Below are 110,118 nucleotides of genomic sequence, written 5' to 3' on the forward strand. Positions count from 1 at the left end.
GGCCAGCAGCAGGGCGGCCTGGAGGCGGGAGCGCGCGGATCGGAGAAAGCGTGGCATCTCGGTCGCAGGGTTCACGGCGGTATCTCGCGGTTGGCGGTATCGGGTGAGGGGTGGCATGCGGGCCGCGCTATGGTGCGCTGAAGCCCGGCTCGCCCGGGCCCGGGGCAGGCGCGGGCGCGCCGAACAGCACGCTGCTCGGGCTCTCGTTGAACTGGCCGGCGGCGCGCTCGAAGGTGCGCGCGGTCTGGCGCGCGTCGCGCGCCAGACCATTGAGCTGCGGCAGAGTCTCTTCGCTGAAGGTGCCTGCCGCGGACTGCACCGACGAGGCCGCGCCCTGCATGTCGCGCCCGACGCTGTCGACGGTGCGCATCACCGTGCCGTTGGGGTTGGCCAGCTCCTGCGTCAGGCGCCGGGTCGATTCCAGCGTGGCGTTCAGGTTCTCGGTCACCTTCGGCAGCCGGTTGGCGGCCGGGCCCAGGGAATCGGACAGCCGCGAGTAGTCTTCCGCGGTCTTGCGCACCGCATGGATCGCGGCCATCAGCTCAGTGCGGTTGGCGCTCTGGAACATGTCGTTGAGCGAGGTCATCATGGTCTCGACCTGCGTCAGCAGCGAATCGCCGCGCTTTTCCAGCTCTTCGAAGAAGCCGGGGCGCATGGCGATGCGTGCCACCGCCTTGGGCGAGGTCGGCAGCGGCGGCGAAGCCGTGGCGCCGTCGTGCGTGGCGCTGTCGTCCAGTTGCACGTAGGCGATTCCGGTCACGCCCTGGAAGCCCAGCGTGCCATAGGTGGTGCGCGTGATCGGCGTGTCCTTGTTGACGTTGACGCGCACAATGATCTGGCCCGGCACCTGCGGGTCGAACTTGATCGACTCGACCTTGCCCACCGCCAGCCCGCGGTATTTCACGTCGCCCTGCGGCTGCAGGCCGTTGACGGTGGCGCGCGTGATCAGGTCGTATGGCACGCGCACGGCGTGGTCGCTGCTGAACCAGAAGATTGCGAACAACACCAGCACGGCCAGGCCGATGGTGAACACGCCGGCAAGGAACGCGTGTGACTTGTTTTCCATCATGCTTCTCCAGGGGGCGCCGCATCCGGCTGCCCGTGCGGTGGCAGCGCCTGCATGGCGCGCTGGGCGCGCTCGCCCAGGAAATACTCGCGGATGAAGGGGTGGTCCACCTTCACCACTTCAGGGATCGGCGCCGCGGCGATCACCTTGTGGTCCGCCAGCACCGCGACGCGGTCGGACAATGCCACCAGCGTGTCCAGGTCGTGCGTGATCATCACCACGGTCAGGCCCAGTTCGCGGCGCAGTTCGCGGATTAGCCGCACGTAGTCGTCCGAAGCCATCGGGTCCAGCCCGGCGGTGGGCTCGTCCAGGAACAGCAGTTCCGGCTCCAGCGCCAGCGCGCGCGCCAACGCCACGCGCTTGATCATGCCCCCGGACAGGTCCGCCGGCATCTTGTCGGCATCGCGCGCCGACAGCCCCACCAGCTGCAGCTTGAGCAGCGCCGCCTGGCAGATCAGGTTGTCGGGCAGCGCGCGTAGCTCGCGCAGCGGCAGCGCGATATTGTCGATCACCGACAGCGCCGAGAACAGCGCGCCGCGCTGGAACTGCAGCCCCCAGCGGTTGCGCAGCGCCTGCAGCTGCGCCGGGCGCAGCCGGGTCGGGTCTTCGCCGAACACCTTGATGGAGCCCGACGTGGGACGCTCCAGCCCCACGATCTGGCGCAGCAGTACGGTCTTGCCGCTGCCCGAGCCGCCAACGATGGACAGCACCTCGTCGCGGTAAACGTCCAGGTTCACATGGTCATGCACCACCGCCTTGCCGAAGCGCTTGACCAGGTCGCGCACCTCGATGACCGGGGTGCGGTCCGCCTTGCGGTCCGGCTTGCGTCCGGGTTTGCCGTCCGGCGTGGCGTTCGCTTGCGCCGCGCTCACAGGCCCACGTCCTTGAACAGGATGGCGAAGACCGCGTCGGCCAGGATCACCATGGTGATCGCGGTCACCACCGAGGCGGTGGTGCCTTCGCCCAGGCTTTGCGTATTGGGCTTGATGCGCAGCCCGAAGTGGCATGCGGTCAGCGCGATCAGGATGCCGAACACCACCCCCTTGCCCAGTCCGAGCCACAGGTTGGCCACCGGCACCGCATCGGGCAGCTCGCGCAGGAAGAAGGTGGCGCTGATGCCCAGCTGCCAGCGCGCGGCCAGGATGCCGCCCGCCAGCGCCATCACGTCGGTCCAGGCCACCAGCAGCGGCATGGCGATGGCCAGGGCGATCACGCGCGGCATGATCAGCCGGAAGCCGTGCGAGATGCCCATCACAAGCATCGCATCGAGCTCTTCGGTCACGCGCATCACGCCGATCTGCGCGGTGATGGCCGAACCCGAGCGGCCCGCGATCAGGATCGCCGCCAGCACCGGCCCCAGCTCGCGGATCACCGCCATGCCCAGGATGTTGACGATAAAGGTGCTGGCGCCAAACGTGCGCAACTGGTTGGCCGACAGGTACGACAGCACGATGCCGATCAGGAAGCCGACCAGCGCGGTGATGCCAAGCGCCTTGTAGCCCACGTTGTAGATATTGGCCGAGATCTCGCGCCAGGGGCCGCGCTGGGGCATGCGTGCAAAGCGCAGCAGGTCGAAGGTCAGCTGGCCCAGCATGCTGACGCCGCGGCCCAGCTGCGCGCCGAACGACAGCACGCTCGCGCCGAACAGCGTAACCGGGTTGAAGCGGTCCACCATGTGCTTCTTCCAGCCCTCGTCGTGCACTGCGGCGATGCGCTCGAACACGCGGCGCTGGCCTTCGCTGGCATCGAGCCGCTGCGGCAGCGCGCCGTTCCAGGCCTGCCACAGCAGTTGCCCGCCGATATGGTCCAGCCGCTCGACGCCGGCCAGCGACCACTGCGCGCTGTCTGGTGCCTGCGCCAGCTCATGCAGTTTCGCGCGCAGCTGCCGCGCCTGGTGGCAGCCGGCCAGGGCGAGCGCGGTCCAGTCGCCACGCAGCGCTACGCTGACGGTTCCGTCCCCGCGCGTGATATGGAAGTCTGGCGTCGTCTGGCGTTCCAAGGGCATGCGATGTGATGGCCGAGTCTCGATTCTAAGCCACCCGCCCCGCTGGCGCGACCGCGCCGTGCCGAGGCGGCGGCGCGGCTACAATGCGGCATCTGCAGCAGGCACTTGGGGCTCAGCCCTGCCCCCGCCTGTGTTTTCCACGATCGCCATCGATCCCAGCCCTTTGCCGCGCATGTCCGCCGTTCCTCCGACTCCATCCGACCCTTCCTCCCCATCCGGCGCCAACTGGCGCATCGATGCCGGCGCGCTGCGCGGCATGCTGTCGCCCGCGTTGAGCGACTGGACGCTGGAGCTGGTGGAAGAAACCGGCTCCACCAATGCCGACCTGACCGCGGCCTGCCGCCAGGCGCCGTGGTCCGACGCCGGCAGGCTGCGCCTGGCCTACCGCCAGACCGCCGGGCGCGGGCGCCAGGGCCGGCCGTGGCAGGGGCAGGCAGGCATGACCTTCTCGGTGGCACTGCCGCTGGCGCTGGCGCCGGCGCAGCTGAGCGGCCTGAGCCTGGCCGTGGGCCTGGCGCTGGCCGAGGCCCTGGGCGATGTCGAGGCGGGCCTCGGCGCACGGATCGGGCTGAAATGGCCCAATGACCTCCAGATCGATGAGCGCAAGCTGGCCGGCATCCTGATCGAGGCGGTGCCCGCCGGGCCGCAGCGGGTCTGGGCCGTGATCGGCATCGGCCTGAACCTGGTGCGCGACGCGCAGATGGAAGCGGCACTGGGCCGCGAGCTGGCGGGCGTGGCCGAGGCCATGCCCGGCTTCGACGCGCAGCGCGATGCCCCGCGCCTGCTGGCCGCGCTGCTGGAGCGGCTGGCGGCCATGCGCACCGCGTTCCTGGCGCACGGTTTCGGGCCGATGGCGCGGCGCTGGTCCGCGGCCGATGCCTACCGCGACCAGCCGGTGCGGCTGCTGCACGAGGGCAAGGTGATCGCCGAAGGCATGGCGCGCGGCGTCGACGAGGCCGGCCACCTGCTGCTGGAAACGCCGGCGGGGCTTGAGCGCATCGCCAGCGGCGAGCTGTCGCTGCGGCCCGCGCCGGGGCAGGGAGGCACCGCATGAGCGCGCCGCACCTGCTGATCGATATCGGCAATACCCGCCTCAAGTGGGCCTGGTGCGAAGCCGGTGCGGCGCTGCCCGCCACTGACGCGCTGCCCACGCCGTGGCAGCACGGCGGCGCGGTCGCCCATGCCGACGCCGGCGCGCTGCAGGCGCTGGCCGCTGACCTGCGCGCGCTGCGCGGCAGCGGGCCGATGCCGTCGGTGTGGATCAGCAATGTCGCCGGACCGGTGATTGCGGCCGCCGTGGATGCAGCGCTGGCCGAGGCCTTCGGGGGCTGTGCGCCGGTGCAATGGGTGCGCAGCGCCGCCGCGCAAGGCAACCTGGCCAACGGCTACCGCGAGCCCACGCAACTGGGCGTGGACCGCTGGGTCGGCGCCATCGGCGCGCACCGCTGGCTGCCGCACGACACGCTGCTGGTGGTGACCGCGGGCACCGCCACCACGCTGGATATCGTCACGGCCGCGGCGGACGGCAGCGCGCGCTTCGAAGGCGGCCTGATCCTGCCCGGCCTGGCACTGATGCTGGGCACGCTGGCGCGCAACACCGCGCAGCTGCCGGCACTGGACGTGGACGATGCCGGCACCGTGGCGGGCGCGCACCTGCGTTGGGCCGACAACACGCACGACGCCATTGCCGCAGGCTGCCTGGCCGCGCAGGCCGGCGCCATCGAACGCACCTGGCGCGCGCTGGGCGAGCGCGGGCCGGCGCGTCGCCCCGTGCGCTGCCTGCTGTCCGGCGGTGCCCGCGGCGCGCTGGCTGGCGCGCTCGCGGTGCCGTTCGAGATGCACGATAATCTGGTGCTGCTTGGCCTGCACGCGATGGCATCGGCCGGCGCCTAGCGCGCAGCGCAACTTCTCACACGCCTCAATCCACCCCGACCCATGACCGCCCCAGGCCAGCCCGCCCGGCCACGCTCGCCGCGCATCGTCCCGCTGTTGCTGCTGCTCGCCAATGCCATGCTGCTGGGGGCGGTGCTCGGGGTGTTCGGCGCGAATCCGCTGGCCGGCTGGTTTGAAACGCCGCGTGAGCCGCAGCGGCTGCAGCAGCAGGTACGTGGGGAACGGATGCGGGTGCAGGCACCAGCGTCGGCACCAGCGGCGGATGCCGCACCGCGCAGCGCGCTGCCGTCGGCCACGCTGGCTGCCTGCATCGAGATCGGTGGCTTCAGCGCCCAGGCGGCGCGCCGCGCCACTGAAGACCTGGCCGCCGCCGCGCTGCGCGTGGAAGCGTTCGCGCGGCAGGAACAGGTGCGCTGGTGGGTCCATCTGCCCGCGCAGCCCACGCGCGAGCATGCCGAGCGCAAGCTGGCCGAACTGCGCCGGCGCAATGTGACGGAGTACTCGCTGGTGACCGCCGGCACGCCCGAGGCCACGACCTATACGGTGTCGCTGGGCCTCTTCCGCGAGCGCGAGCATGCCGAGCAATATCTCGATTCCCTGCGCGGCCACGGCGTGCGCACCGCCATGTTGACCGACGCCGCGCGGCCGCTCACGCGGCAGTGGCTGCGCGTGCGCGATGCCGACGATGCGGCGCGCGCCCGGCTCGAGGCCATGCGCCAGCGCTACGGCGCCGAGGACGTGCTGGCCTGCTCCTGAGCAACCTGATCAGCCTTAGCTGCCCTGGCGTACCCTGGTCAGCAGCTTGGTGGTCGAGCGGTCGTGCAGGAAGGGGATGGCGTAGGCCTGGCCGCCCCAGCTGCGCACCAGCCGGGTTTCTTCCAGCGTGTCGATGTCGTAGTCGCCGCCCTTGACGTAGATGTCGGGGCGCACCAGGCGGATCAGTTCCACCGGGGTCTGTTCGCGGAACATCGTGACCAGGTCGACCGACTCCAGCGCGGCCAGCAGCGCCATGCGGTCCGATTCATGGTTCAGCGGGCGGTCGTCGCCCTTGCCCAGCATCTTCACGGAAGCATCGCTGTTGACGCCGACCACCAGGCTCGCGCCCAGTGCGCGCGCCTGTGCCAGGTAGGTGGCATGGCCGCGGTGCAGGATGTCGAAGACACCATTGGTGAACACCAGCGGGCGCGGCAAGGTGGCGATGCGCGCGGCCAGCGCGGCGGGGGTGTCAGGCAGGGTCAGCTTGGATTCGAAAGCGGGTACGGACATGGGGTCGGCATCGGAAAGTGGAGGCCAGCCCCTGGTCGGAGCCGGCGTGCTTGCCCGAGATGGTACCCCTTCTTGTGATCTCTGCCGGCGGTGGGCCCTGGTTACCCCGTCACGCACAGCCTGCCGGATCGACAACCGGCCTGGCCTGCTGCCACACCGGGAACTGCGAGGCATGACACCACGAATTAAATGAATTCGTAATGCTGGATTTACAGCGCATTGAGTGTCAGGATAATCGTCGCGTGCTTTAAATATTTTATTTTCGGATATAAGTTTATTCGACGAACGGGCGCCAGCCATGGGTTTGCCGCCGCTGCGTGACAGCATGGCAGTACATGGGACGGGAATGAATGATGTAGTAACCGGCTACTACCTGCATCGTAGTCGGCTCGTTTATCATGCCAGGCGCTTGATTTTCCAGGATTAGGAAAACAGTCATGCAGAATACCCGCCACAACCGGATCAGGCCCGGTGCGCCGCGGCGGGTCGCATTTGTCGGGAATGCGTCCAGGCAATAGAAGGGCAAAAAAAAGCCCCGCTTCGGCGGGGCTTTTTTTCGTGCTGTCGGACTGGCCGCTCAGGCTTGCGCCGGCTGGGCCCCGCCCGTGCCTTGCAGGCTGGCGTTCAGTTCCTTGCGGTAACGGTTCAGGTCCTGCACCGTTTCGAAGGTGCGTTCGAACAGCAGCGACATATTGTGCAGGATCCGTTCGATGACCTTCTTCTCCCAGCCTTCGTCAAAGCGGATCTGCTCGTCCAGCCAGTGCTCGAGCCAGTCCGGGTCCGGCAGGCGCGACTGCACCGTGTCGTTGGGGAACAGCGCCTTGTTGACGTGCAGGTTGGTCGGGTGCAGCGGCTTCTCGGTGCGGCGGGCCGAGGCCATCAGCACGCCGATCTTGGCAAAGGCGGCGCGCGCGCTGTCGCCGAACTGTGCCAGGTACTTCTTCATGTAGCGCAGGTAGGCGCCGCCATGGCGGGCTTCATCCTGCGACAGGGTGCGGTAGATATGCTTGATCACCGGTTCCGTGTGCCATTCGGCGGCGCGGCGGTACCAGTGGTTCAGGCGGATCTCGCCGCAGAAATGCAGCATCAGGGTTTCCAGCGGCGGGGCCGGGTCGAACTCGAAGCGCACCGCGTGCAGTTCTTCCTCGGTCGGCACCAGGTCCGGGCGGAAGCGGCGCAGGTACTCCATCAGCACCAGCGAGTGCTTCTGTTCCTCAAAGAACCAGATGCTCATGAACGCCGAAAAATCAGAATCGTGGCGATTGTCGCGCAGGAACATCTCGGTCGCGGGCAGGGCGGACCATTCCGTGATCGCGTTCATGCGAATGGTCTTGGCCTGGTCGTCCGTCAGCATGCTGGCGTCAAAGGTATCCCAGGGGATGTCCTTGTCCATGTGCCAGCGGACGGCTTCCAACGATTTGAACAGTTCGGGGTAGAGCATGGTAAACCTTTGAAATTACGGGCAGATTCTACCAGATGCGAATTATTCTCTTCTCCTTTTTTAGTTCGGATCGGGGCAAATGCAACGCTTTTTGACGCGATTTGGCGCAGCCGGCAGCATATTGCGGGCGATCAGCGCAACGATGACACGTCAATGTGCCAGCCGCGGCGCCTGGCCGCACGCCATGTGCTGGCGGGTGCTCAGGGCGAAAGCGCGCGCTCGCCCGCCGGCAGCGCGGCCGGTGGCGTGCCCGGGACGATGCCGAACAGGAACGCCGCCAGCTCGTCCGCCTGGGCCTCGGCGTCGCGCTCGCCCAGCGCCATCAGGGCCTGGGTGAAGGCGGGTTCGAACAGCAGGTAGCTGGCAAAGGCGGCGCCGCGCGCCTCGGTGCCGCCCAGTGGCGCCAGCAGGGCGCGCACCGTGCGCGGCAGCTGCTTCTGGTGCTCGGCGGCAATGGCTTCGATCGGCTCGCTGGGGGCGATCGTCATCACCTGCACCGGGCGCCAGCCCTCGCGGTCGCCGGCCAGCTCCGGCATGCGCGCCAGCAAGCGGTTGATATGCAGCAGCCGCTCCAGGTCGGCGTTGAGTCCGTCCAGGAAGATGCTGGCCAGCGCCTGCCCGCCCACCTGCGCCAGCGACGGGTAGCCGCCGGCCGGCATGGTGTCGTACCAGCCCGAGCGCTGGCGCGAGGCCGCGCCGATCGCCAGCACGCGCGACGCGCCCAGGTGGATCGCCGGCGACAGCGGCGACATCTGCCGCATGGTGCCGTCGCCGAACCACTCATGGTGGCCGTCCAGCTCCAGCGGCATCGCCGGGAACAGGAACGGAATCGACGCCGATGCCAGCAGGTGGTCCACCGTGATCTGCGCCGGGATCGCAATGCGCTGGCTGCGGTGCCACGGATGGATGCGGTGGTGCGACTGGTAGAAGGTCACGTGGCGCCCGGTGCTGTAGGACAGCGCGGTGACCGCGAAGGCATGCAGCGCACCGCTGTCCAGGCTGGCCTGCACGCGCTCGGGCTCGAACAGCTCGCCCAGCATGCTGCCCAGCGGGGTGTTGTCGAACAGGGCACGGGGCGCGCGCCGCTGCGTGGCCCAGCCCAGCGCCAGCGTCGACAGCCAGCGCGCGCCCGAAATTCCCACGCGCAGCACGTCGGTGCGGTAGACGTCGTCGGCATGGATGCTGTGCCACAGCGCCGCCAGGCTCTGTGTGGCGGCCTGGAAGTCCCCCGCCTGGATCGCCAGCCCGGCGCCGTTGATCGCGCCTGCCGAGGTCCCGGCGATGATGCCGAAGGGCATCGCGCCATGGCCCTTGCCGTGCCGCGCGGCAATGCGTGCCAGCCCGCTCAGCACGCCCGCCTGGTAGGCGGCGCGCGCGCCGCCGCCCATCATGATCAGCGCGGTGGCGGCGGGGTTGGGTCCGGATTGCAGCGCGGGGTGGGGGGCCGGGAAGGACTCGCGATGCATTGCGTTGGCGTGGCGAATTGTTGGGAGTTTTTGGCTGTCAGGCTGCGCTGCTGCCGTTGGGGCCGTGGCCGCCGCCGCCGTTGTTGCCGCCGTTCTTGCCATTGTCATCGCCGTTGCCCGCGTCCTTGGCCGGCTTTGCCTTGGCTGCCTTCTTGGCCGGCGCCTTCTTTACAGGCGCCTTCCTGGCGGCAGGCTTGCCCGTGCCGGCGGAGGCGGCCTTGCCAGGCGCGGCCGTCTTCGGCTTTGCCGCAGCCGCTTGCGCTGCGGCTTCGGGGCCGGCCGCGGCGCCGAAGCCGCCCATGCCGAACGGGGCGATGCTGGCCGCGGCGGCGCTGCTGGCGATCTGGTTGAACTGCTGTTGCAGCAGGTCCCACCACAGCGCGGCGTTGGGGGGCAAGGCGGAATCGGTGTCGCTTGCCGCAGCCTGCGGCTGCTCGGCGGCAGGCGGCTCAGGTTGCGCACCGCTGCCGCCATCCGCGCCGGCGGCGCGCTCCGGCGCCGCGGCACTGGGCGTGTTGGCCGCGCGTGCGACGTTTTCCATCGCGGACTGCATGGCGTCGGGCGACAGCGCGTTGCCGAAGGTCTGCAGCGCCACCAGCGTGGCGCGCTGCACTTCCAGGCCCTGGATGGTGGTGCGCAGCAGGTTGGTGTTCAACTGCAGCCAGCTCTCCACGGCCTTCAGGTCGGCAATGCGCTTGTCGAGGTCGTCGAGGTCCATCGGCGGCGTCATCGCCTGCAGGCCGGGCATCAGGCCGGCGGGCATGCCGCTGCCGCTGCCCCACAGCCGGCGCATGAAGTCAAAGCCGTTGGTGAAATCGGGAATCTGTCCGAACATGGTCGAGCGCTCCGTGTGCGGCGCAGCCCCGGGGTTGGCCAGGAGGGCCCGTCGGGCCGGCGGCTGCGTCGTCGTTACCTGAACTGTGGCGGCCGCTTCTGGCGCAGGCTCGCCACGCCTTCGTGCACGTCGGGGCCGGCAAAGCCCATAAATTCAAGCGCCAGCGAGGTATCGAAGGCGGGGCCGGCCATGCGCAGCCAGTTGTTGAGGGCATACTTGGTCCAGCGGATCGCGGTCTGCGACCCGGCCGCCAGCCGGTTGGCCACCTCGAACGCGCGCGCCACCAGTTCGTCCTCTTCCACCGCCAGCGAGACCAGGCCGATCCGCTCGGCTTCCTCGCCGCTGACCGACTCGCACAGCATCAGATAGTACTTGGCCTTGGCCATTCCGCACAGCAGCGGCCACACGATGGCGGCATGGTCGCCCGCGGCCACGCCCAGCCGGGTATGGCCGTCGACGATGCGCGCGGTCCTTGCCGCGATCGAAATATCGGCCAGCAGGCCGGCCACCAGCCCGGCGCCGACGGCGGGGCCGTGCATGGCGGAGACCACCGGCTTGTCGCAATTGATGACGTTGTAGACCAGGTCGCGCGCCTCATGCCAGACGCGGGTACGGGTCTCGAAATCGTTGGCCATGTCCTCGACCAGGGCCAGGTCGCCGCCGGCCGAGAAGCCCTTGCCCTCGCCGCGGATCAGCGCCACGCGCACCTCGGGGTCGGCGGAGACGTCGCGCCAGATCTCGGCCAGCTCGCGGTGCATGTTGGCGTCGGCCGTGGCCAGCTTCTGGTTGGCCGACTGGGCCGCGCCCATGATGATTTCGAGGATGGGGCCGTGGCGGCGCAGCGTCAGTGCGCGATAGCGCTCGTAGCGGGGGGAGAGGGGTGTGGAGTCAGCGGTGGGGGTAGTCATTGGGGGCCTGAGAAGTACGGGGGTTAGCGGCGCGCCGCATGCATCGTTGATTTGCCAACCGATCGGTCGGTTAATTATATGCATATCCGGCTCGCCGCCGCACCCCGCGGCCCCAACGTGCGTCAGGCCGGTGCCACCAGCTGGTCGATCGCGCCGAATACCGAATGGCCCTGTGCGTCGAACATCTCGATCTTGACCGCGTCGCCGAACTTCATGAACTCGGTCACGGGCTTGCCCTCATCGATGGTTTCCAGCATGCGCTTCTCGGCGATGCAGCAGTAGCCCTTCGTGCGGTCGACATTGGAGATCGTGCCCGAGCCCACGATGCTGCCGGCGCGCACGTTGCGGGTCTTGCAGATATGGGCGATCAGCTGGCCGAAGTCGAACACCATGTCGGTGCCGCAGTCGGGCTGGCCCACCTTCTTGCTGTTCCAGTGCACGGTCATCGGCAGGTGCACCTTGCGCTCGCGCCAGGCCTCGCCGAGTTCGTCGGGCGTCACCGCCACCGGCGAGAATGCCGTGGCCGGCTTGCTCTGGAAGAAGCCGAAGCCCTTGCCCAGCTCGGCCGGGATCAGGTTGCGCAGCGAGACATCGTTGGCCAGCATCACCAGGCGGATGGCTTCGCCGGCCTGCTCGGGCGTGGCGCCCATCCTCACGTCGCCGGTAATCACGGCCACCTCGGCCTCGAAGTCGATGCCGAAGGCTTCGCTGGCGCAGACGATATCGTCCTGCGGACCGACGAAGTCGTCAGAGCCGCCCTGGTACATCAGCGGGTCGGTCCAAAACTCGGGCGGCATCTCGGCGCCGCGCGCCTTGCGCACCAGCTCGACGTGGTTGACATAGGCCGAGCCGTCGGCCCACTGGTAGGCGCGCGGCAGCGGCGCCATGCAGTCCTTGGGGGCGAATGGGAAGGGGTGGCGCGCGCGGCCGGCGTTGAGCGCGTCGTACAGGTCCTGCAGCTGCGGCGCGTAAAACGGCCAGTCGTCCAGCACGGTCTGCAGCTTGCCGGCGATGTCGGTGGCGTAGTGGGCGGTCTTCAGGTCGCGCGACACGACCACCAGCTGGCCGTCGCGCGAACCGTCCTTCAGGGTTGCGAGTTTCATGGATGCAGTGCGGTAGGGATCGGGGGCGCCCGCGGGGCAGGCGCAATGGCCACTAGTCTACCGTGGCCCGCCCGCGCGCCAGTCAGTCGACGGTGATGCCCTTGGCCTTGATCAGCTTGCCCCAGCGCTCGCCCTCGGCGCGCGCGTAGCTGGCGAATTCCTCGGGCGTGCTGTAGACCGCCTCCACGCCCACGCCTTCCAGCTTCTTCTGCACCTCGGGCGTCTTCAGCGCCTTGACCAGCTCGGCGTTCAGGCGCGTGACCACGGCCTTGGGCGTACCGGCCGGCGCCACCATGCCTTGCCAGGCGTAAGCCTCGAAGCCGGCCACGCCGCCCTCGGCCACGGTCGGCACGCTGGGCAGCACGGCAAGGCGCTTGGGCGTGGCCACGCCGAGCGCGCGCAGCTTGCCGGCCTGCACATTCTGCTGGCCCGAGGCCAGGTCCAGGAACATCAGGTCGACCTGGCCCGCGAGCAGGTCCTGCACCGCCGGCGCCGCGCCCTTGTAGGGCACGTGCGTCATCTTGACCCGGGTCTGGTCCATGAACAGTTCCATCGCCAGGTGGTGCGGGCTGCCCGCGCCCGGCGAGGCGAAATTGACCTTGCCCGGGTTCTTCTGCGCGTACTCGACCACTTCCTTGAGCGTGTGCGCCGGGAAGTTGGGATTGGCCACCAGCACCAGCGGGAAGCGCGCAAGCTGGCCGATGTAGACGAAGTCCTTGTCCGGGTTGTACGGCAGCTTCTTGTACAGCGACGGATTGGCGGCCAGCGTGGCGGTGTCGGCGGTCAGCACGGTGTAGCCATCGGGCTTGGCATGCGCCACGGCATCGGCGCCGACGATGGTGGCCGCACCGGGGCGGTTGTCGATCACGACTTGCTTGCCCAGCCCCGGGGTGATGGCCTGGGCCACGGTGCGCGCCACCACGTCGGTGCCGCCGCCGGCGGGATAGGGCACGACCCAGCGGATCGGCTGCGACGGCCAGTCGTCGGCGCGTGCGGGGGCGCTGGCGGTGAACAGGGCGGCAAACAGGGTAGCGGCCGTCAATGCGGCGAGGGCGGGGCGAAAGTAGCCAAGGGGGCGCATCGGTTGTCTCCGTGTTAAAAAGGGGCCCGGTTCGGGCGGGCTTGCACGAGGGGCATGCCGCCGGCCAGGTCTGTTGCGAGGAAAGTCTACCGATGGCTTAAAAATTGGTAAATCGATTTCGCTATAGTAAATTTACCTACGAATTTCCCCAGCCCCCGGGGATAGCCAACCATCCGCCGCATGTCAGAGATCGAAGAAGAAGACACCAAGCTGCGTTCCGGCATCCAGTCCATCGAGGTGGGCTTCAGGCTGCTGCAGGCGCTGGCGGTGTCGCCGCGCGCGATGATGCTGCGCGACCTGGCCGCCGCCGCCGGCATGAACCCGGCCAAGGCCCATCGCTACCTGGTCAGCTTCATGCGGCTGGGCGCCGTGGCGCAGGACCCCGTCAGCGGGCGCTATGACCTGGGCCCGTTCGCGCTGCAGCTGGGCCTGGCCGGGCTGAACCGTCTCGATCCGGTCAAGAAGGCGCGCCCGATCCTGTCGCAGCTGCGCGATGAACTGGACCTGACCGCCGGCATTGCCGTGTGGGGCAACCACGGTCCCACCGTGGTGCACTGGGAGGAATCCAGCCATCCCGTCACCGTCAGCCTGCGCCTGGGCGATGTGATGCCGATGCTGAACTCAGCCACCGGCCGCCTGTACGGCGCCTACCTGCCGCGCAAGCAGACCCTGCCGCTGATCGAGCGCGAGCTGGGCGCGCGCGGCAATGACGGCGTGCCCGACATGCCGCGCTCACTGGCCGACTACGACGCGATCTGCGCCGAGGTGCGCGCGCATGGCGCCGCGCGCACGCTCGGCGGCGTGCTGCCGGGCATCAATGCGTTCTCGATGCCGGTGTTCGACGCCAACGGCCACCTGGCCATGGGGCTGATCGTACTGGGCGCGCAAAGCATATTCGATGCAGAATGGGGCGGTACGATGGATCGTCGCATCCGTGACATCGCCCAACAGCTCTCATCGGAACTTGGCTACCTTGGTGCAGCCACCCCGGCCGGAGAAACCGGCCAATCCTAGTCTCCACGCCCGGCCCGGCGCGGATCCCCGCGTCTGGCGCCGGCGGCGCTGGATCATCGTGATCGCCCTGGTGCTGCTGGTCCACGTGCTGGCCGTGGTGGGCTTTGTGCGCATGCCGGGGCCGCTGATCCCGATGGATGTCAGCAGCACGCCCACGCTGGAAGCGGTGCTGCTGCCGCCGCCCAGGCCGCCAGCCCCGCCCGCGCCGCGGCCGATGCCGCGCCCGCGCCCGCAGCCCAGGCCGGCCGAGCAGGCCCCGGAAGCCGAGCCGCAGGAAGCCCCCGCTCCCGCGCTCGCCACCAGCCCGCAGGGCGCGACCGAAATGGCTTCGGGCAGCGGCGGCGAAGGCAGCGCGGCCAAGCCTGCCACCCCTGCCGCCGCGCCATCCGGCGGCCCGCAGGGCGGCGTCGATGGCGTGCGCTACGACCCGCCGCCGTCGGCGACGATGCACTACGCCAGCTTCGTCAACGGCGTGCAGAACCCCGACGGCCTGATCCGCTGGGAGCAGGACGGCAGCCGCTACCGGCTGGCGGTCGAAACCCGCGTGTTGTGGTTCCGCTTTGCCTTCCAGAGCGGCGGCGCGATGGCCGTGCAGGGACTGTTGCCGGAACGCTACGAAGAACGCCGCCGCAACAAGACCGAGTCCTCGCGTTTCGATGCCGCGGCCGGCACCGCAGTGCTGGCCTCGGGCTCGCAGGCCCAGTTCCCGCCCGGCGCGCAGGACCGCTTCAGCGTATTCCTGCAGCTGGTGGGGCTGGTGCGCGGCAATCCCCAGCGATATGTCACCCCGGGAGTGACGGAAACGTTCCTTGTGGCCGACACGCGGGATGTGGAACCCATGCAAGTGCAGTATGTTGGAGAAGACGAGATCGACACCGGCCGCGGCGTGATACGCGCAAAGCACTTTGTACGGCTGCAGCGCCGTGCCAATGACCGGCGCCGCGTCGAGCTGTGGCTAGCGCAGTCGCTGGGCTGGATGCCGGTGCGCCTGCGCCAGACCGAGCCCGACGGCACCCAGATCGACCTGGTGTACCGCGGCAAGGAAGGGCAGTAGGACCGCGGCGCGCGCCTCCCGACGCATCATCTAACCGAAAGGAGCCCAGCCATGACCGTTGCCACGCCACCAGTCGAAACCCACCGCATCCACGCCGAAGGCGCCGACCTGCACGTGCGCGTGGACGGGGCGGACGGGCCCTGGGTGATCCTGGCCCACGCCCTGGCTGCCGACCACACGCTGTGGGACGCCACCGCGCAGCACCTGGCGGGCCGCTATCGCGTGGTGCGCCCTGACATGCGCGGCCACGGCGCCAGCGACGCCCCGCTCGGGCCCTACACCATGACGCGGCTGGCCGACGACGTGGTCGCGGTGATGGACGCGCTGCAGATCCCCCAGGCGCATTTCTGCGGGATTTCCGTGGGCGGCATGATCGGGCAGACCATGGGGCTGCGCCATCCCGAGCGGCTGTTGTCGCTGGCGCTGGTGGCCACCAACAGCCAGACCCCGATGGAGGCGCACCCGATGTGGCACAACCGCATCGGCCAGGCCGAGGCCCATGGCATGGCCGGCATGGCCGATGCCACCCTCGGGCGCTGGCTGACGCCGGCCTTCCAAGAGGCGCATCGCGACCAGGTGTCGCGCATTCGCGACAGGCTGGTGGGCACGCCGGTACGTGGATATGTGGGTGTGGCCGAGGCGATCATGGCTTTTGACCTCGCCGGCGCGCTTTCCCGCATTCATTGTCCTACGCTGGTAGTAGCGGGCGAGCAGGACCAGGGCGCAACCGTGGCGATGGCACAGAGCATCGCCGCGGCCATCCCCGGTGCCAGGCTCGAGGTAGTGCCGCAAGCGGCGCACCTGGTGCACGTGGAGCAGCCCGAGCGCTTCCATGCCGCGCTGGACGCCTTTCTTGGGAATGCCGCATGCGGGGGGCAGTGCGACGTTCCGTGACAAGCAACACACTGATGTGGAAGGCTCAAGAAACTTGTTGCATTGGCCGATGCCCAATTCATGTAAGGCAGAAAATCGTGGCAACGAGGTGACCCACACCAATAACTTGATTTCCCGCCGGTCACCCCAAGTTTGGAGGTAAAGCCGCGGCGCCCCCTCAAGGCATCAACTGAGGCAAGAACCACAAGGGCATGCCGCCCATCCATGACGCCCAGGAGGTGTGCCATGCAAATGATCTACAACAGCGACAACTACTGCATCGTGGAATTTGGTGCGGATGTCGATCAGGCGCCGCTTGAGTTTGGTGGCTATGAAATCGTCGACAAGAACCTGAAGCGCGAAATCTTCCTCGGCGGCCATCTGGCCGAGAGCTTTCGCGCCGACGTCAAACGCCTGATTGAAAGCGAGCCATCCGTGGAGGAAGTCGACGATTTTCTCGGCAAGTTCGACAATGTGATGATGCACCCGCTGGTGATGCACTGAGCGGCTTTGCCTGGAACGATCACGCCCGCTTCGGCGGGCGTTTTTGTTGGTGGCGGGCGCTGCGGGCCGCGCTCAGTACTGTTCCCACGGCAGCCCGTCATGGCGCCAGCCGTTGACCGTGTTGCGGTGGCGCTGCGCATCGAGGTCGCCCTCGAAGCCGTGCAGCACGAACTGGACATTGGAGAAGCCCGCGCCCTCCAGTGCCCGCGCCGCCGCCGACGAGCGGTTGCCGCTGCGGCAGATCAGCAGCACCGGGCGCGCCGACGCCTGGCCCGCCAGCTTCTTCACCATCTGCACGAAATGCGGGTTGACCTCCCAGTCCGGGCCGTCGTTCCAGGGGACGTTGTGCGCGCCCTTAGGATGGCCGACGAACAGGTATTCCATCTCGCTGCGGCAGTCGATAAAGAGCGTCTCGGGCGATTGCGCCAGCAGGTCCTGGGCGTCGGCGGGGGAGAGATGTTGCATGTCGGTCAAGGAAGGGGGCAGCGCGAAGCGCCCCGGGGCGGTGACGGTTACGTCTCTCAGTGTAGGCGCCACCGGGCCGGACAGGCAACCGCGGGCCACCGCGGACAGCCGCAAGGCCTTGATACACCTGATAAAATCGTCCCTCTTTGGCCAGCATCGGCCACAGCAGCGGCCCGGCGCCGATCCAGCCATGGATACGCCGCAGGCCCGCCTTTCCAGAGTCCCCGCCATGAGTGCCCCTGAATCCACCGCGGCCGCGCCGCGCCCCTACACCCGGGCTGCCGAGTTGCCCCGGCTGCTGCAAGAACGCATCCTGATCCTGGATGGCGCCATGGGCACCATGATCCAGCGCTACAAGCTGACCGAGGCGGACTACCGCGGCGCGCGCTTCGCGGAACACAAGGTGGACGTCAAGGGCAACAACGAACTGCTGCTGCTGACGCGCCCGCAGGTCATCAGCGAGATCCATGAGCAGTACCTGGCCGCCGGCGCCGACCTGATCGAGACCAACACCTTCGGTGCCACGCGCGTGGCGCAGGAAGACTACAAGATGGCGGACCTGGCGTACGAGATGAACGTCGAGGCCGCGCGCCTGGCGCGTGCCGCCTGCGACAAGTACAGCACGCCGGACAAGCCGCGCTTTGTCGCCGGCGCCTTCGGCCCGACGCCCAAGACCGCCAGCATCTCGCCCGACGTGAACGACCCGGGCGCGCGCAACGTGAGCTTCGAAGAGCTGCGCGATTCCTACTACGAACAGGGCAAGGGCCTGCTGGAAGGCGGCGCCGATGTGTTCCTGGTCGAGACCATCTTCGACACGCTCAATGCCAAGGCGGCGCTGTTCGCCATCGACCAGCTGTTCGAGGACACCGGCGAACGCCTGCCGGTGATGATCTCCGGCACGGTGACCGATGCCTCGGGCCGGATCCTGTCGGGCCAGACCGTGGAAGCGTTCTGGAACAGCCTGCGCCACGCCCGCCCGATCACCTTCGGGTTGAACTGCGCGCTGGGCGCAACGCTGATGCGCCCCTATATCGCCGAGCTGGCCAAGGTTTGCGATGCCGCGGTGTCGTGCTACCCGAACGCGGGTTTGCCGAACCCGATGAGCGACACGGGCTTCGACGAAACGCCCGAGGTCACCTCGTCGCTGGTGGAAGAGTTCGCCACCTCCGGGCTGGTGAACCTGGTGGGCGGCTGCTGCGGCACCACCCCCGAGCATATTGCCGCGATCGCCCAGCGCGTGGCCAACAAGACCCCCCGCACCTGGCCCGGCCAGTACCGCGACGCCGCCTGAGCCCGGAGCCCGACAACATGAGCGACAACCAACTGCCCCCGCGCCCGATGCGCCTGTCCGGCCTCGAGCCTTTCACCATTGACGACGACACGCTGTTCGTCAACGTCGGCGAGCGCACCAACGTGACCGGCTCCAAGGCCTTCGCGCGCATGATCCTGAACGGCCAGTTCGACGAGGCGCTGGCGGTGGCCCGCCAGCAGGTCGAGAACGGCGCGCAGATCATCGATATCAACATGGACGAGGCCATGCTGGACTCGAAGGCCGCCATGGTTCGCTTCCTGAACCTGATCGCCTCCGAGCCGGACATTGCGCGCGTGCCGATCATGATCGACTCGTCGAAGTGGGAAGTGATCGAGGCCGGCCTGCAGTGCGTGCAGGGCAAGCCAGTGGTCAACTCGATCTCGCTCAAGGAGGGCGAGGAACAGTTCCGCCACCACGCCGCGCTGATCCGCCGCTATGGCGCCGCCTCGGTGGTGATGGCCTTCGATGAGAAGGGCCAGGCCGACACCTTCCAGCGCAAGACCGAGATCTGCAAGCGCAGCTACGACATCCTGGTCAATGAAGTCGGCTTTCCGCCGGAAGACATCATCTTCGACCCGAATATCTTCGCGGTCGCGACCGGCATCGAGGAGCACAACAACTACGCGGTGGACTTCATCGAGGCCACGCGCTGGATCAAGCAGAACCTGCCGTATGCCAAGGTCAGCGGCGGCGTGTCCAACGTCTCGTTCTCGTTCCGCGGCAACGACACGGTGCGCGAGGCGATCCACACCGTGTTCCTGTACCACGCCATCGGCGCGGGCATGGACATGGGCATCGTCAACGCCGGCCAGCTCGGCGTGTATGACCAGCTTGATCCCGAGCTGCGCGAGCGCGTGGAAGACGTGGTCCTGAACCGCCGCGAAGATTCCACCGACCGCCTGCTGGAAATTGCGGACCGCTTCAAGGGCGGCGGCGCGAAGAAGGAAGAAAACCTGGCCTGGCGCGGCACGCCCGAGCAGCCAGTGCCGGTGGGCGAGCGCCTGGCGCACGCCCTGGTGCATGGCATTACCACCTTCATCGTCGAAGACACCGAAGAGGTCCGCCAGCAGGTCGAGGCGCGCGGCGGCCGCCCGATCGAGGTGATCGAGGGCCCGCTGATGGACGGCATGAACATCGTCGGCGACCTGTTCGGCGCGGGCAAGATGTTCCTGCCGCAGGTGGTCAAGAGCGCGCGCGTGATGAAGCAGGCGGTGGCACACCTGCTGCCCTACATCGAGGAAGAAAAGCGCCTGCTGGCCGAAGCCGGCGGGGACGTCAAGGCGCGCGGCAAGATCGTGATCGCCACCGTGAAGGGCGACGTGCACGACATCGGCAAGAACATCGTGTCGGTGGTGCTCCAGTGCAATAACTTTGAAGTGGTCAACATGGGCGTGATGGTCCCGTGCAACGAGATCCTGGCCAAGGCCAAGGTCGAGGGCGCGGACATCGTCGGGCTGTCGGGCCTGATCACGCCGTCGCTTGAAGAGATGGCCTACGTCGCCTCGGAGATGCAGCGCGACGACTACTTCCGCGTGAAGAAGATCCCGCTGCTGATCGGCGGCGCCACCACCTCGCGCGTGCATACCGCGGTCAAGATCGCGCCCAACTACGAAGGCCCGGTGGTGTACGTGCCGGACGCCTCGCGCTCGGTCAGCGTGGCGTCGAGCCTGCTGTCGGATGAAGGTGCGGCCAAGTACCTGGATGATCTGAAGACCGACTACGACCGCATCCGCACCCAGCACGCCAACAAGAAGGCTACGCCCATGGTGACGCTGGCGCAGGCGCGCGCCAACAAGACCCCGATCGACTGGAGCAGCTACGTGCCGCCCAAGCCCAAGTTCATCGGCCGGCGCGTGTTCCGCAACTACGACCTGGCGGAACTGGCCAACTACATCGACTGGGGCCCGTTCTTCCAGACCTGGGACCTGGCCGGCAAATTCCCCGACATCCTCAACGACGAGATCGTCGGCGAGTCGGCGCGCAAGGTGTTCTCGGACGGCAAGGCGATGCTGTCGCGCCTGATCCAGGGCCGCTGGCTGACCGCCAACGGCGTGATCGCGCTGCTGCCGGCCAATACCGTCAACGATGACGATATCGAGATCTACACCGACGAGACCCGCAGCAAGGTCGCGCTGACCTGGCACAACCTGCGCCAGCAGAGCGAGCGTCCGGTGGTGGATGGCGTGCGCCGCCCCAACCGTTGCCTGGCGGACTTCGTGGCACCGAAGGACAGCGGCATTGCCGATTACGTCGGCCTGTTCGCCGTGACCGGGGGCCTGGGCGTGGAGAAGAAGGAAGCGCAGTTCGAAGCCGACCACGACGACTACAGCGCGATCATGCTCAAGGCCCTGGCCGACCGCTTCGCCGAAGGCTTTGCCGAGTGCCTGCACGAACGCGTGCGCAAGGACTTGTGGGGCTATGACGCGGGCGAGCAGCTCACCAACGAGCAGCTGATCGCCGAGTCGTACCGCGGCATCCGCCCGGCGCCTGGCTACCCGGCGTGCCCGGAGCACACCGTCAAGGGCCCGATGTTCGAGTTCCTGGACGCGCCCGAGATCGGCATGGGCATCACCGAGTCGCTGGCGATGACGCCGGCCGCATCGGTGAGCGGCTTCTACCTGGCGCATCCGCAGTCGACCTACTTCACCATCGGCAAGATTGGACAGGACCAGCTCGACGACATGGCGGCGCGCCGCCACGAGGACCGCGCCACGCTGGAGCGAGCGCTGGCCCCCAACCTGTAACCGGGTGCGACGGCAGGGCGGCAGGGGCGGCGGCATGGCCCCGCCGCCAGCCCGTTGATGCAACAGGGAAAACCGCTGCAGGCGGCCTGCAAAGCCGTGCCGGGGCGATGTGCCAGGCGCCTCACAACTCCTTACAGAGCCTTTCAACTCCTCACAGACCGGCGCAGTCCGGCTCCCTAGACTGAGGGCTCGATACACGCAATCACCAGCGTGATCACCGCGGCGAATGTTTCGCCGCGGGGCATCCTGAAAGGAGTCTGTCCATGAAGAAACTGCTGCTCTCCCTGTCCGCTCTGTCGATCGCCGCCGCTTCCTCGCTGGCCATGGCCCAAGGCACCGGCGTTTCCGTTGGCACGAAGGCCGACGTCGGCGCATCGGTGACCACACCCTCTCCCGCCGCTGCAGCGCAGGGCGGCCTGAACACTGCCGGCAGCGCCGCCACGGGTGCCGCAGGCGCGGCCGAAAAGGGTCTGTCGACCGCGGGCGCGGCGACCAGCAAGGGCATGTCGGCAGCAGGCTCGGCGGCTGACAAGGGCCTGTCGACCGCCGGCGCGGCGGTCGACAAGAGTGTCGGCACCGCTGCCGACGCCACCGGCGACGCCGCGGCAGACGCCGGCACCAAGGCCAAGCATGGCAAGCACGCCACCAAGTCGACCAAGAAGGCCAAGACCGACGCGAGCGTGGGCGTCAGCGCCGGTGCTGACGCGGGTGCCAAGGCGCAGTAACGTGCTGCGCTAGTCCACAGTCACTGGCCATTGGCGACTAGCCTCGTGCCGGTGCCGGCGGTGCCAGGGCCCTCCAGGAAGTTTCAGTACTGACGCGCCGCAGCAAAGCGGGACGGATCACATCCGTCCCGCTTTGCTTTTGTGCGCGATCAGTGTGCCTTGTGGGGGCTGGCCCCGCCCCAATGTCAGCCTGACACTGACAGCCCGCGCCCGCGCCCGGCACTACAATGACATCAACGCAAGCGGTTCCGCCTGCACCCGACTGCACCGGGCAATGTGCCGGTCTGTTCAACCCAGTGGAGCCCACATGATCCGCGTCCTGATCGCTGACGATCACGAGATTGTGCGTGCCGGGCTGCGCCAGTTCCTTTCCGAAGAGCCCGACATCCAGGTGACAGGCGAGGCCGGAAGCGGCGACCAGGTCATGGCGCAGTTGCGCGATGCCGAGTTCGATGTGCTGGTCCTGGATATCTCGATGCCCGACCGCAACGGCATCGACGTGCTCAAGCTGATCCGTCAGCGCAAGCCCGAATTGCCGGTCCTGATCCTGTCTACGTACCCGGAAGACCAGTACGCGATCAACCTGATCCGTGCCGGCGCTTCTGGCTACCTGACCAAGGAAAGCGCCCCGGACGACCTGGTCAAGGCCATCCGCACGGTGGCCCAGGGCCGCCGCTACGTGAGTGCCACCGTGGCCGACCTGCTGATCGGCGGGCTCGACAAGCCGACCGAACAGCCGGTGCACCAGATGCTGTCGGAGCGCGAGTTCCAGATCTTCTGCAAGCTGTCGCGGGGGCAGTCGGTGTCGGTGATTGCCGACGAACTGTTTCTCAGCGTCAAGACCGTCAGTACCTATCGTTCCCGCATTCTCGAGAAAATGGGCATGAAGACCAACGCTGACCTGACCTATTACGCCATCAAGAACGGCCTGGTCGAATAACAGCCCGAGATGGGCGGCACCGGACGAGGACCAGCAATACATAACATGTCGGAGCAGGCTTCGAACACTTCCTACCGGGCGCTGAGCATACTGCTGATTGAAGACTCGGCGGTCCTGCGAGGCATGCTGCTCGAATACCTGAAGGATTTCCCGTTCATCGAGAACGTGGACTGGGCCGATACCGAAGCCATGGCGCTGCGGCTGCTCGCCGCCGGCAAGTACGATGTGGTCATCGTCGATCTGCAGTTGCGCCAGGGCAACGGCATCAATGTGCTGCGCGCGATGCAGCGCAACGGCACCGGCGCGGTGCGCATCGTCTACACCAACCACGCCCAGGTCAGCATGTATCGCCGCCAGTGCGCCGAGGCCGGTGCGGACTACTTCTTCGACAAGTCGCTCGAGCTCGAGCAGGTGTTCCGCGTGATCGAGGAGCACGCGGCAACGGCGCCCTGAGCCGGGCCAGCACCTCGTTCCCTCATCACTGTCCGCCGGTGCGCGTCAGGCGCGCGCCGGCTCCTGGTTTTCCGGCTCCTCTGCCGGCGCCAGCACCGCGTCCGTCAGCGGCACCTCGATGCGGATGCGCACGCCCGCCTGTGCCGAGGAATCGATCTGCATGCTGCCGCCCAGCGCGGTGACGCGCTGCTCCATGCCCAGCAGCCCGTGGTGGCCGGCGGTGCTGCCGGCGTCGAAGTCCGCCGGCAGTCCCTTGCCGTCGTCGCGCACGGTCAGCGTCAGCAGGTTGCCCTGGCAGGCCAGGCTGACATCGATGTGTTTGGCTTCAGAGTACTTGCTGGCGTTGGTCAGCGATTCCTGCACGATCCGGTACAGCGCGATCGCGGCCTCGTCGCGCAGCGGCGGCAGGTCTTCCGGCACGCTGACATGGGTCTCCCAGTCATTGCGGCCCCCCACTTCCTCGACCAGCTGGCAGACCGCCGCGCGCAGGCCCAGGTTCAGCAGCACCGTGGGGCGCAGGTCTTCGATCAGGCGGCGCTTGATCTGGATGCCCTGGTCCACGTGCAGCATCACGCGCGTCAGGCGCTCCGCCGCCACCGGATGGTCCTCCTGCACCTTGCGGCGCACCCAGTGCAGGTCCAGCTTGATCGCGGTCAGGATGGCGCCCAGCTCATCGTGCAGCTCGCGCGCCAGGCGTGTCTTCTCGTCCTCGGTCACGCGCTGCAGGTGGGCGGCCAGCGCAGACAGCTGCCGCGTGCGGGCGCGCACCTTGCGGTCCAGCCGCACGCTTTCCTCTTCCAGTTGGATGCGCACCGCCTCGGCCATCGACAGCCGCTTGGCGTGGCCCACGCCCACCGCCATCATCAGGATGATGTTGATGGCCGTGAGCAGGCCGATGCCGTAGCGCGACAGCTGCACGTCGTTCTCGGCACCTTCCAGCCGGTGCGAGACCGCGCCGGCCTCGCGCGCCTGCAGCTGGTCCAGGCCGCGGCGCGCGTTGTCCATGGTCTCTTTGCCGTAGTCGGTGCGGATCAGGTCCAGTGCCACTTCCAGGTCGCGCTTGCCATACACCAGCGTCAGCGCCATCTCGTTGAGCTTGCTGTTGACCAGCTTGGAGGTATCGGCGAACTGCTTCAGGCCTTCGGGATCGTGGGCATAGCCGGCGCGGATCTGCGCCATCAGCTCGGCGATGCGCGGCAGGGCCTTGTAGTACGGCTCCAGGTAGCTTTCCTTGCCGGTCAGCAGGAAGCCGCGCTGGCCGGCCTCGGCATTGACCAGCTCGCCGTTGAGCGCCGCCAGCTCGGTCTGCACGCGCTGGGAGCGGATCACGTCGGTATAGCTTTCGCGCAGGCGGATATTGCCGGTTTCCGACGCCACCAGCACCGCCAGCGTCAGCAGGATGCCGCCCGCCAGCAGCAGCGTGTGGGGGAGAAAAGACTGCTTGAACATGGGCAATTCCTGTTTAGTGAAGGCGCGCCGCTCGCCCGCCGCAGCGCCAGGGAGCGCCCATGGAATCACATCGATCGCCATGGGTCAACCTTGAAGCCGGGCCCGCGCGGGCGTTGTCCGAGAGCTTGTAGGACTCGGCTGACAACGGAATCGGCTCGCTGTCAGTATTGGTGCGCGGGCTGGCTTTCTACGATGAGGCTATGAGCTTGCACCCCTTGGCGCAAGCCCTCACATGGGCCCAGCCAGTGCGCCTGGCGCGGTCCGATCGCTTCGGGAGCCTAGCCATGCTGCAATATGCACTCGTATTTTTCGTCATCGCCCTGATCGCCGCGATCTTCGGCTTCGGCGGGATTGCCGCCGGCGCCGTGGAAATCGCCAAGATCCTGTTCTTCATCTTCCTGGTCGTGGCGCTGGTCGCCGCGGTGATGGGCCTGGTCCGCAGGGGGCGATGACACCGGCCGCGAGCCGTTTTTCCCCACCGCCGACCGAACCTGAGGAGACCGTATGCTGACGCAGAACCCGAAAGTCAGGAAGGAACTGAACCACCTGTCCGACAGTGCCGACAGTGCCATCCGCCATATCAGGCATGCCGCGCGCGACACGCGCGATGCGGCAGCGCCGGTATCCGCAGAAGTCAAGGCGCTGATCGCCCAGCTGGAGCACACCATCGAAGTACTGGCGCGCGAGGGCTCTGCCGAGAGCATGCGCGCCGGGCAGCGCCTGCGCGAGCGGGCCACCGACATGGCGCATCGGCTGCGCGCCCAGACCACCGACGGCATGATGCGCGCCCGCGAGCGCATGGATGGTGCGGTGGAACACGCCCAGCACCGCGTGGCCGAGTCGCCGCTGAAGGCGGTGGCGATCGCGGCGGCCGTGGGGGCGCTGATCGGGCTGCTGCTGGCCAATGGCCGGCGCCATTCAGAGGAGGATTAGGCCCGCCCCCAGCCACCACACCGATACCGGGATCCGCCTGGCACGCCGTGCGGGTCCTGCAAGGGATTCCCCCTTTCCGGAATTCTCGTCCGGAAGCCCGGCAGCCCACTGCGGTGCCGGGCTTTTTTTTGCGCGCGGCGATCCGTGCCGCACGCAACCGGGTGTCTGTTCCCGTCACACCCCCCACATCACGTTGGCGCCCTCACGCTGGGAGGCACGCAGCATGTCCAGGAACGGGTAGGCGCGCTGGCCCAGGTGCAGCGGTTCTTCCTCGTCTTCGTCCTTGCCGGTGTCCGCTTCGACGGCCGAGCTGGCGGGATGGGTCTTGGCATCGGCGACCGCGGCTTCCAGCTTGTGGATCGCGGTTGGAAGCTCTTCAACGGTGATCACCCCTCGTTCCCCGAGGCGCTTGCCGATGATGCCAAGCAGCGTCATCGCCAGATCCTTCATCATGATCAGGTCCTGCGCGGCGTGGGATTTGAAGGTGATCAGCATGATGTGTTTTCCTTTCACGGAGAGGCGGGGGCGTTCCCGGGGGCGGGAAGTCTCGCTGATTTTGGCCCCGGATTGTGGCCCGGGGCCATCCTCGCGCATGATGTCAGCATAGCACCTGATAAAATTCGGCGTTCCCGATTCCCATGCCTGTCACGCGGCGCGGCGTTGCTTTGCCGTCACTTGCCGTATTCCGGGCGCCGGCGCTGCCCCAGGGGCTGCGCCTGAATACCTTGCCCACAGGGCTTCCGACATCCATGCTGCCTGTTCAGACCTCTAATCTTGCCGCCGCGTTCACTGATGCGGTGCGCGCGCTCGCCCCGGCCGATGCCACCCTGCCCGCCGTCACCTTCGAGCGGCCCAAGGTGGCCGCCCACGGAGACCTTGCCTGCAACATCGCCATGCAGGTCGCGCGCGCGCTCAAGAGCAATCCGCGCGAGCTGGCCCAGCGCATCGTCGATGCGGTGCAGGCCGACGCGCGCGCGCAGGGCCTGGTCCAGGCCATGGAGATTGCCGGCCCCGGCTTCATCAACCTGCGCCTGACCCCGGCCGCCAAGGCCGACGTGCTGCGCGCGGTGCTGGCCGAGGGCGACCGCTACGGCGCGCGCGAGCGCGGCGTGCACGGCCAGGTGCTGGTGGAGTTCGTCTCGGCCAACCCGACCGGCCCGCTTCACGTTGGCCACGGGCGCCAGGCGGCGCTGGGCGATGCGCTGGCCAACCTGCTGTCGTGGCAGGGCTTCCACGTGCACCGCGAGTTCTACTACAACGACGCCGGCGTGCAGATCCAGACCCTGGCGCTGTCGGTGCAGGCGCGCGCGCGCGGCCTCAAGCCGGGCGACGCCAGCTGGCCTGAGGCCGCCTACAACGGCGACTACATCGCCGACATCGCCGCCGATTTCCTGGCCGGCAAGACTGTCAGCGCCTCGGACGGCGAGCCCGTGACCGCGTCAGGCAACGTCGAGGACATCGACTCGATCCGCAAGTTTGCCATCACCTACCTGCGCAATGAGCAGGACATCGACCTGCAGGCCTTCGGCGTCAAGTTCGACCGCTACTACCTGGAGTCGTCGCTGTATAGCGACGGCCGCGTCGAAGCCGCGGTGCAGTCGCTGATCGGCAAGGGCAAGACCTACGAGAGCGAGGGCGCGCTGTGGCTGCGCACCACCGACGACGGCGACGACAAGGACCGCGTGATGAAGAAGAGCGACGGCACCTATACGTACTTCGTGCCGGACGTGGCCTACCACACCACCAAGTGGGAGCGTGGCTTCACCAAGGTCATCAACGTGCAGGGCAGCGACCACCACGGCACCATCGCGCGCGTGCGCGCCGGCCTGCAGGGCCTGGACATGGGCATCCCGCAGGGCTACCCCGACTACGTGCTGCACAAGATGGTCACCGTGATGAAGAACGGCGAGGAGGTCAAGATCTCCAAGCGCGCCGGCTCCTATGTCACCGTGCGCGACCTGATCGAATGGTCCAACGGCCAGGACGACACCTGCGAGACCATCCGCGGCTGCCTGGAGCAAGGCGTGGCCGACTGGCCCGCGCACTTCACCCGTGGCCGCGACGCGGTGCGCTTCTTCCTGCTGTCGCGCAAGGCCGATACCGAGTTCGTGTTCGACGTCGACCTCGCGCTCAAGCAGAGCGACGAGAACCCGGTGTACTACGTGCAGTACGCCCATGCCCGCATCTGCTCGATCTTCGAGTCGTGGGGCGGCGCGGACTGGGAAGCCCGCCTGGCCGAGCTGGCCGGCGCCGACCTGTCCGCCGTGACCGGCCCCGAAGCCAGCGCCCAGGCGCAGGCGCTGGGACAGCGCCTGGCCGAGTTCCCGGACATGCTGTCGGCCGCCGCCGCCGAGCTGGCGCCGCATGCGGTCGCCTTCTACCTGCGCGACCTGGCCGGCGACTTCCACGCCTTCTACAACGCCGACCGCGTGCTGGTGGACGACGAGGCCGTCAAGCGCGCCCGGCTGGCGCTGCTGGCCGCCACGCGCCAGGTGCTGCGCAACGGCCTGGCGGTGATCGGCGTGTCCGCTCCGCGCCGCATGTAAGCAGACGTCCGGCGTCCCCCGCGCGGGACGCACGGGGCCGTCCGGCCCCGGGGACGATGCCAGTGCTGCCGTTGGCGGCGCTGGCCCTATAATCCCGGCATCACCGAAGAGGACTTCATGCAACAGCAACGCAAGCGCGAGTCGCGCCATGTCCGCCGCAACCAGCAACGCGGCGGTACGTTCCTGGGCCTGGTGCTCGGGCTGATCGTCGGGCTGGCCATCGCCGTGGTGGTCGCCCTGTACATCACCAAGTCGCCGACCCCGTTCCAGCAGAAGAGTGCCCCGCGCCCGAGCGAGCCGGGTAATGTCACCAGCCAGCTGCCGCCGCCGGCCCAGCGCGCCGACGAGGGCCCGAGCGACCCCAACAAGCCGCTGTGGAGCAAGACCCCGGCCAAGCCGGTGGGCCAGCCGCCCGAGCCGGAACCGAAGGCGAACGGCCGTTCTGGCCAGAACGGCCAGCAACCCCCGGTGGCAGTGGCCCGTCCGGCCGAGAAGCCGGTGGAAAAGCCCGCGGAAAAGCCGGCTGACAAGCCCGTCGCCAGCAAGCCGGCCGAGAAGCCGGTGGCCGACCCGATCGCCGAGATCGCCCAGGCCGACGCCAACAAGGTGGGCTACCTGCTGCAGGTGGGCGCGTTCCGCTCGTCGGACGACGCCGACCGCCAGAAGGCCAACCTGGCGATGCAGGGCTTCGAAGCCAGGATCACCGAACGCGACGTCAACGGCGTCAAGATGTACCGGGTGCGCCTGGGGCCGTTCAACCGCATCGAAGACATGAACAAGGCACGCGACCGGCTGCAGTCGTCCGGCTTCGAGGCCTCGGTGATCCGCTTCACCAAGCAGTAAGCCGGACCGCAGGGTCAGGCGTTATTCCGGTCGTGCCGGCGGCACTGGCTGTCATCGCCGGTAACCGCCGCAACACGTTGTCACTAGAAGTGGCCGGCGTTCCGCTGAACCGGACGCCGCCGCCGCTGTCATACGCTCATCGTCCAAACCGCAAGGCCGCACCAAGATGAAAAAACTCGCCGCACTGTTCGCCATGTTCGCCGCCGTGGGCGGCCTGCTGATGTCCGCCCCGTCCCGGGCGGCGCCCGCCGAGGGCAAGGAATACCAGGTCCTGAAGGCGGCCCAGCCGGTCGCCGCGGGCAAGATCGAGGTGACCGAGTTCTTCTGGTACGGCTGCCCGCACTGCTACGATTTCGAGCCGGATCTGGAAGCCTGGGTCAAGAAGCAGGGCAGCAACGTGGTCTTCAAGCGCGTGCCGGTCGCGTTCCGTGACGACCTGCTGCCGCACACCAAGATCTTCTATGCGCTGGAAGCCATCGGCAAGCTCGACGCCATGCACACCAAGGTCTTCAACGCCATCCACGTGGACCGCAAGCGCATGACGGACCCCAACGAGATCGCCGACTTCATGGCCAAGAACGGTGTGGACCGCAAGGCCTTCCTGGACGCCTACAACTCGTTCACGGTGACCACCAACTCGCAGCGCGCCAACAAGATCGCCGACGCCTACAAGATCGACGGCGTGCCGACCGTGGTGGTGCAGGGCAAGTTCGTGACCTCGCCGTCGATTGCCGGCAACAAGCAGGGCGCGATCCAGACCATGGATTACCTGGTGGACCAGGTGAAGGCGAAGAAGATGTAATCTGCTGGCGGCCTTCGCAAGCCGAGGGTTATCCAACACCTGTAGCAAGCCAAACGGCTGGTATCCTGTACCAGCCGTTTTTTATTTCAGACCGCAACCCTGCCTTCATGCGTCCTCTCAAAGTCTTCCTGACCGGCGCCTCCAGCGGCCTGGGCCAGGCTCTCGCGCGCGAATACGCGTCGCAGGGCGCCATCCTCGGGCTGGTGGCGCGCCGCGAGGACGCGCTGCGCGAGTTTGTCGCCACGCTGCCCAACCCGGGCGCGGTGCGCGTCTACGGCGCCGATGTGCGCGATGCCGACGCCATGGCGCGCGCCGCGCAGGACTTCCTTGGGCATTTCGGCTGCCCGGACGTGGTGATCGCCAATGCCGGGGTCTCGGTCGGCACCGTCGCCAGCGAGCGCGAGGACCTCGACGCCTTCCGCCAGGTGATGGATACCAACTGGTTCGGCGTGCTGACCACATTCCAGCCCTTCCTGCGCGCGATGCAGGCGCGCGAGCCTGGCCACTTCGGGCGCCGCGGCACGCTGGTGGGCATTGCCAGCGTCGCCGGCGTGCGCGGGCTACCGGGCGCGGGCGCCTACAGCGCGTCCAAGTCGGCGGTGATCAAGCTGCTGGAAAGCCTGCGGCTGGAGCAGCGCGCGCACGGCATCCGCGTGGTCACGATCGCGCCTGGCTATATCCGCACGCCGATGACCGCGCACAACCCGTACCGCATGCCGTTCCTGACCGATGCCGACGTGTTCGCGCGCAAGGCCGTCCGCGTGATCGCAGCCGGCCGGCGTTTCCGCGTGATTCCGTGGCCGATGGGCGTGGTGGCGGCGCTGCTGCACGTGATGCCGCGCTGGCTCTACGATGCGCTGGCCGCGGGCGCGCCGCGCAAGCCGCGGCGCGCCGACCCGCCGCAGGAGCCCTGACCATGTGGCGCGACGCCATCGGCCAGCAGCATGCCGCCGCCAGCGGGGTGGTGCGGATCGCGTCGCTGGTGCCGTCGGTGACGGAGTTGCTGTTCGCGCTCGGGCTGGCCCGGCAGATGGTGGCGCGCACCGGCTTCTGCATCCACCCGGAACCGGCCGTGCGCGCGGTGCCCAAGGTGGGCGGCACCAAGGACGTGAACGTGGCGCGGCTGCGCGAGCTGGCGCCCACGCACGTGGTGGTCAATATCGATGAGAACCGGCGCGAGACCGTGGACGAGATCCGCGCGTTCGTGCCCAATGTGATCGTCACCCATCCGTGCGCGCCGGAAGACAATCTGGGCCTGTACCAGCTGCTGGGCGGCATCTTCGGCTGCCACGCCGAAGCCGAGGCGCTGTGCACGGCGCTGCAGGTGCAGCTGGACGCGATCTGCGTGCGCCCGTGGCCGGCGCGCCGCGTGCTGTATACGATCTGGCAGGACCCGTGGATGACGGTGTCGCGCGACACCTATATCAGCCGCTTGCTGGCGCTGGCCAACTGGCAGACCTGGCCGGACGGCGGCGCTGCATTGCAAGCCTGCGTGGGCGGCGACTGCAGCCGCCCCAACGCGCCCGGCGAGCGCTATCCCACCTTCCGCTGGAGCGACGCGCTGGTGCGCGAGCTCGACCTCGTGCTGCTGTCGACCGAGCCCTACCGCTTTACCGAAGACCACGCCGACGCGCTCGAGCGCCAGCTTGGCAAGCCGGTGCTGCTGGTCGACGGCGAGATGCTGTCCTGGTATGGCAGCCGCGCCATCGACGGGGTGCGCTACCTGGCGGCGCTGGCGGCCGCCAACTAAGGCCCTGCTAAGCCAGTCAGGCCGCGCGGAAGCGGATCACGCCGTCGTCGCCGGTCTCCCGCACCAGTTCGCCACGGTGCCACAGGCAGTGCAGGTGGGCCAGCGACTCGCCCATGGCGAAGGTCATCTGGTGGATGTCGAACTGGCGCTTGAAGATCACGCTGACGATGTCGTGCGCGCTGCAGGCCTTCCCGCCGCAGGCTTCGAGCGTTTCGGCGAGGCGGTCGGCATGGTGCTCGCGCAGCTGCATGATGCGGGTATGCAGGTTGCGGAAGGGGCGGCCGTGCGAGGGCAGGATCAGCACGTCCTGCGGCAGTGGCTCATACTTGCCGAGCGAGTCCAGGTAAAGCTGCAGCGAATTGCCTTCGGGCTCCATGTCGAACACGCTGACATTGGTCGAGATGCGCGGCAGCACCATGTCGCCGGAGATCAGCACATTGGTGGCGGCGTTGTACAGCGCCACGTGCTCGGGCGAATGGCCGAAGCCGGTGATCACGCGCCAGGCCGAGGTCGCCGCATCGGTGCCGATCCGTACCGTGTCGCCTTCCATCATGCGGCGGTACTGCGCCGGCAGGTCCGGCACCAGCGACGGGTAGTAGGTCTTGCGCGCGCGCAGCTTTTCCTGGCTGTCGGCATCGGTCAGGCCGTGCAGCGCGAAGTGCGCGGCGGCGGCGTCGCCGCCCGCGCTGGAGCCGGCACCGGTGCCGCTGCCCATCACGCGCGCGCTCATGTAGTCGCCCAGGCTCATCCACAGCCGTACGCCGAAGCGCTTGCACAGCCAGTGCGCCAGGCCGACGTGGTCGGGGTGGCTGTGCGTCACCAGCACGCGCACCACCGGCAGGCCTTCCAGCTCATTGGCGAAGATGGTTTCCCAGTGGCCCTTGATGATGTCGTTGGTGATGCCGCAGTCGATGATGGTCCAGCCGTCGCGGCCGTCCAGGCGGTCGCGCAGCAGCCACAGGTTGATATGGTCGAGCGCGAACGGCAGCGGCATGCGCAGCCAGTAGACGCCGGGGGCGACTTCCTGCTTGGAGCCGGGCTCGGGCATGGTGTCGCCGAACGGGTATTGGAGCTGGTGTTCGAGTGCGTTCATGAGGAGTCTCGTGGTCGAAGCCTGGCGCCAGGGCGCGGGCTTTCTCGTTCTGCCGCCACGCCCGGCCCGAAAGACCTGGGGCGTGAAAGCACCGGTTGCCAGCCGTCCTGGTTGACGCTAACGTAAACGTCAATCATACGGCTCGTTTCCATCTTAAGCGAAAACTTGACTTCACAACGAACGACCGTTCACTTTCTTTGGGCAGGCTATGTCAGCGACGCCAGCGGCGGCTTCCGCCACCTTCACCATCACCGACCTTGCGCGTGAATTTGACATCACGCCCCGGGCCATCCGTTTCTACGAGGACCAGGGCCTGCTGTCGCCGGAGCGCGAAGGGCCGGGCGGGCGCAAGCGGGTCTACAACGGCCGTGAACGGACCCGGCTGAAGCTGACGCTGCGCGGCAAGAGGTTGGGGCTTACTCTCAATGAGATCCGCGAGATCCTTGATCTCTACGAGTCGCCGCGCGACACCACCCCGCAGCTGGAGCGCTTCCTGCACTCGCTCGCGGCGCACCGGCGCACGCTGGAGCAGCAGATGGAAGACTTGCAGGCTCAATTGGCCGAGATCGACCAGCATGAGCGGCAGTGCAGGGCCTTGCTGGCCGCGCAGACCGGCAAGCCGCAGCCGGCCACGGAAGGCGGCGATGCGCCGGCCCGGACCACCGCCGCCTGAAGCGCCACTTCCACCGGCATCCGTGCCGGATGGGATTGACGTTTACGTAAACGTCAATAGAATACCCGGACAGCGCGCGCAGCCTGTGGCTGCCCGGCGACCCAACGTTTTCACACCGGAACTCCGCCATGACGTCATCCAACGCCAGTGCCGTACCCGCTGAACCAGGATCGCTGTCCGCCGCGCGCGCCGACGCCATTGCCACCAGTTTTTCCCGCCAGGGGCTGATGACCACCTTTGGCGCGAGCCTGCGGCGGGTGGACCGCGGCGAGGTCGAGCTGGCGATGCCGTGGTCCGACGGCGTGACCCAGCAGCACGGCTTCTTCCACGGCGGCGCGGTGGGTGCGCTGGCAGACAGCGCCTGCGGCTATGCCGCGCTGACGATGGTGGGCGAAGATGAGGCGGGCCTGACCGCCGAATACAAGATCAACCTGCTGTCTCCCGCCCAGGGCGAACGCCTGGTGGCGGTGGGGCGGGTCCTCAAGCCCGGGCGCACGCTGATCGTGGCGCAGGGCGATGTCTATGTCGAGCAGGACGGCCGCCGCAAGCAGGTGGCCACCATGCTGATGACGCTGTGCGTGGTCAAGACACTGGGCCACGTCTGAACTGACGGATCCGGCCATCCATCCGGAACCCGACACACATACCGATTCCAAACAGGAGACCATCATGACCGAACTGCCAGGCCTGAAATTCGATCTGGGCGAAGACATCGAGATGCTGCGCAACTCCGTGCGCGACTGGGCCCAGGCCGAACTAGCCCCGCGCGCCGCCGAGATCGACCGCACCGACCAGTTCCCGATGGACGCCTGGAAGAAGATGGGCGACCTGGGCGTGCTGGGCATCACCGTGGCCGAGGAATACGGCGGCGCCAACATGGGCTACCTGGCGCACATGATCGCGATGGAAGAAATCAGCCGCGCCTCGGCGTCGGTCGGCCTGTCCTACGGCGCGCACTCCAACCTGTGCGTGAACCAGATCCACCGCAACGGCACCGCCGCGCAGAAGGCGAAGTACCTGCCCAAGCTGGTCTCGGGCGAGTGGATCGGCGCGCTGGCGATGAGCGAGCCCAATGCCGGCTCCGACGTGGTCAGCATGAAGCTGCGCGCCGAACTGAAGGGCGACCGCTACGTGCTCAACGGCACCAAGATGTGGATCACCAACGGCCCGGACTGCGACGTGCTGGTGGTCTACGCCAAGACCGAGCCCGAGCTGGGCGCGCGCGGCATGACCGCTTTTATCGTCGAGAAGGGCATGAAGGGCTTCTCGGTGGCGCAAAAGCTGGACAAGCTGGGCATGCGCGGCTCGCACACCGGCGAACTGGTGTTCCAGGACGTGGAAGTGCCGGTCGAGAACATCCTCGGCGCCGAGAACGGCGGCGCCAAGGTGCTGATGAGCGGGCTGGACTATGAGCGCGCGGTGCTGTCGGGCGGCCCGGTCGGGATCATGCAGGCGTGCATGGACGTGGTTACCCCGTATATCCACGACCGCAAGCAGTTCGGCCAGAGCATCGGCGAATTCCAGCTGATCCAGGGCAAGGTGGCCGACATGTACACCACGCTGCAGGCCGCGCGCAGCTACCTGTACACGGTCGGCAAGAACCTGGACGCGCTGGGCAGCGGCCACGTGCGCCAGGTGCGCAAGGACTGCGCCGCGGTGATCCTGTACACCGCCGAGAAGGCCACCTGGATGGCGGGTGAGACCGTGCAGATCCTGGGCGGCAACGGCTATATCAATGAATACCCCGCCGGCCGGCTGTGGCGCGACGCCAAGCTGTACGAGATCGGCGCCGGCACCTCGGAAATCCGCCGCATGCTGATCGGCCGCGAGCTGTTCGCGGAGACCATGTAAAGCGCAAGGGGGCGCCGAAATCACCCGGAGCCCCCGCCCGAACCCCATTACAATCTCAGTACCCGTCGCAAGACCTCTCGCAGTATTGCCCCCGGCCCCCGTCGACCCATGTCCCACTTCCCCAAACTGCTCTCCTCGCAGATTGCCTTCGATGTGGCGAGAACGATGCTCGACGGGTTCGACAAGCACTACCGCCTGTTCCGCGAGGTCAGCCACCAGGCCAAGCTCAAGTTCGAGGCCGGCGACTGGCACGGGCTGCAGCAGATTCAGCGCGACCGCATTGCGTTCTACAACGAGCGCGTGCGCGAATCGAGCGTGATCCTGGAAGACGAGTACGACGCCGAGAACATCGAGGACGAGATCTGGCAGCAGATCAAGCTGCACTACATCGGCCTCCTGACCAACCACCACCAGCCCGAGCTGGCCGAGACCTTCTTCAACTCGGTCTGCACGCGCATCCTGCACCGCTCGTACTTCAACAACGATTTCATCTTCGTGCGCCCGGCGATCTCGACCGAGTACATCGAGAACGAGGAATCGCCCACGCGCCCGACCTTCCGCGCCTACTACCCGGGCAGCCGCGAGGGCATGGCCGCGTGCTTCGAGCGCATCGTGCACAACTTCCAGCTGGAGAGCCCGTTCGAGGACCTGCCGCGCGATATCGGCTACGTGGTGCGCGCGGTCAGCGAGCATTTCGGCGACCTGCGCATCGCGCCGAATTTCCAGATCCATACGCTGTCGTCGCTGTTCTTCCGCAACAAGGCGGCCTTCATCATCGGCCGCATCCTGAACGGCGACCACACCTTCCCGCTGGCAATCCCGATCCTGCACGGCCCCTCGGGCAAGCTGATGCTGGACACGGTGCTGCTGAAGAAGGAACAGCTGCTGATCCTGTTCTCGTTCACGCACTCTTACTTCATGGTCGACATGGAGATTCCGTCGGCCTACGTGACCTTCCTGCGCGACATCATGCCGCGCAAGCCGCGCGCCGAGATCTATACCTCGCTGGGCCTGCAGAAGCAGGGCAAGAACCTGTTCTACCGCGATTTCCTGCACCACCTGCAGCATTCGTCGGACAAGTTCATCGTTGCGCCCGGCATCCGCGGGCTGGTGATGCTGGTGTTCACGCTGCCGTCGTACCCGTACGTGTTCAAGGTCATCAGGGACTTTTTCCCGGCGCCCAAGGAAACTACGCGCGAGCTGGTCAAGTCCAAGTACCAGCTGGTCAAGCAGCACGACCGCGTGGGCCGCATGGCGGATACGCTGGAGTACTCCGACGTGGCCTTCCCGCTCTCGCGCTTCGATGATGCGCTGGTGCGCGAGTTCGAGCAGCACGCGCCGTCGATGATCGAATACCAGCGCGGCAAGGACGGCGGCGAAGAGATCGTGGTGCGCCACGTCTATATCGAGCGCCGCATGACGCCGCTGAACATCTACCTGACGGAGGGCTCCGACGCGCAGGTCGAGCACGGCGTGATCGAATATGGCAACGCCGTCAAGGAGCTGATTGCCGCGAACATCTTCCCGGGAGACATGCTGTACAAGAACTTTGGCGTCACGCGCCACGGGCGCGTGGTGTTCTACGACTACGACGAGATCGAGTACCTGACCGACTGCAACATCCGCGACGTGCCGCAGCCGCGCAACGAGGAAGAGGAGATGTCGGGCGAGGTCTGGTACACGGTGCGTCCGCACGATATCTTTCCCGAGACCTTCCGCACCTTCCTGCTGGGCGACACGCGCGTGCGCGCGGCGTTCCTGCGCCACCATGCGGACTTTTTCGACCCTGCCATGTGGCAGAGCCACAAGGACCGGCTCCTGGCCGGACATGTTCATGACTTCTTTGCCTATCACAGTTCAGAGCGATTCATTCACCGCTACGGCGAAGCTGGCAGCGTGCAGGCTGCCGTTCCCGATCCTGGTCCCGCAAGGAGGGTCGCATGACTGACGCCATTGCCCAGCTGTTCCGCAACAACCGCGAGTGGGTCGACCGGGTCAACGCCGAAGACCCCACCTTCTTCATGCGCCTGGCCAACCAGCAGGCGCCCGAGTACCTGTGGATCGGCTGCTCCGATTCGCGCGTGCCGGCCAACCAGATCCTGGGCCTGGCCCCGGGCGAGGTGTTCGTCCACCGCAATATCGCCAACGTGATCGCGCACAGCGACCTGAACGCGCTGGCGGTGATCCAGTTCGCGGTAGAGGTGCTCAAGGTGCGCCATATCACCGTGGTGGGCCACTACGGCTGCGGCGGTGTCAAGGTCGCGCTCAAGCGCGAGCGCATCGGCCTGGCCGACAACTGGCTGCGCCATGTGCGCGACGTGGCCGACAAGCACGAGGCCTATCTCGGCACGCTGCTGCGCGAGGACGACGCCCATACCCGGCTGTGCGAGCTCAATGTGATCGAGCAGGTCAACAACGTCTGCCAGACCACCGTGCTCCAGGATGCCTGGACCCGCGGCCAGGCCGTGACCGTGCATGGCTGGGTCTACGGCGTGTCCGACGGCCTGCTGCGCGACCTGGGCATGGCCGCCAGCAGCAACGAAGAACTGCACGAGCAGCTGGCCGCGGCCTACCGCCAGTACGGCGATCCGCCGCAGGCGTCGATCCGCTGACCGGACCCACCCGACACCGCTTCTTCATACACCGATCCAGGAGACCCGACATGGAAGAGATCGTTATCGTTTCAGCCGCCCGCACGCCGATGGCTGCGTTCCAGGGCGAATTCGCCAGCGTCACCGCGCCGCAGCTGGGCGCCGTGGCCATCCGCGCCGCCGTTGAGCGCGCCGGCCTGAAGCCCGAGCAGGTGGAAGAAGTGGTGTTCGGCTGCGTGCTGCCGGCCGGCCAGGGCCAGGCCCCGGCGCGGCAGGCCGCGCTGGGCGCCGGCCTGCCGCTGGGCGTGGGCTGCACCACCGTCAACAAGATGTGCGGCTCGGGCATGCGCGCGGCCATGACCGTCTACGACGGGCTGATCGCGGGCTCGTTCGATATCGCCATTGCCGGCGGCATGGAGAGCATGACCAATGCGCCGTACCTGGTGCCGAAGGGCCGTGGCGGCTACCGCATCGGCCACGGCATGATCTACGACCACATGATGCTGGACGGCCTGGAAGACGCGTATGACAAGGGCCGCGCCATGGGCACCTTCGGCGAGGATTGCGCCGCCAAGTACGGCTTTACGCGCGAGCAGCAGGACGAATTCGCGATGGAAAGCGTGCGCCGCGCCCAGCAGGCCACCGAGAACGGCGACTTCCGCTGGGAGATTGCGCCAGTGACCGTGTCCGGCAAGGGCGGCGACACCGTGATCGACACCGACGAAGGCCCGCGCCGCATCAAGCTCGACAAGATCCCCTCGCTCAAGCCCGCCTTTGCCAAGGACGGCACTATCACCGCGGCCTCGTCGTCGTCCATCAACGACGGCGCCTCGGCGCTGGTGATGATGCGCGCCTCCACCGCGAAGAAGCTCGGCCTGCAGCCGATCGCACGCATGCTCGGCCACACCACCCACGCGCAGGCGCCGGGCTGGTTCACCACCGCGCCGGTCGAGGCCATCGCCAAGCTGTACCGCAAGCTGGACTGGACCACCGACAGCGTCGACCTGTTCGAGATCAACGAGGCCTTTGCCGTGGTGCCGATGGCGGCCATGCACGACCTCAAGATCGCGCGCGACAAGGTCAATATCCACGGCGGCGCCTGCGCGCTGGGCCACCCGATCGGCGCCTCGGGCGCACGCATCATGACCACGCTGATCGGCGCGCTGCGCAAGACCGGCGGCAAGCGCGGCGTGGCGAGCCTGTGCATTGGCGGCGGCGAGGCAACCGCGGTCGGTATTGAGATTCTCTGACGTAGTTCTGCGCCCCTCTCCCTCATAAAGGGGGAGGGGCGCAAGATCCAGGCAGTTCGCTGAACCCAAGTAGCCAGTCAAAGGAGCACAGCCTTGCCAACCGTCCTGATCCTCGGTGCCTCGCGCGGCATCGGCCTTGAATTCGTGCGCCAGTACCGTGCCGACGGCTGGCGCGTCATCGCGGCGGCGCGTACGCCCGAAGGCGTCGGCGCGCTGCAGGCGCTGGGTGCCGAAGCTCACCAGGTCGACCTGTCCGATGCCGGCGCGGTCGCGGGCCTGGGCTGGAAGCTCGACGGCGAAGCCCTCGACGTGGCGATCTACAACGCCGGCGTGCTGGGGCCCCGCACCGAAGGCGCGCAGCCGGTCACGCCGCAGGAATTCGACCAGGTGATGCATGTCAACGTGCTCGGCCCGATGATGGCGCTGCCGCTGCTGCTGCCCTACGTCGAAGCGGGCCAGTCCGGCCACGGCGGGGTGCTGGCGGTGCTGTCTTCGCGCATGGGCAGCATCACCGCGATGGAGCACAGCACCAGCTGGCTGTACCGCGTCAGCAAGGCCGGCGCCAATGCGGCGCTGCGCGCGGTCTCGCTCGATGCGCGCCACGCCACCTGCGTCGCGCTGCACCCGGGCTGGGTCAAGACCGACATGGGCGGCCAGGAAGCCGACCTGACCGTGCAGCAGAGCGTCAAGGGCATGCGCCAGGTGCTGGCTGGCGTCAAGCGGCGCGACAACGGCACCTTCCATAACTACGACGGCACGCCCATCCCCTGGTAAGCGCGCCCGCACACTGATCACCGAACCGACATGCTGCTGACCCCCGAACAGGAAATGATCCGCGACGCCGTGCGCCAGTTTGCGCAGGAAGTGATCGCGCCGCAGGCCGCGCAGTGGGACCGCGACAAGACCTTCCCCAAGGACGTGCACCGCGAACTGGCGGCGCTGGGTGCCTACGGCGTGGCAGTGCCGGAGGAATACGGCGGCGCCGGCCTGGACTACCTGTCGCTGGCGCTGATCCTTGAAGAGATCGCGGCCGGCGATGGCGGCACCTCCACCGTCATCAGCGTCAACAACTGCCCGGTGTGCAGCATGCTGATGTCGTTCGCCAGCGAGGCGCAGAAGCAGCAGTGGCTGGTGCCGCTGGCGCGCGGCGAGATGCTGGGCGCGTTCTGCCTGACCGAGCCGCACGTCGGCTCGGATGCCTCGGCGCTGCGCACCAGCGCGGTCCGCGACGGCGACCACTACGTGCTCAACGGCGTCAAGCAGTTCATCACCAGCGGCCAGAACGCCGACGTGGCGATCGTGCTGGCCGTGACCGACAAGGCTGCCGGCAAGCGCGGCATCAGCGCCTTTATCGTGCCGACTTCGACCCCGGGTTACGTGGTCGCGCGGCTGGAGGACAAGCTCGGCCAGCACTCGTCGGACACCGCGCAGATCCTGTTCGAGGACTGCCGCGTGCCGGCGGCCAACCTGCTGGGCGACGAGGGCGGCGGCTACAAGATGGCGCTGTCGGGCCTGGAAGGCGGGCGCATCGGCATCGCCTCGCAGAGCATCGGCATGGCGCGCGCCGCGTTCGAGGCGGCGCTGGCCTATGCCAAGGAGCGCGAGAGCTTCGGCCAGCCGCTGTTCCAGCACCAGGCGGTGCAGTTCCGCCTGGCCGAGATGGCCACCCGCATCGACGTGGCGCGCCAGATGGTGTGGCACGCCGCCGCGCTGCGCGACGCCGGCCGCCCCTGCCTGAAGGAGGCGGCCATGGCCAAGCTCTTTGCCAGCGAGATGGCCGAGCGGGTGTGCTCGGATGCGATCCAGGTGTTTGGCGGCTACGGCTACGTCAGCGACTTCCCGGTGGAGCGCATCTACCGCGACGTGCGCGTGTGCCAGATCTACGAGGGCACCAGCGATATCCAGAAGATCCTGATCGCGCGCGCGCTGGCCTAGCTATGCGCGTACGATGGGGTGCATGCCGCGAAGGCGGCGCGCTTCCCTGATTCCAGACCCGGCAACCACAACAAGAAGGGCCCCGACATGACCGCAGCGATCGACTTCTACTTTGATTTCTCTTCGCCCTACGGCTACTTTGCCAGCACCCGCATCGACGACCTGGCGCAGAAGTACGGGCGCATTGTCGCCTGGCATCCCATCCTGCTGGGCGTGGTGTTCAAGACCACCGGCGCCTCGCCGCTGCCGCAGCTGCCGCTCAAGGGCGATTACTCGTGGCGCGACTTCGAGCGCACCGCGCGGTTCCACGGCATCGAATACAAGCGCCCCACGCATTTCCCGCTGCCCACCACGCACGCCGCGCGCGCCATGCTGTGGCTGCAGAACCACCACGGCGACGACATCGCCACGGCCTTTGCCAAGTCGGTGTACCGCGCGTTGTTCGTCGACGACATCAATATCGCCGAGCCGGCCGAGATCATGAAGCTGGCCGAGCCGCTGGGCGTGGACGTGCAGGCGCTGGATGCCGGCGCCACCAGCTACCAGATCAAGGACCAGCTCAAGGCCGAGATCGACGTGGCGATGGCCAAGGGCGTGTTCGGCTCGCCCTTCGTCATCATCGACGGCGAGCCGTTCTGGGGCTTCGACCGCTTCGACCAGGTCGAGGCCCACCTGAAGAGCCGTCGCCAGACTGAACTCAGGGCCGTGCCGAGCCTGGACACCAAGGAAAAGAAACCCGCATGACTGCAGCAACCCGTGGCCATTCCGGCCGATTCGATTGCGTGATCTTCGACTGCGACGGCGTGCTCGTCGACAGCGAGCCCATCGTCAACCGCGTGCTCAACCAGATGCTGAACGAGCTTGGCATCGAGATCTCGCTGGAAGACTCCACGCGCCTGTTCCTCGGCCGCGCCGTGCGCGAGGAGCTGGACATGATCGCGCGCATGCGCGGCGCGCCGCTGCCCGAGAACTGGCTGTCGACCTGGCTGGCCCGCCGCAACGCGGTGCTGGAAGCCGAAGTCGTCGCGGTGGCGCATGTGCGCGAGGCGATTGGCAAGATCGCCGCCACCGGCATGCCGGTGTGCGTGGCGTCGGGTGCGGACCGCATCAAGGTCAAGCTGCAACTGACCAGGACCGGGCTGGTCGAGCTGTTCCAGCAGGATGAGCGCGAGCACATCTTCTCTGCCACCGAAGTGGCGCGCAGCAAGCCCGCACCCGATGTGTACCTGCTGGCCGCGCGCACCATGGGCGTGGAGCCGGCGCGCTGCGCCGTGGTGGAAGACAGCCCGACCGGCGTGACCGCGGGCGTGGCCGCCGGCATGACGGTGTTCGGCTACGCCGAGCGCAACGATGCCGCGCTGCTGCGCGAGGCCGGCGCGGGCACCATCTTCACCGATATGCGCGACCTGCCGGAGCTGGTGGGATGACGGCGAAAGCGGCAGGCCGCTTGCCCAAGGCCGGACCGGTGCCGTGCCCGTGCGGCAGCGCGGACTATGCCGCCTGCTGCGGCCGCTTCCATCGTGGCGAGGCACTGCCGCCCAATGCCGAGGCGCTGATGCGCTCGCGCTACAGCGCCTATGTGCTGAACGACATGGAATGGCTGCGGCAGACCTGGCATGCATCGACCTGCCCGGCCGACCTGTTGCCGGATACCGCCACACGCTGGCTCGGGCTCACGGTGAAGGCGCATGCGCAGCAGGACGACACGCATGCCGAAGTGGAATTCGTGGCGCGCTACAAGGTAGGCGGGCGTGCCAAGCGGCTGCATGAGCGCAGCCGCTTTGTCTGCGAAGCGCGCGCGCCCGGCGAGGCGCCCCGCTGGCTTTATGTGGATGGGGACATGATCGGGGAGGCACCATGAGCATCGAGAAGCGGAACGAGCCTGAGTACCTGCTGTATTGCTTTGCCCAGTCCGGCAATGCCTACAAGGTGGCGCTGCTGCTGGAAACCGTCGGCGTGCAGCGCGGCCAGCAGCTGTGGCAGCCGCGCTTCGTCGATTTCTTCAATGGCGAGACCCGTACGCCCGAGTACCGCGCCATCAACGTGATGGGCGAGGTGCCGGTGCTGGAGTTCGGCGGCCAGCGCCTGTCGCAGTCCGGCGCCATCCTGGAAACGCTGGCCACGCGCCTCGATGCCTACGGCCCGCGCGATGAGGCCGAGCGCGCCGAGGTGCTGCGCTGGCTGCTGTTCGACAACCACAAGTTCACCTCCTACACCGCCACCTACCGCTTCATGCGCAACTTCGCCAGGTCGCCGGACCCGGCCGTGCTGGAGTTCTTCCGCGCGCGCTGCGAAGGCGCGTGGAACGTGCTCAACGCGCACCTGGCCGGGCGAGCATTCCTGCTGGGCGAGCGCGCCAGCATCGCGGACTTCTCGCTGGCGGGCTACGTCTTCTTCGACGACGAGATCGGCGTGCACTGGCGCAAGGAGTACCCGCATATCCACGCCTGGGCCGAGCGCATCCGTGCGCTGCCGGGCTGGAAGCATCCCTACGACCTGATGCCGGGGCACCCGCTGCCCAAGCACGCAGGCTGAGCCCGGCCGCTGGCAGGACGGCGAAAACCAATATCAAGCAGGAAGAGACACAGATGCCCACCCTGGAAACCAAACTCAACGCCCGCTCCGAATCCTTCAAGGCCAACGCCGAGTCGATGCAGGCCCTGGTGGCCGACCTCAAGGCCAGGATCGCGAAGCTGGCCGAAGGCGGCGGCGAAGACGCGCGCAACAAGCACCTGTCGCGCGGCAAGCTGCTGCCGCGCGAGCGCGTGCAGCAGCTGCTGGATCCGGGCACGCCGTTCCTGGAGCTGTCGCAGCTGGCCGCATACGACATGTACGACAATGCCGCGCCGGGCGCGGGCATCATCACCGGCATCGGCCGCGTGGCCGGGCAGGAATGCGTGATCGTCTGCAATGACGCCACCGTCAAGGGCGGTACCTACTACCCGATGACGGTCAAGAAGCATGTGCGCGCGCAGGAGATCGCCGAGGAGAACAACCTGCCGTGCATCTACCTGGTGGATTCCGGCGGCGCCAACCTGCCCAACCAGGACGACGTGTTCCCCGACCGCGACCACTTCGGCCGCATCTTCTACAACCAGGCCAACCTGTCCAAGCAGGGCATCCCGCAGATCGCGGTGGTGATGGGCTCGTGCACCGCCGGCGGCGCCTACGTGCCCGCGATGAGCGACGAGTCCATCATCGTCAAGAACCAGGGCACCATCTTCCTGGGCGGCCCGCCGCTGGTGAAGGCCGCCACGGGCGAGGAAGTCAGCGCCGAAAACCTGGGCGGCGCCGACGTGCATACGCGCCTGTCGGGCGTGGCTGACTACTTTGCGCAGAACGACCATCACGCGCTGAGCCTGGCGCGCAATATCGTGCAGCACCTGAACCGCCGCAAGCCGGACCAGATCCGCCTGCACGAGCCAGTCGAGCCGCTGTATCCGGTGCAAGAGCTCTATGGCGTGATCCCGACCGATACGCGCAAGCCCTATGACGTGCGCGAGGTGATCGCGCGCCTGGTCGACGGCTCCGAGTTCGACGAGTTCAAGGCGCGCTACGGCACCACGCTGGTGTGCGGCTTCGCGCGCATCTGGGGCTACCCGGTCGGCATCATCGCCAACAACGGCATCCTGTTCTCCGAGTCCGCGCTCAAGGGCGCGCACTTCATCGAGCTGTGCTGCCAGCGCAAGATCCCGCTGGTCTTCCTGCAGAACATCACCGGCTTCATGGTCGGGCGCAAGTACGAGAACGAAGGCATTGCCCGCAACGGCGCCAAGATGGTGACCGCGGTCGCCACCGCGCAAGTGCCCAAGTTCACGGTGATCATCGGCGGCTCGTTCGGCGCCGGCAACTACGGCATGTGCGGGCGCGCCTATTCGCCGCGCTTCCTGTGGATGTGGCCGAACGCGCGCATCTCGGTGATGGGCGGCGAACAAGCCGCCAGCGTGCTAGCCACGGTGCGCCGCGACGGCATCGAGGGCAAGGGTGGCAAGTGGAGCGCGCAGGAGGAAGAGGCGTTCAAGCAGCCGATCCGCGACCAGTACGAGCACCAGGGCCATCCGTACTACGCCAGCGCGCGGCTGTGGGACGACGGCGTGATCGACCCGGCGCAGACCCGCACCGTGCTGGGCCTGGGTCTTTCCGCCAGCCTGAATGCACCGATCGACGAGATGAAGTTCGGCGTGTTCCGCATGTAATTGCGGCCAAGCCACTACTGTCCCATTACCGCCTTCCACCCCATGCGCAGCGTCGCCCGCCTGCTTTGCAGCCTAGCCCTGGTTACGGCGTTCGCCATGCTGGCGCCGCTGTGCGGGCATGCGCAGACTGCGAACGGAAACGGCAAAGCTGCGCGCATGCGCTTCCAGGAGCAGGTGGTGATGCTGCCCAAAGCGGCGATCCCGTCGCGCATCGACCTGGAAGCCACGGTATTCAAGCCGGCTGGCGACGGGCCGTTTCCGCTGGTGGTGATCAACCACGGCAAGGCGCCGGGCCGGCCCGCCATGCAGGGGCGCGCGCGCTTTCCGGCGCAGAGCGTGGAATTCCTGCGCCGCGGCTACGCCGTGGTGCTGCCGATGCGGCAGGGTTTTGCGCGCTCGGGCGGCGCCTATGTGGGCGGCAGTTGCGATATCGAGGCCAACGGCATGATGCAGGCCGACGATGTCGTCGCCACGCTCGACTTCATGGCCACGCAGCCCTATGTGGACATGGAGCGCATTGTCGTGATCGGCCAGTCGCACGGGGGCCTGACCACGATGGCGTTTAGCACCATCGGCTATCCCGGGGTGCTGGGTGTGATCAATTTTGCGGGCGGACTGCGCAACCTGAACTGCCCGGACTGGGAAGAGCGCCTGGTCGATGCCTTTGCCAGCTACGGCGGCCTGGCGCGCTACCCGTCGCTGTGGGTGTACGGCGACAACGACAGCTACTGGCCGGTGCCCTTGCCCGGCCGCATGTTCAACGCCTTCAAGGCGCGCGCCACCGGCCCCGCGGCTCAATCACGGCTGTTGGACGTGGGCGAGTTCGGCAACGACTCGCATCGCGTCTTCAGCGCGCGTGAAGGCATCCCGGTGTGGTTGCCTGAAGTCGGCAACTTCTTCCGCTCGCTGGGCCTGCCGTTCGACGCCGGCACCTGAACCGCACCAGACAACTTTTCCGCCAACGGAGCGAACCATGGAATTCACCGCACTGACCGTCAATATCGCCAGCCACGTCGCCACCGTCACGCTGAACCGGCCCGATGTGCGCAACGCCTTCAACGAGACCGTGATCGCCGAGCTGACCGGCGCCTTCCGCGCGCTGGGCGACATGGACGAGGTGCGCGCAATCGTGCTGGCCGGCAATGGCCCGGCCTTCTGCGCCGGCGCCGACTTGAACTGGATGAAGAAGATGGCGGGCTATTCCGACGACCAGAACCGTGCCGATGCGCTGACCCTGGCGCAGATGCTGCACACCATCTGGTCGTGCCCGCGCCCGGTGATCGCGCGCATCCAGGGCGACACCTACGCCGGCGGCATGGGCCTGGTGGCCGCGTGCGATATCGCGGTGGCAGCCGAGCACGCGCACTTCTGCCTGTCCGAGGCGCGCCTGGGCCTGCTGCCCGCCACCATCAGCCCGTATGTGATCCGCGCGCTGGGCGAGCAGGCCGCACGCCGCTACTTCATCACCGCCGAGCGTTTCGATGCCGCCGAGGCGCTGCGGCTGGGCTTTGTGCACACGGTGGTGCCGGCCGAGGCCCTGGATGCCAAGGTCACCGAACTGGCGACCGCGCTGGTGGCCAACAGCCCGAACGCCGTGCGCGAAAGCAAGCGGCTGGTGCAGGACATCGCCGGGCGTGCGATCGACAACGATTTGCTGGCCGATACCGCGGACCGGATTGCGAAGATCCGGGCGTCGGAAGAGGGGCGTGAAGGGGTGAAGTCGTTCCTGGAAAAGCGCTCGCCGTCGTGGCGCCCCGCTTGAGTCACACGTGCGGCCTGCCGCAGTGAAAAAAAGACTACCGGCAGGTTGCGTGGAGATCGCGGCACGCTAGCGACAAGAACAGCGCTTCACCCCGATAACGTTCGGTAAATCCGGTCAAAGTACTGCCAACGCGAAAATATCACCTTCATTGCCAAGCGCGAGAAGACATTCCTAACATGACCCTCCCCAACCTGTCCGCCACCGTTGCACTGCCCGGCCTTGCCGGCAGCGGCGCGCGCGCGGACGGTCAACAAAGGAGGGCTACCTTGGATCACCTGTCCCTTTCCCCAGGCAGCGACGCGCAGGCACTCGGCCAGCGCAGCCGCAACGCCGTCTGGCATCCGTGCACGCGGCTGCGTCCCGACGACGACGCCGTGCCGCTGGCGATCGTGCGCGGCGTTGGCCCGTGGCTGCATGATGCCGACGGCCGCCGTTATTTCGACGCCACCAGTTCGTGGTGGGTCAACCTGTTCGGCCACGCCAACCCGCGCATCAACGCCGCGCTGGCCAGCCAGCTGGAAACGCTGGAGCACGTGATGCTCGCCGGCTGCACCCACGCCCCGGCGGTGGAACTGGCCGAGCGCCTGTCAGCGCTGACCGGCGGCGCGCTCGGCAATGTCTTCTACGCTTCGGACGGCGCCTCGGCGGTCGAGATCGCGCTGAAGATGAGCTTCCACTACTGGCGCAATACCGGCCTGCCGGCCAAGCGCGAGTTCGTCTGCCTGCGCCACGGCTACCACGGCGAGACCGTGGGCGCGCTCGCGGTGACGGACATGGAAGTCTTCCGCGATGCCTATGATCCGCTGATCCGCCGCGCACACGTGGTGATGTCGCCCGACGCACGCCAGGCCGCACCCGGCGAGAGCGCTGCGGACGTGGCTGCCCGCGCCCTGGCGGAGCTGGAAACCCTGCTGCGCGAGCGCGCCGGCCAGATCGCCGCGCTGATCGTCGAGCCGCTGGTGCAGGGCGCCGCCGGCATGGCGATGTACGACCCGTCGTATCTGGATGGCGCGCGCGCACTGTGCGACCGCTACCGGATCCACCTGATCGCCGACGAGATCGCGGTGGGCTGCGGGCGCACCGGCACCTTCTTCGCGTGGGAACAGTCGCGCGCCGGCGAGGCGCCGCTGCCCGCGCACCTGTGGCCCGACTTCCTGTGCCTGTCCAAGGGTATCAGCGGCGGCTATCTGCCGCTGTCGCTGGTGCTGTCGCGCCCCGAGATCCAGCGCGCCTTCGTCGCCGACGAGCTGGCCCGCAGCTTCCTGCATTCGCACTCCTACACCGGCAACCCGCTGGCCTGCCGCGCCGCGCTGGCCACGCTGGACCTGTTCGCGCAGGACGACGTGCTCGCGCGCAACCGCGAGCGCGCGCACTGGCTCGCCGACGGCATGGCCGCGCTGGCCGCCGACGCGCGCCTGCGGCACGTGCGCCAGCGCGGGCTGATCTGGGCCGCCGATGTGCGCGATGACGTCGCCGGCGCCGACTTTGCCGCGCGCTTCCATCACGCCGCGCGCGAGCGCGAGCTGCTGGTGCGCCCGATCGGCAATACGCTGTACGTGATGCCGCCCTACGTCTTCGATGCCGCACAGGCACGCTGGCTGGGCGAGCAACTGCTGGCCACGCTCGACGACGTGACCACCGATATGAGCACGAGCGGGGAGGTGCGCCATGCTGCTTGAACAACTGAGGCAGGCCGCCGAACAGCGCCACGCGCTGGCCCTGACGCGCCGCCGCCGCGTTGCCCACACTGCCTGCGCGCCGCACCAGGCCGTGGGCGAGGACGGGTCCGAGCCGGAATCGCTGCTGACCTTCTGCAGCAACGACTACATGGGGCTGGCCAACCACCCGGACGTGATCGCCGCGCTGGTGGAAGGCGCGCAGCGCTATGGCGCCGGCAGCGGCGCCTCGCACCTCGTCAGCGGGCATTCGCTGGCGCACACCCAGCTGGAAGCGGAACTGGCGCGCTGGCTCGCCCCGCATATCCCGCATGCGCGCACGCTGTATTTCTGCACCGGCTACATGGCCAACATGGCGGTGCTGACCGCGCTGGGCACGGCGGGCGCCACGCTGTTCTGTGAGTCGCTCAACCATGCCTCGCTGATCGATGGGGCGCGGCTCGCGCGCGCCGACGTGCAGCGCTACCCGCATTGCGACGCCGCCGTGCTGGAAGCGCTGCTGGCGGCCAGCACCAGCGAGCGCAAGCTGATCGTGACCGACAGCGTGTTCAGCATGGACGGCAATGTCGCGCCGCTGCGCAAGCTGCTGGAACTGGCCGAGCGCCATGACGCCTGGATCATCGTCGACGATGCCCACGGCTTCGGCGTGCTGGGCGAGCAGGGCCACGGCGTGCTGGAAGCGCTGGGACTGTCGTCCGAGCGGCTGATCTATGTCGGCACGCTCGGCAAGGCCGCCGGCGTGGCGGGTGCCTTTGTCGCCGCACACGAGGCCATCATCGAACACCTGGTCAACACCGCGCGGCCCTATATCTACACCACGGCCGCGCCGCCGGCTGTCGCGCATGCGCTGCTGGCCAGCCTGGCGATCCTCGAAGGAGAAGAGGGCAGGCAACGCCGGGAGCAACTGACGCGCTGCATCGGCATGCTGCGCGAGGGGCTGGCCCAGTTGGCTGCCATCGCGGGCTGGACGCTGGGCGACAGCGAGACCGCGATCCAGCCGCTGATCGTCGGCGACAACGGCGCCGCGCTGGCGCTGTCGGCCACGCTGGAGGCGGATGGCATCCGCGTTGGCGCGATCCGGCCGCCGACCGTGCCTGAGGGCACCGCGCGGCTGCGCATCACGCTGTCGGCATCGCACACCGAAGACGATGTGCGGCGCCTGCTGGATGTCCTGAGCGCCGCCGTGGCGCAGTGGGAGGCCGCATGAGCACGCGCGCGCCTTTCGCCTGCTTTGTCACCGGCACCGATACCGGCATCGGCAAGACTCACGCCAGCGCCACGCTGCTACATGCGCTCCATGCCGCCGGCTACCGCACCGCGGGCATGAAGCCCGTGGCCAGCGGCAGTGAGTGGCGCGACGGCCATTGGCACAACGACGACGTGGCGCAGCTGCGCGCCGCCAGCTCGGTGGCGGTGCCGCTGGGCCAGACCTGCCCGTTCCTGCTGCGCACGCCGTGCTCGCCGCACCTGGCCGCCGCGCACGAGGGCGTGCGCATCACGCGCGCGCCGGTCCGCACCGCCTTCGACGCGCTGCGCCGCCAGGCGGATGCGGTAGTGGTGGAGGGCGTGGGCGGTTTCAATGTGCCGCTCGACGCCGGCGCCGTGCGCTGGAACACCGCCGACCTGGCGGTGATGCTGGCGGTACCAGTGGTGATGGTGGTCGGCATCCGGCTCGGCTGCCTGAACCACGCCGTGCTGACCGCCGAAGCTATCCGCGCGCGCGGCCTGCCGCTGGCGGGCTGGATCGCCAACCGGGTCGACCCGGACATGCTGCTGGCCGACGAGAACATCGCCACGCTGCACGCGTCGCTGGACGCGCCTTGCCTGGGTGAATTGCCCTGGCAACTGGCGCCCGCCGCTGCCGCTGGCCGGCTCGACCTTGCGCCGCTCTTCGCCGCCGCCACCCAATACCAAGCCGAGGCCGCCGGCCTTGCTGCCTGAACCAGAATTCGCATCGATCATGACTCAAGCTCACACCGCTACCACCGTTACTACCGTTTCCGTCGATTCCCTGCGCCAGAGCGCGCGCTCGCACGCACTGCCCGATGACGCCGCGTGGCGCGTCGATGACGTTGCCGCGCTGTTCGCGCTGCCGTTCAACGACCTGTTGTTCCGCGCCCAGCAAGTGCACCGCGAGCACTTCGACGCCAATACCGTGCAGCTGTCCACGCTGCTGTCGATCAAGACCGGCGGTTGCGAAGAGGATTGCGGCTACTGCCCGCAGAGCGCGCACCACGATGCCGGCGTGAAGGCCGAAAAGCTGATGGCGCTGGACGAGGTGCTGGACGCCGCGCGCGCGGCCAAGGCCAATGGTGCCACCCGCTTCTGCATGGGCGCCGCCTGGCGCAGCCCGAAGGACCGCCACCTGGAGCCGGTGATGGACATGGTGCGCGAAGTGAAGGCGATGGGCCTGGAGACCTGCGTCACGCTGGGCATGCTCAAGGCCGAGCAGGCGCAGCAGCTCAAGGACGCGGGGCTGGACTACTACAACCACAACCTGGATACCTCGCCGGAGTTCTACGGCAAGATCATCACCACGCGCACCTACCAGGACCGGCTCGACACCATCGGCCATGTGCGCGACGCCGGCATCAATGTCTGCTGCGGCGGCATCGTGGGCATGGGCGAGGCGCGCGAAGCGCGCGCCGGACTGATCGCGCAGCTGGCCAATATGGACCCGTATCCGGAGTCGGTGCCCATCAACAACCTGGTCCAGGTCGAGGGCACGCCGCTGGCGGGCACCGAGGCGCTGGACCCGTTCGAGTTCGTCCGCACCATTGCCGTGGCGCGCATCACCATGCCGCGCGCCATGGTGCGCCTGTCCGCCGGCCGCGAGGCCATGGACGAAGCGTTGCAGGCGCTGTGCTTCATGGCCGGCGCCAATTCCATTTTTTACGGCGAAAAGCTGCTGACCACCGGCAACCCGCAGGCCGACCGCGATCGCGCCCTGCTGGCTCGCCTCGACATCCGCGCAGAGGGCTACGCGGGATGATGAGGTAAGGAAGCCCACCGGTAGTCAGCTGGCTCGCCGTCCTGTCGAAAAACTAGGAGGAGCCATGTTCAACAAGATCCTGATCGCCAACCGCGGTGAAATCGCCTGCCGCGTGGCCGCCACCTGCCGCCGGCTCGGCATCCGCACCGTTGCTGTGTACTCGGACGCCGACGCCGACGCACGCCACGTCGCCTTCTGCGACGAGGCCGTGCATATCGGCGGCGCGGCCGCGCGCGACAGCTACCTGCGCGCCGACCACATCATCGAGATGGCGAAGGAGACCGGCGCCCAGGCCATCCACCCGGGCTACGGCTTCCTGTCCGAGAACGAGGCCTTTGCCGAGGCCTGCGCCGCGGCGGGGCTGGTCTTCATCGGCCCGCCGGCGTCTGCCATCCACGCGATGGGCAGCAAGAGCGCGGCCAAGCAATTGATGGAGAAGGCCGCGGTGCCGTTGGTGCCCGGCTACCACGGGGAGGACCAGGGTCCGGCGCTGCTGCGCCGCGAGGCCGACCGCATCGGCTACCCGGTGCTGCTCAAGGCCAGCGCTGGCGGCGGCGGCAAGGGCATGCGCGTGGTCGAGTCGGGCGATGGCTTCGAGGCCGCGCTGGCCTCGGTCAAGCGCGAGGCCAGCGCCAGCTTTGGCGATGACAAGGTGCTGGTGGAGAAGTACCTGACGCGCCCCCGCCATATCGAGATCCAGGTGTTTGCCGATACCCACGGCAACTGCGTCTACCTGTTCGAGCGCGACTGCTCGGTGCAGCGCCGCCACCAGAAGGTGCTGGAAGAAGCCCCCGCGCCGGGCATGACCGAGGAGCGCCGCCGTGCCATGGGCGAAGCGGCGGTGGCCGCGGCCAAGGCGGTCGGCTATGTCGGCGCCGGCACGGTCGAGTTCATCGCCAACCAGGACGGCTCGTTCTACTTCATGGAGATGAACACGCGCCTGCAGGTGGAGCACCCCGTCACCGAAATGATCACCGGGCAGGACCTGGTCGAGTGGCAGCTGCGCGTCGCCGCCGGTGAAGCGCTGCCGCTCACGCAGGACCAGCTGCGTATCGACGGCCATGCGCTGGAAGCGCGTATCTACGCGGAGAATCCCGACAAGCAGTTCCTGCCGTCCACCGGCACGCTGCGTTTCCTGCGCACGCCGCCGGCGGTGCAGTTCATGCGCGGAGAGGATGCACACGGCCCGGCGGGTATCCGCATCGATGCCGGCGTGCGCGAAGGCGACACCATCAGCCCGTTCTACGACCCGATGATCGCCAAGCTGATCGTCTGGGGCAAGGACCGCGACGAGGCGCTGGCGCGCATGCGCCAGGCGCTGGCGGCCTACCACGTGGTTGGGCTGTCGACCAACGTGGCTTTCCTGCAGCGGCTGGTGTCGTCCCAGGCGTTCCGCACCGCCGATCTCGACACCGGCCTGATCGAGCGCAACGAGAAGGTGTTGTTCCCGCCGCCGGCGCCGGTCGGCCTGGAAGTCATCGCGCTGGCGGTGGCGGCGCTGTTCGACCGCGAGGCCCGCGAGCGCCGCATCGACGCCGCCGACCAGCATTCGCCGTGGACCCATGGCGGCACGTGGCGGCTGAACGGCGGCGTGTCGCGCGCGCTGCGCTTCGGCTATGGCGAGCAGGTGCTGGAGGTGACGCTGAGCACCAATGAGCGCGGCAGCACGCTGATCTATGCGGACCAGGCGGCGCCCTTTGCCTGCACTTGCCAGGCCGACGATATCCGCATCAACCTCGGCACCCGGCGCGCGCACGGGCAGGTGCATGCCGATGGCGAGACCTTCCACGTCTTCTATGCCGGGCGGCATGTGAGCCTGGCCTGGCTCGATCCGCTGGCCCATGCCGGCGAGACCGAAAGCGAGGGCGGCAAGCTCACTGCGCCGATGCCCGGGAAGGTCATTGCCGTGATGGTCGAGGCTGGCAGCACCGTCACGCGCGGCACGCCGTTGCTGGTGATGGAGGCCATGAAGATGGAGCACACCATCAGCGCACCGGTGGATGGGGTGGTGAGTGAGGTGCTTTACGGGGTGGGGGAGCAGGTTGTGGAGGGGGCGCAGCTTCTGGCGTTCGAGGGGAAGTCGGGGACTTGATGCGCGCTAGGGGTGGCAGGGGCGCGGTCACCGTTGCCCCAACCAACCCCACGCCGGGTTCCTCTGCCAAAATACGCCTTTACCCCCACCAGAATCCCCTGGAGACAAAATGAAGTTGCAGTTGTACGTCCCCGACGGCCGCTACGACCCCTGGATCGCAGGCTTTGCCGAGGCACTGCCCGAAGCGCAATGTGTGACGTGGGAGGACAGCCGTGGCGAACCGGCCGACTACGCCGTGGTCTGGCGCCCGCCGGTGGAGATGCTGCGTGGCCGTACCGACCTGAAGGCGGTGTTCAACCTGGGCGCCGGCGTCGACGGCATCCTGCGCCTGCGCGATGAAGCCCCTGACGCCTTGCCCGCCGGCGTGCCGATCGTTCGGCTCGACGATGCCGGCATGGCCGCGCAGATGGCCGAGTACGTCACCCACGCCGTGCTGCGCTATTTCCGCAAGATGGACGCCTACGAGGCTCAGCAGCGCGCCGGCAACTGGAAGTTCCTGAAGCCGCATCGCCGCGAGGATTTCACCATCGGCGTGATGGGGGTGGGCACGCTCGGCACGCATATCGCGCGCACGCTGGCGGGCTTCGGCTTCCCGGTGCGTGGCTGGAGCCGCACCGCGCGCGCCATCGAAGGCGTGAGCGGCTCCTATGGCGATGCCGGGCAGGCGCCGTTCCTCGATGGCCTGCGCGTGCTGGTCAATGTGCTGCCGCTGACGCCCCAGACCGAGAACATCCTCAACGCCGGGCTGTTCGCGCGCCTGGCGCAGGGCGCATATGTGATCAACGTCGCGCGCGGGCAGCACCTGGCCGAGGAAGACCTGCTTGCCGCGGTGCAGTCGGGGCAGGTTGCCGGTGCCACGCTCGACGTGTTCCGCACCGAGCCGTTGCCGGCGGAACACCCGTTCTGGCAGGAGCCGCGCATCACCCTCACGCCGCATATCTCTGCGCTCACGCTGCGCGAGGACAGCATCGCGCAGATCGCCGGCAAGATCCGCGCGCTGCGCGCGGGCCAGCCGATCGCGGGCGTGGTCGACGTGCAGCGGGGCTACTGAGCGCCCCGACCAAGACGAACTAGAGACAGGAGACAGCCATGACCATGCCGAACTACGTGAAGATCGTTGAAGTCGGCCCGCGCGACGGCCTGCAGAACGAGAAGGCGATGGTGCCGACCGAGGTCAAGGTCGCGCTGATCAACCAGCTGACCGATGCCGGCTTCGTCAATATCGAGGCGGCGTCGTTCGTGTCGCCCAAGTGGGTGCCGCAGATGGCCGACGGTGCCGACGTGATGGCGCGCATCCAGCGCCGGCCCGGCACGCTGTATTCGGCGCTGACGCCGAATATGAAGGGGTTTGAAGGCGCGATCGAGGCCGGTGCCGACGAGGTGGTGATCTTCGGCGCCGCCAGCGAGGCGTTCTCGCAGAAGAACATCAATTGCTCGATTGCCGAGTCGATCGCGCGCTTTGCGCCGGTGGCCGCCGCAGCGAAGGAGAAGGGCGTGCGCCTGCGCGGCAGCATCTCGTGCGCGCTGGGCTGCCCGTACCAGGGCGAGGTGCCGGTGCACGCGGTGGTCGACGTGGTGCGGCGCATGCGCGAGCTGGGCTGCGACGAGATCGATATCGCCGACACCATCGGCGTGGGCACCCCCGTGCGCGTGCAGGAGGTGATGCGCGCCGCGGCCGCGGAGTTTGCGCTGGACCGCCTGTCGGGCCACTTCCACGATACCTACGGGCAGGCGCTGTCCAATATCCTGGCCAGCCTGGAAGTGGGCATCTCGATCTTCCATGCGTCGGTGGCGGGGCTGGGCGGCTGCCCGTACGCCAAGGGCGCGACCGGCAACGTGGCGACCGAGGACGTGCTGTACATGCTGCACGGCATGGGCATCCACACCGGCATCGACCTGGAAGCGGTGGTGCGCACCGGCGACTATATCTCGCAGGCAATCGGCCGCGCCAACAGCTCGCGCGTGGGCCGTGCCTTGCTGACCAGGTGGGCCGCCGCCAGCGATGCTGCGCCCGCCTGCGCGTAAGTGCGGATCAGGCGCGGGCGACAGAACAAGGAGAAGAACGCATGACGGTGAATGACGAAGCGCTGCCCGAGTCCGCGCAGCGCGTCGCGGACCTGCTGGCCGGGCTTGGCCATGACCGGCCCGTGGTGATGCTGCCGGCCACCGGCAAGACCTCGGCCGAGGCCGCGGCGGGCCTGGGCTGCAGCGTGGCGGAGATCGCCAAGTCCATCATCTTCCGGCGCGTGGCCGACGATGCGCCGGTGCTGGTGATCGCCAGCGGCAGCAACCGCGTCGACGAGGCCAAGGTGGCCGCGCGCGTGGGCGCGCTCGGAAAGGCCGACGCGCGCTTCGTGCGCGAGAAGACCGGCTATGCCATCGGCGGCGTCTGCCCGATCGGCCATGCGGTGGCGCCGGTGATGCTGCTGGACCAGGACCTGTTCCGCTACGACAGCTTGTGGGCCGCGGCGGGGCATCCCCATGCGGTCTTCAACCTGACGCCGCAGCAGTTGCAGCAGATGACGGGCGCTGAAGTGGCCGACGTCGCGGCAGGCTCGGTGGCATGAGTCCCGACCTGCGCCCCGGCCTGACCTTCAGCTGGCAATACACGGTGCCGCCCAAGGCCACCGTGCCGCGCCTGTACGACGATATCCCGGGCTGCCCCGAGATGCCCGACGTGCTGGCCACCGGCTATATGGTCGGCATCATGGAATGTGCCTGCCTGCAGATGCTGCGCGAGCACCTGGACTGGCCGCGCGAGCAGTCGCTCGGCACGCTGGTCAGCTTCTCGCACCTGGCGCCGACGCCGCCGGGCATGACGGTGACGGTCAAGGGCGAACTGGTGGCGGTGGACGGGCGCCGCCTGCGCTTCCAGCTGAGCGCCTGGGACGGCGAGGACAAGATCTCCGAGGGCGTGCATGAGCGCCACCTGATCGACGCCGGCCGCTTCAACGAGAAAGTGGCGGCCAAGGCCGCGCGCGCGGCGGGCTGAGTGCCGAGCGAGCGCAACGCCATGGCCTCTACGCCCCCCACACCCATCACGCCTGCCTTGCTGGCCGCGGAACTGGCCGCGCAGGCCGACGCCGCGCGGCAAGCCTCGCCGGTGCCGTCGCCATGCCGCAACGTCTGCCGCATGGACCCTGCCAGCGGCTACTGCGAGGGCTGCCTGCGCACCATCGAAGAGATTGCCGGCTGGTCGTCCGCCGGCGACGAAGACAAGCGCCGCATCTGGGCGCAGCTGCCGCAGCGCGCCGCATGGCTGGCAGGCGAGGAGACATCCCCTTGAACGAAAGCCCGGTCCCGCAGTTGCCGGCCACCATGCGCGTGTTCGAGCGCGGCTGGCTGTCGGCCAACAATATCCTGTTCGTGGAGGGCGACGATACGGTGCTGGTCGATACCGGCTACGTCACCCACGCGCCGCAGACGGTGGCGCTGGTGGCGGCTGCCTTGCAGGGCCGGCGGCTTGCACGCGTGATCAATACCCATCTCCACTCCGACCACTGCGGCGGCAATGCCGCGCTGCAGGCGCGCTGGCAGCCGCGCACCGCGATCCCCGCGGCCGAGGCCGCAGCCGTTGCCGCGTGGGATACGGAAGCGCTCAGCTACAACGCCACCGGCCAGCAGTGCGACCGCTTCACCTTCGACAGCGTGCTGAGCGACGGCGACAGGTTGCGCCTGGGCGGCATCGACTGGCAAGTCGTGGCCGCCCCCGGCCATGACCCGCACGCGGTGATGCTGTTCGCGCCGGCCGAGCGCATCCTGGTTTCCGGCGATGCGCTGTGGGAGAACGGCTTCGGCGTGATCTTCCCCGAGCTGGATGGCGAGAGCGGCTTTGCCGAGCAGGCGGCGGTGCTGGAACGCATCGCCCAGCTCGACGCGCGGCTGGTGATCCCGGGCCATGGCCGGATGTTCACCGATGTGGCGGCGGCGGTCGAACGCGCCCAGGGGCGCCTGGCCTACCTGGGCGCCGATCCGGCGCGCAATGCCAGCCATGCGGTCAAGGTGCTGGTGAAGTTCAAGCTGCTGGAGCAGCAGCGCATGACCCAGGACGCGCTGGTGGCATGGATGGAAGCCGCGCCGCTGATGGTGCGCATCCGCCAGCGCTTCATGCCGGGGCTGGCGATAGCCGAGATCTGCGCGCAGACGGTGCGCGCGCTGGCGGGGGTGAAGGCGCTGGCGGTGGAGGGGGAGTGGGTGGTGAACTGGGATTGATTCACCACGCCTGCCCGCGTCCTCAGAACGACGTCCTGAACCCCACCTTGACACTGCGCCCGGCCAGCGGCGCGATATCACGCAGGATCGACGCCGAGTTGCGCGCATCCTGGTTGGTCAGGTTGTCGCCGCGCAGGTACACCAGCGTCTGCGTGCCCGACACCTTGAACTTATAGGTCAGCGCCAGGCTCAGCAGCGTATAGGCATCGGTCGGCGTGTCGTTGGTTGGCACGCGGGTCTGCTTTGCGGCGTAGGTCACATCCACGCGCGCGCCCCACGGGCCCGCGCCATACACCAGCGCGCCACCCAGGCGCAGCGGTGCCAGGCGCGGCAGCGGTTCGCCGGTATCGCGGTTCTCGCCGCGCACATAGTCGGCGCGCGCCTCGAAGTCCAGCGTGTCGCTGGTGGTCAGCATCTTCTGCAGCAGCCGCGTCTTGCCTTCGGCCTCGAAGCCGTACAGTGTGGCCGGCACACCCAGGTACTGGAACTCCGGCAGCGCACCCGGGCTGCCGGCGGCGATCACGTCGCCCGCCTCGTCACGCGTGCGGCCGGTGGCGTTCAGCGCCAGGTAGTTGGCAAAGCGGCTGTAGTAGCCTGACACGCCGGCGCTGTGCGCCCCGGACTTGAAGCGCACGCCCAGGTCGATCGACGTGGCCCGTTCCTTGTTGGCATTGGGGTCGCCCAGCTCCCAGGCGCCGGTGGCCACGTGGGGGCCGTTGGCATACAGCTCGTAGAAGGTCGGCGCGCGCTCGGTGTACGACAGGTTGCTGGTCAGCGACCACAGCGGGTTGACCTTGTAGAGCAGCCCGGCCGAGGCGCTGGTGGCGTTGAAGCTGCGGTTGGCATCGGTAAAGCGGTCGTTGCCGTTGGCGCTGGCCTTGATGCTGCTGTGGTCCAGGCGCCCGCCCAGGTTCAGCTTGAGGTCGCCGGAAGCGGTCAGCGGCAGTTCCTCGAACACGAACAGCGCCGCGTTATCCGTATTGGTGCTCGGCACGAATGCCTCTTCGCCCAGCGCCGAGAAGTCGGTATGGCCGAACTGCGTGCCGATCACGCCCGTCATGTTGCCGATCTTCGCGTGCCTGGCCTCCAGGCGCGCATCCCAGCCCCGGTTCTTGAAGATGGTGCCGGTCTCGCCGCCCTCGATTTCCTTGTGCTCATAGTCGGTATAGCTGAACTTGCCCTTGACCGATTCGAGCCAGCCGGCGGTGTTGCCGGCCAGGTTGCGCGCCTCGCCTTCGAGCGCAAAGCGGTCCTGCCGCATCTTCAGCCGCACGTCGTCCTCGGCGGGCGTGCCGTACTCATTGCGGTAGGCGCTGTAGTTGGCGCCGACGAAGCCGTCGGCCCAGGTGTAGGAGCCGCCCATCGCGCCGCCTTCCTGCTGTGCGCTGGTGTTGGGCAGGCGGCCATAGGCTTCGGTCTCGCCTGCGGGCAGCGGATCGGTGGTGCGCAGGCGGTCGCTGCGGGCGTAGCCGGGGATGTGCAGGTCGCTGGTCTTGCGCGCGAAGGCGTCGGCGTGGACGGCGAACTTGCCGTTGCCGGCCTCGATCAGCGCGCTGGCGTTGCGCGCCTGGTCGCCGCCCGCGGTGGCGCTGGCATCGACCGCGCCGCCGATGCCTTCGATCGGCTCCTTCGGAATCCGGTTGTCGATCACGTTGACCACGCCGCCGATGGCGTTGCCGCCGTACATCAGCGCCGCCGGGCCGCGCACGACCTCGATGCGCTCGGCCACGAGCGGGTCCACCGGCACTGCGTGGTCGTAGGACAGCGTAGACGCGTCGACCGTGGTGCCGCCGTTCTGCAGCACCTTGATGCGGTCGCCGTCCAGGCCGCGGATCACCGGCCGGCTGGCATTGGGGCCGAAGTAGCTGGACGAGACCCCGGGCAGCTTGTCGAGCGTATCGCCCAGCGTGCTGCCCTGGCGCACGGCCAGGGCGTCGCCGCCGAGCGTCGATACCGGCGCGACCATGTCATTGAGGTCGCTGCCGAGCGGGTTGGCGGTGACGACGACTTCGCGCAGCGTGGCGCCGGCCGGCGCGGTGGCAGTGGTTGTGGCGGGTGCGCTGTCGGCGGCAGGTGCCGTGGCGGCCTGTGCCAGCGCGGCGGGCGCGACGAAAGCGGTGGCCATGGTGGCGGTGAGGGAAGCGGCAAGGGCCGCCAGCGGGGTCAGGCGCGGTGCGCTGGTTGGTGCGGTGTAACGATTCTTCGACATGGCGCGCGGAGTGAGGCAATGGCAATCGGCCCGGCTGGCACGGCAACTGCCCGGCACGGCGCCGGCCACCCGCGATGGGCGTGGCCGCGCAGCCGCAATGGGCAGGCGTTCAGCTCGGAATTGGTCAGGCGGGTGCGCGGCGAGGGCCGCGTCCCGGATCAGGCGAGGGCGATGGCCGGCGCCGGCGGCGCGCGCGGTTGGAAGGGGTGGGTGGCGGGCAGGTCGGGCCAGCGCCAGGCCAGGTTGGCCGGCTTGACCGGTTTGCCAAAGGCAAGCTGCGGCAGCGGCAGCTTGCCGCACAGGGTGTCGGCAACCGTGGCGCCATCGAACAGCACGCACGAGTGGCCGCTGAATTTCTGCTCCAGCGGGTGCGGCTCGGGGTCGTTGGCCGAGGCGGCGTCGGCCGTTGTCACGGTGGCCGACGGCGCGAGCAGCCCGCCGTGCACGATGCGGTGGGTCAGCCCGGCGTACTGCGCCAGCAGCAGGCATAGCGCCAGCCACAGCGCGGACCAGAGGCCCGGGCCGTGCGTGCGCAGGCGGGCGAACCAGTCAGTGCGCATGCGGATGGCCGGCGTGGTTGCCGTGGTGGTGGTCGGGATCGCCGCAGCCGCAGTCGTTGCCATGGCTATCGCCATGGTCGTGGCCATGGTCATGCTCGTGGTCGTCGTCGAAGTCGTCGACCCAGCCGGGGAACGGATCCTCGTAGGCCGCCCAGGCTTGTGCGCCCGCGGCCATCTCGGCATCGGTCAGCAGGCAGGCGTCGAGCCGGGCCTGCAGCGCCGCATGGTCCAGGTCCAGGCCGGTCAGCACCAGTTCCTGGCGGCGGTCGCCGAAGGCTGCCGGAGCACCGTCGACCTGCATGTCGGCTTCGACTTCTGCGCGTTCGGCGCTGTCGGCCGGCCATTCGGCCGGATCCAGCGCGGCCCACCAGGCGCCGGCGCCGCCATGGCGGCAGACGCCGCCGGACTGGTTCCAGTCGCCCGCGGTATCCATGCGGCTGGCCAGCCAGAACAGGCCCCTGGAGCGCAGCACGCTGCCGTGCTCGCGCAGCCATTCGGTATGGATCAGGTCAGCGAAGCGTTGCGGGTGGAACGGGCGGCGGCGGCGGTAGACCAGCGTGGAGACGCCGCTGGCGTTGGCAGCCGGCGCCTCGCCGCGCAGCGCGGCAAGCCAGCCCGGGGCGTCCGCTGCGGCTTCAAAGTCGAAGCGGCCGGTGCCTTGCACGCGCTCCGGCGGCACCTTGCCGAAGCTGGCTTCGACGATGTCGGCACGCGGGTTCAGCGCCTGCAGCACTGCGTGCAGCCGCGCCAGTTCAGCCGCGCTGGCGAGGTCGGCCTTGTTCAGCACGATCACGTCGCAGCATTCGACCTGCGCCACCAGCACTTCGGCCACGGTCCGGTCATCGTCCGTGGCCTGCGCCAGCCCGCGGTCGGCCAGGAACTCGGCCTCGTTGAGGTCGCGCAGGAAGGTGGTGGCATCGATCACCGTCACCAGCGTGTCGGGTTGCACCGCCGCGTCGGGCCCGGCGCCATGCTCGGCCTCGAACAGGAAGCCTTCGGCAATCGCGAGCGGCTCGTCCAGGCCGTCGGCTTCCATCAGCAGTGCGTCAAAGCGGCCCTCGGCGGCAAGCCGGGCGACTTCGCCGAGCAGGGCGTCGCCCGCGGGCAGCACCGCGGCCTCGCAGCCGGGCGGCAGCGGCGCCAGCGCCTGCCCGTCCTGCGGCCCGCAGACCAGCACGGCCATGCGCCGGCCCGCGCTGTGCGCGAGCAGGTGGTTCAGCAGCGTGGTCTTGCCGGCGCCGGGGAAGCCGGACAGCACGGTGACGGGCAGGCGATCAGCCATGGCAGGAGTGGTGGAAGTGACGACGGGCTACGCAGCCCAGATGCTGGCTGCGTTGTTGCAACAAGGTTGCGAATTTACCAGAAAGGCCGGGGCGGCAACAGCCGGACGATTCTCAATGGTAGGCCGTGGCGACGGCACGACAAGGCAGACGCGGCCCCGCCAAAGCAAACGGCCCGGGTAACCGGGCCGTCACGTTACGCCTGCCGCACCGGCCGTGCCGGTGCGCGGCGCTTCAGTCGCCGAACAGCTTCTGGCGCAGTTCGCGGCGTTGCTGCGCTTCGAGCGACAGCGTGGCCGTGGGACGGGCCAGGAGGCGCGGCACGCCGATCGGCTCGCCGGTTTCCTCGCACCAGCCGTAGTCGCCGGACTCGATGCGCTGCAGCGACTGCTCCACCTTCTTCAGCAGCTTGCGCTCGCGGTCGCGCGTGCGCAGTTCCAGCGCATGCTCTTCCTCGATGGTGGCACGGTCGGCCGGATCCGGCACGATGACCGTTTCGCGCAGGTGTTCCGTGGTCTGGTCAGCGTTCTTCAGGATTTCGTCGCGCAGCTGCTCAAGACGGTGCTTGAAGAAGGCGAGCTGCGCTTCGTTCATGTAATCCTTGTCGCTCATCTTCAGGATTTCAGCTTCAGTCAGAAGTTTGTTGCTGCTCATGGTTGCTGCTGATTCTCTTGTTGATGCGGCCGGCGGCGTCTGGGTCCGCTCGGGTGCGCTGTCCGCGCGCTTGCGCGCCACGGCTGTTTCACTCTGGCTGGCTGCAGTCTTGCTGCTTCGCGGGCCTCCCTTCGTTGCGCCCGCTTCGGCGTTCGCCGTACTGCCGCGGGGAGCGGGCGCGGCCTTCACAGGCTGCGCCTTGAGCGTCTCTGCCGCCGCACTACCTGTCTTGCTGCGGCTTTCTTTCGTCTTCGTTGCGGCTGTCATGGGGACACCTCTCTCTCGCGTCAGTCAGTGACGGCGCGCGTCGGGGCACCCCAGGCGGAAAAAAGGCGGTCTCCGCACGAAGCACTGCGACCGCACCTGCCGGCGGCCTGCCTCATGCTGACGACAACCGCCGCCCTGCAAGTCCACCAGATCCGATGGACCAAATGCCGGCAGCGGGAAAAAGGTGCGCCACCGGTATCAAATCCGGCCTATTGTACTTGAACAAATTTCTCCGAGATACCGGGAAAACCGGCTGGCGCTTCGGTATTTCCCCGGTACCCCGAACGGGGGGCGGCCGCGCAGTGGTGTCCGGAGGGGGCGTCGCCGATGGGGCGACTGGTGCACTCAGGCCAGGCAGTTCTCCAGGCCCTTGAGGATGGCGTCGCGGGGCAGGTCCACGCCGATGAACACCATGCGCGTGCCCGGGGTCTCTTCCTCCCACTTGGCGCCGATGTCGCTGCCCATCAGCTGGTGGACCCCCTGGAACACCACTTTGCGGTCCACACCGTCCATATATAGTACGCCCTTGTAGCGCAGCAGTTTTTCCCCGTACACGGCCAGGATGCCGGACAGGAATTCCTCCAGCTTGCCGTAGTGGAACGGCTTGTCGCTGCGGAAGACGAACGACGCAATGCGGTCGGTATGGTGGTGGTGGTGATGGTGGTCGTGCGCGTGGCCATGGCCGTGCGCATGGTCGTGCCCGTGATCATGGCCGCAGTCGTCGCCGCAATGCTCGCCGTGCTCATGGTCATGATCGTGGTCATGGTCGTCGGCGCGCAGGAATTCCGGGTCGATCTCCAGCTTGGCGTTCAGGTTGAAGCCGCGCAGGTCGAAGATGGTGTCGATCGGCGCCTCGCCGAAGTTGACCAGGCGGATCGGCGCGCGCGGGTTCATGTGCAGCAGGCGGTGGCGCAGCTCGGCCACGTCGGCTTCGGTCACCAGGTCGGACTTGGTGATGAAGATGGCGTCGGCAAAGCCAACCTGGCGCTGCGCCTCTTCCTGCTTGTCCAGCTGCAGGTGGGCGTGCTTGGCGTCGACCAGCGTGATCACCGCGTCGAGCAGGTAGCGCGAGGCAATTTCCTCGTCCATGAAGAAGGTCTGCGCCACCGGGCCCGGGTTGGCCACGCCGGTGGTCTCGATCACCACGCGGTCGAAGCCGATCTCGCCGGCGTCGCGGCGCGTCAGCAGCGTCGACAGCGCCTGCACCAGGTCGCCGCGGATGGTGCAGCAGATGCAGCCGTTGCTCATCTGCACGATCTGCTCGCGGCCGTCCTGCACCAGGATCTCGTTGTCGATGTTCTCTTCGCCGAACTCGTTCTCGATGACGGCAATCTTCATGCCGTGCTGCTCGTTCAGGATGCGCTTGAGCAGGGTGGTCTTGCCGCTGCCGAGAAAGCCGGTCAGGATCGTGACCGGGGTCAGTTTGGACATTGTTGTTCTCCGGGTATGAGAGATTGCCGTTCAGTGCGAAGCGCCGCCGGGCGAGGCGGGCGCACGCTTGCCGCACTCGGCGCAGACGCCGTTCACGGTCAGTTCGACATGTTCGATGGCAAAGCCGCTGGGCACGCGCGGCGCGGCCGGCTGCACCGGTGCGCTGGCATCGTCCAGGCAGAAGGTGCGGTCGCAGCGGGTGCAGTGGAAATGGCTGTGCTGGCGGTGCTCCTGCGCGCGCGCGGCCTCGTGCTCGACCAGGCTGAAGCGGAACACCCGGTCGTTGCCGGCACGCTTCTGCGCCACGCCCTGTTCCACCAGCCAGTCCAGCACGCGGTAGACGGTGACGCGGTCGATGGTCTCGCCCGGTTCGGGCAGGCGGTCGATCACGGCCTGGTGCGTCAGCGCCTCATCGCTGCCGATCAGGCAGGCCAGGATGCACAGCCGCGGCTGGGTCACGCGCGCGCCCAGCTGGCGCAGGCGCTCGTGGGCGGCTTCCAGGGACGCAGGGGTGGGGATCGCCGGTTCCGGCACAGCGGCCGGCCGGTCCGGACTGGGACGGGTCATGGGCAGATTTAACCATAGGCCCCCGGTTGATGCAATTCAGTTGCGTCAGCAGGCCGAATGGCGAAGCCGGCGCAGCCACGCCGATGGGGCGGTTTGCGCCTATGATCGGCACAGGACGACCTATAAGCCCCAGAGCGGAGACGACCCATGCTGAATGACGCCAGCGCGCTGCTGTTCCCGAACTTCGAAACTTTCCGGCAGCGTGTCGGGGAGGTCGAGATCGCCGGCGTGCGCGGCGGTTCGGGGCCGCCGCTGCTGCTGTTGCACGGGCACCCGCAGAGCCACCTGATCTGGCACCGGGTGGCGCCGGCGCTGGCCGATCACTTCACGGTGATCGCCACCGACCTGCGCGGCTACGGCAGCAGTTCGGCCCCGCCCGGCAATGCCGGCCACGAGCACTACAGCAAGCGCACCATGGCGCAGGACCAGGTCTCGCTGATGGCGGCATTTGGCTTCGAGCACTTTGCGCTGTGCGGCCACGACCGCGGTGCCCGCGTCGCGCACCGGCTGTGCATGGACCATCCGGAGGCGGTCAGCCGCGCCATGCTGCTGGACATCGCGCCCACGCTGGCGATGTACGAGCGCACCAGCATGGCCTTTGCCGCCGCCTACTGGCACTGGTTCTTCCTGATCCAGCCGGCGCCGTTCCCCGAGACGCTGATCAACGCCGAGCCCGATTTCTACATCGAGAAGCTGATGGGCCTGCGCCACGCGGGCCTGACGCCCTTCGCCCCCGACGCCATGGCGGCCTACACCGCGGCGATGCGCGACCCGGCGCGCGTGCATGCCATGTGCGAGGACTACCGCGCCGCCGCCACCATCGACCTGGAGCACGACCGCGCCGACCGCGAGGCCGGGCGCCGACTGGCGCTGCCGCTGCGCGTGCTGTGGGGCGAGCACGGCGTGGTGGCGCGCTGCTTCGAGCCGCTGGCGCTGTGGCAGGAGGTGGCCACCGACATTAGCGGCCAGGCGCTGCCGTGCGGGCACTACATCCCGGAAGAGGCCGCCGAGCCGCTGCTTGAGGAAATGCTCGGTTTCTTCCGTTAGGCCGCACCGAGTATCACAAACGCACGCCTTTGTAGCCGATCTCTCCCATATCTTCCTCGTTTTCCGCCATATGCGGCTGATTGCAGGCGGGTTAGCCCCTATACCTGCGTATTGTCTGGTGTTGCTAACATCAAGGCCCGCCCTTGCCGTTTACGGCAGGGCAGCGGAGCCAGCCGGCATGGTCCAAGGGCGCGGTCACAGAAACCGCGCCAGATGCGCCCCCCACAAGAGCAGGGGCCGGGCCGGCGGCAACGCATTGCAAGACGGGTATTAAAGGGAACCAGGAGAAGAAAGCATGAAACGAGTGGTAAAGATGGTCGCGGGTGCGCTGGCAGTCAGCGCGATGGGTGTGGCGGCGGGCGCGTATGCGCAGGAATTCCCGGGCGGCAAGCCGATTTCGGCCGTGGTGCCGTTCTCCGCGGGCGGCCCGACCGACAAGGTCTCGCGTGAACTGACCGCGATCATGTCCAAGCACCTGGGCTCGACCATCGTGATCGAGAACCTGGGCGGCGCCGGCGGCACCATCGGCGCCAAGAAGGTCGCCCAGGCCAAGAACGACGGCCACACCGTGCTGATCCACCATATCGGCATGGCCACGGCCCCGGCGCTGTACCGCAACCTGGGCTTTGATCCGCTCAAGGACTTCGAGATGATCGGCGAAATCGCCGACGTGCCGATGATCCTGGTCGGCAACAAGTCGCTGCCGCCGAACACCTTCAAGGACCTGCTGCCGTACATCAAGGCCAACGCCGGCAAGCTGTCGCTGGCCAATGCCGGCATCGGCTCGGCCTCACACCTGTGCGGCCTGCTGTTCCAGAGCGCGATCCAGACCGAGCTGACCACCGTGCCGTACAAGGGCGCTGCGCCGGCACTGACCGATATCCTGGGCGGCCAGGTCAACCTGCTGTGCGACCAGACCACCAATCTTGCCGGCCATCTCAAGGCCCACTCGGTCAAGCCGTACGCGGCCATGCAGGCACGCCGCGTGGAAGCGTTCAAGGATGTCCCGACCGCGGCCGAGCAGGGCATGCCGGGCGTGGAAGTGAAGGTCTGGCACGCGATGTACGCGCCCAAGGGCACGCCCAAGCCGGTGATCGACAAGCTGTCGGCGGCGCTGCAGAAGTCCGTGGCCGACCCGGCCTTCCGCGCCAAGATGGCCGAGCTGGGTGCCGAAGCGGTGCCGGCGCAGCGCGCCACGCCGGATTCGCTGCGCAATTACCTGACCGCCGAAATCAACAAGTGGACGCCGGTGATCAAGAAGGCCGGCGTATATGCCGACTGATCAGGTGGCGTGATGCATAAGGCGCGCGGGCCCTGGCCCGCGCGTCGCCGGACAAGGGCCATGCGGCACCGCATGGCCCTTTTTGTTTTCTGGCGGGACCTCCGGCAGCCTGCCAGCAGGCATCCTATATTGGGTCAGACCGGGCGGCGCTTCCCAGAGCACGCGACAGGCCTTGAAACCGGCCAGGGGCGTCGCCAACTACGGTCCTGACATATTCACGGAAGCCACCATGGAACAGTATCACGGCACTACCATCGTCAGCGTCCGCCGCGGCAATCAGGTCGCACTTGGCGGAGATGGTCAGGTCACGCTCGGCAATATCGTGATGAAGGGCACCGCGCGCAAGGTGCGCCGCATCTACAACGGCAAGGTCCTGGTCGGGTTTGCCGGCAGCACCGCCGACGCCTTCTCGCTGCTGGACCGCTTCGAGGCCAAGCTGGAAAAGTACCAGGGCAACCTGACCCGCGCCGCGGTCGACCTGGCCAAGGACTGGCGTTCGGACCGCGCCCTGCGCCGGCTGGAAGCCATGCTGATCACCGCCGACCGCGACACCACGCTGGTCATTACCGGCAACGGCGACGTGCTCGACCCCGAGGGCGGCATCGCCGCGATCGGCTCGGGTGGCGCGTATGCGCAGTCGGCCGCCAAGGCGCTGGTCGAGAACACCGAAATGGCGCCCAAGGACGTGGTCGAGAAAGCGCTGACCATTGCCGGCGAGCTCTGCATCTACACCAACACCAACTTCGTCATCGAGACGCTGGAATAAGCGCAGGCCGGCCACCGCGCAGGCCGGCGCGCCCCCACTGAACGGATACCATGTCGCACACCATGACCCCGTCGGAAATCGTTTCCGAACTCGACAAGCACATCATCGGCCAGAACAAGGCCAAGAAGGCCGTGGCGGTGGCGCTGCGCAACCGCTGGCGCCGCCAGCAGGTGGCCGAGCCCCTGCGCCAGGAAATCACGCCCAAGAACATCCTGATGATCGGCCCGACCGGCGTCGGCAAGACCGAGATCGCGCGCCGCCTGGCCAAGCTGGCCGACGCGCCCTTCATCAAGATCGAGGCCACCAAGTTCACCGAGGTGGGCTACGTCGGCCGCGATGTCGACACCATCGTGCGCGACCTGGCCGAGATGGCGATCAAGCAGACGCGCGAGTCCGAGATGAAGAAGGTGCGCACCAAGGCCGAGGACGCGGCCGAGGACCGCCTGCTCGACGTACTGCTGCCGCCGGCGCGCGATATCGGCTTCTCACAGCCGGAGGAGAAGGACTCCAACACGCGCCAGGTGTTCCGCAAGAAGCTGCGCGAAGGCTCGCTCGACGACAAGGAAATCGAGCTGGAACTCTCCGCCGGCATGCCGAGCATGGACATCATGGGCCCGCCGGGCATGGAAGACATGACCGAGCAGATCCGCACCATGTTTGCCGGGCTGGGCCAGGGCAAGAAGACGCGCCGCAAGATGAAGGTCAAGGAGGCTTTCAAGCTGCTGATCGACGAAGAGGCCGCCAAGCTGGTCAATGACGAGGAGCTCAAGCACAAGGCCATCGCCAATGTCGAGCAGAACGGCATCGTGTTCCTGGACGAGATCGACAAGATCGCCAGCCGCAGCGAGATCGGCGGCGGCGAGGTGTCGCGCCAGGGCGTGCAGCGCGACCTGCTGCCGCTGGTCGAGGGCACTACGGTGAGCACCAAGTACGGCATGATCAAGACGGACCACATCCTGTTCATTGCCTCGGGTGCATTCCACCTGTCCAAGCCGAGCGACCTGATTCCCGAGCTGCAGGGCCGCTTCCCGATCCGGGTCGAGCTGGATTCTCTGTCCGTGCAGGACTTCGAGGCCATCCTGACGCAGACCGATGCCAGCCTGACCAAGCAGTACCAGGCGCTGCTGAGCACCGAAGTGGTCAGCCTGGTGTTCGCGCCGGACGGCATCCGCCGGCTGGCCGAGATCGCCTTCTCGGTCAACGAGAAGGTCGAGAACATCGGCGCGCGGCGCCTGTACACGGTGATGGAGCGGCTGCTGGAGGACCTGTCTTTCCACGCCACCAGGTCGTCGGGCGAGACTGTGACGATCGATGCGGCGTATGTGGATGAGCGGCTTGGGGATCTGGCTGGCAACGAGGATCTGTCGCGTTACGTGTTGTAAAGCCGGCGGCTGGGACACGATGCAGGGCGCACCATGGTGCGCCTTTTTTTGTGGGTATTCGGGGCTCGTGATTTTTGGCTTGGTGCCAAGCGAGACACCCGACCGTAATGACACCAAGCCAAAAACCACCATGCGCGAAGGCCTCACCTGCCCGTCACCCGCACGGGACGTATTTCATGTCCAGGCGTTTCCACTTGCCGCACCCCGGTAACCATCGTAAGCATTGGTAAGCCCGCTGGCGCACCCCTGCCGGCCGATGCGACCCTTGCGCACCTTGACGGTCGATTGACCGGTGCGGGAGCCACCGCATCCCCATCAACTCACTGGCAGGAGAAATCAGATGGTCAACTACAAGACCCGCCGAGTTGTGCTCACCACGGGTGGCCTGCTGGCCGCGCTGGCCGCGGCGACCGCGTTCCTGTGTGTGCGTCCGGCCATTCCGGCTGCCGAAGCGGCGCAATCGGGCACGGTCGGTGCGGCCGCTGCCGCGGCGGCGACGCTGGCGCTGGACTCGGGCGCGCTGTTCACGCTGGCGGACCGCCATGCCGGCGATGCCATGCGCATCGCACAAGGCAGCACGCCACAGGACCGTGCCGAGGGCCTGGACTGGGACTATGTCCAGCTGCGCCTGTAACCCGGATGGCGCTTGCCATCGGGCATGTGAAAGGCCGCGCAAGGCGCGGCCTTTTCGCTTGTTGCCGTAACAATTACCGCGACACCGGCCGCTTGCCCAGCTTGCGCTGCAAGGTGCGCCGGTGCATGTTCAGCGCCCGTGCCGTGGCGGAGATATTGCCGTCATGCTCGGCCAGCACGCGCTGGATATGCTCCCATTCCAGCCGCGCCACCGACAGCGGCACCGGTTCTTCCAGCGCGGCCTGCGCCGCGTCTTCGGACACGCCCGCCATCAGCGCGGTCAGGATCGAATCGACATTGGCCGGCTTGGCCAGGTATTCGTCCGCGCCTTGCTTGACCGCCGCCACCGCGGTGGCGATGCTGGCGTAGCCGGTCAGGATCAGGATGCGTGCGTCCGGCAACGCCTGGCGCAGCGGCGACACCAGCTGCAGCCCCGATTCGGCGGGCACGGTGCTGCCGGCATCCGGCGGCGGCTCCAGGTGCAGGTCCAGCGTCACATAGGCAAACTCGATGCGTGATGCCAGCGCCAGTGCGGTACGGCTGTCGTGCGCCACCTGCACGGCATAGCCGCGTCGCGTGAGCGCGCGTGCCAGGGTGCCGGCAAAGACTTCGTCGTCGTCGATGACCAGGAAGGGCGTGCCAGCCGGTGCGATGGCTTCGGGTACCGGGGGGAGGGTGTCGGTCATGGGATTCGTGGTGCCATGGCGGCGGTGGCGGCGGATGCGGAAAGGGTGGACAGCGCGGGCAGGCGCAGCTCGGCAACGGTGCCGCCGCCGGCGCGGTCGTGCCAGGCCAGTTCGCCGCCCATCTGCCGGGCGGCGCTTTGCGCCAGGTACAGGCCGATGCCCTGGCCGCCGTGCTGGCTGGCCACCGGGGTTTCGCCCAGTTGGCCGCGCAGCATCTCGGGAATGCCGTCGCCGTGGTCGGCGATGCGGAACGACAGCCACGGCGCGGTATTGCCGGGCGCCATGGCGATCTGCAGCTGCAGCGGCTCCTGGCCGCGGCTCGCGGCTTGCTGGCTGCGCGCGGCGTTGTCCAGCAGGATGGTCAGGATCTGGCCCACGCGCGCGGTTTCCACCGCCTGCGCGCCGGCGCCCGGCGTGGCACTGGCCTGCAGGCTGGCGTTGGGGTGGCGCAGCTGCCAGCGCTCGGCAAAGGCCGGCAGCCAGCCGTCGATTCGCTGCGGCGCGAGCGTGGCCGGGTCTTCGCGCAGGCGCGCGAGCGTTGTGCGGCACAGCGCCAGCTGCTGTTCCATGGTCTGCAGGTCGGGCAGGTAACCGTTGATTGCGGAGGTGCCGCGGCCCGCGTCGGAGGCATCGGCACGCAGCTCGCCGGCGATGACCGCCAGCGTGGCCAGCGGCGTGCCGATCTCATGCGCGACCGCGGCGGCCTGGCCGTTCAGGTCTTCCACGCGCGCCTCGCGTAGCAGCTGCTCGCGCGCCAGGTTCAGCTGCGCCTCACGCTGGCGCAGCACGCCGGACAGGCGCGCCACGAACAGCGCGATCATCACCGCGCTGGCGACGAAGTTCAGCCACATGCCGGCCAGGTGGTAGTTCACCGCGTTGTCCGGGTTGTGCAGGTCCAGCGGCACATATTCGAACAGCAGCAGCGTGTAGCAGGCGAGCGCGTACAGCGCCAGCGCGATCACCTGGCGCCACGGCAGGATGGCGGCGGCAATGGCCAGCCCCGGCAGGTAGAACGAGACAAAGGGGTTGGTCGCGCCGCCGGTGTAGAACAGGATGGCCGACAGCGCGGTCAGGTCCACCAGCAGCTGGCCCATCAGCTCGGCCTCGCCGGGGGCGCTGTTGCGCCGCGTGTGCTGGCGCAGGCGCAGGCCGGTCAGCAGGTTGAACAGCGCCTGCAGGCCGAACACCACCAGCAGCGGCCCGTAGGGCAGGCGGATGCCGGCGATGGGCTCGCAGCTCAGCACGGTCAGCGCCTGTCCCGCTAGCAGTGCCCAGCGCAGCCAGAACAGCCGGCGCAGCGTCACCTGGCCATGGCGGGCGGAGGTGCCCGCCGGCAGTGGCGACAGGAAGGGGAGGTCGGGCAAGCGGGTCACGGCTGCGGCGGTGGTCATGGCGCGAGTGTATCAATGCGGCCGCGGGGCACCGGTGCGTGCGACACCTTGCCGCATTGGCGCCGCGCCGGGCGGGCTGCCAGACTAGCCGGCTGTGCGTCGCATGGCGGGGTTGCCTGGGGCATGCACGGGCGGGCATCGCCATGGTCTAATGTCTGCTTTCAGGAGAGCCTTTCATGCAAGCCAAATTCCGCTCGGCCACGCTGGCCGCATCGGTCGCCCTCGCAGCGGCGCTGGCGTCCGGCGCCGCGCTGGCCCAGGTCGATGTCAGCAACGCCTGGGTGCGCGGCACGGTGCCGACCCAGACTGCCTCCGGCGCCTTCATGGTGCTGCACGCGCACGACGACGCGAAGCTGGTCGGCGTATCGTCGCCGGTGGGCGCGGCCGAGCTGCACGAAATGAAGATGGAAGGCAACGTGATGCGCATGCGCCAGGTCAAGTCGCTGGACCTGCCCAAGATGAAGGACGTCGAGCTGAAGCCGGGCGGCTACCATGTGATGCTGATGGACCTGAAGTCGCAGCTGAAGAAGGGTGACACCGTGCCCATCACGCTGAAGATCGAGCAGGGCGGCAAGGTGACCGAGCAGAAGGTCACGGCCGAAGTGCGCGACATGGTGCCCGCTATCGCCGGCGCGAGCGGCGGCCACGGCGAACACAAGCACTGAGCGCCTGACGGGGCCCGGCCTCGTCCATCCACCCACCCAGTCATCATGGCCAACAAGCAGCACGGCACCCGGCAGAAGCTGGTCTTTCGTGGGGATACGCGCCCCGCCAGGCCACCTGCTGTTCCCGCGCAGCGCCGTGATGCCCAGCCCCCGGCGCCAGCCAAGCCGGGGGTGCGCCGTCAGCCGCGCAAGCTGATCGGCTCTTCCGATTCCTGACTGGCCGCCGCGGCCAGTACGCGCTCGCGCAGCCAGGTGTGGGCGGGATCGGCTTCGGTGCGCTCGTGCCAGATCATGCTGAAGGTGAAGTCGTCCAGCGCAAACGGCGGCGCGAACACGGCGTAGCGCGGGTCTTCCTCCAGCGCGGCCAGGCTGCGCCGCGCCGTGGTCAGCACCAGGTTGGTCCCGGCGATCAGCGCCGGCGCCACGCTCCAGTGCGGCACCACGCAGGCGATCTTGCGCCGTCCCCCCAGCTTGGCCACCGCGGTGTCGATCGCGTCCATGCGTTCGCTGTGCGTGGCCACCAGCACGTGCGAGCGCGCCAGGTAGGCCACCTGGTCGAGCCGGCCAGTATCGCGCACGGTGGCGGCATCCACCGCGCAGGCATAGCTCTCGCAGAACAGCTCCGCGGATTTCACGCCTTCCGGCTGGTGGGTGAACACGCCCAGGGCCATGTCGATTTCGCCATCGGCCACCTGGGCGGTCATGCCTTCGCGGCTGGCTTGCGACACCACCAGGTCGATATTGGGCGCGGCCTTGCGCACCGCGCGCAGCAGCCGCGGCAGCACCACCAGCGCGCCGTAGTCGGACATGGCCAGCCGGAAGCTGCGCCGCGCGGTAGCCGGCTGGAAGCCGCTGGGCCCCAGCAGGATGCGCACCTGCGCCAGCGCCTCGGCCAGCGGGCCGGACAGCTCATGGGCGCGCGCGCTCAGCACCAGGCCGCCCTTGCCGCGCACCAGGATGGGATCGTCGAGCAGCTGCCGCAGCCGCCCGAGCGCGTGGCTGACCGCCGGCTGGCTCAGGTGCAGCCGCAGCGCGGCGCGGGAGATATGGCGCTCGGCCAGCAGTGCTTCGAGCACCACCAGCAGGTTGAGGTCGATTCCGCGTAGGCTATTCATTCGGCGAATATTAAACGTACGAAAGCAGAATTGGAAATTCGCATTGCGATATTTCAAACTGCCGGCATCGCATCTTGCCCTATGGAGCGCGTCATGTCAGGCACCCAGTTGCCGTTTTCCCTCCCGGTTTCACTCTGGCTGCCGCTTGGTACGGCCGTGCTGGCCGGCGCGGCGATCCCTTTCCAGGCAGGCGCCAATGCCACCCTCGGGCGCACGCTCGGGCATCCGCTGTCGGCCACGCTGGTGTCGCTGCTGGTCAGTCTGGCGGCGCTGCTGCCCGTGCTGTGGCTGATGCGCGTGCCGCTGCCGGCGCCGTCGGCACTGGCGCGCGGGCCGGGCTGGCTCTGGATCGGCGGGGTGCTGGGGGTGTTCTATATCTCGGCCGCGCTGATGATGGCGCCCAGGCTGGGCGCCGCCGGCTTTATCGCCGCGGTGGTGGCGGGCCAGGTGCTGGCCGCGCTGCTGGTGGACCAGTTCGGGCTGGCCGGCTTTGCGGTGCGCGCGCTGACGCCGGCGCGGCTGGCGGGTGCGGCGCTGATCGTTGCGGGAATGCTGGTGATGCAGTGGGGCAGCGCGACGGCATCCGGGCCGGCGTCTCAGCCGGCGGCGGAATCGGGTTCCTGAGCGGGCTCCTGAGCGGCTTGCCGGCGCTCCGCCAGGCAGGCCGGACACAGGCAGTGCTGGCCCGGCACGATGCGCCGCGCCGGCAGCAGCGGCTGGCTGGCGCACCAGCACTCGGGCAGCCCCGCCACGTAGCCGCAGACAAAGCCCGCGCCGCAGTGGCTGCAATGTTCGACCGGGCGCAGCTGGCCGGTCAGCACGGCCGAGGCGTCGCTCATGGCTGGCCTCCCGGCGCTGGCAGGAAGCTGGGGATCCGGGCTGGCAAGAGGCGGCTGGCGGCGGGCATGATGGTCAAGGCTGGGGAACGCTGAGCCGCGGCGCAAGCCAAACGGCTGAGGTGGCGGCACGTTGTTGCGCGGACGGAACGCGTTGGTGCCCCGTGGGGCGCTTGCAGGCCGCTTGCAGGCAATTCGCGGGACCACGTTCGGCCGGTTGACTCGCGCCCCGCGCGGTTTCTTGTAAAATCGGCGCCTGCCATGGCCGGATGGCGCACTTTCGGGCGATCCCCGTTGGTTATCCCTGGCTACGTGGCCGATTAGCCATCATACCTGTTGATTCTCACGGATGTCCCCCATGAACGCCGACAACCCCGGGCCTGCCGCAACCACGGTGGCCGCCATTGCTCCCGCGCTGAAAGCCGAGATTCTCGCCGAGGCCCTGCCGTATATCCGCAAGTTCCACGGCAAGACCATCGTGGTCAAGTACGGCGGCAATGCCATGACCGAAGAGAAGCTCAAGCACGGCTTCGCGCGCGACGTGATCCTGCTCAAGCTGGTCGGCATGAACCCGGTGGTGGTGCACGGCGGCGGCCCGCAGATCGATGAGGCACTGAAGAAGGTCGGCAAGGTCGGCACCTTTGTGCAGGGCATGCGCGTCACCGACGAAGAGACCATGGAAGTGGTCGAGTGGGTGCTGGGCGGTGAAGTCCAGCAGGACATCGTGATGCTGATCAACCAGTACGGCGGCCAGGCCGTGGGCCTGACCGGCAAGGACGGCGGCCTGATCCGCGCCAAGCGCCTGCAGATGCCTGACCGCGAGAACCCGGGCGCCTTCATCGATATCGGCTATGTGGGCGACATCGAGGCGATCAACCCCGCGGTGGTCAAGGCGCTGCAGGACGACGCCTTTATCCCGGTGATCTCGCCGATCGGCTTCTCCGACGACGGCCAGGCCTACAACATCAACGCCGACGTGGTTGCCGGCAAGATGGCCGAGATCCTGAAGGCCGAGAAGCTCGTGATGATGACCAACATCCCGGGCGTGATGGACAAGAAGGGCAACCTGCTGACCGACCTGTCCGCACGCGAGATCGAAGAGCTGTTCGCCGACGGCACCATCTCGGGCGGCATGCTGCCGAAGATCTCGTCGGCGCTGGATGCGGCCAAGAGCGGCGTGCATTCGGTGCACATCATAGACGGTCGCATCGAGCATTCGCTGCTGCTGGAAATCCTGACCGAGCAGGCCTTCGGCACCATGATCCGCTCGCACTGAGCGGAGCCTCGGGGCGGTGCCGGCAGCGGCCGGCCGCCCCGATCATCCCATCACCCTCCGAGTTGCCCGGCGTGCCTTCCAGTCTTCCTTCTCCGCGCCGTGTCCGCGCTCGCCTCTGCCGCCGCCCCGCGGGCAATACCTCGGGCGATACGGTCTGGCTGTTCGATCTCGACAACACCCTGCACGACGCCTCGCACGCGATCTTCCCGGCCATCAACCGGCTGATGACCGACTACGTGGCGCGCGTGCTCGGCTGCGACGAGGCCACCGCCAGCCGCGTGCGCGTGGACTACTGGCAGCGCTACGGCGCCACGCTGCTCGGCATGATCCGGCACCACGGCGTGGATCCGGCTGACTTCCTGCGCGCCGCGCATGAATTCCCGGAGCTGGCCGACATGGTGCGGGTGCGGCGCGGGCTGGCCGCGCACCTGCGGCGCCTGCCGGGGCGCAAGATCCTGGTCACCAATGCGCCACAGGACTACGCGCGGGCGGTGCTGGAGATAGCGGGCATACGGCACTGCTTCGAGCGCGTGGTGGCAATCGAGCAGATGTGGGTGCATGGCCACCTGCGGCCCAAGCCGGACCGCCGCATGCTGCGCCGGCTGCTGGTGCAGACCCGCATTGCCCCGCATCGCGCGGTGCTGGTGGAAGACACCGTGTCGCACCTGAAGCGCTATGCCGGCACTGGCATCCGCACCGCCTGGGTGACGGGCTACCTGCGCACGATCGCGCCATCGCGCCCGCATGAGGTGCCCGCGGTGCGCGACGACGGCAGCCGGCGCGATGCCGCGGTACGCTCGACGCTGGAGGCAGAGGACCGGCGCCATGTCGGCCATGCCGCGCAGGAGCAGTCGGTGACGCTGGTGGCCGCGGAGACCCAGGCACCGCAGGCGCAGCCCGACAACGTGCCGCGCGTGCGCGCCCGCGTGCCGAACCGGCCGGCCTATGTGAACATAAAAGTACAATCGATGCATCAACTCCAACGACGAATGCGGAGAATCGGGTCATGACGCAAAGCAACGGGCGCGAGCCGGAGGCGGTCATTTCAGGCAGTGCGCAGGATGCGCAGGACGGAGGCCAGCCGCCCGCCACGCCGGCGCGCAAGCGCCCGCGCCCGGGCGAGCGCCGCGTGCAGATCCTGCAGACGCTGGCCACCATGCTGGAGCACCCGCGCGGGGAGAAGATCACAACGGCCGCGCTGGCTGCGCGCCTGAGCGTGTCCGAGGCGGCGCTGTACCGCCATTTCGCCAGCAAGGCGCAGATGTACGAAGGCCTGATCGGCTTTATCGAGCAGACCGTGTTTGGCCTGATCAACCAGATCACCGACAAGGAAGAGCACGGCCTGCGCCAGGCCCACGCCATCGTGCGCATGCTGCTGTCGTTTGCCGAGAAGAACCCGGGCATGACGCGCGTGCTGACCGGCGAGGCGCTGGTGGGCGAGCACGAGCGCCTGCAGGAACGCATCAACCAGCTGGTGGACCGCATCGAGGCCTCGCTGCGCCAGTGCCTGAAGATGGCGGTGACGCAGGCCGCGTTCCCCGCGGATGCCGACATCCCGGCGCGCGCGGCGCTGATCATGGCGGCGGTGCAGGGACAGTGGCACCGCTATGCCAAGAGCGGCTTCCGCAAGTCGCCGTCGGACCATGCCGAGGCGCACCTGCGGGTCTTGCTGAGCTGAAAACAACACGCCGGGCCGATTGCTCTATAATTGCCCGGTCGCGCCGATTTGATGACTGGCTTGCGGGCGCGCGGCAGCCAAGGGACCAAGTTCCGGGTTGCCACTATAAATGCGGCTAAAGAGGTTGGGTCGGCGCCCCATGCCACCACGGTAGTGGATGGCGCCGGCACGCGGAATCCCGCAAGGAATCCAGTGAATCCCGACTTGGCTGCGATGCTTCATACGCAAATGCCGGTCGGGTTTTTTTATGCCCGTTCGCCACGGGCCGGATTCCATGACTGATGTCGCCCTGCCGACCGCCGCGCCTGCCGCGTTCGACCTGCCGCCCGATTCGGTCGGCGTGGTCACGCCGCAGCGCATGCACTTTGCCGAGCCGCTGAAGCTGCGCAACGGCTCGTCCATTGCCGGCTACGACCTGATGGTCGAGACCTATGGCACGCTCAATGCGGCCCGCTCCAACGCGGTGCTGGTGTGCCACGCGCTCAATGCCTCGCACCATGTGGCCGGCGTCTATGCCGAAGACCCGCGCGACGTGGGCTGGTGGGACAACATGGTCGGGCCCGGCAAGCCGCTCGATACCAATCGCTTCTTCGTCATCGGCGTCAATAACCTGGGCTCGTGCTTCGGCTCGACCGGGCCGATGAGCCTGAACCCGGCCACCGGTGCGCCCTACGGCGCGGCGTTTCCGGTGGTGACGGTGGAAGACTGGGTCAATGCGCAGGCGCGCGTGGCCGATGCGTTCGGCATCACGCAATTCGCCGCGGTGATGGGCGGCAGCCTGGGCGGCATGCAGGCGGTGGCCTGGAGCCTGTTGTACCCGGACCGCCTGCGCCACTGCATCGTGGTCGCGTCCACGCCCAAGCTGTCGGCGCAGAACATCGCCTTCAACGAGGTCGCGCGCAGCGCCATCCTGTCCGACCCCGACTTCCACGGCGGCAACTACTACGCGCATGGCGTCAAGCCCAAGCGCGGCCTGCGCGTGGCGCGCATGATCGGCCATATCACCTATCTGTCGGACGAGGACATGGCCGAGAAATTCGGCCGCGAGCTGAAGACCGACGACATCCGCTTCTCGTTCGATGTCGAGTTCCAGGTGGAGAGCTATCTGCGCTACCAGGGCGACAAGTTCGCCGAGTACTTCGACGCCAACACCTACCTGCTGATCACGCGCGCGCTCGACTACTTCGACCCGGCGCTGGCCTTCGGCGGCGACCTGACGCGCGCGATGGCGCAGACCCAGGCGAGCTTCCTGGTGGCGAGCTTCGGCACCGACTGGCGCTTTGCGCCCAGCCGCAGCCGCGAGCTGGTGAAGGCGCTGCTGGACAACAAGCGCCCGGTCTCGTACGCCGAGATCGACGCGCCGCACGGCCACGATGCCTTCCTGCTCGACGACCCGCGCTATCACAACCTGATGCGCGCCTACTACGACCGCATCGCAGAGGAGATCGGCGCATGAACGCCCTGGCCAATCCCAATATCCTGGCGCTGCGCCCCGACTTCCGCGCAATCGCGCGCTGGATCGAACCCAACTCCACCGTGCTCGACCTGGGCTGCGGCGACGGCAGCCTGCTGCGCGTGCTGCAGGACGAGCTCGACGTGCAGGCCTACGGCATCGAGATCCGCGACGAAGGCGTGCTGGCCTGCGCGCAGAAGGGCGTGCATGTCATCCAGCAGAACCTGGAAGGCGGCCTGGCGCTGTTCGAGGACAAGAGCTTCGACACGGTGATCCTGTCGCAGACGCTGCAGACCATCCACAACACCGCGCAGGTGCTGCGCGACACGCTGCGGGTGGGGCGCGAGTGCATCGTGTCGTTCCCGAACTTCGGCTACTGGCCGCACCGGCTGTCGGTGTTCCGCGGCCGCATGCCGGTGTCGGAATCGTTGCCCTACCAGTGGTACAACACGCCCAACGTGCGCGTGCTGACCATCAGCGACTTCGAGGCGCTGGCGCCCAAGGTCGGCCTGCGCGTGATCGACCGCGTGGTGATGCACGAGGGCGTGACCGTCAACTGGGGCGGCAACTGGCGCGGCAGCCTGGCGGTGTACCGGGTCTGCGCGGCCTGATCAGGCTGGCGCGTCGGCGGCCGTGGCTGCAAGGTGATCGACAAAGGCGCGCACCTTGGGCGGTACATGCCGTGTGGGCGTGTAGACCGCGTAGGCCGTGCCGATGTAGGGCTCGAGGATGTCCCAGTCGGCCAGCACGGTGACGACCCGGCCCTGGTCCAATGCATTGCCCAATGAGAAGTCCGGCACCAGCCCGATGCCGGCATCGCGTTCCACCATGCTCATGATCGCCAGGCTGTTGTTCAGCGTCAGGCGCGGCGGGATGCGCACCTCCACTTTCTCGCCGCCGGCGTGGTGGCGCATGGTCCAGCGCTCGCCGAAGTTGCCGTAGCCCAGGTACAGGCAGCGTGCGGCGGGCAGGTCGGCGGGCGTGGCCGGCGTGCCGTGGCGGGCCAGGTAGCCGGGCGAGGCCACCAGCCGGTAGCGCACCTCGCGCAGCGGGCGCGCGGCCAGCCCGGGCGCCAGTTCGCGCGCGATGCGTACGGCCACGTCCATCCCTTCCTCGACCAGGTCGACCATGCGGTCGGCCAGCGTCAGCTGCAGGTCCAGCCCCGGGTATTTGGCCAGCAGCGCCGGCAGCCGCGGCGCCAGCCAGGCCTGCCCGAACGAGACCGGAGCGCTCACGCGCAGGACGCCGTGCGGCGTGCCCCCGTGCTCGCCGGCGAGCGCGGTGACCTCGCGCGCGGCGGCGGTCATGCGGGCGCAGGCGGCGTAGACCGACTGGCCCAGCTCAGTCAGCGCAAAGGCGCGCGTGGTCCGCTGCAGCAGGCTGGCACCGAGCGTGGCTTCCAGACGGGAGACGTGCCGGCTGACCGCCGATGGGGTCATGCCCAGGTCGAGCGCGGCGGCCGAGAAGCTGCCGCACTCGACCACGCGTGCAAACACGGCCATCGCATTAAGTGGCATATCCGGCATTGCGCGTCCCCATCCTTTGACTTCAGGTCAAATACTAATTGAACGACGACGGGATTGTTGAGCAGATTGCATGATGGAACAATGCAGCCATTGTCTGACCGGAGTCCGTCATGCCCTCGCAACAACCCTTGCCAGGTGGCGCCTGGCGCATGGTAGCGGCCATGCTGCTGTCTGGCACCATCGGCTGGTTCGTGGTCACCAGCGGCCAACCGCCGCTCGATGTGGTTTTCTTCCGCTGCCTGTTCGGCGGCGCTGCGCTGCTGGGCGTGCTGACGCTGCAGCGCGGCTGGGTGCGGATGACCCGTGCGCAGCTTGGCTGGCTGGTGCTGGGCGGCGTCACGCTGGTGCTCAACTGGCTGGCGCTGTTCTCGGCGTATGCGTACAGCGGCATCGCCATTGCCACGGTGGTCTACCACACCCAGCCGTTCTTCCTGCTGATGCTGACCTCGGTGATCCAGCGCGAGCCGTTCCCGTTCGCGCGGCTGCCATGGCTGGTGCTGGCCTTTGCCGGGGTGATGCTGATCACCGGGCTGGAGCATGGCGCCACTGGCACTGCGATGCTGGCCGGCATCGGTCTGGGCCTGCTGGCCGCACTGCTGTATGCGGTGACGACCCTGGCCACGCGCCGGCTGCAGGCCATCCCGCCAGGCCAGATTGCCGGGCTGCAGATGGTGCTGGGCGTGTTGATGCTGGCACCACTGGCGCATCCTGCTGCGGGCAGCTATGGCACCGGCACCTGGGCCGCGCTGCTGGCGCTGGGGCTGGTGCATACGGGCGTGATGTACACGCTACTGTATGGCGCCTTCCAGCGCCTTACCGTGGTGTCGATCGCCACGCTGTCCTTCATCTATCCGCTGGTGGCGATCGTGATCGACGTGATGGTGTTCGGCGTGGTGCTGGGGCCGCTGCAGATCGCCGGCATGGCGCTGGTGCTGCTGGGCGTGGTCGCCAACCAACTGGGCTGGAGCCTGCCGCTGCGGCGGCGGGCGCAAGGCTGATGCGGGTGCGACGGTGCCAGCGGCTGGAGGACTGCCGTCTTGACCCGAACGCTGACTACGGTTAGTGTAGGCAGTGGATCGAACGATCGTGCTATTCCCTGCGAGTCACCAACCCATACCAGCCATGTCCACTGCGCCCCAGACCCAGGCGGCCACTGCCGCCAGCCCGCTCCATCCCTTTGACGACGCGCTGGCGCTGGAGCCGGCCGGCGGCCACCGCTTCCTGGGCCGCACCACGCCCGAGTACTGGAACATGATCGGCCCGTTCGGCGGTATCACCGCCGCCACGCTGCTGCAGGCGGCGCTGGACCATCCGCAGCGCCTGGGCGACCCGGTCTCGCTGACGGTCAACTTTGCCGGGCCGATCGCCGAGGGGCCGTTCGAGATCGAGGCGCGCCCGGTGCGCACCAACCGCTCGACCCAGCACTGGACGCTGGAGTTGCGCCAGGGCGATGCCGTGGCCACCACCGCCACCGCCATGTTTGCGGTGCGCCGCGAGACCTGGGTCTGCGGCGAGGCGCTGATGCCGGAGGTGCCAGCGGCCGACACCCTCCCGGCCATGAGCGGGTTTGCGCCGGTGCGCTGGCTCAAGTCCTACGACATGCGCCCGGTGCGCGGCGCCAAGCCGGCCACCGAGCCCGGCACCGAGCATCCGGACAGCCTGACGCAGTTCTGGCTGCGCGACGCGCCGGCGCGCACGCCGGACTTCGCCGCGCTGGCGGCCTGGGCCGACAGCTTCTATCCGCGCATCTTCCTCAAGCGCGCGGGCTTCGTGCCGGCCGGCACGGTGTCGATGACCACCTATTTCCATGCCGATGCCGACACGCTGGCCGCGCTGGGCGACAGCCACGTGCTGGCCAGCGCGCAGGCGCAGGTGTTCAGGCAGGGCTTCTTCGACCAGCGCGCGCAGCTATGGAGCGCCGGCGGCGAGCTGATCGCCAGCTCGCACCAGATCGTCTACTACAAGGAGTGAGGCAGGCGCGGGCTCAGGCGATCGCTTCGCGCGCCTGGGCCTCGTAGCGATGCACGGTGTGGCGCATGGCCCAGAGCAGCATCACGCCAGGCAGCGCCACCACCACCGTGCCCAGGTAGAACGGCGCCCAGCCCCAGGCCTCGACCATATAGCCCGAGGAGGGCCCCACATAGACCCGGCCCACCGACGCCAGCGCCGACAGCAGCGCGTACTGCGTGGCCGAGAACGAGCGGTTGCACAGCGTCATCAGTAGCGCGACGAAGGCCGCCGTGCCCATGCCCCCGCACAGGTTCTCGACCGCAATGGCCGTCCCCATGGTCCACAGGTGCGGCGGCGTCACCGCCAGGATCCAGTAGCCCAGGTTCGACACCGCCTGCAGCACGCCGAACAGCATCAGCGAACGGTACAGGCCCAGGCGCACCATCAGCGTGCCGCCGAACAGCGCGCCGATGATGGTGGCGGCCAGCCCCAGGGTCTTGTTGACGATGCCCACCTCGCCCGCCGAGAAGCCCACGCCGCGGATCAGGAAGGTGGTCGACAGGCTGCCGGCAAAGGCGTCGCCGAGCTTGTACAGCACGATCAGCAGCAGCAGCCACCACGCGCCCTGGCGGCCAAAGAAGTCGCGCAGCGGGCCGACCACCGCCTCTTCCAGCGAATGCGGCGTGCGCGCGGGCACGTCGGGCTCCGGGGCCCACAGCAGCGTGACGATGCCCACGCCCATCAGCGCCGCCATCAGCAGGTAGGTCTGCTGCCATCCGAGCACGCGGTCGGCCAGCCACAGCGCCAGGCCGCCCGAGACCAGCATCGCCAGCCGGTAGCCCAGCACTTTGACCGCTGCGCCGGCGCCGCGCTCGGCCGGGCGCAGCACGTCGGTGCTGTAGGCGTCGAAGACGATGTCCTGCGACGCCGACAGGAAGGCCACCAGCGTGGCCAGCGCCGCCAGCATCCACAGCGCCTCGCGCGGCGGGCAGAAGGCCATGCCGGCAATGCCCAGCACCAGCCCCAGCTGCGTCACCAGCAGCCAGCCGCGCCGGCGCCCCAGCAGCGGCGGCGTGTAGCGGTCCATCAGCGGCGCCCACAGGAACTTGAAGATATAGGCCTGGCCCACCAGCGAGAAGAAGCCGATGGTCTTGATATCCAGCCCCTCGACCGTCATCCATGCCTGCAAGGTGCCGGAGGTCAGCGCCAGCGGCAGCCCGGAGGCGAAGCCCAGCGCCAGCATGGCGCCGATGCGGCGGTTGCGGAAGATATCGAGATAGGTCTGGAAGGTCATGAACGGGCCGGCGTGAAGCGCCGCGCGGCTGCGCGGGCGCCGTGTATTATTGCATCACCTGTTTGCCTGCCCGCCACATGTGGCACGGCAGGGCATCGTTGCCGCGGATCACCGATCCGCCTGCCTGGTCTTCCACTGCGTCCGAGGAACCGCAAATGCTCCGCCGCCTGCAAGGTGTTCAGCGTCCTACCCGTGACCGTCTGGTCCGCGCGCTGGCGCTGGCCGCGGTGGCGGCGCCCATGGCTTGGTGCATGCCCGCCCAGGCGCAGGACAGCGAGGCTGGCGGCATCCGGCTGGACCGCAGCGGCTCGGCCGTGCGCAAGATCGTGCCGGTCGAGGCCATCGAGCAGCAGGCCGCGCAGGAATACGAGCAGCTCAAGCAGGAAGCCATCGCCAAGCATGCACTGGCCGCCGCCGACAACCCGCAGCTGGTGCGCCTGCGCACGATCGGCAAGCGGCTGCTGCCGCAGACCGCACGCTGGAACGAGCGCGCGCGGCAGTGGCAGTGGGAGATCAACCTGATCGGCTCCAGGCAGGTCAATGCGTTCTGCATGCCGGGCGGCAAGATCGCCTTCTATACCGGGTTGCTCGACCAGCTCAAGCTGACCGACGACGAGATCGCCATGGCGATGGGCCACGAGATCGCCCACGCGCTGCAGGAGCATGCGCGCGAGCGCGCCGCCAAGTCAGAGATCACCAACCTCGGTGCCAACGTGATCTCGCAGCTGTTCGGCTTCGGCAACCTTGGCAATATGGCGCTGGGCACCGGCGCCCACCTGCTGACGCTGCGTTTCTCGCGCGCGGATGAGTCCGAGGCGGACCTGATCGGCATGGATATCGCCGCGCGCGCCGGCTACGACCCGCGCGCCGCAGTGTCGCTGTGGCAGAAGATGGGCAAGGTGAGCCAGTCCGGCACAGAGTTCCTGTCCACGCATCCGTCCGGGCGCAGCCGCATCGCCGACCTGGAGAAGCACCTGCCGGAAGTGCTGCCGCTCTATGCGCGCGCGAGCAATACCACGGTGGACAGGCTGCCGCCATACCGCGCCAATATGGCGAACCTGGGCGGCGCGCCGGTGGACAGCGGCGACGACGACCGGCAGAAGCCGCTGCAACGCTGAGCGGTCTGCTGACGCCAATGAAAAAAGCCGGCAATGCCGGCTTTTTCCTCATTCGGGGCCTGCTGCCGCGTCAGGCGCGCAGCCCCGTGGCCTCGTCAGCGCCCACATGCACGTTCATGCATTGCACCGCCGCGCCGGCCGCGCCCTTGCCCAGGTTGTCCAGGCGGGCCACCAGGTTCAGGCGCTCGGCATTGCCGAACACGAACAGGTCGACACGGTTGGTGTCGTTGTTGGCCTGAACGTCGAAGAAGCCGCCGTCGAGGTTGTCGGCGCTGTTGTACGGCATCACGCGCACGAACTGCTCGCCTTCATAATGCTTGCGGTAGATCTCGACGATCTGCTCGGGGCTGACCTTGCGCGCCAGCCGGTCCGTGAACACCGGCACCGTCACCGCCAGGCCCTTCAGGAAGTTGCCGACGATCGGGTTGAAGATCGGCGCCTGCGCCAGGCCGGCCTGCACGCGCATCTCGGGCAGGTGCTTGTGTTCCAGGCCCAGCGCGTATGGACGCGGGCTGTCCAGTTTCGGGTTACCGCCGGCTTCGAACTCGGCAATCATCGACTTGCCGCCGCCGCTGTAGCCGGTCAGCGAGAACGCCGAAACCGGGTAGTCGGACGGCAGCACACCGGCGTCCACCAGCGGACGCACTGCCAGCACGAAGGCGCTGGCGTGGCAGCCCGGCACCGCAATGCGCTTGCTGTCGCGGATCTTCTCGCGCTGGCCGCGCGCCAGTTCGGGCAGGCCGTAGGCCCAGCTGTCGGAGGTGCGGAACGCCGTGCTGGCGTCGATCACGCAGGTGTTCGGGTTGGTCACCAGCGACACCGCCTCGCGCGAGGCCGCATCGGGCAGGCACAGGAAGGCGACGTCGGCGGCGTTCAGGAATCGTGCTCGTTCGGCCGGGTCCTTGCGCTTGTCATCGGCAATGCGCAGCAGTTCCACGTCGGAACGGCCGGATAGATAGTCAAGCAGCCGGAGACCGGTGGTGCCTTCCTGACCATCGACGAACACTTTGAAAACCATGGCTGACTCACTCAATGAGGTGCGGGAAATGCGAAACGTCCCCTGCCGCATGCGATAGGGAACCTGCATTGTAGCGGGGATGGGGGCTGGTCGCAGGGGTTTGTACCGATGGGATTACGCTTGTCGATCCGGCCTATATCACCGGCGTTCGCAAGAAGCTCCGCCTCGACCAGCGCGATGGCGCCGAGATCTTCGGCGGCGGGGTCAACGCGTTCTCGCGCTACGAGACCGGCCGGACCAAGCCGCCGCTGGCGCTGGTCAAGCTGCTCAAGCTGCTTGATCGCCACCCGGAACTGCTCGAAGAGATCCGGGCGGCGTAAATGCCGTGCTCAGAGCGGAAAGTCGTAGTCGATCGACAGCGGCGCGTGGTCGCTGAACTTCTCGTCCTTGTAGATCGAGCACAGGTGCGCCGTGTCTGCGATCTTGGGCGTGGCCAGGTGGTAGTCGATGCGCCAGCCGACGTTCTTGGCATAGGCCTGGCCGCGGTTGCTCCACCAGGTGTACTGGTCGGGGCGCGGATCCAGCTTGCGGAACACATCGACATAGCCGTGGCTGTCGAACAGTTCACCGATCCAGGCGCGTTCTTCCGGCAGGAAGCCTGAATTCTTCAGGTTGCCCTTCCAGTTCTTGATGTCGATTTCCTTGTGCGCAATGTTGACGTCACCGCACAGCACGATCTCGCGCCCGCTTGCCTTCAGTTGCAGAAGATGCGGCAGGAAGGCCTCCATGAAGCGGAACTTGGCCTGCTGGCGCTCCTCGCCGCTGGAGCCGGACGGCACGTACACGGAGATTACTGCCAGGTGCGGGTACTGCACTTCCACATAGCGGCCTTCGTTGTCGAACTCGGGAATGCCGAAGCCGGTGACCACGCGCTCGGGCTGATGGCGCGTGTAGAGGCCCACGCCGCTGTAGCCCTTCTTCTCGGCATAGTGGAAATAGCCATGGTAGCCATGTGGCGCAAGGAACGCTTCCGTCATGTCGGCGGCCTGCGCCTTCAATTCCTGCACGCAGACCATGTCTGCGTCCTGCTTGCCCATCCAGTCGAAAAAGCCCTTCTTCGACGCGGAGCGGATGCCGTTGAGGTTGGCGCTGATAATCCGTAACATTCGGGGAAATTTTGAATTCAGAGAGAAATGATGACGCAGCAGAAACCGCCCGCGGGTGCCGATCTCAGCCAGACCTTTATCCGCTTTGCGCTCGATGCGGGCGTGCTGTCGTTTGGTGAGTTCGTCACCAAGGCCGGCCGCAAGTCGCCTTACTTCTTCAACGCCGGCCTGTTCAACCAGGGCGCGATGCTGGGCCAGGTGGCGCAATTCTATGCCAAAACGCTGCTGGCCTCGGGCGTGCAGTTCGACGTGCTGTTCGGGCCGGCCTACAAGGGCATCACGCTGGCGTCGGCCACGGCGGTGGCGCTGGCGGGCATGGGACGTGACGTCGGCTTCGCCTACAACCGCAAGGAAGCCAAGGACCACGGCGAAGGCGGCACGCTGGTCGGGGCCAAGCTGCAGGGCAAGGTGGTCATCATCGACGACGTGATTTCCGCCGGCACCTCGGTGCGCGAATCGGTGAACATGATCCGCGCCGCCGGCGCCGACCCGGCCGCGGTCCTGATCGCACTGGACCGCATGGAAAAGAGCGGTACCGCCGAGCAGGTCGGCACCCATTCCGCCGTGCAGGACGTGCAGCGCGAATTCGGCATCCCGGTGATCGCGATCGCCAGCCTGAAGGACCTGCTGGCTTACCTGGATGCGTCGCAGGACCCGGCGCTGGGGGCTTCGCGCGAGGCCGTGGCGGCCTATCGTCAGCGCTACGGCGTCTGAAGCCGTTGATGACAACGGGGCGCTGCCAGCCTGCGCCCTCATTCCGCACGTTCGGCGGACAGCGGACGGACGGCTGACTTTCAGACTGGGAGGGAGCGCGGCGTGGCGGCAAAAGAGCGGCAGGAACGGGCAGGGCGGCAGGCGGCAACGCCATCCACAACGGCGGAATCAGCCGGCAACGGCGAGTCCCTGGCCGAGCGCGGCGCGCAGGTGCTGCCGCGCAAGCCGGTGCGCCAGGCTGCCAAGGCCCCGGACCGGGCGGCGCATGAGGCCTATGCCGTGCGCGCGCTGGTGTTGCAGGGTGGCGGCGCGCTCGGGGCCTACCAGGCCGGCGTGTATCAGGGCCTTGCCGAGGGCGGGATCTACCCGAACTGGGTTGCCGGCATCTCCATCGGTGCGCTCAACGCCGCCATCATCGCCGGCAATCCGCCCCAGCGCCGCGTGGAACAGCTGTGCGCCTTCTGGGAGTACATCTGCGCGCAGCCGTGGATGCCCAGTCTGTCGCACACCTGGTTCGCCGACCATGCCGAAGGCTGGCCCGAGCCGATGCGGATCTGGTTCGATGGCCTGCATGCGGCGCGTGCCATGCTGGAAGGCCAGCGTGGCTTCTTCCAGCCGCGCAGCTGGCCGGAGCTGATGTCGCGCTACTCGGATCCGAGCCATGCCAGCTTCTACGACACCACGCCGCTGAAGGCGACGCTGGAGCGCTTTGCCGACTTCGACCTGATCAACCACCGCCCCGACCTGATGCGCGTCTCGGTGGGGGCGGTCAATGTGCGCACCGGCAATTTCGCCTACTTCGACAATACCCGCGACAAGCTCTGCCCCGAGCACTTCATGGCCTCGGGCGCGCTGCCGCCGGGCTTTCCGGCGGTGGAGATCGGTGGCGAGTACTACTGGGATGGCGGGCTGGTGTCGAACACACCGCTGGCCGAGGTGCTGACCGCGCAGCCGCGGCGCGACGCGCTGATCTTCCAGGTCGACCTGTGGAGCGCGCGCGGCAAGCTGCCGCACGACCTGGTCGACGTGGCCGAGCGCCAGAAGGACATCCAGTATTCCAGCCGCACGCGGGCCATTACCGATTACATGCGCGAGCAGCAGAACCTGCGCCGCATGCTCAACGAGGTGATGGCGCTGGTACCGCCGTCAAAGCGCGACAACGCCTGGTACCGCCGCGCGGCGGAGCAGGCCTGCGACGCGCGCCGCAATGTGATCCAGCTGATCTACCGCGACAAGTCGTTCGAGAACCTGGCCAAGGACTACCAGTTCGGCGCGCTCACCATGCATGAGCACTGGACCAGCGGGCTGGACGATATCCGCCAGACCCTGCGCCACCCGCAATGGCTGGCGATGCCCAGCCGCGAGCACCCCTTCGTCACGCACGACGTGCACCGCGGCAACGGCGGCTGAGGCGGCCGGGCGGCTCAGTCGACCTTGATCGTGGCCAGTTCCGGCCGGGCCGGCGGGTAGGCCGGCTTCAGGTCCTCGAAGACCTTGGTCAGGATCTCCGCCACCATCAGGTTGCGGTGTGTCTTGGAGTCGGCCGGCACCACGTACCACGGGCATTCGGGCGTGCTGGTCGCCATGATGGCAGCCTCGTAGGCGTCCATGTAGGCCTTCCAGTGCTTGCGCTCGGCAAGGTCGGTGGTGTCGAACTTCCAGTGTTTCTCCGGGTCCGCCAGGCGCGCTTCGAGCCGTGCCTTCTGCTCGTCGCGGGATATATGCAGGAAGCACTTGACGATGGTGGTGCCGGTCTCGGTTAGCATCGACTCGAAGTCCCGGATCTGGCGGAAGCGCCGCTCGCACTCGGCGGCGTCGATCCAGTCGTGCACGCGCGTGATCAGCACGTCTTCATAGTGGCTGCGGTTGAAGACCACGATCTCGCCGGTCTTCGGTACCTGCAGGTGGATGCGCCACAGGTAGTCGCGCGCCAGTTCCTCGGGCGACGGGGCCTTGAAGCCCACCACGCGGATGCCCAGCGGATCGAAGCTGCGGAACACGCCGCGCACGGTGCCGTCCTTGCCGCTGGTATCCATGCCCTGCAGCACCACCAGCAGCTTGCGCCGGTGCTCGGCGTAGAAGATGTCCTGCTGCGCGTCGAGGGCGTTGCTCAACTCGATGATGCGGGCAAGGTCTTCCTCTTTCTTGCCGCACGACAGCGGCTTGCTGCCCGGGTCGAAGTCGGCAAGGCGAAAACGCTTGCCCGAGGTGATGCGGAAATCGTCCAGCGGCATGGGCGCTCCATCGGTCTGACCAGCAAGATCAAGGGAATGGGCGCCCCCGCCGGGGCTCCGCGACAAGGAATGCGGGGCGTGTGGAAAGGGGCGCACAGCCCCTATGGTCAGGTCGGCAGGGCTGCCAGGTCAATGCTGCCTTCAAACACGGTGGTGGCCGGGCCGGTCATGCGCACCGGTTCCGCACCGCCTTCCCAGGCAATGGTCAGTTCGCCGCCATGGGTATGCACCCGAACCGGCGAGTCCAGCAGGCCGCGCCGGATGCCGGCCACCACGGCCGCGCAGGCGCCGGTGCCGCAGGCCAGGGTCTCGCCGGCACCGCGCTCGTAGACACGCAGCCGGATGGTGTGGCGGTCCTGCACCTGCATGAAGCCGGCATTGACGCGGTTGGGGAAGGCGGCATGGTGCTCCACCACCGGGCCGTCCTGCAGCACCGGGAAGTTCTCCACGTTGTCCACCACCTGCACCGCGTGCGGATTGCCCATCGATACCGCCGAGATCCATTCGGTGCGGCCGTTGACCTCCAGCCCGTACACCGTGTCCGCGCCTTCCGCGCGGGTGGGCAGGCCTTCGGCACGGAACGGCACGCGCGCCGGTTCCAGTTCGGGCGCACCCATATCCACCGTGACCTGGCCGTCGTCCTGCAGCGTCAGGGTAATGACGCCGTTCATCACTTCGACGCGCACCGAGCGCTTGTCGGTCATGCCCTTGTCGGTGACAAAGCGCACAAAGCAGCGCGCGCCGTTGCCGCAGTGCTCCACCTCGCTGCCATCGGCATTGACGATGCGGTAGCGGAAGTCGACATCGGGGCGGGACGGCTTTTCAACGATCAGGATCTGGTCCGCGCCCACGCCGAAATGCCGGCTGGCCAGCGCACGCCATTGCGCCGGAGTCAGGTCGATCTGCTGGTGGATGCCGTCGAGCACGACAAAGTCGTTGCCCGCGCCGTGCATCTTGGTGAACTGGAGTTTCATGGTGGGGATTGTAGCTGCGCGGCGCCGGACGTGCCGGCGCGCTCAGTAAATCTCGGGCTCGCCCGGCAGGCGATGCTTGAAGCGCTTGTGCACCCAGTAGTACTCCGGCACGCGCGGGCGGATGCAGTCCTCGAAGAAGGCATTCATGCGGCGCGTGTCGTCGGTGACGCTTGCGCCGGGGTAGTCTTCCCAGGGCGGCAGGATGCGCAGCACATAGCCCTGGTAGTCAGGCAGCATCTCGGTGTAGATCGGCACCACCTTGGCCCCGGTCAGGCGTGCCAGCCGCGACACCGAGGTCAGTGTCAGCGCCTGCACGCCGAAGAACGGCACGAACTCCGAGTCGCGCTCGCCGAAATCCATGTCGGCGATCAGCTGCAGCGCCTCGCCTTTCTTCAGACAGCGCAGGATGTCGCGCGCGCTGTCGTTGCGCGAGATCATGTTGGCGCCGAAGCGCCCGCGCGCGTGTTTCAGGAAGTGGTCGAACAGGTCGTTCTTCTGCCTGGTATAGAGCGACGCGCCGGAGCGGCCGAGATGCTCGCGCAGGTTGATGGTGAGCCGGATCGCGCCGGCTTCCACGCCTGACAGGTGCAGCGTGACCAGGATATGCGGGGTGCCATCCAGCGCCACCAGGTCGGCCTGGTCGTCGATCTGCACCCAGCGGCGCATCTGCGCTTCGCTGCCGGTCCAGAAGATGCCGCGCTCGGCAAAGCTGCGGAACAGGATGCGGAAGCTCTGGCGCGACAGCTCGTCGATTTCGGCCTCGGTCCGGTCCGGGAAACACAGGCGCAGGTTGGCCTGTACCACACGGCGCCGCTCGCTCGGCACCAGGTAGAGCAGGCTTCCCAGCGCCTCGCCGAAGCGCGCGACGAACGGATATGGCAGCTTGCCCAGCACCGTCAGCAAGCCGATGCCAAGCCACGTGAACGCACGGCTCATGAAATCGATTGATCAGCGGCCGGCTCGGTGTCGTTGCCCGGGGTGCCCGGCGCGTCCGGGGTGCCCGCTCCGGCGGGTTGCTTGTAGCGGTTGTAAGCCCACAGGTACTGCGTGGGGCACAGGCGTACCAGTTCCTCGATGGTCCGGTTGATGACCGCTGCTGCTGCGGCAGGATCGTCCGGCAACATGCCGCCGTCGTTGATCACGCGCAGGTGGCCGCGATAGCCGGCGCCGCGCGGCAGGCGCTCGGCAAAGACCGCCACTACCGACGCGCCGGTCAGCTGCTGCAGCCGGTGCACCAGCGCCATCGTATAGGCGGGCTTGCCGAAGAACGGCGCCCAGTTGCCCTCGCCGCCACTGGGCACCTGGTCGGGCAGGATGCCCACCGCCTGGCCGCGCTTGAGTGCCTTGACCAGCATGCGCACCCCGCGCGGCGTGGCCGGCGCCATGTGCATGTCGGGGCGGGTGCGCATTTTTTCGATCCAGTCGCGCAGCCAGGGCTGGTGCGGCGGCTTGAATAGCGCGGTGACCGGGCGCTGCAGCGCGTGGGACTGCGGCAGCACTTCAAAGCAGCCCAGGTGCGGGGTCAGGATGATGATGCCCTTGCCGCGCGCCTGCAGCTTGCCCAGCTCGGGCCACAGGTAGTCGTCAAAGCCATACAGCTTCGCGCCGATCTTGCTGCGGCTCCAGAAGTAGGGCATCTCGATGATCATGCGTCCGGCCGAACGGGCCGCTTCGTCGATCATCGCCTCGGTGGCGTCGGGAAACGCCTGGCGGAAGTTCTCCCGCAGGCGCTGGCCGTAGCGGCCGGGCAGGCGCGCGCTCAGTAGTCCGAGCGCGCCGCCCGCGGCTTGCAGCAGCCGCAGGGGAAAACGGGAGATCAGCCAGAATAAAAAGGTCATCAGGCGCGAAAAGCAGGTCTGCTGCGGGTCTGTGCCGGGGAACAGGCGAACAGGCAGCGTTTTTTCTATGGCGGTATTCAGTTCCGCGCGCAGCGTGCCGTCATCGGGATTCATATGGGCACGGTGCCCCGGCAGGTTGGCCGGGTGCCGTGCTGTACCGTTGGCGCGCTGCAACGAGCCCGGCAGGCGCGTATAATAGCGTGTATCGCCGAGTTAACTGACAACTTGCGGGGCGATGCGGCTCTGACCGGGCTGCTTGAAATACCGCTAAAGCGTCGCCGCCATGAACCGCACGGGCTGGCACGCAATAGCCAACCTGGAGAATAAGTTCGTGGCAAACGACTTCCTTTTTACTTCGGAATCCGTCTCCGAAGGCCATCCCGACAAGGTCGCCGACCAGATTTCCGACGCCGTCCTGGACGCCATCCTGGCCCAGGACAAGTACGCGCGTGTGGCAGCTGAGACGCTTTGCAACACCGGTCTGGTGGTGCTGGCTGGGGAAATCACCACGACCGCCAACGTCGACTATATCCAGATCGCGCGCGACACCATCAAGCGCATCGGCTACGACAATACCGAGTACGGGATCGACTACAAGGGCTGCGCGGTGCTGGTCGCCTATGACAAGCAATCGCCCGACATCGCCCAGGGCGTTGACCGCGCTTCCGACGACTACCTGAACCAGGGTGCCGGCGACCAGGGCCTGATGTTCGGCTACGCCTGCGACGAGACCCCGGAACTGATGCCGTTCCCGATCTACTACGCCCACCGCCTGGTCGAGCGCCAGTCGCTGCTGCGCCGCGACGGCCGCCTGCCCTGGCTGCGCCCGGACGCCAAGTCGCAGGTGACGGTGCGTTATGTCGACGGCAAGCCGCACAGCGTGGATACCGTGGTGCTGTCGACCCAGCATTCGCCGGACATCACCCAGGCCCAGATCCGCGAAGCGGTGATCGAAGAGATCATCAAGCCGGTGCTGCCGGCCGAGATGCTGAAGGAAACCAAGTACCTGGTGAACCCGACCGGGCGCTTCGTGATCGGCGGCCCGCAGGGCGACTGCGGCCTGACCGGGCGCAAGATCATCGTCGATACCTACGGCGGCGCTTCGCCGCACGGCGGTGGCGCGTTCTCGGGCAAGGACCCGTCCAAGGTCGACCGCTCGGCCGCCTACGCCGCGCGCTACGTGGCCAAGAACGTGGTGGCCTCGGGCCTGGCGCGCCAATGCCAGGTGCAGGTCAGTTATGCCATCGGCGTGGCCCGCCCGATCAACGTCACCGTCTACACCGAAGGCACCGGCAAGATCCCCGACGCCAAGATCGCAGAACTGGTGCAGGAGCATTTTGACCTGCGCCCGAAGGGCATCGTGCAGATGCTGGACCTGCTGCGCCCCATCTACGAGAAGACCGCCGCCTACGGCCACTTCGGCCGTGAAGAGCCGGAATTCTCGTGGGAAGCCACCGACAAGGCGGCTGCGCTGCGCGCCGCGGCTGGCCTGTAAGCGCCACCCGCGTTAGCAGCACTGACGGCAAGCCCCGCCGGCCCGCAAGGGCCCGCGGGGTTTTTTTACGCGGACTTGATCTTGGTCCAGTCGCCGCGTGACGCCGGCGCCACCGCAAGCAGCAGGGAGTAAAATCCCGCCATCCCAAGCCGCCACGCCGGCGGCCGACCCCAAACACTGGTGACCGTTTCCAGAGGATGCCATGTCCGAAGCGCCTGTCCTTGCCCCCTCGACTTCAACCCCGCCGCCCGCCGCCGCCGGCCAGCTCAACCTGATCCGCCCGCAGCCATATACCGACTGGGCGCCGCAGGTCACGGCCGAAGAACGCGCCACGCTGCGCCGCGAGCTGGAGCAGGGCGCCGTGCTGTACTTCCCGAACCTGAATTTCCGTTTCCAGCCGGGCGAAGAGCGCTTCCTGGACAGCCGCTATTCCGACGGCAAGTCCAAGAACATCAACCTGCGCGCCGACGACACCGCAGTGCGCGGTGCCCAGGGCAGCCCGCAGGACCTGGCGGACCTGTACACGCTGATCCGCCGCTACGCCGACAACAGCGAATTGCTGGTGCGCACGCTGTTCCCGGAATACATCCCGCACATGACGCGCGCCGGCACCTCGCTGCGGCCCAGCGAGATCGCCGGGCGCCCGGTCAGCTGGCGCAAGGACGACACCCGCCTGCACGTGGACTCGTTCCCGTCCAACCCGATGCTGGGCAAGCGCCTGTTGCGAGTGTTCCACAATATCGACCCGGCTGCGGCGCGCGTGTGGCGCGTGGGCGAGCCGTTCGGCGATTTTGCGCAGAAGTTCGTGCCCAAGACCCATGGCATGTGGCCCGGGCAGGCGGCGCTGATGAAGCTGCTGCATATCACCAAGCGCAAGCGCTCGGAATACGACCACCGCATGCTGCAGCTGCATGACCTGGCCAAGGCCGACCTGGATTACCAGGCCAAGGTGCCGCAGCAGGAATTCCACTTCCCGCCGGGTTCCACCTGGATCGTCTTCAGCGACCAGCTGCTGCATGCGGCCATGCGCGGACGGGCGATGATGGAGCAGACCATCTACCTGGCGCCGCAGGCGATTTCCGACCACACCCACTCGCCCGAGGCGGTGCTGTCGCGCATGCTCGGGCGGCCGATGCTGGTGTCCTGATCAACGCAAAAGCAGGCGCAACATGGTTTCGAAGGTCTTGCCGTAAGGCGGCTTGAGCAGGCCGGCGCCGTTCAGGCCGGCCTGGTGGAACACCGGCTTCACCTTGGAGAAGGTGTCGAAGCCCGCCTGGCCGTGATAGGCGCCCATGCCGCTGGCGCCGACCCCGCCGAAGGGCAGGCCGTCCTGGGCGATATGGAACAGCGTGTCGTTGACCGTGACGCCGCCGGCAACGGTCTGCTTCATCACATGGCCGATGGCGCCGCGGTCGCGCTCGAACAGGTACAACGCCAGCGGTCGCGGGCGCGCATTGATGTAGTCCACCGCCTCGTCCAGGGTGCGGTACGTCACCACGGGCAGCACCGGCCCGAAGATCTCCTCGCGCATCGCCGTGATGCCTTCGGGCACATCCAGCAGCAGCACCGGCGGCAGGCGCCGCGCCTGCGCGTCCGGCTGCGCATCGGACAGCGGCACCACGGTCGCGCCTTGCGCCGAGGCTTCATCCACCAGCGACGCCAGGCGCGCGAAGTGGCGCGGGCTGATGATGCTGGTGTAGTCCCCGTTGCGCGCCAAGTCCGGATAGAGCCGGCCCACGCACTGGCGTGCCGCTTCTACCAGCTGCCCGCGCAGGTCTTCCGGCACCAGCACGTAGTCTGGCGCGATGCAGGTCTGGCCCGCGTTCATCAGCTTGCCCACCAGGATGCGCTCCACCGCACGTGGCAGGTCGGCGCCGGCGCCGATAATCGCCGGCGATTTGCCGCCGAGTTCCAGCGTCACCGGCGTCAGGTTGGCGGCCGCCGCGCGCATCACATGGTGGCCGACCGCGGTCGAGCCGGTGAACAGCAGGTGGTCGAAGGGCAGCGCGGTAAAGGCGCTCGCCACCTCGGCATCGCCGTTGACCACCACGATCTCGTCCGGCGCAAAGTGCTGCGGCACCAGTTGCCCGAACAAGGCCGCAAAGCGCGGCGTGTATTCCGACAGCTTCACCATGGCGCGGTTGCCCGCCGCCAGTGCGCCGGCCAGCGGCCCCACCGTCAGGTACAGCGGATAGTTCCAGGGCACCACGATGCCCACCACGCCCAGCGGCTGCGGCACCAGCCGCGAGCGGCCCGGGCGGAACCAGAAGCCGGTGGCGGCGCGGCGCACGCGCATCCAGCGCTTGCCGTGGCGCAGCGCGTCGTCGATGCCGCCCAGGCTCGGGAATACCTCCAGCAGCGCGGTTTCCTGCCGCGGCCGGTTGGTGAAGTCCGCGTGGATGGCGGCGGCAATGGCAGCCTCGTTCTCTGTCACCAGCCGGCGCAGGCGCTGCAGGCGGTCGGCGCGCACGGCCCAGGCGGGCAGCTGGTCGCGCCGTGACGCAGCGTGCATGGCGCCAAAGACGGACGACAGGTCGGGGACTTCTCGCATTGCTGCGCTCCTGGGCAAGGGACGTGCGGGGACAGTGGAAGCGGATCGCGGCGGGTGGCGGTGCAACGGTCCGCGTGTTCCCGCGCACGATAAGGTAGCGTGCCAGCCATGGCAATGGAAGTTTCCTACCAGAAGGGCAATTCAAACGCCCGTCTGCGCAGCGCGGCGGCCCGCGCCACCGGGCTTCTCCACCGTCCGGGCTAGCGCCTACACTGAATCTCACAGCTTGCCATCCGCTGGACGGACAGGGCGCGCACGCACTGGCGCGGCCCGGCTCACGCACGCGCGCCGCCTGCGGACTCGCGGGGAGACAGATGGAAACCACCTTTGACTACGTCATCGTCGGCGCGGGCTCGGCGGGCTGTGCGCTGGCGGGGCGGCTTGCCGACAGCGGCGACGACACCATTGCCCTGGTCGAGGCCGGGCACCACGATCACCATGTGCTGATACGCACACCCGCGGCGCTTGCCGCGCTGCTGCCGCGCGCGGGGGCACGCAACTACGGCTATGAAACCGTGCCGCAGCCAGGCCTGAACGGCCGCAGCGGCTACCAGCCGCGCGGGCGCGGGCTGGGCGGCAGTTCCTCGATCAACGCCATGATCTACACGCGTGGCCGTGCCGCCGACTACGACGCGTGGGCCGCCGCCGGCTGCGACGGCTGGTCGTGGGACGACGTGCTGCCGTACTTCCGTCGCGCCGAGTGCAATGAACGCCTGGCCGGCAGCGACGACGACCCGCTGCACGGCGGCAACGGCCCGTTGCACGTGAGCGACCTGCGCACTCCCAACCCCTTTGCCGAACGCTTCATCGAGGCCGCGCAGCAGGCGGGCTTCCCGCGCAACGACGATTTCAACGGCGAAGAGCAGGAGGGCGTGGGCTGGTACCAGGTCACGCAGCACGCGGGCGAGCGCTGGAACGCGGCGCGTGCCTACCTGCACGGTGGCAACAAGCGCGACCGGGCCTGCAACGGCGGCCGCGCGCACCTGCAGGTGCTGACCGATACGCAGGCGCTGCGCATCGTTTTCGAAGGCCGCCATGCGGCCGGGGTGCAGGTGGTGCGCGAGGGCCGCCGGCAACTGCTGCGCGCGCGCCGCGACGTGATCGTGTGCGCGGGCACATTCGGCTCGCCGCAGCTGCTGATGGTGTCGGGCGTCGGCCCCGCCGCGCACTTGCGCGAGCACGGCATCGCCGTCGTGCATGACCTGCCTGGCGTGGGCGCCAACCTGCAGGACCATCTCGACATCGTGCTGCACAAGCGCGTGGCCGTGCCTGAATTGTTCGGCGTGTCGTTCGGCGGCCTGGCGCGGCTCGTGTCTGAAATGCTGCGCTACCGGCGCGAGCGCACCGGCATGATGTCAAGCAACTTCGCCGAGGCAGGCGGCTTCCTGCGCAGCCGCCCGGATCTGCCCGAGCCCGACCTGCAGCTGCATTTCGTGGTCGGCATGGCGGATGACCACATGCGCCGGCTGAACTTCGGCCACGGCTATTCCTGCCATGTCTGCGTGCTGCGCCCGCGCAGCCGCGGCGAGGTGCGGCTGGCCTCGCACGATATCCGGCGCGCGCCGCTGATCGACCCGCAATACCTGAGCGATGCGCGCGACCTGGACGACATGGTGGCTGGCGTGCGCATCGTGCGCAGCATCTTTGCGCAGCCGCAGCTGGCCAGCTTTGGCGGACGCGAACTCTATTCCGCCGGCCTGCGAGCCGATGGCAGCGACGACGCTGCCGTGCGCGAGATGATCCGCGAGCATGCCGACACCATCTATCACCCGGTCGGCACCTGCCGCATGGGCATGGATGCGATGGCGGTGGTGGACCCGCAATTGCGCGTGCGCGGCGTCGAGGGCTTGCGCGTGGTCGATGCGTCGGTGATGCCGACCCTGGTCGGCGGCAACATCAATGCGCCCGCCATCATGATCGGCGAGCGCGCGCATGACCTGATCCGCTATGCGCCGCGGGTGATGCTGCGGGTGCTCGAATCAATGGAGGCTTGAATCGTCAGCCTTCGAAGCCGCGCGAGAACACCCGCTTGAGCACGTCGGCATCCGCATCCAGCGTGCCGAACACGCGCCCGTGCTGCCGTCCCAGCCGGCTGGCGACGAACAGCTCCGCATTCTCGGTATCGGCATGCGCCAGCATCAGCGCGGCCTGTGCGGTCAGCACCAGCCCCTGCGCAAAGCGGCGTGCATTGGCTTCCAGCAGTTCGGGGTTCTCGTGCAGCATGGCCTGCAGCGATGCCAGTTCTGCGCGTACCGCCGGATGGCCGCCGGCGCGGCGCGACAGGTCTTGCAGCAAGCGTGCGGCATCGTCGGGATTGCGCTGGATGGCGCGCAGCACGTCCAGGCACATGATATTGCCCGAGCCTTCCCAGATCGAGTTGACCGGCGCCTCGCGGTACAGCCGCGCCATCGGGCCTTCTTCCACGTAGCCGTTGCCGCCCCAGACTTCCATGGCTTCGCCGGTGGCTTCCAGCGCGCGCTTGCAGACCCAGAACTTGGCCGCGGGGGTGACCACGCGCTTCCATGCCGCCGCGAGCGGATCATCGTCAGCGTGCTCGAAGGCGTGGCCCAGCTCCATCATCAGCAGGGTGGCCGCTTCGGATTCCAGCGCCAGGTCGGCCAGCACATTGCGCATCAGCGGCTGGTCGGCCAGCAGGCGCCCGAAGGCGCTGCGGTGGCGCGCATGGTGCAGCGCCTGCACAAAGGCGGCGCGCAGGATCGCGGCGCTGCCGATCACGCAGTCGAGCCGCGTGCTGGTGGCCATCTCGATGATGGTCGGGATGCCGCGGCCTTCCTCGCCGATCAGGATGCCGGTGGCGTCGCGGAATTCCACCTCGCTGCTGGAATTGGAGCGGTTGCCGAGCTTGTCCTTGAGCCGCTGGATCAGCACCGCGTTCTTGCTGCCGTCGTCGCGAAAGCGCGGCACGAAGAAGCACGACAACGGGCCGTCTTCGGCGCCCATGCGCGCGACCACCAGGTGCGCATCGCACATCGGCGCGGAGAAGAACCACTTGTGCCCGGTCAGCGCGTATTCCGCGCCGCGGCCCTCGCCGCGCACCGCGCGCGCCACGGTGGTGTTGGCGCGCACGTCCGAGCCGCCCTGCTTCTCGGTCATGCCCATGCCGATCATGATTGCGCTCTTGCTGCGCCACGGCAGGTCGCGCGCATCGTGTTCGGTCGCATACAGCCGCGGCTCCAGTTCGGCAAACAGTGCGGTTTCCTTGCGCAGCACCGGGATGCTGGCGAAGGTCATGGTGGGCGGGCACAGTGAGCCGGATTCCACCTGCGCCTGCAGGAAGTAGCCGGCGGTGCGCGCCACCCATGCGCCCGCGCGCGGCTGGGCGAAGGGCAGGGCCTGCAGCTGCTGGCTGCGCAGCAAGCCCAGCAGCGCATGCCAGCTCGGGTGGAAATCCACGGCATCGATGCGCTCGCCGGTGCGGCTGTGCGTGTGCAGCTCGGGCGTGTGCCGGTTGGCATCGGCTGCCCATTGCTGGACTTCCGGCTCGCCCAGGCGCGCGCCGAACTGGCCCAGCGCCGCGGCATGCCAGCCGCCTCCCAGCCGATCCAGTGCGCCGCGCAGCGACGGGTCGGTGGAAAACAGGTTGTAGTGCGCGAGATCGGGCACCTGGTTGAATACGCGGTGGGTGGCAGCTTCAGTCATGGCGGCATGGAAGGTGGACGCGTCCTGCTTGCATGGTAGAGCACGTGACGCGCGTTTGAGTGCATTGCCATGCCCTTGCGTGCGATTCGTGCGCTGCAGCATGCGTTATTTGATACCTGTGCGCACAGCTGTGGCACCACAAATGGAGGTCAATTGGCACTAGCGCCCGCCGGGGGCTTGTGCTTAAATTCACCCCGTTGGATGAAACAGGGGTGCCGTACGGATGGGCCGTGCGGCTGAGAGAGTCCCTTCGAACCCGATCCGGCTAGTACCGGCGTGGGAAGTTTCACAAGACCAAGTCTCCAGTCCCTCCGGGACTCGCCGCCCCAGGCCTCAGGCCCCAGGCAGCGCTCACAAGGCTCCTGGTTTCGTCCACCCCCGCAAGAGAGAGGACGACACCCATGGCCCGTACTGCCCCCGCTGCATCCTTCGAATCGCTCGAAAGCGACCTCGACCAGAAATTCGCCTATCCGGCTTCCAGCAAGACCTACCTGACCGGCAGCCGCCCGGATATCCGCGTACCGCTGCGCACCATCCTGCAAACGTCGACGCGCACCGACAAGGGCGAGATGTCCAATCCGCCGATCCCGGTGTACGACACCTCGGGCCCGTACAGCGACCCGGACGTGCATATCGACCTGAAGGCCGGCCTGCCGGCGCTGCGCGCCAAGTGGATCGATGAGCGCGGCGATACCGAAGTGCTCAAGGGCCTGTCGTCGGAATACGGCCGCGACCGCGCCAACGACCCCGCCACCGCGCACCTGCGTTTTGCCCAGCTGACCAACCCGCGCCGCGCCAAGGCCGGTGCCAACGTGTCGCAGATGCACTATGCGCGCAAGGGCATCATCACGCCGGAAATGGAATACGTGGCGCTGCGCGAGTCGCTGAACCTGCAGGCGCTGTACGACAAGCCCGAATACAAGGCGCTGCTGCGCCAGCACCCCGGCAACGCGCTGGGCGCCGGCCTGCCGCTGCGTCCGGAAGACATCACGCCGGAATTCGTGCGCCAGGAAATCGCCTCGGGCCGCGCCATCATTCCCGCCAACATCAATCACACCGAGCTGGAGCCGATGGCGATCGGGCGCAATTTCCGCGTCAAGATCAACGGCAACCTGGGCAACTCGGCGGTGACCTCGTCGCTGGCCGAGGAAGTGGAAAAGATGGTGTGGTCGATCCGCTGGGGCGCCGACACCATCATGGACCTGTCCACCGGCAAGCACATCCATGAAACCCGCGAATGGATCCTGCGCAACTCGCCGGTACCCATCGGCACGGTGCCGATCTACCAGGCGCTGGACAAGACCGGCGGCATCGCCGAGGACCTGACCTGGGAGATGTTCCGCGACACGCTGATCGAGCAGGCCGAGCAGGGCGTGGACTACTTCACCATCCACGCCGGCGTGCTGCTGCGCTATGTGCCGCTGACCGCCGACCGCGTCACGGGCATCGTCTCGCGCGGTGGTTCGATTATGGCCAAGTGGTGCCTGGCGCACCACAAGGAAAACTTCCTGTACACGCACTTCGACGAGATCTGCGAAATCATGAAGGCCTATGACGTGTCGTTCAGCCTCGGCGACGGCCTGCGTCCGGGCTGTATCGCTGACTCCAACGACGACGCCCAGTTCGGCGAGCTGCGCACGCTGGGCGAGCTCACCGCCAAGGCGTGGGAGCACGATGTGCAGGTGATGATCGAAGGCCCGGGCCACGTGCCGCTGCAGCGCATCCAGGCCAATATGGATGAAGAGCTGAAGCACTGCTATGAAGCGCCGTTCTACACGCTCGGACCGCTGGTGACGGACATCGCCCCCGGCTACGACCACATCACCAGCGGCATCGGCGCGGCCAACATCGGCTGGATGGGCACCGCCATGCTGTGCTACGTCACGCCCAAGGAGCACCTGGGCCTGCCGGACAAGGAAGATGTGCGCGAAGGCATCATCACCTACAAGATCGCCGCGCACGCCGCGGACCTTGCCAAGGGCTGGCCCGGCGCGCAGCTGCGCGACAACGCGCTGTCCAAGGCACGCTTCGAATTCCGCTGGGAAGACCAGTTCAACCTGGGCCTGGATCCGGAACGCGCGCGTTCGTACCACGACGCCACGCTGCCGGCCGAAGGCGCCAAGATCGCCCACTTCTGCTCGATGTGCGGGCCGAAGTTCTGCTCGATGAAGATCACGCAGGAAGTGCGCGATTACGCGGCGTCGCTGCCCAAGGAAGCGAAGCAGGGCATGGAAGAAAAGTCGATCGAGTTCCTGAAGAAGGGCAGCAAGATCTACTCGTGATGCCGTGACAGGTAGTACGGGCATGGCGTCGCAACCCATGCCCGCGCATGATCCCCCGCCGCGCAGCGCCCCGCGCGGCGGCACCGACAACAAGGAGGCCGGACGCGGCCGCATGGCGCGTCCGGCACTACACCCCTCATGACAGCAGTGCAGTCGTTTGACGTCGCCATCCTCGGGGCCGGTCTTGCCGGCCGCCTGGCCGCCTGGCAACTGGTACGCAGCGGCGCCCGCGTGGCGCTGGTGGAGCGGGCCGGGCCGGACGGCGCGGGCTCGGCCGCCTATGTGGCCGCGGCCATGCTGGCGCCGCTGGCGGAATCGGCCATTGCCGAGCGCCGCATCGTCGACCTGGGCATCGCCAGCGTCGACCTGTGGCGCGCCTGGCTGGCCGAATTGCCTGAGCCGGTCTTTTTCCAGGAGGACGGCACGCTGGTGGTCTGGCATGCGCGCGACCGCGCCGAGATGTCGCTGTTCACCAGCCGCGTGCGCGCGGTGGCGCCGCCCGAACTGGTGTCGCAGCGGCTGCGCGCGCTGGATGGCAAGGGCGTGGGCGAAGTCGAGCCCGCGCTGGCGGGCCGCTTCCCGCAGGGCCTGCTGCTGGCCGGCGAAGGCCAGCTCGACAACCGTGGCGCGCTGCGCGCGCTGTTGTCGTGCGCGGTCAGCGAAGGCGTGCATTGCCTCTGGGAGGCCGGCGAGGTCGATGCCGAATCGCTGCCCAAACTTGGTATCCGTGCCGACGTGGTGCTGGATTGCCGCGGCCTGGGCGCGCGCGCGTCGTGGCCGGCGCAACCCGGCGGCACCCAGCCGGGGCTGCGCGGCCTGCGCGGCGAAGTGGTGCGCGTGCATGCGCCCGACGTCAGGCTGCACCGGCCGGTACGGCTGCTGCATCCGCGCTACCCGATCTATATCGCGCCCAAGCCCAACGACCTGTACGTGATCGGTGCCACCGAGCTGGAAAGCGAGGATGATTCGCCCATGAGCGTGCGTTCCGCGCTGGAGCTGCTGTCGGCGGCGCATTCGCTGCACCCCGCCTTCGGCGAAGCGCGCGTGCTGGAGCTGAACGTGCAGCGGCGCCCGACGCGGCCCGACCACCTGCCGGCGATCCGCGTGGACCAGCGCGCGCGCGTGGTGCGCGTCAACGGGTTGTACCGGCATGGCTTTCTGATTGCGCCGGCGGTGACCGAGGCTGCGTGCGCGGTGGTGGGCGCGCTGCTCAAGGGCGATCCCGCGGCCCATGCGGTGCCGGCCGCGCTGCGCTGGCCTGGCATGATCGAAGCCGTGACCGAAGCGCCCGCCGCCACTACCATGGCCGCACCTGGCGGACTGCTGCACTAACGCATGACTGACATGGAAATCCTGCTCAACGGCCGACCGCTCGCCCTTGCCGATTCCGCCACGCTGGCGGACGCGGTGAGCGCGGCGCAGATCGTGCCCCCCTTTGCCGCGGCGGTCAACGGCCAGTTCGTGCCGCGCGGCGCCCACGCCAACACCCTTCTCGCGGCCGGCGACCGCATCGACCTCGTGCAACCCGTGACGGGAGGCTGACCCATGACTTTCGAACCTTCCGAAACCTTGCGCGACCCGTTCGTGCTGTATGGCGAGTCGTTTGGCTCGCGCCTGCTGCTGGGCACCGCGCGCTACCCGTCGCCGGCCACGCTGGAGGCCGCCGTGCAGGCCTCCAGGCCCGCCATGATCACCGTTGCCCTGCGCCGCCAGGGCGCGGTCGGCGCCGGCGAGGGCGGCCAGGCCTTCTGGCAGATGCTCAAGGCGCTGGACGTGCCGGTGCTGCCCAATACCGCCGGCTGCTTCACCGCGCAGGAAGTGATCACCACCGCGATGATGGCGCGCGAGGTTTTCGAAACGCCGTGGATCAAGCTGGAGCTGATCGGCGACGACTACACGCTGCAGCCCGATACGCTGAACCTGCCGGCCGTGGCCGAGACCCTGATCAAGGAAGGCTTCAAGGTGCTGCCGTACTGCACCGAGGACCTGGTGCTGTGCCGCCGCTTGCTCGACGTGGGCTGCCAGGCGCTGATGCCATGGGCCGCGCCGATCGGCACCGGCCGCGGCGCGGTCAACCCGCACGCGATGCGCGTGCTGCGCGAGCGCCTGCCCGACACGCCGCTGATCGTCGATGCCGGCCTGGGCCTGCCGTCGCACGCGGCGCAGGTGCTGGAGTGGGGCTACGACGGCGTGCTGCTCAATACCGCGGTGGCGCAGGCTGCCTACCCGGTCAATATGGCGCGCGCCTTTGCGCAGGCCGTTGAGGCCGGCCGCACCGCCTACCTGGCCGGGCCGATGCCCGAGCGCGAGGTGGCGCAGGCCAGCACCCCTGTCGTCGGCATGCCGTTTTGGCACGCCGACAGCACGGAGCAGCGCGCATGACCCGCCGCGCCGTGCATGCCGCCAGCGACGGCCCGCTGCGCCAGGCGGTGCTGGAACACTATGGCGAGACCTTCGGCGTCGATGACAAGCCGTGGCAGGCCTGGCGCCTGGCCGACGCACCCGCGCAACCCGGCGCCCACGACGTGCTGCTGTTCGACGGCGAAGCCGACGCAGGCACGATCGCGCGCCTCGCCGCCGCGGGCGCCACGCTGATCGAGACCGACCGCGAGGGTGGCCAGTGGATCGACACCGTGCGCTCGCCGATGGGCACGTGGGTCTTCTCCGTTGCCGCCGACACCGACCAGCCGCATTCGCCCGCCTTCGTTGCGGTGCTGCTGGCCAGTCTGTCGCTGCATTTCCCCGCGCACGACGCGCTGTGCCTGGCACGTGCCTGGGAGCCGGGCTCGGCCGACTGGCCGTCTGACTTTGCCCGCTTCCCGCACGTGCGGCACGCCGCCCTGGCGGCCCCCGAGCAGGCCGCGGCGCCGTTCGCGCCGTGCCCCGCGCTGGGCCTGTACGTGGTGGTGCCAAGCGCCGAATGGATCGAGCGCCTGGCGCCGCTGAACGTGCCGACGGTGCAGCTGCGCTTCAAGTCCGACGACCCGGCCGCGGTGCGCGCCGAGATCGCACGCGCGGCGAAGGCCATGCAGGGCTCGTCTTCGCGCCTGTTCGTCAACGACCACTGGCAGGCCGCGATCGACTACCGCGCCGCCAACGGTGGCGAGCACAGCGGCATCTACGGCATCCACCTGGGCCAGGAAGACCTGGACGATGCCGACCTCGATGCGATCCGCGCTTCGGGTCTGCGCCTGGGTGTCTCCACCCATGGCTATGCCGAGATGCTGCGCGTGGCCGCGATCCGCCCCAGCTACCTGGCGCTCGGCGCGATCTTCCCCACCACGACCAAGGTGATGCCGACCCAGCCGCAGGGCATGGGCCGCTTCCGCGCCTATGTGAAGCTGATGCAGCCGGTGATCCCGTCGCTGGTGGGCATCGGCGGCGTCAACGTGGCCAATATGCGCGAGGTGCTGGCCGTCGGCGCCGGCAGTGCCGCCGTGGTGCGCGCGGTGACCGAGGCTGATGACGTGCCGGCCGCGGTGGCCCACCTGGTCAGCCTGTTCCCGGCCGCCTGAACGCGGCTCTCGCCATGGCGCCAACCGCCGCCGCGCACCGCGTCCGCCTGGCGGTGGCGGACGACCTGGCGCGCCTGCCCGAAATTGAGCTGGCAGCGGCGGCGCTGTTTCCTGACGCCGACCTGCCCGCGCTACTGCGCCTGGTCAGTACGCCGGAATCGGCACTGGCCGCCGCGCAGCGCGAGCGGCGCCTGTGGGTGGCCGAGCGCGGCGGCGAACTGGCCGGCTTTGCGCTGGCCAGCCGCAAAGGCGAATGCGGTTACCTCGATGAAATGGATGTACACCCTGACCACGGGCGTCGCGGCATCGGGCGCTCGCTGGTTGGGGCGGTGCAGGGCTGGGCGCGGGCGGACGGATTGCGGTCGCTGAACCTGACCACGTTTGCGCATTTGCCGTGGAATGCGCCGTTCTATGCATCCCTGGGGTTTCGCCAGTTGCGCGATGACGAGCTTTGTCCCCTCCTGGCGGATGCACTGGCGGCGCAACGGGCGGCGGGATTGCGGCAACGCGTGGCGATGCGGCAGATATTCTGACGCCAGGACCCATCGTTGCTATACTTGTATAGCAATCACTTTGGAGGCTGCCATGCTCGCCATCCGACTACCAGAGGACATCGAAGACCGCCTGGAAGCCCTTGCCAAACGCACCGGCCGCACCAAGACGTTTTATGCGCGTGAGGCCATCATGCAGCACCTTGATGATCTTGAGGACCTGTATCTGGCAGACAAGATTGCCGCACGTGTTCGCGCCGGCGAAGAATCCACGGTAACGCTGGATGAGCTGGAGGCGCGGCTTGGCCTGGCGGATTGAAGTCACGCAAACGGCAGAGAAACAACTTGCCAAGCTGGATCGGCCGGTCGCCAGGCGTATTGTCACGTTCTTGCGCGAGCAAGTCGCGGCATCCGACGACCCCCGCTCGCTTGGCGAAGCCCTGAAGGGGAGTGAGCTTGGCGAATACTGGAAATACCGGGTCGGCGACTGGCGTTTGATTTGCCAGATCGAGGACGCGCGCATCACTGTTGTGGTGCTGCGTCTTGGGAACCGCAGGGACGTGTATCGCTAGCGCCAAGATTTGTGCGACATTCGCCCAGCCGCCAAAACCGAGCGGCAGCCCGCCGCTATGATGGCGGGCAGCATTTCCCCGCCAACCATCCCCCGCCATCCCTACCATGTCCTCCCAGACCGCCCCCGAAATCGTCCCCGTCGCCCCCGGCACGCCCGAAAAGCCCTACTTCGGCATCGACGTGCCGCTGATGCGCTATTTTGGCCTGCAGCCGGTGCAGATCGAGGAGGGCCTTTGCCGCACGCGGTTGCCGGCGCACCCGTCGCTGGTCAACAGCCGCGGCGATGTGCATGGCGGCACGCTGATGGCGACGCTGGACTTCACCCTGAGCGGCGCCGCGCGCTCGCATGCGCCGCTGGAAACCGGCGTGATCACGATCGATATGTCCACGCATTTTCTGGCGGCAGCGCGCGGCGAGCTGACGCTGGAGGCGCGCTGCCTGCGCCGCGGCGCGCGCATTGCATTCTGCGAGGGCGAGGTCAAGGATGCTGCCGGCACCGTGGTGTGCGTGGCGCGGGCCGCATTTAAGCTGGTGCCGCTGTCCGCCGGCGGCAACTGACCCCGGCGTCGGCCTGGCCGCTCAGTCCTGCAGCGGCCGGTACACCTGTTCGAAACGTGCGCGCTCGGTGATGCCATAGTCGCCGGGCGCGTATTGCATCAGCCAGTCGCCCGGCTTGCCGTGCAGCACGTCGCCGCCGGCGCTGCGCGCGATGCTGAAGGCCTCGTGCATCTCGCGCGCCAGTACCGGGATCGGCTTGTTGCGGTAGGCGCCGTCCTGGCCGTGCGCGAGCGGCGGCACGGCCTCGTACTTGGGGTCGAAGCGGTCGCGCGAGACGCACCAGCGGTCGCCGCCGCGGCTGGTGATCAGCGCATCGCCGGGTTGGTAGCGGTTGGGTCCCTCGCGGCTGATCAGCTCGCCGGGTTCGGTGGCGAACAGCACGTCGACGATTTCATGCTTGAGGTAGAACGCGGCTTCGGGGTCGCTGCGCAGGTCGATATCGGCCAGCATCGTCATGTCTGTCAACCCAGCGCGCGCGGCGCGAACAAATGGTTCAGCGGCCCGTTGCCGGCGCCCAGCCGCAGCCCCGCGCCCGCGGCGATGGCCTGCGCCACATAGTCCAGCGCCGTGCCCACTGCCGCCTCCAGCGCATCGCCGCGCGCCAGCTGCGCGGCAATCGCGGCAGCCAGCGTGCAGCCGGTGCCGTGCAGGTTGCGGGTATCGACACGCGGATGCGTGAACACGCGCACGCTGCCGTCGGCCAGCATCAGCAGGTCATCCAGGCCGCCGGCGGCGGCGCCGTCTTCGAGGTGGCCGCCCTTGAGCAGCACGGCAGGGCAGCCCATCGCGATCAGGTCGGCGGCAGCCTGTTCCATCTCGGCGCGGCGCGCGATCCTGCGGCCCAGCAGGTACGAAGCCTCGGGCAGGTTGGGCGTGACCAGCAGCGCGCGCGGGAACAGTAGCCGCACCATGGCCTGCGTGGTGGCGTCATCGGACAGCGTCGCGCCCGAGGTCGAGATCATCACCGGGTCCACCACCAGCTTACGGATGCCGTGCCGGTCCGCTGCCGCGGCAACGGCCTCGACGATGGCGGCGGTGCCCAGCATGCCGGTCTTGGCCGCGTCCACGCCGATATCGCTGGCCACGGCATCGATCTGCGCGGCCACCATGTCGGCGGGAATGGCGTGCACGCCGGTCACGCCCAGCGTGTTCTGCGCGGTGATCGCGGTGATGGCGCTCATGCCGAAGCAGCCCAGCGCGGAAAAGGTCTTCAGGTCGGCCTGGATGCCGGCGCCGCCGCCGGAGTCGGAACCGGCGATGGTCAGGGTGCGGGGTGGCGTTGGGATCATCTGTGCAGGAATCGGAGGGAGCCGGTGCGCAAGGCGCCCGGGCACGCTACAATACCGCCACTCCGAGGAGCGTTGCAACGGATGGAGGCCTGCGAAGCACATCGCACGGCCGGCGGCACAGCCGCCCCATGCCATCCGCCAGGCTCGGACTGTCTTCAACGGCGCTCGCTGATCCGTGGTCCGCACGGAGGCGAGTCGACCTATCCGCGAGCTTCGCATGTGCCCTTGCGCCATGCCATAGCTGCCAGATTCCCCGTACTCGTCACCTGCGTGCCACTCTTCACCGGGAGTGAAACATGAACGCTGTGACCGACCTGAAGCAAGACTACCTCGTCGCCGACATCAACCTGGCCGGCTGGGGCCGCAAGGAAATCGCCATTGCCGAGACCGAAATGCCCGGCCTGATGGCGATCCGCGACGAATTTGCCGCCGCGCAGCCGCTCAAGGGCGCGCGCATCGCCGGCTCGCTGCACATGACGATCCAGACCGCCGTGCTGATCGAGACGCTCAAGGCACTGGGCGCCGACGTACGCTGGGCCTCGTGCAACATCTACTCGACCCAGGACCACGCCGCTGCCGCGATTGCCGCCGGCGGCACGCCCGTGTTCGCCTTCAAGGGCGAATCGCTGAAGGAATACTGGGACTTCACGCACCGCATCTTCGACTGGTCGGACGGCGGCACCCCCAACATGATCCTGGACGACGGCGGCGACGCCACGCTGCTGCTGCACCTGGGTGCGCGCGCCGAGAAGGACGCGTCGCTCATCGCCAAGCCGGGCAGCGAGGAAGAAACCTACCTGTTCGCCGCCATCAAGGAAAAGCTGGCCAAGGATCCGAGCTGGTACAGCCGCAACCTGGAGGCCATCCGCGGCGTGACCGAGGAAACCACCACCGGCGTGCACCGCCTGTACCAGATGGCCCAGAAGGGCGAACTGCGCTTCCCGGCCATCAACGTCAACG

112 protein-coding genes, 1 pseudogene and 2 riboswitches (2 of these 115 running past the window's edge) are annotated in these 110,118 nt (G+C 68.0%); of the genes and pseudogenes, 76 read left to right on the forward strand and 37 right to left on the reverse strand.

Going from position 1 to position 110,118, the window contains the following annotated elements; all coding sequences use genetic code 11:
- The 4 genes in view from KB879_RS00540 to KB879_RS00555 are tightly spaced (at most 10 nt apart) and all read right to left on the reverse strand, a layout consistent with a single transcriptional unit that may run on beyond the window.
- A protein-coding gene (locus KB879_RS00540; protein WP_211980530.1) for an ABC-type transport auxiliary lipoprotein family protein crosses the window boundary here: on the reverse strand, positions 1-117 show its 5' end (the start). It extends 573 nt beyond the left edge of the window; only the first 117 of its 690 coding nucleotides appear in the window; the start codon lies at positions 115-117; its stop codon lies off the left edge, out of view.
- Between the two features lie 10 nt (positions 118-127).
- On the reverse strand, positions 128-1,069 hold the full coding sequence (locus KB879_RS00545; protein ID WP_013955219.1) for an MlaD family protein: 942 nt from the start codon (positions 1,067-1,069) through the stop codon (positions 128-130).
- Positions 1,066-1,938 carry an ABC transporter ATP-binding protein gene (locus KB879_RS00550; RefSeq protein ID WP_013955220.1) on the reverse strand — a complete coding sequence of 291 codons (873 nt, stop codon included), beginning with the start codon at positions 1,936-1,938 and terminating at the stop codon, positions 1,066-1,068. Before KB879_RS00550 ends, KB879_RS00545 begins: the two co-directional genes overlap by 4 nt.
- Positions 1,935-3,071, reverse strand: coding sequence for an ABC transporter permease (locus KB879_RS00555; RefSeq protein WP_211980531.1), 1,137 nt, complete (start codon positions 3,069-3,071; stop codon positions 1,935-1,937). The genes KB879_RS00550 and KB879_RS00555 overlap by 4 nt, the downstream gene beginning before the upstream one ends.
- 172 nt (positions 3,072-3,243) lie before the next feature.
- Between KB879_RS00555 and KB879_RS00560 the strand changes: the two genes are divergently transcribed.
- The 3 genes from KB879_RS00560 to KB879_RS00570 are packed head-to-tail and all read left to right on the forward strand — an operon-like array spanning position 3,244 to position 5,720.
- A complete protein-coding gene (locus KB879_RS00560; protein WP_211980532.1) occupies positions 3,244-4,125 on the forward strand; it encodes a biotin--[acetyl-CoA-carboxylase] ligase in 882 nt (293 codons plus the stop codon).
- Positions 4,122-4,964: a type III pantothenate kinase gene (locus KB879_RS00565; RefSeq protein ID WP_211980533.1), complete on the forward strand. Its 843-nt coding sequence runs from the start codon at positions 4,122-4,124 to the stop codon at positions 4,962-4,964. Before KB879_RS00560 ends, KB879_RS00565 begins: the two co-directional genes overlap by 4 nt.
- A gap of 42 nt (positions 4,965-5,006) precedes the next feature.
- Positions 5,007-5,720 (forward strand): SPOR domain-containing protein, encoded by a 714-nt coding sequence (locus KB879_RS00570; protein WP_211980534.1) that lies wholly within the window; start codon positions 5,007-5,009, stop codon positions 5,718-5,720.
- A gap of 15 nt (positions 5,721-5,735) precedes the next feature.
- On the opposite strand, the gene rfaE2 is transcribed toward KB879_RS00570, so the two are convergent.
- The 7 genes from rfaE2 to KB879_RS00605 all read right to left on the reverse strand — a co-directional run bounded on the left by rfaE2 (position 5,736) and on the right by KB879_RS00605 (position 13,064).
- A complete protein-coding gene (gene rfaE2, locus KB879_RS00575) occupies positions 5,736-6,230 on the reverse strand; it encodes a D-glycero-beta-D-manno-heptose 1-phosphate adenylyltransferase (protein ID WP_211980535.1) in 495 nt (164 codons plus the stop codon).
- A gap of 577 nt (positions 6,231-6,807) precedes the next feature.
- The gene (locus KB879_RS00580) at positions 6,808-7,671 is read right to left on the reverse strand and encodes a ferritin (RefSeq protein WP_013955226.1); all 864 of its coding nucleotides are present in this window, start codon (positions 7,669-7,671) and stop codon (positions 6,808-6,810) included.
- A 200-nt stretch (positions 7,672-7,871) separates the two neighbouring features.
- Entirely contained in the window at positions 7,872-9,137 is a 1,266-nt protein-coding gene (locus KB879_RS00585) for a patatin-like phospholipase family protein (protein ID WP_211980536.1), read from the reverse strand.
- A 37-nt stretch (positions 9,138-9,174) separates the two neighbouring features.
- Positions 9,175-9,972, reverse strand: a complete 798-nt coding sequence (phaM, locus tag KB879_RS00590; RefSeq protein WP_211980537.1) for a polyhydroxybutyrate granule multifunctional regulator PhaM — start codon at positions 9,970-9,972, stop codon at positions 9,175-9,177.
- A 74-nt stretch (positions 9,973-10,046) separates the two neighbouring features.
- The gene (locus KB879_RS00595; protein WP_013955229.1) at positions 10,047-10,880 is read right to left on the reverse strand and encodes an enoyl-CoA hydratase/isomerase family protein; all 834 of its coding nucleotides are present in this window, start codon (positions 10,878-10,880) and stop codon (positions 10,047-10,049) included.
- 122 nt (positions 10,881-11,002) lie between these two features.
- The gene (locus tag KB879_RS00600; protein ID WP_153956615.1) at positions 11,003-11,983 is read right to left on the reverse strand and encodes a fumarylacetoacetate hydrolase family protein; all 981 of its coding nucleotides are present in this window, start codon (positions 11,981-11,983) and stop codon (positions 11,003-11,005) included.
- 82 nt (positions 11,984-12,065) lie between these two features.
- Positions 12,066-13,064 (reverse strand): tripartite tricarboxylate transporter substrate binding protein, encoded by a 999-nt coding sequence (locus KB879_RS00605; protein WP_211980538.1) that lies wholly within the window; start codon positions 13,062-13,064, stop codon positions 12,066-12,068.
- 180 nt (positions 13,065-13,244) lie between these two features.
- On the opposite strand from KB879_RS00605, the gene KB879_RS00610 reads away from it, so the two are divergent.
- The 4 genes from KB879_RS00610 to KB879_RS00625 all read left to right on the forward strand — a co-directional run bounded on the left by KB879_RS00610 (position 13,245) and on the right by KB879_RS00625 (position 16,509).
- Complete coding sequence (locus KB879_RS00610; RefSeq protein ID WP_013955232.1) at positions 13,245-14,078, forward strand: IclR family transcriptional regulator; 834 nt, start codon at positions 13,245-13,247, stop codon at positions 14,076-14,078.
- Positions 14,079-14,136: 58 nt separating this feature from the next.
- Positions 14,137-15,132 (forward strand): DUF3108 domain-containing protein, encoded by a 996-nt coding sequence (locus KB879_RS00615; RefSeq protein ID WP_249221231.1) that lies wholly within the window; start codon positions 14,137-14,139, stop codon positions 15,130-15,132.
- A gap of 51 nt (positions 15,133-15,183) precedes the next feature.
- Positions 15,184-16,026, forward strand: coding sequence for an alpha/beta fold hydrolase (locus KB879_RS00620; protein ID WP_211980539.1), 843 nt, complete (start codon positions 15,184-15,186; stop codon positions 16,024-16,026).
- Positions 16,027-16,251: 225 nt separating this feature from the next.
- Complete coding sequence (locus KB879_RS00625) at positions 16,252-16,509, forward strand: DUF3567 domain-containing protein (protein WP_010812891.1); 258 nt, start codon at positions 16,252-16,254, stop codon at positions 16,507-16,509.
- Between the two features lie 72 nt (positions 16,510-16,581).
- Here the strand turns inward: KB879_RS00625 and KB879_RS00630 are convergent, their stop codons facing one another.
- The gene (locus KB879_RS00630; protein ID WP_010812890.1) at positions 16,582-16,974 is read right to left on the reverse strand and encodes a rhodanese-like domain-containing protein; all 393 of its coding nucleotides are present in this window, start codon (positions 16,972-16,974) and stop codon (positions 16,582-16,584) included.
- Positions 16,975-17,203: 229 nt separating this feature from the next.
- Between KB879_RS00630 and KB879_RS00635 the strand changes: the two genes are divergently transcribed.
- The 5 genes from KB879_RS00635 (at position 17,204) to KB879_RS00655 (ending at position 23,148) form a co-directional block, all read left to right on the forward strand.
- Complete coding sequence (locus KB879_RS00635) at positions 17,204-18,265, forward strand: homocysteine S-methyltransferase family protein (protein WP_211980540.1); 1,062 nt, start codon at positions 17,204-17,206, stop codon at positions 18,263-18,265.
- 17 nt (positions 18,266-18,282) lie between these two features.
- The gene (gene metH, locus KB879_RS00640) at positions 18,283-21,030 is read left to right on the forward strand and encodes a methionine synthase (RefSeq protein WP_211980541.1); all 2,748 of its coding nucleotides are present in this window, start codon (positions 18,283-18,285) and stop codon (positions 21,028-21,030) included.
- A 263-nt stretch (positions 21,031-21,293) separates the two neighbouring features.
- Complete coding sequence (locus KB879_RS00645) at positions 21,294-21,755, forward strand: hypothetical protein (RefSeq protein ID WP_211980542.1); 462 nt, start codon at positions 21,294-21,296, stop codon at positions 21,753-21,755.
- A gap of 307 nt (positions 21,756-22,062) precedes the next feature.
- Positions 22,063-22,695 (forward strand): response regulator transcription factor, encoded by a 633-nt coding sequence (locus tag KB879_RS00650; protein ID WP_013955238.1) that lies wholly within the window; start codon positions 22,063-22,065, stop codon positions 22,693-22,695.
- Between the two features lie 45 nt (positions 22,696-22,740).
- The gene (locus KB879_RS00655; protein ID WP_211980543.1) at positions 22,741-23,148 is read left to right on the forward strand and encodes a response regulator; all 408 of its coding nucleotides are present in this window, start codon (positions 22,741-22,743) and stop codon (positions 23,146-23,148) included.
- Positions 23,149-23,193: 45 nt separating this feature from the next.
- Here the strand turns inward: KB879_RS00655 and KB879_RS00660 are convergent, their stop codons facing one another.
- Entirely contained in the window at positions 23,194-24,597 is a 1,404-nt protein-coding gene (locus tag KB879_RS00660; protein WP_211980544.1) for a CHASE3 domain-containing protein, read from the reverse strand.
- Between the two features lie 284 nt (positions 24,598-24,881).
- Here KB879_RS00660 and KB879_RS00665 point away from each other — a divergent pair, with 284 nt between their 5' ends.
- Both KB879_RS00665 and KB879_RS00670 read left to right on the forward strand, forming a co-directional pair.
- Entirely contained in the window at positions 24,882-25,049 is a 168-nt protein-coding gene (locus KB879_RS00665) for a DUF1328 domain-containing protein (RefSeq protein ID WP_010812883.1), read from the forward strand.
- A 52-nt stretch (positions 25,050-25,101) separates the two neighbouring features.
- The gene (locus KB879_RS00670; RefSeq protein WP_013955242.1) at positions 25,102-25,530 is read left to right on the forward strand and encodes a DUF883 family protein; all 429 of its coding nucleotides are present in this window, start codon (positions 25,102-25,104) and stop codon (positions 25,528-25,530) included.
- 174 nt (positions 25,531-25,704) lie between these two features.
- Here the strand turns inward: KB879_RS00670 and KB879_RS00675 are convergent, their stop codons facing one another.
- Positions 25,705-26,025 carry a DUF1840 domain-containing protein gene (locus KB879_RS00675; RefSeq protein ID WP_013955243.1) on the reverse strand — a complete coding sequence of 107 codons (321 nt, stop codon included), beginning with the start codon at positions 26,023-26,025 and terminating at the stop codon, positions 25,705-25,707.
- Between the two features lie 254 nt (positions 26,026-26,279).
- Here KB879_RS00675 and argS point away from each other — a divergent pair, with 254 nt between their 5' ends.
- The 5 genes from argS to KB879_RS00700 all read left to right on the forward strand — a co-directional run bounded on the left by argS (position 26,280) and on the right by KB879_RS00700 (position 31,471).
- Positions 26,280-28,076: an arginine--tRNA ligase gene (gene argS / locus KB879_RS00680; RefSeq protein WP_211980545.1), complete on the forward strand. Its 1,797-nt coding sequence runs from the start codon at positions 26,280-26,282 to the stop codon at positions 28,074-28,076.
- 117 nt (positions 28,077-28,193) lie between these two features.
- Positions 28,194-28,919, forward strand: coding sequence for an SPOR domain-containing protein (locus KB879_RS00685; protein ID WP_013955245.1), 726 nt, complete (start codon positions 28,194-28,196; stop codon positions 28,917-28,919).
- A 166-nt stretch (positions 28,920-29,085) separates the two neighbouring features.
- The gene (locus tag KB879_RS00690; RefSeq protein WP_013955246.1) at positions 29,086-29,721 is read left to right on the forward strand and encodes a thiol:disulfide interchange protein DsbA/DsbL; all 636 of its coding nucleotides are present in this window, start codon (positions 29,086-29,088) and stop codon (positions 29,719-29,721) included.
- Between the two features lie 107 nt (positions 29,722-29,828).
- Entirely contained in the window at positions 29,829-30,635 is an 807-nt protein-coding gene (locus tag KB879_RS00695; protein ID WP_211980546.1) for an SDR family oxidoreductase, read from the forward strand.
- Positions 30,636-30,637: 2 nt separating this feature from the next.
- Entirely contained in the window at positions 30,638-31,471 is an 834-nt protein-coding gene (locus KB879_RS00700; RefSeq protein WP_211980547.1) for a helical backbone metal receptor, read from the forward strand.
- A 16-nt stretch (positions 31,472-31,487) separates the two neighbouring features.
- Here the strand turns inward: KB879_RS00700 and KB879_RS00705 are convergent, their stop codons facing one another.
- Positions 31,488-32,564, reverse strand: coding sequence for an MBL fold metallo-hydrolase (locus KB879_RS00705; protein WP_153956606.1), 1,077 nt, complete (start codon positions 32,562-32,564; stop codon positions 31,488-31,490).
- Between the two features lie 208 nt (positions 32,565-32,772).
- Here KB879_RS00705 and KB879_RS00710 point away from each other — a divergent pair, with 208 nt between their 5' ends.
- From KB879_RS00710 to KB879_RS00835, 26 genes are all read left to right on the forward strand, one after another.
- Positions 32,773-33,237, forward strand: a complete 465-nt coding sequence (locus KB879_RS00710; RefSeq protein ID WP_013955250.1) for a MerR family DNA-binding transcriptional regulator — start codon at positions 32,773-32,775, stop codon at positions 33,235-33,237.
- A 128-nt stretch (positions 33,238-33,365) separates the two neighbouring features.
- Complete coding sequence (locus tag KB879_RS00715) at positions 33,366-33,842, forward strand: PaaI family thioesterase (protein WP_013955251.1); 477 nt, start codon at positions 33,366-33,368, stop codon at positions 33,840-33,842.
- A gap of 64 nt (positions 33,843-33,906) precedes the next feature.
- Positions 33,907-35,088: an isovaleryl-CoA dehydrogenase gene (locus KB879_RS00720; RefSeq protein ID WP_013955252.1), complete on the forward strand. Its 1,182-nt coding sequence runs from the start codon at positions 33,907-33,909 to the stop codon at positions 35,086-35,088.
- A gap of 108 nt (positions 35,089-35,196) precedes the next feature.
- Complete coding sequence (gene aceK, locus KB879_RS00725) at positions 35,197-37,032, forward strand: bifunctional isocitrate dehydrogenase kinase/phosphatase (RefSeq protein WP_153957034.1); 1,836 nt, start codon at positions 35,197-35,199, stop codon at positions 37,030-37,032.
- On the forward strand, positions 37,029-37,700 hold the full coding sequence (gene can / locus KB879_RS00730) for a carbonate dehydratase (protein WP_013955254.1): 672 nt from the start codon (positions 37,029-37,031) through the stop codon (positions 37,698-37,700). Before aceK ends, can begins: the two co-directional genes overlap by 4 nt.
- A 50-nt stretch (positions 37,701-37,750) precedes the next feature.
- Positions 37,751-38,929: an acetyl-CoA C-acetyltransferase gene (locus KB879_RS00735; RefSeq protein WP_013955255.1), complete on the forward strand. Its 1,179-nt coding sequence runs from the start codon at positions 37,751-37,753 to the stop codon at positions 38,927-38,929.
- A 93-nt stretch (positions 38,930-39,022) separates the two neighbouring features.
- A complete protein-coding gene (locus KB879_RS00740; RefSeq protein ID WP_013955256.1) occupies positions 39,023-39,703 on the forward strand; it encodes an SDR family oxidoreductase in 681 nt (226 codons plus the stop codon).
- A 30-nt stretch (positions 39,704-39,733) separates the two neighbouring features.
- Complete coding sequence (locus KB879_RS00745; protein ID WP_013955257.1) at positions 39,734-40,864, forward strand: acyl-CoA dehydrogenase family protein; 1,131 nt, start codon at positions 39,734-39,736, stop codon at positions 40,862-40,864.
- An 87-nt stretch (positions 40,865-40,951) separates the two neighbouring features.
- Positions 40,952-41,608 carry a 2-hydroxychromene-2-carboxylate isomerase gene (locus KB879_RS00750; protein WP_018314407.1) on the forward strand — a complete coding sequence of 219 codons (657 nt, stop codon included), beginning with the start codon at positions 40,952-40,954 and terminating at the stop codon, positions 41,606-41,608.
- Positions 41,605-42,291, forward strand: coding sequence for an HAD family phosphatase (locus KB879_RS00755; RefSeq protein ID WP_013955259.1), 687 nt, complete (start codon positions 41,605-41,607; stop codon positions 42,289-42,291). Before KB879_RS00750 ends, KB879_RS00755 begins: the two co-directional genes overlap by 4 nt.
- Positions 42,288-42,725 (forward strand): YchJ family protein, encoded by a 438-nt coding sequence (locus KB879_RS00760; protein WP_013955260.1) that lies wholly within the window; start codon positions 42,288-42,290, stop codon positions 42,723-42,725. Before KB879_RS00755 ends, KB879_RS00760 begins: the two co-directional genes overlap by 4 nt.
- Positions 42,722-43,399, forward strand: coding sequence for a glutathione S-transferase family protein (locus tag KB879_RS00765; protein ID WP_013955261.1), 678 nt, complete (start codon positions 42,722-42,724; stop codon positions 43,397-43,399). Before KB879_RS00760 ends, KB879_RS00765 begins: the two co-directional genes overlap by 4 nt.
- Before the next feature lie 53 nt (positions 43,400-43,452).
- The gene (locus tag KB879_RS00770) at positions 43,453-45,060 is read left to right on the forward strand and encodes a carboxyl transferase domain-containing protein (RefSeq protein WP_211980548.1); all 1,608 of its coding nucleotides are present in this window, start codon (positions 43,453-43,455) and stop codon (positions 45,058-45,060) included.
- 42 nt (positions 45,061-45,102) lie between these two features.
- Positions 45,103-45,996 (forward strand): dienelactone hydrolase family protein, encoded by an 894-nt coding sequence (locus KB879_RS00775; RefSeq protein WP_013955263.1) that lies wholly within the window; start codon positions 45,103-45,105, stop codon positions 45,994-45,996.
- 37 nt (positions 45,997-46,033) lie between these two features.
- Positions 46,034-46,822, forward strand: coding sequence for an enoyl-CoA hydratase/isomerase family protein (locus KB879_RS00780; RefSeq protein WP_153956051.1), 789 nt, complete (start codon positions 46,034-46,036; stop codon positions 46,820-46,822).
- Between the two features lie 266 nt (positions 46,823-47,088).
- A complete protein-coding gene (bioA, locus tag KB879_RS00785) occupies positions 47,089-48,501 on the forward strand; it encodes an adenosylmethionine--8-amino-7-oxononanoate transaminase (protein WP_194946908.1) in 1,413 nt (470 codons plus the stop codon).
- Positions 48,491-49,705 (forward strand): 8-amino-7-oxononanoate synthase, encoded by a 1,215-nt coding sequence (gene bioF / locus KB879_RS00790; protein ID WP_211980549.1) that lies wholly within the window; start codon positions 48,491-48,493, stop codon positions 49,703-49,705. Before bioA ends, bioF begins: the two co-directional genes overlap by 11 nt.
- Entirely contained in the window at positions 49,702-50,439 is a 738-nt protein-coding gene (bioD, locus tag KB879_RS00795; RefSeq protein ID WP_013955267.1) for a dethiobiotin synthase, read from the forward strand. Before bioF ends, bioD begins: the two co-directional genes overlap by 4 nt.
- A gap of 19 nt (positions 50,440-50,458) precedes the next feature.
- A complete protein-coding gene (bioB, locus tag KB879_RS00800) occupies positions 50,459-51,490 on the forward strand; it encodes a biotin synthase BioB (RefSeq protein WP_013955268.1) in 1,032 nt (343 codons plus the stop codon).
- Positions 51,491-51,554: 64 nt separating this feature from the next.
- On the forward strand, positions 51,555-53,582 hold the full coding sequence (locus KB879_RS00805) for an acetyl/propionyl/methylcrotonyl-CoA carboxylase subunit alpha (RefSeq protein WP_211980550.1): 2,028 nt from the start codon (positions 51,555-51,557) through the stop codon (positions 53,580-53,582).
- A 109-nt stretch (positions 53,583-53,691) separates the two neighbouring features.
- On the forward strand, positions 53,692-54,633 hold the full coding sequence (locus tag KB879_RS00810) for a glyoxylate/hydroxypyruvate reductase A (RefSeq protein ID WP_211980551.1): 942 nt from the start codon (positions 53,692-53,694) through the stop codon (positions 54,631-54,633).
- A 38-nt stretch (positions 54,634-54,671) separates the two neighbouring features.
- The gene (locus tag KB879_RS00815) at positions 54,672-55,607 is read left to right on the forward strand and encodes a hydroxymethylglutaryl-CoA lyase (RefSeq protein ID WP_153954899.1); all 936 of its coding nucleotides are present in this window, start codon (positions 54,672-54,674) and stop codon (positions 55,605-55,607) included.
- Between the two features lie 41 nt (positions 55,608-55,648).
- A complete protein-coding gene (locus KB879_RS00820; protein ID WP_035820492.1) occupies positions 55,649-56,149 on the forward strand; it encodes a YbaK/EbsC family protein in 501 nt (166 codons plus the stop codon).
- The gene (locus KB879_RS00825) at positions 56,146-56,574 is read left to right on the forward strand and encodes a thioesterase family protein (protein WP_010813276.1); all 429 of its coding nucleotides are present in this window, start codon (positions 56,146-56,148) and stop codon (positions 56,572-56,574) included. The genes KB879_RS00820 and KB879_RS00825 overlap by 4 nt, the downstream gene beginning before the upstream one ends.
- A gap of 21 nt (positions 56,575-56,595) precedes the next feature.
- Positions 56,596-56,868: a DUF1289 domain-containing protein gene (locus KB879_RS00830; protein ID WP_085959674.1), complete on the forward strand. Its 273-nt coding sequence runs from the start codon at positions 56,596-56,598 to the stop codon at positions 56,866-56,868.
- Positions 56,838-57,794 (forward strand): MBL fold metallo-hydrolase, encoded by a 957-nt coding sequence (locus tag KB879_RS00835; RefSeq protein WP_211980552.1) that lies wholly within the window; start codon positions 56,838-56,840, stop codon positions 57,792-57,794. The genes KB879_RS00830 and KB879_RS00835 overlap by 31 nt, the downstream gene beginning before the upstream one ends.
- A 22-nt stretch (positions 57,795-57,816) precedes the next feature.
- Here KB879_RS00835 and KB879_RS00840 read toward each other — a convergent pair whose 3' ends face one another.
- The 6 genes from KB879_RS00840 to KB879_RS00865 all read right to left on the reverse strand — a co-directional run bounded on the left by KB879_RS00840 (position 57,817) and on the right by KB879_RS00865 (position 64,762).
- Positions 57,817-60,003 (reverse strand): TonB-dependent receptor, encoded by a 2,187-nt coding sequence (locus KB879_RS00840; protein ID WP_211980553.1) that lies wholly within the window; start codon positions 60,001-60,003, stop codon positions 57,817-57,819.
- A 158-nt stretch (positions 60,004-60,161) separates the two neighbouring features.
- Positions 60,162-60,626: a hypothetical protein gene (locus KB879_RS00845; RefSeq protein ID WP_371827384.1), complete on the reverse strand. Its 465-nt coding sequence runs from the start codon at positions 60,624-60,626 to the stop codon at positions 60,162-60,164.
- Complete coding sequence (locus KB879_RS00850) at positions 60,553-61,845, reverse strand: GTP-binding protein (protein ID WP_211980554.1); 1,293 nt, start codon at positions 61,843-61,845, stop codon at positions 60,553-60,555. The genes KB879_RS00845 and KB879_RS00850 overlap by 74 nt, the downstream gene beginning before the upstream one ends.
- Before the next feature lie 232 nt (positions 61,846-62,077).
- Positions 62,078-62,497 (reverse strand): RNA polymerase-binding protein DksA, encoded by a 420-nt coding sequence (gene dksA, locus KB879_RS00855; protein WP_010813282.1) that lies wholly within the window; start codon positions 62,495-62,497, stop codon positions 62,078-62,080.
- 612 nt (positions 62,498-63,109) lie between these two features.
- Positions 63,110-64,195, reverse strand: coding sequence for a GTP-binding protein (locus tag KB879_RS00860; protein ID WP_013955279.1), 1,086 nt, complete (start codon positions 64,193-64,195; stop codon positions 63,110-63,112).
- Between the two features lie 30 nt (positions 64,196-64,225).
- Positions 64,226-64,762 carry a Fur family transcriptional regulator gene (locus KB879_RS00865; protein WP_013955280.1) on the reverse strand — a complete coding sequence of 179 codons (537 nt, stop codon included), beginning with the start codon at positions 64,760-64,762 and terminating at the stop codon, positions 64,226-64,228.
- A gap of 147 nt (positions 64,763-64,909) precedes the next feature.
- On the opposite strand from KB879_RS00865, the gene KB879_RS00870 reads away from it, so the two are divergent.
- The 5 genes from KB879_RS00870 (at position 64,910) to KB879_RS00890 (ending at position 69,873) form a co-directional block, all read left to right on the forward strand.
- Positions 64,910-65,809, forward strand: coding sequence for an alpha/beta fold hydrolase (locus tag KB879_RS00870; RefSeq protein WP_153954904.1), 900 nt, complete (start codon positions 64,910-64,912; stop codon positions 65,807-65,809).
- Between the two features lie 295 nt (positions 65,810-66,104).
- Entirely contained in the window at positions 66,105-67,091 is a 987-nt protein-coding gene (locus KB879_RS00875; RefSeq protein WP_013955282.1) for a tripartite tricarboxylate transporter substrate-binding protein, read from the forward strand.
- A 229-nt stretch (positions 67,092-67,320) separates the two neighbouring features.
- Positions 67,321-67,857: an ATP-dependent protease subunit HslV gene (gene hslV, locus KB879_RS00880; RefSeq protein ID WP_010813287.1), complete on the forward strand. Its 537-nt coding sequence runs from the start codon at positions 67,321-67,323 to the stop codon at positions 67,855-67,857.
- A 50-nt stretch (positions 67,858-67,907) separates the two neighbouring features.
- A complete protein-coding gene (gene hslU, locus KB879_RS00885) occupies positions 67,908-69,239 on the forward strand; it encodes an ATP-dependent protease ATPase subunit HslU (RefSeq protein WP_211980555.1) in 1,332 nt (443 codons plus the stop codon).
- A gap of 340 nt (positions 69,240-69,579) precedes the next feature.
- A complete protein-coding gene (locus KB879_RS00890; RefSeq protein WP_013955284.1) occupies positions 69,580-69,873 on the forward strand; it encodes a hypothetical protein in 294 nt (97 codons plus the stop codon).
- A 73-nt stretch (positions 69,874-69,946) separates the two neighbouring features.
- On the opposite strand, the gene KB879_RS00895 is transcribed toward KB879_RS00890, so the two are convergent.
- A complete protein-coding gene (locus KB879_RS00895) occupies positions 69,947-70,558 on the reverse strand; it encodes a response regulator transcription factor (RefSeq protein WP_013955285.1) in 612 nt (203 codons plus the stop codon).
- A complete protein-coding gene (locus KB879_RS00900; RefSeq protein WP_153954905.1) occupies positions 70,555-71,949 on the reverse strand; it encodes an ATP-binding protein in 1,395 nt (464 codons plus the stop codon). The genes KB879_RS00895 and KB879_RS00900 overlap by 4 nt, the downstream gene beginning before the upstream one ends.
- A 176-nt stretch (positions 71,950-72,125) precedes the next feature.
- Here KB879_RS00900 and KB879_RS00905 point away from each other — a divergent pair, with 176 nt between their 5' ends.
- Complete coding sequence (locus tag KB879_RS00905; RefSeq protein ID WP_013955287.1) at positions 72,126-72,614, forward strand: copper chaperone PCu(A)C; 489 nt, start codon at positions 72,126-72,128, stop codon at positions 72,612-72,614.
- Between the two features lie 179 nt (positions 72,615-72,793).
- On the opposite strand, the gene KB879_RS00910 is transcribed toward KB879_RS00905, so the two are convergent.
- Entirely contained in the window at positions 72,794-73,729 is a 936-nt protein-coding gene (locus tag KB879_RS00910) for a LysR family transcriptional regulator (RefSeq protein ID WP_013955288.1), read from the reverse strand.
- Positions 73,730-73,822: 93 nt separating this feature from the next.
- On the opposite strand from KB879_RS00910, the gene KB879_RS00915 reads away from it, so the two are divergent.
- Positions 73,823-74,353, forward strand: coding sequence for a DMT family transporter (locus tag KB879_RS00915; protein ID WP_153954907.1), 531 nt, complete (start codon positions 73,823-73,825; stop codon positions 74,351-74,353).
- Here the strand turns inward: KB879_RS00915 and KB879_RS00920 are convergent.
- On the reverse strand, positions 74,326-74,568 hold the full coding sequence (locus KB879_RS00920; RefSeq protein ID WP_153954908.1) for a cysteine-rich CWC family protein: 243 nt from the start codon (positions 74,566-74,568) through the stop codon (positions 74,326-74,328). The genes KB879_RS00915 and KB879_RS00920 overlap by 28 nt on opposite strands.
- Before the next feature lie 355 nt (positions 74,569-74,923).
- Here KB879_RS00920 and argB point away from each other — a divergent pair, with 355 nt between their 5' ends.
- The 5 genes from argB (at position 74,924) to metW (ending at position 79,583) form a co-directional block, all read left to right on the forward strand.
- Positions 74,924-75,841, forward strand: a complete 918-nt coding sequence (gene argB / locus KB879_RS00925) for an acetylglutamate kinase (protein WP_010813296.1) — start codon at positions 74,924-74,926, stop codon at positions 75,839-75,841.
- 71 nt (positions 75,842-75,912) lie between these two features.
- Entirely contained in the window at positions 75,913-76,851 is a 939-nt protein-coding gene (locus KB879_RS00930) for a pyrimidine 5'-nucleotidase (protein WP_013955292.1), read from the forward strand.
- Positions 76,848-77,519, forward strand: a complete 672-nt coding sequence (slmA, locus tag KB879_RS00935; protein ID WP_013955293.1) for a nucleoid occlusion factor SlmA — start codon at positions 76,848-76,850, stop codon at positions 77,517-77,519. The genes KB879_RS00930 and slmA overlap by 4 nt, the downstream gene beginning before the upstream one ends.
- Positions 77,520-77,793: 274 nt before the next feature.
- Positions 77,794-78,975 (forward strand): homoserine O-acetyltransferase, encoded by a 1,182-nt coding sequence (locus KB879_RS00940; protein WP_153954910.1) that lies wholly within the window; start codon positions 77,794-77,796, stop codon positions 78,973-78,975.
- A complete protein-coding gene (metW, locus tag KB879_RS00945; RefSeq protein WP_013955295.1) occupies positions 78,972-79,583 on the forward strand; it encodes a methionine biosynthesis protein MetW in 612 nt (203 codons plus the stop codon). Before KB879_RS00940 ends, metW begins: the two co-directional genes overlap by 4 nt.
- On the opposite strand, the gene KB879_RS00950 is transcribed toward metW, so the two are convergent.
- On the reverse strand, positions 79,584-80,498 hold the full coding sequence (locus tag KB879_RS00950; RefSeq protein WP_153954911.1) for a LysR family transcriptional regulator: 915 nt from the start codon (positions 80,496-80,498) through the stop codon (positions 79,584-79,586).
- 110 nt (positions 80,499-80,608) lie between these two features.
- Here KB879_RS00950 and KB879_RS00955 point away from each other — a divergent pair, with 110 nt between their 5' ends.
- The gene (locus tag KB879_RS00955; RefSeq protein ID WP_013955297.1) at positions 80,609-81,496 is read left to right on the forward strand and encodes a DMT family transporter; all 888 of its coding nucleotides are present in this window, start codon (positions 80,609-80,611) and stop codon (positions 81,494-81,496) included.
- A 124-nt stretch (positions 81,497-81,620) separates the two neighbouring features.
- Positions 81,621-82,469 (forward strand): acyl-CoA thioesterase II, encoded by an 849-nt coding sequence (locus KB879_RS00960; RefSeq protein ID WP_153954912.1) that lies wholly within the window; start codon positions 81,621-81,623, stop codon positions 82,467-82,469.
- Between the two features lie 13 nt (positions 82,470-82,482).
- On the opposite strand, the gene KB879_RS00965 is transcribed toward KB879_RS00960, so the two are convergent.
- Positions 82,483-83,742 carry a muropeptide transporter gene (locus KB879_RS00965; protein ID WP_013955299.1) on the reverse strand — a complete coding sequence of 420 codons (1,260 nt, stop codon included), beginning with the start codon at positions 83,740-83,742 and terminating at the stop codon, positions 82,483-82,485.
- 155 nt (positions 83,743-83,897) lie between these two features.
- On the opposite strand from KB879_RS00965, the gene KB879_RS00970 reads away from it, so the two are divergent.
- On the forward strand, positions 83,898-84,860 hold the full coding sequence (locus KB879_RS00970) for a M48 family metallopeptidase (RefSeq protein ID WP_153954913.1): 963 nt from the start codon (positions 83,898-83,900) through the stop codon (positions 84,858-84,860).
- A gap of 70 nt (positions 84,861-84,930) precedes the next feature.
- Here KB879_RS00970 and argC read toward each other — a convergent pair whose 3' ends face one another.
- Positions 84,931-85,878 carry an N-acetyl-gamma-glutamyl-phosphate reductase gene (gene argC, locus KB879_RS00975; RefSeq protein ID WP_013955301.1) on the reverse strand — a complete coding sequence of 316 codons (948 nt, stop codon included), beginning with the start codon at positions 85,876-85,878 and terminating at the stop codon, positions 84,931-84,933.
- Between the two features lie 116 nt (positions 85,879-85,994).
- Here argC and KB879_RS00980 point away from each other — a divergent pair.
- Positions 85,995-86,198, forward strand: a pseudogene (locus KB879_RS00980) (type II TA system antitoxin MqsA family protein); the annotation flags it as partial.
- A 9-nt stretch (positions 86,199-86,207) separates the two neighbouring features.
- Here the strand turns inward: KB879_RS00980 and KB879_RS00985 are convergent.
- Entirely contained in the window at positions 86,208-86,984 is a 777-nt protein-coding gene (locus tag KB879_RS00985; protein WP_013955302.1) for an exodeoxyribonuclease III, read from the reverse strand.
- Positions 86,985-87,011: 27 nt separating this feature from the next.
- Between KB879_RS00985 and pyrE the strand changes: the two genes are divergently transcribed.
- Both pyrE and KB879_RS00995 read left to right on the forward strand, forming a co-directional pair.
- Complete coding sequence (gene pyrE / locus KB879_RS00990) at positions 87,012-87,698, forward strand: orotate phosphoribosyltransferase (RefSeq protein ID WP_153954914.1); 687 nt, start codon at positions 87,012-87,014, stop codon at positions 87,696-87,698.
- A gap of 102 nt (positions 87,699-87,800) precedes the next feature.
- Positions 87,801-89,108, forward strand: a complete 1,308-nt coding sequence (locus tag KB879_RS00995) for a patatin-like phospholipase family protein (protein ID WP_013955304.1) — start codon at positions 87,801-87,803, stop codon at positions 89,106-89,108.
- Between the two features lie 14 nt (positions 89,109-89,122).
- On the opposite strand, the gene KB879_RS01000 is transcribed toward KB879_RS00995, so the two are convergent.
- From KB879_RS01000 to KB879_RS01015, 4 genes are all read right to left on the reverse strand, one after another.
- On the reverse strand, positions 89,123-89,932 hold the full coding sequence (locus tag KB879_RS01000; RefSeq protein WP_013955305.1) for a polyphosphate kinase 2 family protein: 810 nt from the start codon (positions 89,930-89,932) through the stop codon (positions 89,123-89,125).
- Between the two features lie 107 nt (positions 89,933-90,039).
- On the reverse strand, positions 90,040-90,906 hold the full coding sequence (gene dapF / locus KB879_RS01005; protein ID WP_153954916.1) for a diaminopimelate epimerase: 867 nt from the start codon (positions 90,904-90,906) through the stop codon (positions 90,040-90,042).
- Positions 90,907-90,948: 42 nt separating this feature from the next.
- Positions 90,949-91,842: a lipid A biosynthesis lauroyl acyltransferase gene (locus tag KB879_RS01010; RefSeq protein WP_211980556.1), complete on the reverse strand. Its 894-nt coding sequence runs from the start codon at positions 91,840-91,842 to the stop codon at positions 90,949-90,951.
- Positions 91,839-92,744 carry a lysophospholipid acyltransferase family protein gene (locus KB879_RS01015; RefSeq protein ID WP_153954954.1) on the reverse strand — a complete coding sequence of 302 codons (906 nt, stop codon included), beginning with the start codon at positions 92,742-92,744 and terminating at the stop codon, positions 91,839-91,841. Before KB879_RS01015 ends, KB879_RS01010 begins: the two co-directional genes overlap by 4 nt.
- Before the next feature lie 331 nt (positions 92,745-93,075).
- On the opposite strand from KB879_RS01015, the gene metK reads away from it, so the two are divergent.
- Together metK and KB879_RS01025 are read left to right on the forward strand one after the other, a co-directional pair.
- Entirely contained in the window at positions 93,076-94,239 is a 1,164-nt protein-coding gene (gene metK / locus KB879_RS01020; RefSeq protein ID WP_029047350.1) for a methionine adenosyltransferase, read from the forward strand.
- A gap of 202 nt (positions 94,240-94,441) precedes the next feature.
- Positions 94,442-95,386: a Kdo hydroxylase family protein gene (locus KB879_RS01025; RefSeq protein WP_211980557.1), complete on the forward strand. Its 945-nt coding sequence runs from the start codon at positions 94,442-94,444 to the stop codon at positions 95,384-95,386.
- Here the strand turns inward: KB879_RS01025 and KB879_RS01030 are convergent, their stop codons facing one another.
- The gene (locus tag KB879_RS01030; protein ID WP_211980558.1) at positions 95,387-96,790 is read right to left on the reverse strand and encodes a coniferyl aldehyde dehydrogenase; all 1,404 of its coding nucleotides are present in this window, start codon (positions 96,788-96,790) and stop codon (positions 95,387-95,389) included. It lies immediately after the preceding gene.
- 314 nt (positions 96,791-97,104) lie between these two features.
- Here KB879_RS01030 and KB879_RS01035 point away from each other — a divergent pair, with 314 nt between their 5' ends.
- Positions 97,105-98,784, forward strand: a complete 1,680-nt coding sequence (locus tag KB879_RS01035; protein WP_211980559.1) for a GMC family oxidoreductase — start codon at positions 97,105-97,107, stop codon at positions 98,782-98,784.
- 4 nt (positions 98,785-98,788) lie between these two features.
- On the opposite strand, the gene KB879_RS01040 is transcribed toward KB879_RS01035, so the two are convergent.
- Positions 98,789-100,450: an acyl-CoA dehydrogenase family protein gene (locus tag KB879_RS01040; RefSeq protein WP_153954920.1), complete on the reverse strand. Its 1,662-nt coding sequence runs from the start codon at positions 100,448-100,450 to the stop codon at positions 98,789-98,791.
- A gap of 198 nt (positions 100,451-100,648) precedes the next feature.
- Positions 100,649-100,750, forward strand: a riboswitch (TPP riboswitch).
- A gap of 101 nt (positions 100,751-100,851) precedes the next feature.
- On the opposite strand from KB879_RS01040, the gene thiC reads away from it, so the two are divergent.
- The 9 genes from thiC (at position 100,852) to KB879_RS01085 (ending at position 107,869) form a co-directional block, all read left to right on the forward strand.
- On the forward strand, positions 100,852-102,732 hold the full coding sequence (gene thiC, locus KB879_RS01045; protein ID WP_013955315.1) for a phosphomethylpyrimidine synthase ThiC: 1,881 nt from the start codon (positions 100,852-100,854) through the stop codon (positions 102,730-102,732).
- A 138-nt stretch (positions 102,733-102,870) separates the two neighbouring features.
- Positions 102,871-104,064: an FAD-dependent oxidoreductase gene (locus KB879_RS01050; RefSeq protein ID WP_211980560.1), complete on the forward strand. Its 1,194-nt coding sequence runs from the start codon at positions 102,871-102,873 to the stop codon at positions 104,062-104,064.
- Positions 104,065-104,076: 12 nt separating this feature from the next.
- Complete coding sequence (gene thiS / locus KB879_RS01055; protein WP_211982083.1) at positions 104,077-104,274, forward strand: sulfur carrier protein ThiS; 198 nt, start codon at positions 104,077-104,079, stop codon at positions 104,272-104,274.
- A 3-nt stretch (positions 104,275-104,277) separates the two neighbouring features.
- Complete coding sequence (locus tag KB879_RS01060) at positions 104,278-105,114, forward strand: thiazole synthase (protein WP_010813326.1); 837 nt, start codon at positions 104,278-104,280, stop codon at positions 105,112-105,114.
- Entirely contained in the window at positions 105,111-106,247 is a 1,137-nt protein-coding gene (locus KB879_RS01065; RefSeq protein ID WP_211980561.1) for a thiamine phosphate synthase, read from the forward strand. Before KB879_RS01060 ends, KB879_RS01065 begins: the two co-directional genes overlap by 4 nt.
- Positions 106,248-106,261: 14 nt before the next feature.
- Positions 106,262-106,780 (forward strand): GNAT family N-acetyltransferase, encoded by a 519-nt coding sequence (locus tag KB879_RS01070; protein WP_211980562.1) that lies wholly within the window; start codon positions 106,262-106,264, stop codon positions 106,778-106,780.
- A 52-nt stretch (positions 106,781-106,832) separates the two neighbouring features.
- Positions 106,833-107,057, forward strand: a complete 225-nt coding sequence (locus KB879_RS01075; protein WP_013955320.1) for a TraY domain-containing protein — start codon at positions 106,833-106,835, stop codon at positions 107,055-107,057.
- The gene (locus KB879_RS01080; RefSeq protein WP_013955321.1) at positions 107,041-107,310 is read left to right on the forward strand and encodes a type II toxin-antitoxin system RelE/ParE family toxin; all 270 of its coding nucleotides are present in this window, start codon (positions 107,041-107,043) and stop codon (positions 107,308-107,310) included. The genes KB879_RS01075 and KB879_RS01080 overlap by 17 nt, the downstream gene beginning before the upstream one ends.
- Before the next feature lie 106 nt (positions 107,311-107,416).
- Positions 107,417-107,869: a PaaI family thioesterase gene (locus KB879_RS01085; protein ID WP_013955322.1), complete on the forward strand. Its 453-nt coding sequence runs from the start codon at positions 107,417-107,419 to the stop codon at positions 107,867-107,869.
- A 21-nt stretch (positions 107,870-107,890) separates the two neighbouring features.
- Here the strand turns inward: KB879_RS01085 and KB879_RS01090 are convergent, their stop codons facing one another.
- Positions 107,891-108,325, reverse strand: coding sequence for a PGDYG domain-containing protein (locus tag KB879_RS01090; protein WP_013955323.1), 435 nt, complete (start codon positions 108,323-108,325; stop codon positions 107,891-107,893).
- A 5-nt stretch (positions 108,326-108,330) separates the two neighbouring features.
- Positions 108,331-109,158, reverse strand: a complete 828-nt coding sequence (gene thiD / locus KB879_RS01095; protein WP_049800538.1) for a bifunctional hydroxymethylpyrimidine kinase/phosphomethylpyrimidine kinase — start codon at positions 109,156-109,158, stop codon at positions 108,331-108,333.
- A gap of 58 nt (positions 109,159-109,216) precedes the next feature.
- A riboswitch (S-adenosyl-L-homocysteine riboswitch) is annotated at positions 109,217-109,332 on the forward strand.
- 122 nt (positions 109,333-109,454) lie between these two features.
- On the opposite strand from thiD, the gene ahcY reads away from it, so the two are divergent.
- On the forward strand, positions 109,455-110,118 hold the beginning of the coding sequence (ahcY, locus tag KB879_RS01100) for an adenosylhomocysteinase (RefSeq protein WP_010813332.1). The gene runs 755 nt beyond the window's last position; 664 of the gene's 1,419 nt are visible here — the first part of the coding sequence; the start codon lies at positions 109,455-109,457; the stop codon falls past the right edge of the window.

It is taken from the genome of Cupriavidus sp. KK10 (assembly GCF_018223725.1).
In the GTDB taxonomy this organism is placed as follows: domain Bacteria; phylum Pseudomonadota; class Gammaproteobacteria; order Burkholderiales; family Burkholderiaceae; genus Cupriavidus; species Cupriavidus necator.

What these genes read in the sequence shown, in the direction of transcription:
- KB879_RS00545 (WP_013955219.1), bottom strand. Translation starts at nt 1,069, where the DNA reads ATGATGGAAAACAAGTCACACGCGTTCCTTGCCGGCGTGTTCACCATC.
- KB879_RS00555 (WP_211980531.1), bottom strand. Translation starts at nt 3,071, where the DNA reads ATGCCCTTGGAACGCCAGACGACGCCAGACTTCCATATCACGCGCGGG.
- KB879_RS00560 (WP_211980532.1), top strand. Translation starts at nt 3,244, where the DNA reads ATGTCCGCCGTTCCTCCGACTCCATCCGACCCTTCCTCCCCATCCGGC.
- KB879_RS00565 (WP_211980533.1), top strand. Translation starts at nt 4,122, where the DNA reads ATGAGCGCGCCGCACCTGCTGATCGATATCGGCAATACCCGCCTCAAG.
- KB879_RS00570 (WP_211980534.1), top strand. Translation starts at nt 5,007, where the DNA reads ATGACCGCCCCAGGCCAGCCCGCCCGGCCACGCTCGCCGCGCATCGTC.
- rfaE2 (WP_211980535.1), bottom strand. Translation starts at nt 6,230, where the DNA reads ATGTCCGTACCCGCTTTCGAATCCAAGCTGACCCTGCCTGACACCCCC.
- KB879_RS00580 (WP_013955226.1), bottom strand. Translation starts at nt 7,671, where the DNA reads ATGCTCTACCCCGAACTGTTCAAATCGTTGGAAGCCGTCCGCTGGCAC.
- KB879_RS00585 (WP_211980536.1), bottom strand. Translation starts at nt 9,137, where the DNA reads ATGCATCGCGAGTCCTTCCCGGCCCCCCACCCCGCGCTGCAATCCGGA.
- phaM (WP_211980537.1), bottom strand. Translation starts at nt 9,972, where the DNA reads ATGTTCGGACAGATTCCCGATTTCACCAACGGCTTTGACTTCATGCGC.
- KB879_RS00595 (WP_013955229.1), bottom strand. Translation starts at nt 10,880, where the DNA reads ATGACTACCCCCACCGCTGACTCCACACCCCTCTCCCCCCGCTACGAG.
- KB879_RS00600 (WP_153956615.1), bottom strand. Translation starts at nt 11,983, where the DNA reads ATGAAACTCGCAACCCTGAAGGACGGTTCGCGCGACGGCCAGCTGGTG.
- KB879_RS00605 (WP_211980538.1), bottom strand. Translation starts at nt 13,064, where the DNA reads ATGCGCCCCCTTGGCTACTTTCGCCCCGCCCTCGCCGCATTGACGGCC.
- KB879_RS00610 (WP_013955232.1), top strand. Translation starts at nt 13,245, where the DNA reads ATGTCAGAGATCGAAGAAGAAGACACCAAGCTGCGTTCCGGCATCCAG.
- KB879_RS00620 (WP_211980539.1), top strand. Translation starts at nt 15,184, where the DNA reads ATGACCGTTGCCACGCCACCAGTCGAAACCCACCGCATCCACGCCGAA.
- KB879_RS00625 (WP_010812891.1), top strand. Translation starts at nt 16,252, where the DNA reads ATGCAAATGATCTACAACAGCGACAACTACTGCATCGTGGAATTTGGT.
- KB879_RS00630 (WP_010812890.1), bottom strand. Translation starts at nt 16,974, where the DNA reads ATGCAACATCTCTCCCCCGCCGACGCCCAGGACCTGCTGGCGCAATCG.
- KB879_RS00635 (WP_211980540.1), top strand. Translation starts at nt 17,204, where the DNA reads ATGAGTGCCCCTGAATCCACCGCGGCCGCGCCGCGCCCCTACACCCGG.
- metH (WP_211980541.1), top strand. Translation starts at nt 18,283, where the DNA reads ATGAGCGACAACCAACTGCCCCCGCGCCCGATGCGCCTGTCCGGCCTC.
- KB879_RS00645 (WP_211980542.1), top strand. Translation starts at nt 21,294, where the DNA reads ATGAAGAAACTGCTGCTCTCCCTGTCCGCTCTGTCGATCGCCGCCGCT.
- KB879_RS00650 (WP_013955238.1), top strand. Translation starts at nt 22,063, where the DNA reads ATGATCCGCGTCCTGATCGCTGACGATCACGAGATTGTGCGTGCCGGG.
- KB879_RS00655 (WP_211980543.1), top strand. Translation starts at nt 22,741, where the DNA reads ATGTCGGAGCAGGCTTCGAACACTTCCTACCGGGCGCTGAGCATACTG.
- KB879_RS00660 (WP_211980544.1), bottom strand. Translation starts at nt 24,597, where the DNA reads ATGTTCAAGCAGTCTTTTCTCCCCCACACGCTGCTGCTGGCGGGCGGC.
- KB879_RS00665 (WP_010812883.1), top strand. Translation starts at nt 24,882, where the DNA reads ATGCTGCAATATGCACTCGTATTTTTCGTCATCGCCCTGATCGCCGCG.
- KB879_RS00670 (WP_013955242.1), top strand. Translation starts at nt 25,102, where the DNA reads ATGCTGACGCAGAACCCGAAAGTCAGGAAGGAACTGAACCACCTGTCC.
- KB879_RS00675 (WP_013955243.1), bottom strand. Translation starts at nt 26,025, where the DNA reads ATGCTGATCACCTTCAAATCCCACGCCGCGCAGGACCTGATCATGATG.
- argS (WP_211980545.1), top strand. Translation starts at nt 26,280, where the DNA reads ATGCTGCCTGTTCAGACCTCTAATCTTGCCGCCGCGTTCACTGATGCG.
- KB879_RS00685 (WP_013955245.1), top strand. Translation starts at nt 28,194, where the DNA reads ATGCAACAGCAACGCAAGCGCGAGTCGCGCCATGTCCGCCGCAACCAG.
- KB879_RS00690 (WP_013955246.1), top strand. Translation starts at nt 29,086, where the DNA reads ATGAAAAAACTCGCCGCACTGTTCGCCATGTTCGCCGCCGTGGGCGGC.
- KB879_RS00695 (WP_211980546.1), top strand. Translation starts at nt 29,829, where the DNA reads ATGCGTCCTCTCAAAGTCTTCCTGACCGGCGCCTCCAGCGGCCTGGGC.
- KB879_RS00700 (WP_211980547.1), top strand. Translation starts at nt 30,638, where the DNA reads ATGTGGCGCGACGCCATCGGCCAGCAGCATGCCGCCGCCAGCGGGGTG.
- KB879_RS00705 (WP_153956606.1), bottom strand. Translation starts at nt 32,564, where the DNA reads ATGAACGCACTCGAACACCAGCTCCAATACCCGTTCGGCGACACCATG.
- KB879_RS00710 (WP_013955250.1), top strand. Translation starts at nt 32,773, where the DNA reads ATGTCAGCGACGCCAGCGGCGGCTTCCGCCACCTTCACCATCACCGAC.
- KB879_RS00715 (WP_013955251.1), top strand. Translation starts at nt 33,366, where the DNA reads ATGACGTCATCCAACGCCAGTGCCGTACCCGCTGAACCAGGATCGCTG.
- KB879_RS00720 (WP_013955252.1), top strand. Translation starts at nt 33,907, where the DNA reads ATGACCGAACTGCCAGGCCTGAAATTCGATCTGGGCGAAGACATCGAG.
- aceK (WP_153957034.1), top strand. Translation starts at nt 35,197, where the DNA reads ATGTCCCACTTCCCCAAACTGCTCTCCTCGCAGATTGCCTTCGATGTG.
- can (WP_013955254.1), top strand. Translation starts at nt 37,029, where the DNA reads ATGACTGACGCCATTGCCCAGCTGTTCCGCAACAACCGCGAGTGGGTC.
- KB879_RS00735 (WP_013955255.1), top strand. Translation starts at nt 37,751, where the DNA reads ATGGAAGAGATCGTTATCGTTTCAGCCGCCCGCACGCCGATGGCTGCG.
- KB879_RS00745 (WP_013955257.1), top strand. Translation starts at nt 39,734, where the DNA reads ATGCTGCTGACCCCCGAACAGGAAATGATCCGCGACGCCGTGCGCCAG.
- KB879_RS00750 (WP_018314407.1), top strand. Translation starts at nt 40,952, where the DNA reads ATGACCGCAGCGATCGACTTCTACTTTGATTTCTCTTCGCCCTACGGC.
- KB879_RS00755 (WP_013955259.1), top strand. Translation starts at nt 41,605, where the DNA reads ATGACTGCAGCAACCCGTGGCCATTCCGGCCGATTCGATTGCGTGATC.
- KB879_RS00760 (WP_013955260.1), top strand. Translation starts at nt 42,288, where the DNA reads ATGACGGCGAAAGCGGCAGGCCGCTTGCCCAAGGCCGGACCGGTGCCG.
- KB879_RS00765 (WP_013955261.1), top strand. Translation starts at nt 42,722, where the DNA reads ATGAGCATCGAGAAGCGGAACGAGCCTGAGTACCTGCTGTATTGCTTT.
- KB879_RS00770 (WP_211980548.1), top strand. Translation starts at nt 43,453, where the DNA reads ATGCCCACCCTGGAAACCAAACTCAACGCCCGCTCCGAATCCTTCAAG.
- KB879_RS00775 (WP_013955263.1), top strand. Translation starts at nt 45,103, where the DNA reads ATGCGCAGCGTCGCCCGCCTGCTTTGCAGCCTAGCCCTGGTTACGGCG.
- KB879_RS00780 (WP_153956051.1), top strand. Translation starts at nt 46,034, where the DNA reads ATGGAATTCACCGCACTGACCGTCAATATCGCCAGCCACGTCGCCACC.
- bioF (WP_211980549.1), top strand. Translation starts at nt 48,491, where the DNA reads ATGCTGCTTGAACAACTGAGGCAGGCCGCCGAACAGCGCCACGCGCTG.
- bioD (WP_013955267.1), top strand. Translation starts at nt 49,702, where the DNA reads ATGAGCACGCGCGCGCCTTTCGCCTGCTTTGTCACCGGCACCGATACC.
- bioB (WP_013955268.1), top strand. Translation starts at nt 50,459, where the DNA reads ATGACTCAAGCTCACACCGCTACCACCGTTACTACCGTTTCCGTCGAT.
- KB879_RS00805 (WP_211980550.1), top strand. Translation starts at nt 51,555, where the DNA reads ATGTTCAACAAGATCCTGATCGCCAACCGCGGTGAAATCGCCTGCCGC.
- KB879_RS00810 (WP_211980551.1), top strand. Translation starts at nt 53,692, where the DNA reads ATGAAGTTGCAGTTGTACGTCCCCGACGGCCGCTACGACCCCTGGATC.
- KB879_RS00815 (WP_153954899.1), top strand. Translation starts at nt 54,672, where the DNA reads ATGACCATGCCGAACTACGTGAAGATCGTTGAAGTCGGCCCGCGCGAC.
- KB879_RS00820 (WP_035820492.1), top strand. Translation starts at nt 55,649, where the DNA reads ATGACGGTGAATGACGAAGCGCTGCCCGAGTCCGCGCAGCGCGTCGCG.
- KB879_RS00825 (WP_010813276.1), top strand. Translation starts at nt 56,146, where the DNA reads ATGAGTCCCGACCTGCGCCCCGGCCTGACCTTCAGCTGGCAATACACG.
- KB879_RS00830 (WP_085959674.1), top strand. Translation starts at nt 56,596, where the DNA reads ATGGCCTCTACGCCCCCCACACCCATCACGCCTGCCTTGCTGGCCGCG.
- KB879_RS00835 (WP_211980552.1), top strand. Translation starts at nt 56,838, where the DNA reads ATGGCTGGCAGGCGAGGAGACATCCCCTTGAACGAAAGCCCGGTCCCG.
- KB879_RS00840 (WP_211980553.1), bottom strand. Translation starts at nt 60,003, where the DNA reads ATGTCGAAGAATCGTTACACCGCACCAACCAGCGCACCGCGCCTGACC.
- KB879_RS00845 (WP_371827384.1), bottom strand. Translation starts at nt 60,626, where the DNA reads ATGGCAACGACTGCGGCTGCGGCGATCCCGACCACCACCACGGCAACC.
- KB879_RS00850 (WP_211980554.1), bottom strand. Translation starts at nt 61,845, where the DNA reads ATGGCTGATCGCCTGCCCGTCACCGTGCTGTCCGGCTTCCCCGGCGCC.
- dksA (WP_010813282.1), bottom strand. Translation starts at nt 62,497, where the DNA reads ATGAGCAGCAACAAACTTCTGACTGAAGCTGAAATCCTGAAGATGAGC.
- KB879_RS00860 (WP_013955279.1), bottom strand. Translation starts at nt 64,195, where the DNA reads ATGTCCAAACTGACCCCGGTCACGATCCTGACCGGCTTTCTCGGCAGC.
- KB879_RS00865 (WP_013955280.1), bottom strand. Translation starts at nt 64,762, where the DNA reads ATGACCCGTCCCAGTCCGGACCGGCCGGCCGCTGTGCCGGAACCGGCG.
- KB879_RS00870 (WP_153954904.1), top strand. Translation starts at nt 64,910, where the DNA reads ATGCTGAATGACGCCAGCGCGCTGCTGTTCCCGAACTTCGAAACTTTC.
- KB879_RS00875 (WP_013955282.1), top strand. Translation starts at nt 66,105, where the DNA reads ATGAAACGAGTGGTAAAGATGGTCGCGGGTGCGCTGGCAGTCAGCGCG.
- hslV (WP_010813287.1), top strand. Translation starts at nt 67,321, where the DNA reads ATGGAACAGTATCACGGCACTACCATCGTCAGCGTCCGCCGCGGCAAT.
- hslU (WP_211980555.1), top strand. Translation starts at nt 67,908, where the DNA reads ATGTCGCACACCATGACCCCGTCGGAAATCGTTTCCGAACTCGACAAG.
- KB879_RS00890 (WP_013955284.1), top strand. Translation starts at nt 69,580, where the DNA reads ATGGTCAACTACAAGACCCGCCGAGTTGTGCTCACCACGGGTGGCCTG.
- KB879_RS00895 (WP_013955285.1), bottom strand. Translation starts at nt 70,558, where the DNA reads ATGACCGACACCCTCCCCCCGGTACCCGAAGCCATCGCACCGGCTGGC.
- KB879_RS00900 (WP_153954905.1), bottom strand. Translation starts at nt 71,949, where the DNA reads ATGACCACCGCCGCAGCCGTGACCCGCTTGCCCGACCTCCCCTTCCTG.
- KB879_RS00905 (WP_013955287.1), top strand. Translation starts at nt 72,126, where the DNA reads ATGCAAGCCAAATTCCGCTCGGCCACGCTGGCCGCATCGGTCGCCCTC.
- KB879_RS00910 (WP_013955288.1), bottom strand. Translation starts at nt 73,729, where the DNA reads ATGAATAGCCTACGCGGAATCGACCTCAACCTGCTGGTGGTGCTCGAA.
- KB879_RS00915 (WP_153954907.1), top strand. Translation starts at nt 73,823, where the DNA reads ATGTCAGGCACCCAGTTGCCGTTTTCCCTCCCGGTTTCACTCTGGCTG.
- KB879_RS00920 (WP_153954908.1), bottom strand. Translation starts at nt 74,568, where the DNA reads ATGAGCGACGCCTCGGCCGTGCTGACCGGCCAGCTGCGCCCGGTCGAA.
- argB (WP_010813296.1), top strand. Translation starts at nt 74,924, where the DNA reads ATGAACGCCGACAACCCCGGGCCTGCCGCAACCACGGTGGCCGCCATT.
- slmA (WP_013955293.1), top strand. Translation starts at nt 76,848, where the DNA reads ATGACGCAAAGCAACGGGCGCGAGCCGGAGGCGGTCATTTCAGGCAGT.
- KB879_RS00940 (WP_153954910.1), top strand. Translation starts at nt 77,794, where the DNA reads ATGACTGATGTCGCCCTGCCGACCGCCGCGCCTGCCGCGTTCGACCTG.
- metW (WP_013955295.1), top strand. Translation starts at nt 78,972, where the DNA reads ATGAACGCCCTGGCCAATCCCAATATCCTGGCGCTGCGCCCCGACTTC.
- KB879_RS00950 (WP_153954911.1), bottom strand. Translation starts at nt 80,498, where the DNA reads ATGCCGGATATGCCACTTAATGCGATGGCCGTGTTTGCACGCGTGGTC.
- KB879_RS00955 (WP_013955297.1), top strand. Translation starts at nt 80,609, where the DNA reads ATGCCCTCGCAACAACCCTTGCCAGGTGGCGCCTGGCGCATGGTAGCG.
- KB879_RS00960 (WP_153954912.1), top strand. Translation starts at nt 81,621, where the DNA reads ATGTCCACTGCGCCCCAGACCCAGGCGGCCACTGCCGCCAGCCCGCTC.
- KB879_RS00965 (WP_013955299.1), bottom strand. Translation starts at nt 83,742, where the DNA reads ATGACCTTCCAGACCTATCTCGATATCTTCCGCAACCGCCGCATCGGC.
- KB879_RS00970 (WP_153954913.1), top strand. Translation starts at nt 83,898, where the DNA reads ATGCTCCGCCGCCTGCAAGGTGTTCAGCGTCCTACCCGTGACCGTCTG.
- argC (WP_013955301.1), bottom strand. Translation starts at nt 85,878, where the DNA reads ATGGTTTTCAAAGTGTTCGTCGATGGTCAGGAAGGCACCACCGGTCTC.
- KB879_RS00985 (WP_013955302.1), bottom strand. Translation starts at nt 86,984, where the DNA reads ATGTTACGGATTATCAGCGCCAACCTCAACGGCATCCGCTCCGCGTCG.
- pyrE (WP_153954914.1), top strand. Translation starts at nt 87,012, where the DNA reads ATGATGACGCAGCAGAAACCGCCCGCGGGTGCCGATCTCAGCCAGACC.
- KB879_RS01000 (WP_013955305.1), bottom strand. Translation starts at nt 89,932, where the DNA reads ATGCCGCTGGACGATTTCCGCATCACCTCGGGCAAGCGTTTTCGCCTT.
- dapF (WP_153954916.1), bottom strand. Translation starts at nt 90,906, where the DNA reads ATGAAACTCCAGTTCACCAAGATGCACGGCGCGGGCAACGACTTTGTC.
- KB879_RS01010 (WP_211980556.1), bottom strand. Translation starts at nt 91,842, where the DNA reads ATGAGCCGTGCGTTCACGTGGCTTGGCATCGGCTTGCTGACGGTGCTG.
- KB879_RS01015 (WP_153954954.1), bottom strand. Translation starts at nt 92,744, where the DNA reads ATGACCTTTTTATTCTGGCTGATCTCCCGTTTTCCCCTGCGGCTGCTG.
- KB879_RS01025 (WP_211980557.1), top strand. Translation starts at nt 94,442, where the DNA reads ATGTCCGAAGCGCCTGTCCTTGCCCCCTCGACTTCAACCCCGCCGCCC.
- KB879_RS01030 (WP_211980558.1), bottom strand. Translation starts at nt 96,790, where the DNA reads ATGCGAGAAGTCCCCGACCTGTCGTCCGTCTTTGGCGCCATGCACGCT.
- KB879_RS01035 (WP_211980559.1), top strand. Translation starts at nt 97,105, where the DNA reads ATGGAAACCACCTTTGACTACGTCATCGTCGGCGCGGGCTCGGCGGGC.
- KB879_RS01040 (WP_153954920.1), bottom strand. Translation starts at nt 100,450, where the DNA reads ATGACTGAAGCTGCCACCCACCGCGTATTCAACCAGGTGCCCGATCTC.
- thiC (WP_013955315.1), top strand. Translation starts at nt 100,852, where the DNA reads ATGGCCCGTACTGCCCCCGCTGCATCCTTCGAATCGCTCGAAAGCGAC.
- KB879_RS01050 (WP_211980560.1), top strand. Translation starts at nt 102,871, where the DNA reads ATGACAGCAGTGCAGTCGTTTGACGTCGCCATCCTCGGGGCCGGTCTT.
- thiS (WP_211982083.1), top strand. Translation starts at nt 104,077, where the DNA reads ATGGAAATCCTGCTCAACGGCCGACCGCTCGCCCTTGCCGATTCCGCC.
- KB879_RS01060 (WP_010813326.1), top strand. Translation starts at nt 104,278, where the DNA reads ATGACTTTCGAACCTTCCGAAACCTTGCGCGACCCGTTCGTGCTGTAT.
- KB879_RS01065 (WP_211980561.1), top strand. Translation starts at nt 105,111, where the DNA reads ATGACCCGCCGCGCCGTGCATGCCGCCAGCGACGGCCCGCTGCGCCAG.
- KB879_RS01070 (WP_211980562.1), top strand. Translation starts at nt 106,262, where the DNA reads ATGGCGCCAACCGCCGCCGCGCACCGCGTCCGCCTGGCGGTGGCGGAC.
- KB879_RS01075 (WP_013955320.1), top strand. Translation starts at nt 106,833, where the DNA reads ATGCTCGCCATCCGACTACCAGAGGACATCGAAGACCGCCTGGAAGCC.
- KB879_RS01085 (WP_013955322.1), top strand. Translation starts at nt 107,417, where the DNA reads ATGTCCTCCCAGACCGCCCCCGAAATCGTCCCCGTCGCCCCCGGCACG.
- KB879_RS01090 (WP_013955323.1), bottom strand. Translation starts at nt 108,325, where the DNA reads ATGACGATGCTGGCCGATATCGACCTGCGCAGCGACCCCGAAGCCGCG.
- thiD (WP_049800538.1), bottom strand. Translation starts at nt 109,158, where the DNA reads ATGATCCCAACGCCACCCCGCACCCTGACCATCGCCGGTTCCGACTCC.